At 55.1% G+C, this 98,301-nt stretch carries 93 protein-coding genes, 2 tRNA genes and 1 other RNA gene (1 of these 96 cut by a window edge); 47 read left to right on the top strand and 49 right to left on the bottom strand.

What is annotated here, in order from left to right; translation table 11 throughout:
• Positions 1-178: 178 nt before the first annotated feature.
• The 4 genes from rnpB to garL all read right to left on the bottom strand — a co-directional run bounded on the left by rnpB (position 179) and on the right by garL (position 3,478).
• Positions 179-557, bottom strand: an RNA gene (rnpB, locus tag AC2FAP_RS20975) — RNase P RNA component class A.
• Between the two features lie 32 nt (positions 558-589).
• Positions 590-1,735: a glycerate 2-kinase gene (garK, locus tag AC2FAP_RS20970; protein WP_485453018.1), complete on the bottom strand. Its 1,146-nt coding sequence runs from the start codon at positions 1,733-1,735 to the stop codon at positions 590-592.
• 60 nt (positions 1,736-1,795) lie between these two features.
• On the bottom strand, positions 1,796-2,686 hold the full coding sequence (gene garR / locus AC2FAP_RS20965; protein WP_485453017.1) for a 2-hydroxy-3-oxopropionate reductase: 891 nt from the start codon (positions 2,684-2,686) through the stop codon (positions 1,796-1,798).
• A gap of 21 nt (positions 2,687-2,707) precedes the next feature.
• Positions 2,708-3,478, bottom strand: a complete 771-nt coding sequence (gene garL / locus AC2FAP_RS20960; RefSeq protein WP_040018767.1) for a 2-dehydro-3-deoxyglucarate aldolase — start codon at positions 3,476-3,478, stop codon at positions 2,708-2,710.
• A gap of 407 nt (positions 3,479-3,885) precedes the next feature.
• Between garL and garD the strand changes: the two genes are divergently transcribed.
• Positions 3,886-5,457 carry a galactarate dehydratase gene (gene garD, locus AC2FAP_RS20955; RefSeq protein ID WP_485453016.1) on the top strand — a complete coding sequence of 524 codons (1,572 nt, stop codon included), beginning with the start codon at positions 3,886-3,888 and terminating at the stop codon, positions 5,455-5,457.
• 35 nt (positions 5,458-5,492) lie between these two features.
• Here the strand turns inward: garD and AC2FAP_RS20950 are convergent, their stop codons facing one another.
• Entirely contained in the window at positions 5,493-6,302 is an 810-nt protein-coding gene (locus AC2FAP_RS20950) for a DeoR family transcriptional regulator (protein WP_020883561.1), read from the bottom strand.
• 251 nt (positions 6,303-6,553) lie between these two features.
• On the opposite strand from AC2FAP_RS20950, the gene kbaZ reads away from it, so the two are divergent.
• The 11 genes from kbaZ to AC2FAP_RS20895 all read left to right on the top strand — a co-directional run bounded on the left by kbaZ (position 6,554) and on the right by AC2FAP_RS20895 (position 18,641).
• Complete coding sequence (gene kbaZ, locus AC2FAP_RS20945; RefSeq protein WP_485453015.1) at positions 6,554-7,849, top strand: tagatose-bisphosphate aldolase subunit KbaZ; 1,296 nt, start codon at positions 6,554-6,556, stop codon at positions 7,847-7,849.
• 19 nt (positions 7,850-7,868) lie between these two features.
• On the top strand, positions 7,869-8,342 hold the full coding sequence (agaV, locus tag AC2FAP_RS20940; RefSeq protein WP_485453014.1) for a PTS N-acetylgalactosamine transporter subunit IIB: 474 nt from the start codon (positions 7,869-7,871) through the stop codon (positions 8,340-8,342).
• A gap of 10 nt (positions 8,343-8,352) precedes the next feature.
• A complete protein-coding gene (agaW, locus tag AC2FAP_RS20935; protein WP_020883559.1) occupies positions 8,353-9,132 on the top strand; it encodes a PTS N-acetylgalactosamine transporter subunit IIC in 780 nt (259 codons plus the stop codon).
• Complete coding sequence (gene agaE / locus AC2FAP_RS20930; RefSeq protein WP_025202940.1) at positions 9,122-10,000, top strand: PTS N-acetylgalactosamine transporter subunit IID; 879 nt, start codon at positions 9,122-9,124, stop codon at positions 9,998-10,000. Before agaW ends, agaE begins: the two co-directional genes overlap by 11 nt.
• Before the next feature lie 15 nt (positions 10,001-10,015).
• The gene (gene agaF / locus AC2FAP_RS20925; RefSeq protein WP_020883557.1) at positions 10,016-10,450 is read left to right on the top strand and encodes a PTS galactosamine/N-acetylgalactosamine transporter subunit IIA; all 435 of its coding nucleotides are present in this window, start codon (positions 10,016-10,018) and stop codon (positions 10,448-10,450) included.
• A complete protein-coding gene (gene nagA, locus AC2FAP_RS20920; RefSeq protein ID WP_485453013.1) occupies positions 10,447-11,580 on the top strand; it encodes an N-acetylglucosamine-6-phosphate deacetylase in 1,134 nt (377 codons plus the stop codon). The genes agaF and nagA overlap by 4 nt, the downstream gene beginning before the upstream one ends.
• 246 nt (positions 11,581-11,826) lie before the next feature.
• Positions 11,827-12,975 (top strand): SIS domain-containing protein, encoded by a 1,149-nt coding sequence (locus AC2FAP_RS20915; protein ID WP_151887340.1) that lies wholly within the window; start codon positions 11,827-11,829, stop codon positions 12,973-12,975.
• Between the two features lie 12 nt (positions 12,976-12,987).
• Positions 12,988-13,860, top strand: coding sequence for a tagatose-bisphosphate aldolase subunit KbaY (kbaY, locus tag AC2FAP_RS20910; RefSeq protein ID WP_059306053.1), 873 nt, complete (start codon positions 12,988-12,990; stop codon positions 13,858-13,860).
• Positions 13,861-13,978: 118 nt separating this feature from the next.
• On the top strand, positions 13,979-15,550 hold the full coding sequence (gene malX, locus AC2FAP_RS20905) for a maltose/glucose-specific PTS transporter subunit IIBC (RefSeq protein ID WP_032679035.1): 1,572 nt from the start codon (positions 13,979-13,981) through the stop codon (positions 15,548-15,550).
• 12 nt (positions 15,551-15,562) lie between these two features.
• Entirely contained in the window at positions 15,563-16,735 is a 1,173-nt protein-coding gene (locus tag AC2FAP_RS20900) for a MalY/PatB family protein (protein ID WP_485453012.1), read from the top strand.
• Positions 16,736-16,751: 16 nt separating this feature from the next.
• Entirely contained in the window at positions 16,752-18,641 is a 1,890-nt protein-coding gene (locus AC2FAP_RS20895; RefSeq protein WP_063934256.1) for an alpha-galactosidase, read from the top strand.
• Between the two features lie 36 nt (positions 18,642-18,677).
• On the opposite strand, the gene rsmI is transcribed toward AC2FAP_RS20895, so the two are convergent.
• The gene (gene rsmI, locus AC2FAP_RS20890; RefSeq protein WP_014171761.1) at positions 18,678-19,538 is read right to left on the bottom strand and encodes a 16S rRNA (cytidine(1402)-2'-O)-methyltransferase; all 861 of its coding nucleotides are present in this window, start codon (positions 19,536-19,538) and stop codon (positions 18,678-18,680) included.
• A gap of 62 nt (positions 19,539-19,600) precedes the next feature.
• On the opposite strand from rsmI, the gene AC2FAP_RS20885 reads away from it, so the two are divergent.
• From AC2FAP_RS20885 to dolP, 4 genes are read left to right on the top strand one after another with little or no spacing between them, the layout of a single operon-like run.
• Complete coding sequence (locus tag AC2FAP_RS20885) at positions 19,601-21,847, top strand: penicillin-binding protein activator (protein WP_485453011.1); 2,247 nt, start codon at positions 19,601-19,603, stop codon at positions 21,845-21,847.
• Positions 21,805-22,200, top strand: a complete 396-nt coding sequence (locus AC2FAP_RS20880; RefSeq protein WP_047743762.1) for a YraN family protein — start codon at positions 21,805-21,807, stop codon at positions 22,198-22,200. Before AC2FAP_RS20885 ends, AC2FAP_RS20880 begins: the two co-directional genes overlap by 43 nt.
• Positions 22,201-22,221: 21 nt before the next feature.
• The gene (gene diaA, locus AC2FAP_RS20875) at positions 22,222-22,812 is read left to right on the top strand and encodes a DnaA initiator-associating protein DiaA (protein ID WP_003861754.1); all 591 of its coding nucleotides are present in this window, start codon (positions 22,222-22,224) and stop codon (positions 22,810-22,812) included.
• Between the two features lie 9 nt (positions 22,813-22,821).
• The gene (gene dolP, locus AC2FAP_RS20870) at positions 22,822-23,397 is read left to right on the top strand and encodes a division/outer membrane stress-associated lipid-binding lipoprotein (protein ID WP_014171764.1); all 576 of its coding nucleotides are present in this window, start codon (positions 22,822-22,824) and stop codon (positions 23,395-23,397) included.
• 51 nt (positions 23,398-23,448) lie between these two features.
• Here dolP and AC2FAP_RS20865 read toward each other — a convergent pair whose 3' ends face one another.
• Positions 23,449-24,486 carry a permease gene (locus AC2FAP_RS20865; protein ID WP_395017502.1) on the bottom strand — a complete coding sequence of 346 codons (1,038 nt, stop codon included), beginning with the start codon at positions 24,484-24,486 and terminating at the stop codon, positions 23,449-23,451.
• 40 nt (positions 24,487-24,526) lie between these two features.
• Positions 24,527-25,171, bottom strand: coding sequence for an NAD(P)H-binding protein (locus AC2FAP_RS20860; protein WP_449541789.1), 645 nt, complete (start codon positions 25,169-25,171; stop codon positions 24,527-24,529).
• A gap of 130 nt (positions 25,172-25,301) precedes the next feature.
• Here AC2FAP_RS20860 and AC2FAP_RS20855 point away from each other — a divergent pair, with 130 nt between their 5' ends.
• A complete protein-coding gene (locus AC2FAP_RS20855; RefSeq protein ID WP_014171767.1) occupies positions 25,302-25,820 on the top strand; it encodes a type 1 glutamine amidotransferase domain-containing protein in 519 nt (172 codons plus the stop codon).
• On the opposite strand, the gene AC2FAP_RS20850 is transcribed toward AC2FAP_RS20855, so the two are convergent.
• A complete protein-coding gene (locus AC2FAP_RS20850) occupies positions 25,800-26,234 on the bottom strand; it encodes a YhbP family protein (protein ID WP_044866070.1) in 435 nt (144 codons plus the stop codon). The two genes, AC2FAP_RS20855 and AC2FAP_RS20850, sit on opposite strands and share 21 nt — an antisense overlap.
• A 14-nt stretch (positions 26,235-26,248) precedes the next feature.
• On the opposite strand from AC2FAP_RS20850, the gene AC2FAP_RS20845 reads away from it, so the two are divergent.
• Positions 26,249-26,578, top strand: a complete 330-nt coding sequence (locus AC2FAP_RS20845) for a GIY-YIG nuclease family protein (RefSeq protein WP_014171769.1) — start codon at positions 26,249-26,251, stop codon at positions 26,576-26,578.
• On the opposite strand, the gene AC2FAP_RS20840 is transcribed toward AC2FAP_RS20845, so the two are convergent.
• Both AC2FAP_RS20840 and ubiT read right to left on the bottom strand, forming a co-directional pair.
• Positions 26,565-27,068 carry a GNAT family N-acetyltransferase gene (locus AC2FAP_RS20840; RefSeq protein WP_020883545.1) on the bottom strand — a complete coding sequence of 168 codons (504 nt, stop codon included), beginning with the start codon at positions 27,066-27,068 and terminating at the stop codon, positions 26,565-26,567. The genes AC2FAP_RS20845 and AC2FAP_RS20840 overlap by 14 nt on opposite strands.
• Positions 27,062-27,586 carry a ubiquinone anaerobic biosynthesis accessory factor UbiT gene (gene ubiT / locus AC2FAP_RS20835; RefSeq protein ID WP_020883544.1) on the bottom strand — a complete coding sequence of 175 codons (525 nt, stop codon included), beginning with the start codon at positions 27,584-27,586 and terminating at the stop codon, positions 27,062-27,064. The genes AC2FAP_RS20840 and ubiT overlap by 7 nt, the downstream gene beginning before the upstream one ends.
• Positions 27,587-27,797: 211 nt before the next feature.
• Between ubiT and ubiU the strand changes: the two genes are divergently transcribed.
• The 3 genes from ubiU (at position 27,798) to AC2FAP_RS20820 (ending at position 30,776) form a co-directional block, all read left to right on the top strand.
• On the top strand, positions 27,798-28,793 hold the full coding sequence (ubiU, locus tag AC2FAP_RS20830) for a ubiquinone anaerobic biosynthesis protein UbiU (protein ID WP_020883543.1): 996 nt from the start codon (positions 27,798-27,800) through the stop codon (positions 28,791-28,793).
• A 7-nt stretch (positions 28,794-28,800) separates the two neighbouring features.
• On the top strand, positions 28,801-29,679 hold the full coding sequence (locus AC2FAP_RS20825; protein WP_047743765.1) for a U32 family peptidase: 879 nt from the start codon (positions 28,801-28,803) through the stop codon (positions 29,677-29,679).
• An 89-nt stretch (positions 29,680-29,768) separates the two neighbouring features.
• Entirely contained in the window at positions 29,769-30,776 is a 1,008-nt protein-coding gene (locus AC2FAP_RS20820) for a luciferase-like monooxygenase (protein WP_032679044.1), read from the top strand.
• 45 nt (positions 30,777-30,821) lie between these two features.
• On the opposite strand, the gene mtr is transcribed toward AC2FAP_RS20820, so the two are convergent.
• The 12 genes from mtr to AC2FAP_RS20760 form a co-directional block, all read right to left on the bottom strand.
• Positions 30,822-32,066 carry a tryptophan permease gene (mtr, locus tag AC2FAP_RS20815; protein WP_047956256.1) on the bottom strand — a complete coding sequence of 415 codons (1,245 nt, stop codon included), beginning with the start codon at positions 32,064-32,066 and terminating at the stop codon, positions 30,822-30,824.
• Between the two features lie 142 nt (positions 32,067-32,208).
• On the bottom strand, positions 32,209-34,113 hold the full coding sequence (locus AC2FAP_RS20810) for a DEAD/DEAH family ATP-dependent RNA helicase (protein WP_020883539.1): 1,905 nt from the start codon (positions 34,111-34,113) through the stop codon (positions 32,209-32,211).
• On the bottom strand, positions 34,106-34,186 hold the full coding sequence (gene yrbN, locus AC2FAP_RS20805; protein ID WP_100122156.1) for a protein YrbN: 81 nt from the start codon (positions 34,184-34,186) through the stop codon (positions 34,106-34,108). The genes AC2FAP_RS20810 and yrbN overlap by 8 nt, the downstream gene beginning before the upstream one ends.
• A gap of 107 nt (positions 34,187-34,293) precedes the next feature.
• The gene (nlpI, locus tag AC2FAP_RS20800) at positions 34,294-35,178 is read right to left on the bottom strand and encodes a lipoprotein NlpI (protein WP_013098912.1); all 885 of its coding nucleotides are present in this window, start codon (positions 35,176-35,178) and stop codon (positions 34,294-34,296) included.
• 108 nt (positions 35,179-35,286) lie between these two features.
• Entirely contained in the window at positions 35,287-37,425 is a 2,139-nt protein-coding gene (gene pnp, locus AC2FAP_RS20795; RefSeq protein ID WP_449541790.1) for a polyribonucleotide nucleotidyltransferase, read from the bottom strand.
• Between the two features lie 242 nt (positions 37,426-37,667).
• The gene (rpsO, locus tag AC2FAP_RS20790) at positions 37,668-37,937 is read right to left on the bottom strand and encodes a 30S ribosomal protein S15 (protein ID WP_013098914.1); all 270 of its coding nucleotides are present in this window, start codon (positions 37,935-37,937) and stop codon (positions 37,668-37,670) included.
• Positions 37,938-38,092: 155 nt separating this feature from the next.
• Complete coding sequence (gene truB, locus AC2FAP_RS20785; RefSeq protein WP_014171782.1) at positions 38,093-39,043, bottom strand: tRNA pseudouridine(55) synthase TruB; 951 nt, start codon at positions 39,041-39,043, stop codon at positions 38,093-38,095.
• Positions 39,043-39,447: a 30S ribosome-binding factor RbfA gene (gene rbfA, locus AC2FAP_RS20780; RefSeq protein ID WP_014171783.1), complete on the bottom strand. Its 405-nt coding sequence runs from the start codon at positions 39,445-39,447 to the stop codon at positions 39,043-39,045. Before rbfA ends, truB begins: the two co-directional genes overlap by 1 nt.
• An 88-nt stretch (positions 39,448-39,535) precedes the next feature.
• On the bottom strand, positions 39,536-42,223 hold the full coding sequence (gene infB / locus AC2FAP_RS20775; protein ID WP_014171784.1) for a translation initiation factor IF-2: 2,688 nt from the start codon (positions 42,221-42,223) through the stop codon (positions 39,536-39,538).
• Positions 42,224-42,247: 24 nt separating this feature from the next.
• Positions 42,248-43,750 carry a transcription termination factor NusA gene (nusA, locus tag AC2FAP_RS20770; protein WP_014171785.1) on the bottom strand — a complete coding sequence of 501 codons (1,503 nt, stop codon included), beginning with the start codon at positions 43,748-43,750 and terminating at the stop codon, positions 42,248-42,250.
• Positions 43,751-43,778: 28 nt separating this feature from the next.
• Positions 43,779-44,231: a ribosome maturation factor RimP gene (rimP, locus tag AC2FAP_RS20765; protein WP_014833432.1), complete on the bottom strand. Its 453-nt coding sequence runs from the start codon at positions 44,229-44,231 to the stop codon at positions 43,779-43,781.
• 207 nt (positions 44,232-44,438) lie between these two features.
• Positions 44,439-44,515, bottom strand: a tRNA-Met gene (locus tag AC2FAP_RS20760).
• A 287-nt stretch (positions 44,516-44,802) separates the two neighbouring features.
• On the opposite strand from AC2FAP_RS20760, the gene argG reads away from it, so the two are divergent.
• A complete protein-coding gene (gene argG, locus AC2FAP_RS20755; protein ID WP_020883538.1) occupies positions 44,803-46,149 on the top strand; it encodes an argininosuccinate synthase in 1,347 nt (448 codons plus the stop codon).
• Positions 46,150-46,314: 165 nt separating this feature from the next.
• Here the strand turns inward: argG and AC2FAP_RS20750 are convergent.
• The 6 genes from AC2FAP_RS20750 to rlmE all read right to left on the bottom strand — a co-directional run bounded on the left by AC2FAP_RS20750 (position 46,315) and on the right by rlmE (position 51,907).
• Positions 46,315-46,401: transfer RNA gene (locus AC2FAP_RS20750), tRNA-Leu, on the bottom strand.
• A 9-nt stretch (positions 46,402-46,410) separates the two neighbouring features.
• Positions 46,411-46,743, bottom strand: a complete 333-nt coding sequence (gene secG / locus AC2FAP_RS20745) for a preprotein translocase subunit SecG (RefSeq protein ID WP_020883537.1) — start codon at positions 46,741-46,743, stop codon at positions 46,411-46,413.
• 223 nt (positions 46,744-46,966) lie between these two features.
• Positions 46,967-48,304 (bottom strand): phosphoglucosamine mutase, encoded by a 1,338-nt coding sequence (gene glmM, locus AC2FAP_RS20740; RefSeq protein ID WP_014171789.1) that lies wholly within the window; start codon positions 48,302-48,304, stop codon positions 46,967-46,969.
• On the bottom strand, positions 48,297-49,145 hold the full coding sequence (folP, locus tag AC2FAP_RS20735) for a dihydropteroate synthase (RefSeq protein ID WP_063925620.1): 849 nt from the start codon (positions 49,143-49,145) through the stop codon (positions 48,297-48,299). The genes glmM and folP overlap by 8 nt, the downstream gene beginning before the upstream one ends.
• Before the next feature lie 98 nt (positions 49,146-49,243).
• Positions 49,244-51,178, bottom strand: a complete 1,935-nt coding sequence (gene ftsH, locus AC2FAP_RS20730; RefSeq protein WP_025202925.1) for an ATP-dependent zinc metalloprotease FtsH — start codon at positions 51,176-51,178, stop codon at positions 49,244-49,246.
• A gap of 102 nt (positions 51,179-51,280) precedes the next feature.
• The gene (rlmE, locus tag AC2FAP_RS20725; RefSeq protein WP_014171792.1) at positions 51,281-51,907 is read right to left on the bottom strand and encodes a 23S rRNA (uridine(2552)-2'-O)-methyltransferase RlmE; all 627 of its coding nucleotides are present in this window, start codon (positions 51,905-51,907) and stop codon (positions 51,281-51,283) included.
• Between the two features lie 127 nt (positions 51,908-52,034).
• Between rlmE and yhbY the strand changes: the two genes are divergently transcribed.
• Positions 52,035-52,328: a ribosome assembly RNA-binding protein YhbY gene (gene yhbY / locus AC2FAP_RS20720; protein ID WP_003861814.1), complete on the top strand. Its 294-nt coding sequence runs from the start codon at positions 52,035-52,037 to the stop codon at positions 52,326-52,328.
• A 151-nt stretch (positions 52,329-52,479) separates the two neighbouring features.
• Here yhbY and greA read toward each other — a convergent pair whose 3' ends face one another.
• On the bottom strand, positions 52,480-52,956 hold the full coding sequence (gene greA, locus AC2FAP_RS20715) for a transcription elongation factor GreA (RefSeq protein WP_014171793.1): 477 nt from the start codon (positions 52,954-52,956) through the stop codon (positions 52,480-52,482).
• A gap of 227 nt (positions 52,957-53,183) precedes the next feature.
• On the opposite strand from greA, the gene dacB reads away from it, so the two are divergent.
• Genes dacB through pmrB form a run of 3 tightly spaced genes read left to right on the top strand, consistent with a single transcriptional unit; the run spans position 53,184 to position 56,322 of the window.
• Positions 53,184-54,617, top strand: a complete 1,434-nt coding sequence (gene dacB, locus AC2FAP_RS20710; protein ID WP_025202924.1) for a serine-type D-Ala-D-Ala carboxypeptidase — start codon at positions 53,184-53,186, stop codon at positions 54,615-54,617.
• A gap of 2 nt (positions 54,618-54,619) precedes the next feature.
• The gene (gene pmrA / locus AC2FAP_RS20705) at positions 54,620-55,282 is read left to right on the top strand and encodes a two-component system response regulator PmrA (protein WP_014171795.1); all 663 of its coding nucleotides are present in this window, start codon (positions 54,620-54,622) and stop codon (positions 55,280-55,282) included.
• Positions 55,279-56,322 (top strand): two-component system sensor histidine kinase PmrB, encoded by a 1,044-nt coding sequence (pmrB, locus tag AC2FAP_RS20700; protein WP_449541791.1) that lies wholly within the window; start codon positions 55,279-55,281, stop codon positions 56,320-56,322. Before pmrA ends, pmrB begins: the two co-directional genes overlap by 4 nt.
• Positions 56,323-56,354: 32 nt before the next feature.
• Here the strand turns inward: pmrB and cgtA are convergent, their stop codons facing one another.
• From cgtA to rplU, 4 genes are all read right to left on the bottom strand, one after another.
• Complete coding sequence (gene cgtA, locus AC2FAP_RS20695; RefSeq protein WP_014171797.1) at positions 56,355-57,527, bottom strand: Obg family GTPase CgtA; 1,173 nt, start codon at positions 57,525-57,527, stop codon at positions 56,355-56,357.
• Between the two features lie 15 nt (positions 57,528-57,542).
• Positions 57,543-58,508: a DMT family transporter gene (locus AC2FAP_RS20690; RefSeq protein ID WP_014171799.1), complete on the bottom strand. Its 966-nt coding sequence runs from the start codon at positions 58,506-58,508 to the stop codon at positions 57,543-57,545.
• Positions 58,509-58,604: 96 nt separating this feature from the next.
• On the bottom strand, positions 58,605-58,862 hold the full coding sequence (gene rpmA / locus AC2FAP_RS20685) for a 50S ribosomal protein L27 (protein WP_004385076.1): 258 nt from the start codon (positions 58,860-58,862) through the stop codon (positions 58,605-58,607).
• Between the two features lie 19 nt (positions 58,863-58,881).
• A complete protein-coding gene (rplU, locus tag AC2FAP_RS20680) occupies positions 58,882-59,193 on the bottom strand; it encodes a 50S ribosomal protein L21 (protein ID WP_003025032.1) in 312 nt (103 codons plus the stop codon).
• A 256-nt stretch (positions 59,194-59,449) separates the two neighbouring features.
• On the opposite strand from rplU, the gene ispB reads away from it, so the two are divergent.
• Both ispB and sfsB read left to right on the top strand, forming a co-directional pair.
• Positions 59,450-60,421 (top strand): octaprenyl diphosphate synthase, encoded by a 972-nt coding sequence (gene ispB, locus AC2FAP_RS20675; protein ID WP_020883532.1) that lies wholly within the window; start codon positions 59,450-59,452, stop codon positions 60,419-60,421.
• 231 nt (positions 60,422-60,652) lie between these two features.
• Positions 60,653-60,940 (top strand): DNA-binding transcriptional regulator SfsB, encoded by a 288-nt coding sequence (gene sfsB, locus AC2FAP_RS20670; protein ID WP_014171802.1) that lies wholly within the window; start codon positions 60,653-60,655, stop codon positions 60,938-60,940.
• Positions 60,941-61,001: 61 nt separating this feature from the next.
• Here sfsB and murA read toward each other — a convergent pair whose 3' ends face one another.
• The 7 genes from murA to mlaF all read right to left on the bottom strand — a co-directional run bounded on the left by murA (position 61,002) and on the right by mlaF (position 65,795).
• On the bottom strand, positions 61,002-62,261 hold the full coding sequence (gene murA / locus AC2FAP_RS20665; protein ID WP_020883531.1) for a UDP-N-acetylglucosamine 1-carboxyvinyltransferase: 1,260 nt from the start codon (positions 62,259-62,261) through the stop codon (positions 61,002-61,004).
• A gap of 50 nt (positions 62,262-62,311) precedes the next feature.
• On the bottom strand, positions 62,312-62,566 hold the full coding sequence (gene ibaG / locus AC2FAP_RS20660) for a BolA family iron metabolism protein IbaG (protein ID WP_008501458.1): 255 nt from the start codon (positions 62,564-62,566) through the stop codon (positions 62,312-62,314).
• A 126-nt stretch (positions 62,567-62,692) separates the two neighbouring features.
• Entirely contained in the window at positions 62,693-62,986 is a 294-nt protein-coding gene (gene mlaB, locus AC2FAP_RS20655) for a lipid asymmetry maintenance protein MlaB (protein ID WP_014171806.1), read from the bottom strand.
• Positions 62,986-63,621 (bottom strand): phospholipid-binding protein MlaC, encoded by a 636-nt coding sequence (mlaC, locus tag AC2FAP_RS20650; protein ID WP_014171807.1) that lies wholly within the window; start codon positions 63,619-63,621, stop codon positions 62,986-62,988. The genes mlaB and mlaC overlap by 1 nt, the downstream gene beginning before the upstream one ends.
• 18 nt (positions 63,622-63,639) lie before the next feature.
• Positions 63,640-64,188, bottom strand: a complete 549-nt coding sequence (gene mlaD, locus AC2FAP_RS20645) for an outer membrane lipid asymmetry maintenance protein MlaD (protein WP_025202923.1) — start codon at positions 64,186-64,188, stop codon at positions 63,640-63,642.
• Positions 64,189-64,192: 4 nt separating this feature from the next.
• Positions 64,193-64,975 (bottom strand): lipid asymmetry maintenance ABC transporter permease subunit MlaE, encoded by a 783-nt coding sequence (gene mlaE / locus AC2FAP_RS20640; protein ID WP_010436044.1) that lies wholly within the window; start codon positions 64,973-64,975, stop codon positions 64,193-64,195.
• A gap of 7 nt (positions 64,976-64,982) precedes the next feature.
• Positions 64,983-65,795 (bottom strand): phospholipid ABC transporter ATP-binding protein MlaF, encoded by an 813-nt coding sequence (mlaF, locus tag AC2FAP_RS20635; protein WP_020883529.1) that lies wholly within the window; start codon positions 65,793-65,795, stop codon positions 64,983-64,985.
• A 231-nt stretch (positions 65,796-66,026) separates the two neighbouring features.
• On the opposite strand from mlaF, the gene AC2FAP_RS20630 reads away from it, so the two are divergent.
• The 11 genes from AC2FAP_RS20630 to npr all read left to right on the top strand — a co-directional run bounded on the left by AC2FAP_RS20630 (position 66,027) and on the right by npr (position 73,946).
• Positions 66,027-67,004, top strand: a complete 978-nt coding sequence (locus AC2FAP_RS20630) for a calcium/sodium antiporter (protein WP_020883528.1) — start codon at positions 66,027-66,029, stop codon at positions 67,002-67,004.
• Positions 67,005-67,017: 13 nt separating this feature from the next.
• Complete coding sequence (kdsD, locus tag AC2FAP_RS20625; protein ID WP_020883527.1) at positions 67,018-68,004, top strand: arabinose-5-phosphate isomerase KdsD; 987 nt, start codon at positions 67,018-67,020, stop codon at positions 68,002-68,004.
• Positions 68,005-68,018: 14 nt separating this feature from the next.
• Positions 68,019-68,585, top strand: coding sequence for a 3-deoxy-manno-octulosonate-8-phosphatase KdsC (gene kdsC / locus AC2FAP_RS20620; RefSeq protein WP_014171813.1), 567 nt, complete (start codon positions 68,019-68,021; stop codon positions 68,583-68,585).
• On the top strand, positions 68,582-69,157 hold the full coding sequence (lptC, locus tag AC2FAP_RS20615) for an LPS export ABC transporter periplasmic protein LptC (RefSeq protein ID WP_014171814.1): 576 nt from the start codon (positions 68,582-68,584) through the stop codon (positions 69,155-69,157). The genes kdsC and lptC overlap by 4 nt, the downstream gene beginning before the upstream one ends.
• Complete coding sequence (lptA, locus tag AC2FAP_RS20610) at positions 69,126-69,680, top strand: lipopolysaccharide ABC transporter substrate-binding protein LptA (RefSeq protein WP_020883526.1); 555 nt, start codon at positions 69,126-69,128, stop codon at positions 69,678-69,680. The genes lptC and lptA overlap by 32 nt, the downstream gene beginning before the upstream one ends.
• Positions 69,681-69,686: 6 nt before the next feature.
• Complete coding sequence (gene lptB / locus AC2FAP_RS20605) at positions 69,687-70,412, top strand: LPS export ABC transporter ATP-binding protein (protein ID WP_014171816.1); 726 nt, start codon at positions 69,687-69,689, stop codon at positions 70,410-70,412.
• Positions 70,413-70,459: 47 nt separating this feature from the next.
• Positions 70,460-71,893: an RNA polymerase factor sigma-54 gene (gene rpoN, locus AC2FAP_RS20600; protein WP_014171817.1), complete on the top strand. Its 1,434-nt coding sequence runs from the start codon at positions 70,460-70,462 to the stop codon at positions 71,891-71,893.
• Positions 71,894-71,915: 22 nt separating this feature from the next.
• Entirely contained in the window at positions 71,916-72,203 is a 288-nt protein-coding gene (gene hpf, locus AC2FAP_RS20595; protein ID WP_014171818.1) for a ribosome hibernation promoting factor, read from the top strand.
• An 82-nt stretch (positions 72,204-72,285) separates the two neighbouring features.
• On the top strand, positions 72,286-72,777 hold the full coding sequence (gene ptsN, locus AC2FAP_RS20590; RefSeq protein ID WP_014171819.1) for a PTS IIA-like nitrogen regulatory protein PtsN: 492 nt from the start codon (positions 72,286-72,288) through the stop codon (positions 72,775-72,777).
• A gap of 45 nt (positions 72,778-72,822) precedes the next feature.
• Complete coding sequence (rapZ, locus tag AC2FAP_RS20585; protein WP_014171820.1) at positions 72,823-73,677, top strand: RNase adapter RapZ; 855 nt, start codon at positions 72,823-72,825, stop codon at positions 73,675-73,677.
• Positions 73,674-73,946 (top strand): PTS phosphocarrier protein NPr, encoded by a 273-nt coding sequence (gene npr / locus AC2FAP_RS20580; RefSeq protein ID WP_003861872.1) that lies wholly within the window; start codon positions 73,674-73,676, stop codon positions 73,944-73,946. The genes rapZ and npr overlap by 4 nt, the downstream gene beginning before the upstream one ends.
• A 38-nt stretch (positions 73,947-73,984) precedes the next feature.
• Here npr and mtgA read toward each other — a convergent pair whose 3' ends face one another.
• The 5 genes from mtgA to lptF form a co-directional block, all read right to left on the bottom strand.
• Entirely contained in the window at positions 73,985-74,710 is a 726-nt protein-coding gene (gene mtgA, locus AC2FAP_RS20575) for a monofunctional biosynthetic peptidoglycan transglycosylase (RefSeq protein ID WP_014171821.1), read from the bottom strand.
• On the bottom strand, positions 74,707-75,360 hold the full coding sequence (gene elbB, locus AC2FAP_RS20570) for an isoprenoid biosynthesis glyoxalase ElbB (protein ID WP_032670144.1): 654 nt from the start codon (positions 75,358-75,360) through the stop codon (positions 74,707-74,709). The genes mtgA and elbB overlap by 4 nt, the downstream gene beginning before the upstream one ends.
• 230 nt (positions 75,361-75,590) lie before the next feature.
• Positions 75,591-77,924: an aerobic respiration two-component sensor histidine kinase ArcB gene (gene arcB / locus AC2FAP_RS20565; protein WP_032679053.1), complete on the bottom strand. Its 2,334-nt coding sequence runs from the start codon at positions 77,922-77,924 to the stop codon at positions 75,591-75,593.
• A gap of 135 nt (positions 77,925-78,059) precedes the next feature.
• Entirely contained in the window at positions 78,060-79,142 is a 1,083-nt protein-coding gene (lptG, locus tag AC2FAP_RS20560) for an LPS export ABC transporter permease LptG (RefSeq protein ID WP_014171824.1), read from the bottom strand.
• Positions 79,142-80,242, bottom strand: a complete 1,101-nt coding sequence (gene lptF, locus AC2FAP_RS20555; protein ID WP_014171825.1) for an LPS export ABC transporter permease LptF — start codon at positions 80,240-80,242, stop codon at positions 79,142-79,144. The genes lptG and lptF overlap by 1 nt, the downstream gene beginning before the upstream one ends.
• Before the next feature lie 266 nt (positions 80,243-80,508).
• On the opposite strand from lptF, the gene pepA reads away from it, so the two are divergent.
• The 5 genes from pepA to ahr all read left to right on the top strand — a co-directional run bounded on the left by pepA (position 80,509) and on the right by ahr (position 87,160).
• Entirely contained in the window at positions 80,509-82,020 is a 1,512-nt protein-coding gene (pepA, locus tag AC2FAP_RS20550; protein ID WP_014171826.1) for a leucyl aminopeptidase, read from the top strand.
• A 111-nt stretch (positions 82,021-82,131) separates the two neighbouring features.
• Positions 82,132-82,575: a DNA polymerase III subunit chi gene (gene holC, locus AC2FAP_RS20545; protein ID WP_008502815.1), complete on the top strand. Its 444-nt coding sequence runs from the start codon at positions 82,132-82,134 to the stop codon at positions 82,573-82,575.
• Positions 82,575-85,430 (top strand): valine--tRNA ligase, encoded by a 2,856-nt coding sequence (locus AC2FAP_RS20540; RefSeq protein ID WP_020883522.1) that lies wholly within the window; start codon positions 82,575-82,577, stop codon positions 85,428-85,430. The genes holC and AC2FAP_RS20540 overlap by 1 nt, the downstream gene beginning before the upstream one ends.
• Before the next feature lie 123 nt (positions 85,431-85,553).
• Positions 85,554-86,057 (top strand): GNAT family N-acetyltransferase, encoded by a 504-nt coding sequence (locus tag AC2FAP_RS20535; RefSeq protein WP_020883521.1) that lies wholly within the window; start codon positions 85,554-85,556, stop codon positions 86,055-86,057.
• Between the two features lie 83 nt (positions 86,058-86,140).
• Positions 86,141-87,160 carry an NADPH-dependent aldehyde reductase Ahr gene (ahr, locus tag AC2FAP_RS20530; protein WP_219372462.1) on the top strand — a complete coding sequence of 340 codons (1,020 nt, stop codon included), beginning with the start codon at positions 86,141-86,143 and terminating at the stop codon, positions 87,158-87,160.
• Between the two features lie 81 nt (positions 87,161-87,241).
• On the opposite strand, the gene AC2FAP_RS20525 is transcribed toward ahr, so the two are convergent.
• Entirely contained in the window at positions 87,242-88,888 is a 1,647-nt protein-coding gene (locus tag AC2FAP_RS20525) for a glycerone kinase (RefSeq protein WP_032679056.1), read from the bottom strand.
• Between the two features lie 137 nt (positions 88,889-89,025).
• Between AC2FAP_RS20525 and AC2FAP_RS20520 the strand changes: the two genes are divergently transcribed.
• A complete protein-coding gene (locus AC2FAP_RS20520; RefSeq protein WP_108647757.1) occupies positions 89,026-90,528 on the top strand; it encodes a helicase HerA-like C-terminal domain-containing protein in 1,503 nt (500 codons plus the stop codon).
• On the opposite strand, the gene mnmL is transcribed toward AC2FAP_RS20520, so the two are convergent.
• Positions 90,508-91,449: a tRNA modification radical SAM protein MnmL/YtqA gene (gene mnmL, locus AC2FAP_RS20515; RefSeq protein ID WP_139252549.1), complete on the bottom strand. Its 942-nt coding sequence runs from the start codon at positions 91,447-91,449 to the stop codon at positions 90,508-90,510. The genes AC2FAP_RS20520 and mnmL overlap by 21 nt on opposite strands.
• A gap of 682 nt (positions 91,450-92,131) precedes the next feature.
• On the opposite strand from mnmL, the gene gltB reads away from it, so the two are divergent.
• Both gltB and AC2FAP_RS20505 read left to right on the top strand, forming a co-directional pair.
• Positions 92,132-96,592, top strand: coding sequence for a glutamate synthase large subunit (gene gltB / locus AC2FAP_RS20510; RefSeq protein WP_032679060.1), 4,461 nt, complete (start codon positions 92,132-92,134; stop codon positions 96,590-96,592).
• Between the two features lie 9 nt (positions 96,593-96,601).
• Positions 96,602-98,020: a glutamate synthase small subunit gene (locus AC2FAP_RS20505; RefSeq protein ID WP_014171835.1), complete on the top strand. Its 1,419-nt coding sequence runs from the start codon at positions 96,602-96,604 to the stop codon at positions 98,018-98,020.
• A gap of 105 nt (positions 98,021-98,125) precedes the next feature.
• On the opposite strand, the gene AC2FAP_RS20500 is transcribed toward AC2FAP_RS20505, so the two are convergent.
• Positions 98,126-98,301: the 3' end of a DUF1120 domain-containing protein gene (locus AC2FAP_RS20500; protein ID WP_032680188.1), read on the bottom strand. It continues 385 nt past the right edge of the window; the window shows 176 of its 561 coding nt (coding positions 386-561); its start codon lies off the right edge, out of view; it ends in the stop codon at positions 98,126-98,128.

Raw genomic sequence — 98,301 nt, 5'->3', positions numbered from 1 at the left:
GAGTGGACAGTCATTCATCTCATTTAGTGCAGATAGCAAAAACCCCGCCGTAGCGGGGTTTTGTAAGAAGTTGAAGCTGACCGATAAGCCGCGTTCTTTCATAGAAAGCGGAGTGGACAGTCATTCATCTCATTTAGTGCAGATAGCAAAAACCCCGCCGTAGCGGGGTTTTGTAAGAAGTTGAAGCTGACCGATAAGCCGGGTTCTGTCGTGGACAGTCATTCATCTAGGCCAGCAATCGCTCACTGGCTCAAGCAGCCTACCCGGGTTCAGTACGGGCCGTACCATGTGAACCCCTATTTGGCCTTGCTCCGGGTGGAGTTTACCGTGCCACGGACTGTTGCCAGCCGCGCGGTGCGCTCTTACCGCACCCTTTCACCCTTACCTGATCCCGCTTGCGCGGGCCATCGGCGGTTTGCTCTCTGTTGCACTGGTCGTGGGTTTCCCCCCCAGGCGTTACCTGGCACCCTGCCCTATGGAGCCCGGACTTTCCTCCCCTCCGCCCGTCTCCCCCCGAAAGGGGACGACGACGAAGCGGCGACTGTCTGGTCAGCTTCGGCGCGCAGTATAGAGGGTTTGTGCCCCGCTGTCACCCTTGGGCGTGCATCCCTATCTGCAAAGTGGCGGCGATATTGCGCGAGGCGCGGTAAATATTGTCAAACGCCCCACGGTAAGCCTCTTCCAGCGACTCGACGCGACTCAGCACGCTGAATACCGCGTCGATGCCATACTGATGCACGACCCCCACATCCCGGGTCAGACTGCCGGCAATGCCGATTACCGGCTTATGGTATTTTTTGGCGATACGGGCGATACCGACGGGCACTTTGCCCTGAATGCTCTGGCTGTCAATGCGCCCTTCGCCCGTCAGTACCAGCGTGCAGTCGTGAATATGTTCTTCGAGGTTAAGTGCCTGGGTGACAATCTCAATACCGCTCTTCAGTTCCGCGCCGAGGAAGGCCATCAGCGCCGCCCCCATGCCCCCCGCGGCACCCGCACCGGGAACCTGTTTCACGTCAATTCGCAGAGATTTTTTTATCACATCGGCATAGTGGCTGAGGTTAGCGTCGAGAGTGAGGATCATCTCCTCTGTCGCCCCTTTTTGCGGGCCAAAGATACGGGAAGCGCCTCTCTCGCCAACCAGCGGATTCGTGACGTCGCACGCGACGTGGATTGTGCAATCTTTTAGCCTGGCGTCGAGGCCGGAGAGATCGACGCTGTTGAGCGCCATCAGGCTGCCGCCGCCATAACCCATTTCAGTGCCGTTGGCGTCGCGGAGCGTGGCCCCCAGCGCCTGCATCATTCCGGCGCCGCCGTCGTTGGTGGCACTGCCGCCAATGCCGATAATGATATGTCGGGCACCTTTATCCAGCGCGCTGAGAATAAGCTCCCCGGTACCCCGGGACGTGGTGACGAGCGGGTTACGTTGGGTGGCCGGGACCAGTGACAGACCGCTGGCGGCGGCCATCTCAATAAATGCCGTGCGGCCATCGCCGGACATGCCCCAGCGGGCGTTTACCTGTTCACCCAACGGGCCCGTGACCCTGGCATGCTGTTCTGTGCCCTGGGTGGCGGCGATCAACGCGTCAACCGTACCTTCCCCGCCGTCAGCAACCGGCACCGAAACATAAAGTGCGTCGGGGAAAATTTCCCGAAATCCTTTTTCAATCGCCTGAGCAACCCCGGAGGCAGAAAGGCTTTCTTTCCAGGAATCTGGCGCGATTACGATTTTCATAGTTGTCGCCTGTTACCGCACTCGGCAAAAATAGCGGACGCGTTCCCGCGTCCGTTTTTATTAGCGAGAGACTTCCACCTTCGCCAGTTTTTCGTAGTAGCACGCAATCGCGCTGTGGTCGGCAGTGCCCAGACCATCCGCGCGCAGGGCCTGCATCATCTCCATGACGGCGGCGGTCAGCGGCAGCTGCGCGCCCACGCCGTGGGAGGTATCCAGGGCATTCGCCAGATCTTTAATGTGCAGGTCGATTCTAAAACCGGGCTTGAAGTTACGATCCATCACCATGGGCGCTTTGGCATCCAGCACGGTGCTGCCCGCCAGGCCGCCACGGATCGCCTGATACACCAGATCAGGGTCAACGCCCGCTTTGGTGGCCAGCGTCAGCGCTTCCGACATTGCAGCAATGTTCAGCGCCACAATCACCTGGTTTGCCAGCTTGGTGACGTTACCCGCCCCGATATCGCCGGTATGCACCACGGATCCCGCCATGGCTTTCATCAGGTCGTAGTATTTATCGAAAACAGCTTTGTCGCCGCCAACCATCACCGACAGGGTGCCGTCGATGGCTTTGGGCTCTCCGCCGCTGACCGGGGCATCCAGCATATCGACGCCCTTCGCGTTTAGCGCCTCACTGATTTCACGGCTTGCCAGCGGCGCGATAGAACTCATGTCAATCACCACCAGGCCGGGTTTGGCACCGTCAATGATGCCGTTCTCCCCCAGGGCCACCTCTTTCACATGCGGGGAGTTTGGCAGCATGGTGATAATGACATCGCACTGCTCAGCAATCGCTTTGGCGTTTGCTGCGTTTTCTGCGCCTGCGGCAATCACCTCGGCCACGGCTTGCGGATTATGGTCTGCAACCACCAGGGAGTAACCTGCTTTTATGAGGTTTTTACTCATGGGTTTACCCATGATCCCAAGGCCAATAAAACCCACTTTCAGCGTCATAATTCGTTTCCTCAATGATGGTTATTTTTTAAAGGCGTCCGCTAACTTCTGCGTGGCCGAGCGGAATACGCCGAGGTCGCTACCGACGGCAACGAAGGTCGCTCCCCACTCCAGATAGCGGCGGGCATCAGCCTCAACCGGCGCCAGAATGCCGCACGGTTTGCCGTGCGCGTTGGCACGGGCAAAGATGTGCTGAATAGCGCGCTGCACCTCCGGATGACCCGCATTGCCCAGATGGCCGAATGCCGCAGCAAGATCGCTTGGGCCAACGAAGATGCCATCCACACCGTCGGTGGCAGCGATAGCGTCGACGTTATCGACCCCCTGCTGGCTCTCAATCTGTACCAGGATGGTGATGTTGCTGTTGGACTGTGTGAAGTAGTCCGGGACGGTGCCAAACATGTTGGCGCGATGGGAAACGGAGACCCCGCGGATCCCTTCCGGCGGATAACGTGTTGACGCCACGGCCTGCACCGCCTGCTCTTCCGTTTCCACAAACGGGATCAGGAAGTTGTAGAACCCAATATCCAGCAGACGTTTGATGATTACCGGCTCGTTGGTCGGGACGCGAACCACCGGCGCGCTATGGCTCCCTTTGAGCGCCATTAACTGCGGAATAAAGGTGCTGATATCGTTCGGCGCATGTTCGCCGTCCAGCACCAGCCAGTCGAAACCGGCCAGGCCCAGTACTTCGGTGCTGATGGGGCTTGCCAGCGCGGACCAGCAGCCAATCTGGATCTGGTGCGCCGCGAGGGCCGCTTTAAACTTATTCGGGAAGATATCATTATTCATCACGTTTACCTTTTTAATTCCGCAGTCTTATTCAGGTTCATATTTATATTTTCAGACGCAGCGTCAGCGTTATATTTATTTCCTGACTTAATTTAGGCGTTATAAAATCGTCATTCAGTATAATCCTCACGTCATAACAGCACATTGTTTTAATGCTCAAGCATTGCGGCGTGTTTTGATAATATTTTGAGCATATGCACAACGTGATGGGCGCTGATGCACAGAATCAGGCATTGCTGGCCGGGTGGCATCTGCGCCGGGTTTAAGGAGCGATCGGGATCACATTTTGATATCTCGTCTCCTGACATTCTTTATTGACTCAAGCCGCGTCTTTATTTCTGCGATAAGAAAATAAACATCCCCTGGCTGCATTTACTATCAGACATTTTGCTGGAGAATATTGAACAATGGCCGACATTGAAATTCGACAAGCGTCGCCGACGGCGTTCTATATCAAAGTTCACGACACGGATAATGTGGCGATAATTGTTAACGACAACGGTCTAAAAGCGGGAACTCGTTTCCCGGATGGGCTGGAGCTGACTGAACATATTCCGCAGGGGCATAAAGTCGCTCTGGTGGATATCCCGGCCCACGGTGAAATCGTGCGGTATGGCGAAGTTATCGGGTATGCGGTTCGCGCTATTCCTCAGGGGAGCTGGATTGAGGAGTCGCTGGTTGAGCTACCCGAAGCGCCGCCGCTGAACACGCTCCCCCTGGCCACCCGAGTTCCTGAGCCACTGCCCCCGCTGGAAGGGTACACATTCGAAGGGTACAGGAATGCGGACGGCAGCGTAGGCACCAAGAATCTGCTCGGTATCACCACCAGCGTGCACTGCGTGGCAGGCGTGGTGGATTACGTGGTGAAAATCATTGAGCGCGACCTGCTGCCGAAATACCCGAATGTCGACGGCGTGGTAGGTCTGAACCATCTGTACGGCTGCGGTGTGGCCATCAATGCTCCGGCGGCCGTGGTACCGATTCGTACCATCCATAACATCGCGCTGAACCCGAATTTCGGTGGCGAAGTGATGGTCATTGGTCTCGGTTGCGAAAAGCTGCAGCCAGAGCGTCTGCTGCAGGGCACCGAAGATGTGAATGCCATTCCGGTCGACGAGGCCAGCATTGTTCGTTTACAGGATGCGCATCACGTCGGATTCCGTTCAATGGTTGACGATATCCTTCAGGTGGCGGAGCTCCATCTGGAAAAACTGAACCAGCGCCAGCGCGAGACCTGCCCGGCGTCAGAGCTGGTGATAGGCACTCAGTGCGGCGGCAGCGATGCGTTTTCAGGCGTCACGGCGAACCCGGCGGTGGGCCATGCCTCGGATCTGTTTGTCCGTTGTGGCGCCACGGTGATGTTCTCCGAAGTGACCGAAGTGCGTGATGCCATCCATCTGCTCACCCCACGCGCCATCAATGAAGAGGTGGGCAAACGCCTGCTTGAGGAGATGGCCTGGTACGATAACTATCTCGACATGGGACAAACCGATCGCAGCGCCAACCCCTCTCCGGGCAATAAAAAAGGCGGTCTGGCGAACGTGGTGGAAAAAGCCCTCGGCTCGATTGCCAAATCCGGCCAGAGCGCCATTGTTGAAGTGCTCTCCCCGGGCCAGCGCCCCACCAGACGCGGCCTGATTTACGCCGCGACCCCTGCCAGCGACTTCGTCTGTGGCACACAGCAGGTGGCATCCGGCATTACGGTGCAGGTCTTTACCACCGGGCGCGGCACGCCGTACGGGCTGATGGCGGTACCGGTGATTAAAATGGCCACCCGTACCGAGCTGGCAAACCGCTGGTATGACCTAATGGACATCAACGCGGGCACCATTGCCACTGGCGAAGAGAGTATTGAGGATGTCGGCTGGAAGCTGTTCCACTTCATTCTGGACGTGGCAAGCGGCCGTAAGAAGACATTCTCCGATCAATGGGGGTTACATAACCAGCTGGCGGTGTTTAACCCGGCACCGGTGACGTGATCGTTTTCCCCCTCTCCCAAAGAGAGGGGGGCAACTTATCCCTTCACCAACACCACATCTATCCCGCTCTTACGCAGCCCTTCCAGGCTCTCAGGCGGAATCCCTTCATCGACGATAATCATATCAATTCTCTGGGTATCGATGATTTTATGCAGGCTCGAACGGTTAAATTTGCTGGAGTCAGTGACCACGATAATACGCTCTGCCACCTCGCACATCCGCCGGTTCAGTCGGGCTTCATCTTCATTGTGGGTACTGACGCCGCGATCGAGGTCGATGGCATCGACCCCCAGAAAAAGCAGATCAAAGTGGTAATTCTGTAAGGACTGCTCTGCCTGGTCGCCGTAAAAGGATTGCGACTGGCGGCGCAAGTGCCCACCGGTCATCAGCAGCTCCACCCCTTCCGCTTCCAGTAATGCATTCGCCACGTTCATTCCGTTGGTCATGGCAATAACATCCGTGTGCTGACGCAGCATACGGGCGATTTCAAACGTCGTGGTTCCGGAATCCAGAATAATGCGATGACCCGGCTTCACCAGCGCGGCGGCCGCCTGCGCGATACTGCGCTTAACTGCAGTATTGAGCGAACTTTTGTCCTCCACGGAGGGTTCAGTGCCAGGCGCATTGCCTTCACAAATCAGCGCTCCGCCATAAGCACGAACGGCAATGCCCTGCTTCTCAAGAAACGCCAGGTCGTTACGGATCGTCACCGTGGAAACGCCATATAAATGAGAAAGATCGTTAACCTGCACGCTTCCCTGTGCCCGCAACCGCTGAATGATCTGCTCTCGCCTTTCACTGGTGCCGGTGACGCGCTTCTCCGCGGATGAATCGGTGCTGCTCATGCGAGCTCCTTAATAAATGGTCTTTCGTTTCATTTCGTTTTGTCTATTAACGCCTTTCTTTTATGGGAATGCAAGCCCTGCCTGCTTCCAGTCAGCGCACTCCCTCGTCGCTGAAACCTTTCATTATGTTTCTTTTGTGAAACAGATCGGAAAACTATTATCTTTCGTTTTATTTTTATACCACCATGATGCAGGATTAAATGAAACAAAACGAAAGATGAAAACCATCACCATCCGAAATGGAGAGGAAAGTGAAACATCTGACAGAAATGGTGGAACAACATAAACGGGGGAATGCGAACGGGATTTATGCCGTTTGTTCCGCACATCCACTGGTACTTGAAGCCGCAATTCGTTACGCCCAACTGCATCACACGACGCTGCTGATTGAAGCCACCTCTAATCAGGTGGATCAATTTGGCGGTTACACCGGTATGACGCCCGCCGATTTTCACGGGTTCGTCTGTAAGCTGGCGGAATCCCTTGGTTTCCCGACATCGCAACTGATCCTCGGTGGCGATCATTTAGGGCCAAACCGCTGGCAAAACCTGCCTGCCCGGCAGGCGATGGCGAATGCCGAAGATCTGATCAGAAGCTATGTCGCCGCCGGGTTTAAAAAGATCCACCTCGACTGCAGCATGTCCTGCGAAGACGATCCAGTACCGTTAACCGACGCCATCGTTGCCGAGCGCGCGGCGCGCCTGGCGAAAATTGCGGAGAAAACCAGCCTGGCGCACGCTGATGTCGCTGACCTGGTCTATGTCATCGGTACGGAAGTGCCGGTTCCGGGCGGCGCGCATGAAACGCTCACCGAGCTTGCCGTCACGACCCCAGAAGCCGCGCGTGCCACCCTTGAAGCTCACCGCCACGCGTTCGAGAAAGAAGGGTTAAGCGACATCTGGCCACGCATTATTGGCCTGGTGGTTCAGCCTGGCGTTGAGTTTGACCACGCACATGTGTGTGACTATCAACCGCAAAACGCCGTCGCCCTGAGTCATATGGTTGAAGCTTACGACACGCTGATATTTGAAGCGCACTCTACCGACTACCAGACACCGCAGGCGCTGCGCCAGCTGGTGAAAGATCACTTCGCCATCCTCAAAGTTGGCCCGGCACTGACCTTTGCCCTGCGTGAAGCGTTGTTCTCGCTGGCCGCCATTGAAGAAGAGTTGCTGCCTGCAAAAGCCTGTTCGGGCCTGCGTCATGTCCTGGAAAACGTGATGCTCGATCGCCCCGAATACTGGCAAAGCCATTATCACGGTGATGGCAATGCGCGACGCCTGGCACGCGGGTATAGCTACTCCGATCGGGTGCGCTATTACTGGCCGGACAGCCAGATCGACGAAGCCTTTGCGCGACTGGTACGCAACCTGGCAGACGAACCGATCCCGCTGCCGCTGATCAGCCAGTACCTGCCGTTGCAGTACAGCAAAGTTCGCGAGGGTGCTCTCAAGTCGACACCACGGGACCTCATCCTCGACCACATTCAGGACATACTCCAGCAGTACCATGCCGCCTGCGAAGGCGTAACGACTCAAAACGCATAATTAAAAAGAGGAAAGCGCTATGCCAAACATTGTCTTATGCCGCATCGATGAACGCCTGATCCACGGTCAGGTAGGTGTGCAATGGGTTGGGTTTGCGGGGGCCAACCTGGTGCTGGTCGCTAATGATGAAGTCGCTGAGGATCCGGTTCAACAAAACCTGATGGAGATGGTGCTCGCAGAAGGGATCGCCGTGCGTTTCTGGTCGCTGCAAAAAGTGATCGACAACATTCATCGCGCTGCCGAGCGCCAGAAAATTCTGCTGGTCTGCAAATCACCCGCGGATTTTCTGACGCTGGTCAAAGGCGGCGTGCCCATCACCCGTATCAACGTAGGAAACCTGCATTACGCCAGTGGCAAAAAACAAATTGCCAAAACGGTCTCTGTCGATGCGAACGATATCGCCGCATTTAACGGCCTGAAAGCCGCCGGAGTGGGATGCTTCGTTCAGGGTGTTCCGACTGAGACTGCTTTGGATCTCTTTAAACTGCTCTGAGGGATTCACAATGGAAATTAGTCTCTTGCAGGCATTCGCGCTGGGCATTCTCGCCTTTATCGCGGGCCTGGATATGTTTAACGGGTTAACGCACATGCACCGCCCGGTGGTGCTCGGGCCGCTGGTTGGCCTCATTCTGGGCGATCTGCACACCGGTATTTTAACGGGCGGTACGCTGGAGCTGGTCTGGATGGGGCTGGCTCCGCTGGCCGGCGCGCAACCGCCAAACGTCATTATCGGCACGATTGTCGGCACCACGTTTGCGATCAGCACCGGTGTGAAGCCGGATGTCGCCGTTGGGGTCGCCGTCCCGTTTGCGGTTGCGGTACAGATGGGGATCACTTTCCTGTTCTCCGTCATGTCCGGGGTGATGTCACGCTGTGACCGCATGGCAGCCAATGCGGACACGAACGGCATCGAAAGAGTCAACTATCTGGCACTGCTGGCGCTCGGTATCTTCTATTTTCTGTGTGCCTTCCTGCCGATCTACTTTGGCGCTGAACACGCGAAAACCGCCATTGATGTGCTGCCGGAACGTCTGATTGACGGCCTCGGCGTCGCCGGCGGCATCATGCCCGCGATTGGCTTCGCCGTATTGCTGAAAATCATGATGAAAAACGTCTATATCCCTTACTTTATCATCGGCTTTGTTGCCGCAGCCTGGTTGAAACTGCCGGTGCTGGCGATTGCCGCGGCTGCGCTGGCAATGGCGCTGATTGACCTGATGCGTAAATCGCCTGAACCGGCGACACCTGCAGCCCAGAAAGAGGAATTCGAAGATGGCATCTAATCAAACTACGCTGCCTGGCGTTTCTGACCACGAAGAGACGCTGCTCACGGGCGTGAATGAAAACGTCTATGAAGATCAACATATTGGTGCCGAGCTGACGAAAAAGGATATTAACCGTGTCGCCTGGCGTTCGATGCTGCTGCAGGCCTCGTTTAACTATGAACGTATGCAGGCTTCCGGCTGGCTGTATGGCCTCCTGCCCGCGCTGAAAAAGATCCATACCAACAAGCGGGATCTGGCCCGCGCCATGAAAGGCCATATGGGCTTCTTCAATACGCATCCATTTCTGGTGACATTTGTCATTGGCATCATCCTGGCGATGGAGCGCTCCAAGCAGGATGTCAACAGTATCCAGAGCACCAAGATCGCCGTGGGGGCACCGCTTGGCGGCATTGGCGATGCCATGTTCTGGCTTACGCTATTGCCAATTTGCGGCGGGATCGGCGCAAGCCTTGCCCTGCAAGGCTCCATACTGGGTGCGGTGGTCTTTATTGTGCTGTTTAACGTAGTGCATCTTGGCCTGCGTTTTGGCCTGGCACATTACGCCTACCGGATGGGTGTGGCAGCCATCCCGCTGATTAAAGCCAATACCAAAAAGGTCGGCCACGCGGCTTCCATCGTGGGGATGACGGTCATTGGCGCGCTGGTGGCAACCTACGTACGTCTCAACACCACGCTTGAAATCAAGGCCGGGGATGCGGTGGTCAAGCTGCAAGCCGATGTTATCGACAAACTGATGCCCGCTTTCCTGCCGCTGGTCTATACCCTGACCATGTTCTGGCTGGTTCGTCGCGGCTGGACCCCACTGCGCCTGATCGGTATCACCGTTGTGCTGGGGGTTGTCGGTAAGTTCTGTCACTTCCTGTAAAGCAAAGAGGTCGCAATGTTAGGCATTATTTTGACGGGTCACGGCGGGTTTGCCAGCGGGCTTGAACAGGCGATGAAACAAATCCTCGGCGAGCAGCCGCAGTTTATCGCCATCGATTTTCCTGAAAGCTCCACCACCGCGCGGCTGACCGCGCAGCTTGAACAGGCAGTCAGTGAACTGGACGGGCAGCACGATATTGTGTTTCTCACCGATCTGCTCGGGGGGACGCCGTTCCGGGTGGCATCAACACTCGCCATGAAAAGACCCGGCAGCGAAGTGATTACCGGTACAAACCTGCAGCTGTTGCTTGAGATGGTGCTGGAGCGCGACGGGTTAAGCAGCGAAGCCTTTCGTCTGCAGGCCCTGGAATGCGGGCATCGAGGCCTGACCAGCCTGGTGGATGAGCTGGGGCGCTGTCGTGAGGAAGCCCCCGCTGAGGAAGGGATATGAGCCAGGTACTGCGCGCGCGTCGGCTGCTGACCGAGCGGGGCTGGCTGGACGATCACCAGCTACGCATGGAGAGCGGAATTATCACCGCCATCGAGCCGATCCCAGCTGGCGTGCATGCCCGGGATGCCGACCAGCTTTGCCCGGCGTATATCGATACCCACGTTCACGGTGGCGCGGGTGTGGACGTGATGGATGATGCCCCAGAGGTGCTGGACACGCTGGCGATGCATAAAGCGCGTGAAGGCACAGGGGCTTTTTTACCGACGACCGTCACCGCACCGCTGGAGACTGTCCACCGGGCGCTCGCACGCATCGCCCGGCGCTGTATGTCCGGGGGTCCCGGCGCGCAGATACTGGGCAGCTATCTTGAAGGTCCCTACTTTACGCCACAGAACAAAGGAGCACATCCGCCAGCGCTGTTTCGTGAGCTGGATGTCAGCGAACTGGACTCGCTGATAGAAGTATCGCAACACACCCTCAGGGTTGTCGCTCTGGCACCGGAGAAACCCGGTGCGTTGCAGGCCATTCGCCACCTTAAGCAGCGTGGGATACGGGTCATGCTGGGTCACAGCGCCGCGACGTACGATCAAACGCTTGACGCTTTTGAGGCGGGCGCTGATGGGTTAGTGCACTGTTATAACGGCATGACCGGGCTCCATCATCGTGAACCCGGTATGGTCGGTGCAGGCTTGACGGACCCGCGGGCATGGCTGGAACTGATTGCCGACGGGCATCACGTTCACCCGGGTGCTTTGCGGCTGTGCGCCTGCTGTGCCAAAGAGCGGATCGTTCTGATTACCGATGCCATGCAGGCCGCAGGGATGCCCGACGGACGTTACAGGCTATGTGGCGACGAGGTCAACATGCACGGTGGGGTGGTACGCACCGCTTCCGGTGGGCTTGCAGGCAGCACGCTGTCTCTCGATGCCGCCGTGCGCAATATGGTGGCGCAGGCGGGAATAACGCCAGCGGATGCGATCCATATGGCCTCGCTGCACCCTGCCCGATTGCTGGGTATTGATCACCAGCTCGGTTCATTAAAACCGGGCAAGCGTGCCAATATGATTGCGCTGGATGAAGGCTTATACCTTCAGCAGATCTGGATCCAGGGTTTGGCTCTTCCCCTTTAGACCTTTCATTGTCCCGTTATTGGGCCTTGCGGCAAGCGATCGCAAGGTCTTTCTTTTCTTTTCCTTAATCAATGCCTTTTCTTTGCCGATCACACTTTTCGTTTTATTTCTTTTCTTTCATTGAACTTTCGATTTCTTTTCTATAGATTTTATTTAACTGCTTAAGTGAACAAGTGAAACGAAACGAAAGATAGCGACACGTTTGCCAGCGTCTGATGTGGAATTCACACGACTAAGGACTGAGTTATGTCAGAAACCAACACTACCGCCACCACCGGCACATGGACCGAAGAAGAGATCCGCCAGCAACCTGCCAGCTGGATCCGCTCACTCAACAATATCGATAACCTGCGCGCGTCGATCGATAACTTCCTGACGCCGCTGCTGCGCAAGCGCGAGCTGCGGATCGTGTTGACGGGGGCAGGCACCTCGGCCTTTATCGGCGACATCATTTCGCCCTGGCTCGCCAGCCACACCGGGAAAAACATTACCGCCGTACCGACGACCGATCTGGTCACGAATCCGATGGACTACCTGAGCGCCGCACACCCGCTGCTGCTGGTGTCGTTTGCCCGTTCCGGCAATAGTCCGGAAAGCGTAGCCGCCGTTGAACTGGCAAACCAGTGTGTGCCGGAGTGCTACCACCTGTCGATCACCTGTAATGAGGCGGGAAGCCTTTATCAGACCGCGGTAAACAGCGATAACGCGTATGCGCTGCTGATGCCTGCCGAAACACACGATCGCGGGTTCGCGATGACCAGCAGCATTACCACCATGATGGCAAGCTGCCTGGCAGTCTTCGCCCCGGAGACGATCAACAGCCATACCTTCCGCGATGTGGCCGAACGCTGCCAGACGATCCTCACGTCACTGGGCGATTTCAGCCAGAGCGTCTTTGGCAACGATCCGTGGAAAAGGATCGTCTATCTGGGAAGCGGGGGTCTGCAGGGGGCCGCTCGTGAATCGGCGCTGAAGGTGCTGGAGCTGACGGCAGGCAAGCTGGCGGCGTTCTACGATTCCCCAACCGGTTTCCGCCATGGCCCTAAATCGCTGGTGGATCGCGAAACGCTGGTGGTGGTGTTTGTCTCCAGCCATCCGTATACGCGGCTGTACGATCTGGATCTGCTTGCTGAGCTGCGCCGCGATCGTCAGGCCATGCGCGTGGTGGCCATTGCCGCCGAAACCGATCCGGTCGTTGAGGCTGGCCCGCATATCCTGCTGCCCCCTGCTCGCACGTTTATCGATATGGAGCAGGCTTTCTGCTTCCTGATGTACGCCCAGGTCTTTGCTCTGTCCCAGTCACTTCGTGTGGGCAATACCCCGGATACACCGTCCGCCAGCGGCACGGTTAACCGTGTCGTGCAGGGCGTCGTTATTCATCCGTGGCAGGCTTAAGAGGATCCGATCATGAGTATTATTTCGACAAAATATCTTCTGCTGGACGCCCAGGCGAAAGGCTATGCCGTACCGGCGTTCAACATCCATAACGCGGAGACGATCCAGGCGATCCTCGAAGTGTGTAGTGAAATGCGATCGCCGGTGATCCTCGCGGGCACGCCGGGCACCTTTAAGCACATTGCACTGGAAGAGATCTACGCCCTGTGCAGCGCGTACTCCACCACTTACGAGATGCCGCTGGCGCTGCACCTCGATCATCACGAATCGCTCGACGACATTCGTCGCAAAGTTAACGCGGGTGTGCGCAGCGCGATGATCGACGGCAGCCACTATCCGTTTGAGCAAAACGTAAAGCTGGTGAAATCAGTGGTCGACTTCTGCCACCTCAACGATTGCAGCGTTGAAGCCGAACTGGGCCGCCTGGGCGGCGTGGAAGATGACATGAGCGTGGACGCTGAAAGCGCGTTTCTGACCGACCCGCAGGAAGCGAAACGCTTCGTTGCGCTGACCGGCGTCGACAGCCTGGCCGTGGCCATCGGAACCGCCCACGGTCTTTATACCAAACGTCCGAAAATCGACTTCCGGCGGCTGGCTGAAATCCGCGACGTGGTGAGCGTACCGCTGGTGCTGCACGGGGCGAGTGATGTGCCGGATGACGATGTTCGCCGCACCATAGAGCTAGGCGTTTGCAAAGTGAACGTGGCAACCGAGCTAAAAATTGCGTTCTCTGGCGCCGTTAAGGCCTGGTTTGCTGAGAACCCGCAGGGCAACGATCCGCGTTTCTACATGCGGGTTGGCATGGATGCCATGAAAGACGTGGTCAGAAGCAAAATCACCGTGTGCGGCTCGGCGAACCGATTGCTGCTCCCGGCGGAAGCCTGATCTCATCGCATAGAACATCAATAACTCAAAAATAACTATAAGCCTCGCAAATATGAAGGCGCGTCCTTAAGCCAGACAGCGCCTTCCATTACGATAAATAATTCCGAGGAGTCCCTACATGACACAGGAAAAGTCGTTTAAATCGAAAGCGTGGGAGTTTTTTCAGAGCCTGGGAAAGACCTTTATGTTCCCGGTCTCCCTTCTGGCCTTTATGGGGTTATTGCTGGGTATCGGTAGTTCTGTTACCAGCCCCTCCACCCTCAAAAGTTTCCCCTTTCTGGGCGGCGAATTAACTCAGCTCACCTTTGGCTTTATTGCCATGGTCGGCGGCTTCGCCTTTACCTATCTTCCCCTCATGTTTGCCATGGCGATCCCAATGGGGCTGGCCAGACGCAACAAAGCAGTGGGCGCTTTTTCCGGGTTTGTTGGCTATATGCTGATGAACATGAGCATCAATTATTACCTGATTGCGACCCACCAGCTTGCCGATGCCGCCTCCATGAGACAAGTCGGGCAATCGATGGTGCTGGGCATTCAAACCCTGGAGATGGGTGTGCTGGGCGGTATCGTGGTTGGGGTCATTACCTTTTTCCTGCACGAACGTTTTCAGGACACCGTTTTACACGACGCGTTCGCCTTCTTTAGCGGCATTCGTTTTGTGCCGATTATCACCGCCCTCACCCTCTCACTGGTGGGGCTGTTTATTCCCCTGCTGTGGGAGTACGTTGCGCTGGGCATTACCGGGATTGGCCATATTATCCAGAGCACCAGCGTGTTCGGCCCGTTCCTCTACGGCGTGGGGGTACTACTGCTCAAACCCTTTGGCCTGCACCATATTTTGCTGGCGATGGTGCGCTTCACGCCCGCGGGCGGTATTGAGATGGTCAATGGTCATGAAGTCGCCGGGGCGCTGAACATTTTCTACGCCGAACTGAAAGCGGGTCTGCCGTTCAGCCCGCACGTTACCGCGTTCCTGTCGCAGGGCTTTATGCCGACCTTTATCTTCGGCTTACCGGCGGTGGCATACGCCATCTATCGCACGGCCCGCCCGGAAAACCGCCCGGTGATTAAAGGCCTGCTGCTCTCCGGCGTGCTGGTCTCCGTCGTCACTGGGATCTCCGAGCCAATTGAATTCCTGTTCCTGTTTATCGCTCCTGCCCTTTACGCCTTCCATATTGTGATGTCGGGCCTGGCCCTGATGGTCATGGCTCTGCTGGGGGTGACCATCGGCAACACCGACGGCGGCATTCTGGACCTGCTTATCTTCGGGGTCATGCAAGGGATGTCGACCAAATGGTATCTGGTATTCCCGGTAGGCATTGCCTGGTTTGCCCTCTACTTCTTCGTCTTCCGCTGGTACATCCTCAAACACGATATTAAAACGCCGGGCCGTGAAGTGGACACCCAGGGTGCACAGCAGGCCGTCGAGGCCAATACCCGGGCACGCGGAAAATCGAAATACGATCATGGGCTTATCCTGCGTGCGCTCGGCGGTAAAGAGAACATCGAGTCGCTTGATAATTGCATTACCCGGCTGCGTCTGGTGGTGAAAGACATGAGTCTGATCGACCAGCAGGCGTTAAAAGAGGCCGGTGCATTGTCCGTCGTGGTGCTGGATGCGCACAGCGTCCAGGTGATCATCGGCCCGCAGGTGCAAAGCGTAAAAACCGGCATTGAAGCCTTAATTTAACAGGGGGTTGTGGTGTTTAATTTTGACGAAATCATTGAGCGTAAAAGCGACCGGTGTCGAAAATGGGATCACGCCTTTGTCCGCTCGCGCTTTGGTGATGTGCCTGAAGGCTTTATCCCGCTGTGGATTGCCGATATGGATTTCACCTCCCCACCTGCCGTGACAGAAGGTTTCCAGCGCATCGTGGAGCATGGCACCTTCGGCTACACCTGGTGCTTTGACGAATTTTACGATGCGGTTATCGCCTTCCAGCGCGAACGTCATCAGGTTGACGTCGATAAATCGTGGATCACGCTGACGTACGGTACCGTCTCCACGCTGCATTATACGGTTCAGGCGTTTTGTAAACCTGGCGACACGGTGATGATGAACACACCGGTGTACGATCCGTTTGCCATGGCCGCCCAGCGTCAGGGGGTAGCGATACTGGCAAACCCACTGAGCGTGAGGGAAAATCGCTACCAGCTTGATTTTAATCTGGTGGAAGAACAGCTCAGAACATACCGTCCAAAACTGTGGTTCTTCTGCTCGCCGCATAACCCTTCCGGCAGGATCTGGCACGCCGATGAGATACGCCAGGTTTCAGACCTCTGTCAACGCTACGGCACCCTTCTGATGGTTGATGAGGTCCACGCCGAACATATTCTGGACGGTCATTTCGTCAGCTGTGTGGCATCCGGCTGCGCGGCGCAGGACAATCTGATCCTGCTGACCTCCCCGAATAAAGCGTTCAACCTTGGCGGGCTGAAAACCTCCTACGCCATCATTCCGGATGCCACCCTGCGCCAGCGCTTTCGCCACCAGCTTGAGAAGAACGCCATCACCTCACCCAATATATTCGGGATATGGGGAATTATTCTTGCCTACCAGCATGGTTTGCCGTGGCTCGACGCGTTGAATGGTTATCTGCGCCGTAACGCTGGCTATCTGGCAGAGGCCATCCAGACCCACTTCCCGGCCTGGAAAATGATGAACCCGGAATCATCGTATCTGGCCTGGGTTGACGTCAGCGCAGATGAACGTAGCGCCACTGAATTGACCCGACATTTCGCCCATCAGGCTGGCGTCGTCCTCGAAGATGGCAGCCACTACGTTCAAAACGGCGAACACTACCTGCGCATTAATTTCGGCACCCAGCGCTACTGGCTGGAGCAGTCCATCACCCGAATGCTGAAGCATTACTAATAAGGATCTTACCCTGATGAAAAAAGTGCTCACACTCTCGATGCTTGCCTTGTGTGTTTCTCATGGCGCGGCGGCAGCGCAATACGCGCTCGATAACGACTCCATTGCCCTCTCGTTTGATGACGCCAGTTCAACGGTGGTAGTGAAAGACAAAACGGCTAACCATCCGCTTACGCCGCAGGAGCTGTTCTTTCTGACCCTGCCGGATGAAACCAAAATTCATACTGCAGACTTTACAATTAAGCATGTAGAAAAACAGGACAACGCGATTGTCATTGATTTCACCCGTCCGGATTTTAACGTGACGGTGAAGCTGAATCTGGTGAAGGGAAAATATGCCAGTATTGATTACACCATTGCGGCCGTCGGCCAGCCGCGAGAGGTGGCGAAAATCACCTTCTTCCCGACGAAAAAGCAGTCTCAGGCGCCGTACGTTGATGGCGCCATCAACAGCTCGCCCATTATTGCTGATTCGTTCTTTATCCTGCCGGATAAGCCAATCGTGAATACGTATGCCTATGAAGCGACGACCAATCTGAACGTGGAGCTGAAAACGCCGGTTCAGCCTGACGCACCGGTTAGCTTTACCACCTACTTTGGCACGTTCCCGGAAACCAGCCAGCTGCGCCGTAGCGTAAACCAGTTTATCGACGCCGTGCGCCCACGGGCGTACAAACCCTATCTGCACTACAACAGCTGGATGGATATCGGCTTCTTTAACCCCTACACCGAACAGGATGTGCTGGGGCGGATGGATGAGTGGAATAAAGAATTTATCACCGGACGCGGCGTGGCGCTGGATGCATTCCTGCTGGACGATGGCTGGGACGATCGTACCGGACGCTGGCTGTTTGGCCCGGCCTTCAGCCACGGCTTTGGTAAGGTCAGGGAAAAAGCGGACAGTCTGCACAGCTCCGTCGGGCTGTGGCTCTCACCGTGGGGAGGTTATAATAAGCCGCGCGATATTCGCGTCTCCCACGCCAAAGAGTACGGCTTCGAAACGGTAGACGGGAAGCTGGCTCTCTCGGGCCCGCGCTACTTCAAAAACTTCAATGAGCAGATCATCAAGCTGATTAAAAACGAACATATCACCTCGTTTAAGCTCGACGGGATGGGCAACGCCAACTCGCATATTACTGGCAGCCAGTTCGCGTCCGATTTTGATGCGTCTATCGCCCTGCTGCATAACATGCGCAGCGCAAACCCCAATCTGTTTATCAACCTGACAACGGGTACCGACGCCAGCCCGTCCTGGCTGTTCTATGCCGACTCCATCTGGCGTCAGGGGGATGACATCAACCTTTACGGCCCCGGCACGCCGGTACAGCAGTGGATGACCTACCGCGATGCTGAAACATACCGCTCTATTGTGCGTAAAGGCCCACTGTTCCCGCTGAACTCGCTGATGTACCACGGGATAGTCAGCGCGGAAAATGCCTATTACGGACTGGAGAAGGTGCAAACGGACAGCGATTTTGCCGATCAGGTCTGGAGCTACTTCGCCACGGGGACGCAACTGCAGGAGTTATATATCACGCCATCAATGCTGAATAAGGCGAAATGGGACACCCTGGCGCAGGCAGCAAAATGGGCGCGAAATAACGCCAGCGTGCTAGTGGATACGCATTGGATCGGTGGCGACCCGACGGCGCTTGAGGTTTACGGCTGGGCCTCCTGGAGCAAAGACAAAGCCATTCTGGGCTTGCGAAACCCGTCAGATAAGCCGCAAAGCTATTATCTGGATTTGGCAAAAGACTTTGAAATCCCGACAGGGGGCATGACGCAGTTCAGTCTGAACGCCGTGTACGGCAGTAACACAACCGTACCAGGAGAGTATCAAAAGGCCGTGGTGATTACGCTGCAGCCGCTGGAAACGCTGGTGTACGAGGCCATTCCCGCGAAGTAAAATTAACTGGCCCGGCGTGATTGCCGGGCCGATATATTACCCCTGCTGCTCCAGCGCATACTTATACAGTGCGTTTTTCTTCACGCCGTGGATCTCTGCCGCCAGCGCAGCCGCTTTCTTGAGCGGCAGTTCAGCCTGCAGCAGCGCAAGTGTACGAAGCGCATCGGCAGGCAATGCGTCCTCCTGCGCCTTATGTCCTTCGACAATCAGCACCATCTCGCCCTTGCGGCGGTTTTCGTCTTCCTTCACCCACGCCAGCAGTTCTCCTACCGGTGCGCCGTGAATGGTTTCCCAGGTTTTGGTCAGCTCGCGTGCCAGCACCACGTAGCGGGCTTCCCCCCAGACGGTCACCATATCTTCCAGGCTTTCCAGCAGGCGATGCGTAGATTCGTAGAAAATCAGGGTGCGCGGTTCAGCTTCCAGCGCTTTTAACACGTCGCGTCGGCCTTTGGATTTGGCAGGCAGGAAACCTTCATAGCAGAAGCGGTCGGAAGGCAGACCCGCAGCGCTCAGCGCCGCGATAGCCGCACATGGGCCAGGCAGCGGCACCACGCGGATCCCGGCTTCACGGCAGGTACGCACCAGATGGTAGCCGGGGTCGTTAATCAGCGGCGTACCCGCATCGGAGACCAGGGCAATGTTCTGCCCCTCTTTCAGCTTCGCCACCAACGTTTCGGCTTTTTGTTGCTCATTGTGATCGTGTAACGCGAACAAACGCGCGCTAATGGCGAAGTGCTGGAGCAGTAAGCCAGTATGTCGGGTATCTTCAGCGGCAATTAAATCAACAGCCTGCAATACGGTAAGCGCACGTTGGGTAATATCAGATAAATTCCCGATAGGAGTAGGTACAATATAGAGCTGGCCTTGAGAATTATCTGCCGTTTCGTGTTGTTTCATTGTTTCGTCCGTATTGCCGATTTAATATTGAGCATTGCGTAAAAAAAATCACTGGATACAGTATGGTACCGTTAACGTTTCTTCGAAAAAAAGCCACGCGCAGCGTGCCGCTCCTGCTGGCAGCCCTGATCTTTGCAGGCTGTGGCACCCAGGCACCCGACCAGAGCACCGCCCATTTGCAGGGTTCTGCTCAGGCTGACTCTGGCTTTTATCTGCAACAAATGTCGCAGAGCTCAAATGATACCAAGACCAACTGGCAATTACTCGCCATTCGTGCACTGCTGAAAGAGGGTAAAACCCAGCAGGCTGCCGAATTGTTCAACCAGTTGCCAAAAGATCTGAATGATGTTCAGCGTCGTGAGCAGCGCCTGCTCTCTGCCGAGCTGAAAGTCGCGCTGAAAGATTACGATGCCGCGAAAAAGATCCTCGGGGATATCGACGTGAGCGCGCTGGACAAAAATCAGCAGGCTCGCTTCTGGCAGGCGGGCATTACCGCTGAACAGGGCCGCCCTTCCCTGACGCTGCTCCGTGCGCTGATCGCCCAGGAGCCTCTGCTCGGCGGAGCTGATAAGCAGAAAAATATCGATGCCACGTGGCAGGCGCTGGCCTCTATGACGCAGGAACAGGCGCGTGCACTGGTGATCAATGCAGATGAAAACGTCCTGCAGGGCTGGCTGGATCTGCAGCAGATGTGGTTTAACAACCGCAACGATCCGAAGATGCTGAAAGCCGGTATCACTGACTGGCAGACCCGCTACCCGCAGAATCCGGGCGCGAAAATGCTGCCGACACAGCTGGTAAACGTGCAGAACTTTAAGCCGGCCTCGACCAGCAAGATTGCACTCCTTCTGCCCTTAAACGGTCAGGCGGCGGTATTCGGTCGCACTATTCAGCAGGGTTTTGAAGCCGCGAAAAACGGCACGACGCCAGTGACGGGCAGCGCAGTGCCGACCCAGGCGGCACAGGCGGCAAACGTGAACGATGTGGTCAGCCCTTCCGCCGCTGAAACCAGTGACCTGACCACCGCGCAGACGCCAGCACAGGGAACGATGCAGAACCCGGTAACGGCCCCTACGACGCCTGCGACGACTACGCCAGCGCCAGCTGAAACTCAAGCAGCTCCGGCGACTGACGCCGCGTCTGAACAACCTCAACCGCAGAACGTTCAGCCTGCACCGCCCGCCACGCCGGCGCCGGCTGAAACTCAAGCAGCCCCGGCGACTGACACCGCGTCTGAACAACCTCAACCGCAGAACGTTCAGCCTGCACCGCCCGCAGAACAAACGGCACAACCTGCCGCGCAAACACCGCCAGTGGCCACCACCAGCGCAAACCCGGGTGCTGAGCTGAAAATCTACGACACCAGTTCGAAGCCGCTTGACCAGGTACTGGCGCAGGTTCAACAGGATGGTGCGAGCATCGTTGTCGGCCCGCTGCTGAAAAACAATGTCGAAGAGTTGATGAAGAGCAATACCACGCTGAACGTGCTGGCACTCAACCAGCCAGAGCAGGTTCAGAACCGTGCCAATATCTGCTACTTCGCGCTGTCGCCGGAAGATGAAGCCCGCGATGCGGCGCGTCATATTCACGAGCAGGGTAAACAGGCTCCGCTGTTGCTCATCCCACGCAGTACGCTGGGGGATCGCGTTGCTAATGCTTTTGCCGATGAGTGGCAGAAGTTGGGCGGCGGCATTGTGCTGCAGCAGAAATTCGGCTCCGCGTCTGAACTGCGCGCGGGCGTCAATGGCGGAGCGGGCATTGCCCTCAACGGCAGCCCGGTCAGCGCAAGCCTGCCGCAGCAGCAGAGTGTGACCATTGGCGGTCTGTCGATCCCTGCGCCACCTACCGACGCGCAGATCAGCGGTGGTGGTAAAGTGGATGCAGCGTATATCGTTGCCACCCCGCAGGAAATCGCCTTCATCAAACCGATGATTGCAATGCGTAACGGTAGCCAGAGCGGCGCAACGCTGTACGCCAGTTCACGCAGCGCGCAAGGTACCGCCGGCCCGGATTTCCGTCTGGAGATGGACGGCCTGCAGTACAGCGAAATTCCCATGCTCGCAGGCAGCAACCCGGCCCTGATGCAGCAGGCGCTGAGCACCGTCCGCAACGACTACTCTCTGGCACGTCTGTATGCCATGGGTGTCGATGCCTGGGCGCTGGCGAACCACTTTACCCAGATGCGTCAGGTGCCGGGCTTTGAGCTTAACGGCAATACCGGCGATCTGACGGCCACTCAGGATTGTGTGATTAACAGGAAGTTATCATGGCTCAAATACCAGCAGGGACAAATCGTCCCGGCCAGTTAAGCCGTAAAGAGACCGGTGACGCGTGGGAATTAAAAGCGCGTCGCTGGCTTGAAGGCAAAGGACTGCACTTTATCGCCGCTAACGTTCGCGGACGTGGCGGCGAAATCGACCTCATCATGAAAGACGGTGAGGTCATCGTGTTTGTAGAAGTTCGCTACCGACAGTCTTCCCGTTTTGGCGGCGCTGCCGCCAGCGTGACGTTCGCCAAACAACATAAATTATTACAGACTGCCCACTTGTGGCTTGCCCGCCATAATGGGAGTTTTGATACTGTGGATTGCCGGTTCGATGTGGTAGCCTTCACCGGCAATGCGATCGAATGGCTGAAAAACGCTTTTGGCGAAGACGCATAATTAAGATTTAAAAGGGATAACGTGCTCGAAAGAATTAAAGTGTGCTTCACTGAAAGCATCCAGACTCAGATTGCAGCGGCGGAAGCCCTTCCGGACGCTATCTCTCGTGCCGCCATGACGCTGGTGCAATCCCTGCTCAACGGCAACAAAATCCTCTGTTGTGGCAATGGCACTTCAGCCGCCAACGCACAGCATTTTGCTGCCAGCATGATCAATCGTTTTGAAACAGAACGACCGAGTTTACCCGCCATTGCACTTAATACCGATAATGTGGTCTTAACAGCGATTGCTAACGATCGTCTGCATGATGAGATTTACGCAAAGCAGGTGCGAGCCCTGGGTCATGCCGGAGATGTTCTGCTGGCAATCTCCACGCGCGGCAACAGCCGGGACATTGTCAAAGCCGTTGAAGCCGCCGTCACCCGCGACATGACTATCGTTGCCTTAACAGGCTATGACGGTGGTGAGCTGGCGGGTTTGCTTGGGCCGCAGGATGTGGAAATCCGCATTCCCTCTCACCGTAGCGCGCGCATTCAGGAGATGCATATGCTCACGGTGAACTGCTTATGCGATTTGATCGATAACACGCTTTTCCCTCACCAGGATGATTAAGGAGTTCTTATGAAGGCTTTATCGACCCTCGCAGTCCTTATGTCTGCATTACTGCTTCAGGGATGTATCGCTGCGGCTGTTGTGGGTACCGCCGCGGTTGGTACTAAAGCGGCAACCGACCCGCGTTCCGTAGGGACACAGGTCGATGACGGTACGCTGGAGCTGCGCGTCAACAGTGCGCTGTCGAAAGACGAACAAATCAAGAAAGAAGCACGTATCAACGTCACGGCCTATCAGGGCAAAGTGTTGCTGACGGGCCAGTCGCCGAATACCGAACTCTCCAGCCGCGCAAAACAGATCGCAATGGGCGTTGAGGGCACCACGGAAGTCTTCAATGAAATCCGTCAGGGGCAGCCAATCAGCCTGGGTACCGCGTCGTCTGATACCTGGATCACCACCAAAGTACGCTCCCAGCTGCTGGGCTCGGACCAGGTGAAATCCTCAAACGTGAAAGTGACAACGGAAAACGGCGAAGTGTTCCTGCTGGGTCTGGTCACCGACCGTGAAGGGAAAGCGGCGGCCGATATCGCCAGCCGGGTGAGCGGCGTGAAACACGTCACCACCGCCTTCACCTACATCAAGTAACCAGAACGTCTGACAGAAAGCCCGGTAAGCGGTAACGCTACCGGGCTTTTTTTATACCAGTGCAATACTTCCTACCATCACCCCGCTCAGCGCCACCAGCCCCGCGGTCAGCCACAGCGCTTTCGCCGGGAATGACTTACGCAACATGACAAGCGACGGCAGGCTGATTGCAGGCAAGGTAATCAGCAGCGCCAGTGCAGGCGCGGTGCCCATCCCGGCCAGCATCATGGTCTGAACAATGGGAATTTCAGCGGCCGTTGGGATCACGAACAGGCAACCGGCAACGGCCATTGCAACGACCCACAGCAGCGTGTTGTCGATAGCCCCGTCCGCATGCGGGAACAGCCAGACGCGCGCCGCGCCCAGCACCAGAACCGCCAGGATATAGACCGGAATGGTGCTCCAGAAAAGTTGCCACAGCGCCCTGCCCCAGCGCGCGAAGAAGCCGCCCTGCGGTTCGCTGATATCCACGTCAACTGGCGCAGGCGCTACGGTTTTGTCTTTCACCAGATATTGCACCAGGGTCGCCACGACCAGCACCGTCAGCAGCCCGGCCACCAGACGAATAAAGGCGAAATGCCAGCCCAGCACAAAGCCCATAAACACCAGCGTCGCCGGGTTTAACAACGGGTTCCCCATCCAGAAAGCAAGCGCACCGCCCATTGAGACGCGCTGACGACGCATCCCGGCGGCCACAGGCGCTGCACAGCATGAGCACATCATGCCCGGCAGGGAGAAAATCGTCCCCAGCAGCGTACCCTGAAAGCGGGGCTGACCGAGGGTTTTCACCAGCCAGTGACGCGGGATAAGCACCTGAATCAGCGAGCCCAGCAGGACGCCCAGTACCGCGGCTTTCCAGACGGCAAGGAAATAGACCATGGCGTAATCCCACGCCGCCTGAAGCGGGCTGGAATCAGCCTGAGCGAGAATAGATTTTCCGATACTGTGCGTTTCGGCGGCCGTGAAGGCTTTACCGTAGTACGGCTGCCATTTCACATACCAGAGGCCGATGATGACCACGAGAAAGAAGAGCGCGGGCTTCCACCATTGAACAGGTGAAGCCGCCTGAGATGAAGACTGACCAGTCATAGCATTCCCCGGAGAGTAGTAGGTTATTAGCCGGGGGAGTTTACGCCTCGCCCTGTGCGATTTCACGCAGTTTTGCCGACGGGATGATATTCACGCCCTCCTGCGATGGCGAGAGCCCTTCTTTTAGCATCGCACGCGCCACGTCCGCTGCCTCAATGGATTTCCAGTTACCCGGCAGGATGCGGAACAGAGGCGCGAAAAACGATTCGTTAAAACGGCGTTCATCCCGATGCCCGAGCAGCATGGAGGGGCGAACAATGGTCAGTTGCTCCCACTTCTGGGCAATCAGCGCCTCTTCCATTTTGCCCTTCACCTTGTTGTAGAAAAAAGGTGACCCGGCATTGGCACCGAGCGAACTGATCACCACAAAATGTGTGGCCCCCAGCTTTTTAGCCGTCAGCGCCGTATCGACCACCAGCGTGTAGTCCGCATGCACAAAGGCCTCTTTACTGCCCGCTTCACGCAGCGTTGTACCGAGGCAGCAAAAGGCGATATCAACAGGATCCTGTACCTGCGCCAGTGCATCGGTAAGCTGCGGGTTGTGGGGGTTAAAGACGCCGGAGATATCCGCGAGAGGCCGACGCGTCGGGGCGGCAATATAGTTAACCCGGTGCTCCTGAAGCAGCAGCCGCAGCAGATGTCCGCCCACCAGCCCGGTCGCGCCGGTAATCAGTACCTGACTCATCTCATCTCCCCTTTACAGAATTGTCCGTTTGCGAACTCAGCGTCGTCGACCACACTTAGAAGTCTGTTACAGGTAAGTATTTACCACAAGCGGAGAAAAATCTGTCTGAAGCCAAAACAACGGAGGAAGCATGGGCAAGAAAATCGCAGTCTTGATCACCGACGAGTTTGAAGATTCAGAATTCACCTCGCCAGCCGAGGCATTTCGCAAGGCAGGACATGAGGTCATCACCATTGAGAAAGAGGCGGGTAAAACGGTGAAAGGCCATAAGGGCGAAGCCAGCGTGACCATCGATGAAACCATCGATAACGTCAGCCCGTCAGATTTCGATGCCCTGCTGTTACCCGGCGGTCATTCACCGGATTCCCTGCGCGGGGATGAACGGTTCGTGACCTTCACGCGAGACTTTGTCTCGACGGGCAAACCGGTCTTTGCCATCTGCCACGGTCCGCAACTGCTCATCAGCGCAGATGTCGTGCGCGGGCGTAAACTCACGGCCGTAAAACCGATCGTTATCGATTTGAAAAATGCGGGGGCTGAGTTTTACGATCAGGAGGTTGTGAACGACAAAGACCAGCTGATCACCAGCAGGACCCCGGACGATCTGCCCGCGTTTAACCGTGAAGCGCTACGCCTGCTCGGCGCGTAGCCAGTGAAGCTTTGTGCCAAAGCCCAGGGTGTTGTCGGTAAATTTCAGCTCATCAAGGCGGATTTCCCACACCGGAGCTTTTAGCGCAATGGCAACCGGAAAGCGGCGCGTGTAGCGTTTTCGCTGCGCGTCGCTCTCTTCTCCGTCCAGGCGGCGGATCTCCCCTTTAAACTGCAGGCCACGAATCAGCGCAACCGTTTTAGGCTGGCCGTTCACCGTGCCCGCCACCTTCGCCTGCGAACCCGACATTTGCGCATGACGGGTTTTATCCTCGCTCAGGACATAAAAGGCGACGCGCTCTGGATCGTAGTAATAAAACGCGTTTGCACACCACATTTCACCTTCGTCATACACGCACCAGGTGACGACATGCTGTTTTGCCAGCCAGCGGTTAATGGTGGTCAGAGTTTCCATTTTCGCTCTCTCTCATGCTAAGGTGCGTTCACCTTAACATACTGAATCTGTTTACCGTGTGCTGGTTTCTCTATCTTGTTCGTACCGCCGATAACGCCCTGTACACCGGGATCACTACCGATGTGGCGCGGCGTTTTCTACAACATCAAACGGGGAAAGGTGCCAAAGCGCTGCGGGGGAAAGGGGAATTACAGCTCGCCTTTTCAGCGCCCGTTGGCGACAGATCGCTGGCGCTCAGAATGGAATACCGCATTAAGCAGCTGACGAAGCGTCAGAAAGAGCGCCTCGTCACCGGAGACGGCTCCTTTGAGGCGCTTCGCGAGAGCCTGATTAAAAGCGATTGAAATGGTCGTGGTACTCAACCAGACCGTTCACGCCATTAAGCGCGTCATCCGCCAGACGGTGCACCTGGAAGGCGGATTCCGTTCCCGGCCAGCGGCAGCGGAGATCGTAATGCGCTGCCGGTTCGAAGCCTAAACGGCCATAGAACGTAGCATCTCCCAGCGTCACCACGGCGGCATAGCCAAATTCGTTGAGCGAGTCCAGCCCTTCGTAAACCAGCTGGCGCGCCAGCCCCTGGCCGCGGTAGTGCTCATCAACCGCCAGCGGTGCCATTCCTACCCACTGTAGCTCTTCTCCCTGAACGGTAACCGGGCTGAAGGCAACATAGCCCACCACCTGACCTTCGTCATCGGTGGCAACCAGCCCCAGCGTAATCAGGCCGTCTTCGCGGAGATCGTGGACCAGTTGCGCTTCGTCATCCCGCGCAAAAGAGCGGCGTAACAACGCATCGATACCCGGTGCATCAATCCCAATTTCGACTCGAATCAGCATGGCTCACCTACTGAAGTGTGTTTACTTTCCGGCGGGGTTTTCAGCCCCGCCTCAACGAAATCTGCCATTTGCATCAACATCACACGCAGCGCTTTCGGCATCTGCTCCAGCTCAATGGCATCCATTAAATTCTTCACGTACAGACCAAGTTCCGTATCGCCTTCGATAACCAGTCGGCGCTGGAAGAAGAGTGTGTCCGGATCCTGCTTACGCGCGGCGATCATCAGCAGATCGCTGGCGCTGGCGCTAAAGCTCACATCCGCGTCGGCGGACTCACGGACGATCAGTTGGTCATTCTCAACAGAGGTAAACCAGCGCAGCCCGATATCGTGGACGTCAATGCTTAACCAGCGCCCTTCCAGGAACGCCAGCTCACCGTCCTGCAGTGCCTGGCGGAATTGCCAGCTCAGCACCTGCTCCAGCACCTGGCGTTTAAGCGCGAACGGGGCCAGTTTTACCGGCACGCTCAGCATTGATGGACCAAATTGTACGAGACGTGAACGCAGTTTATCCAGCACGAGCTTTACTCCCTGATAGCTATAGTCCTGCTATTTTGCCATATCCGAAGCACAACATAGCGGCGTAAATCAACAAACTGTCGTCAGGTGTACCTCATTATTGGTGCCATCAATACGCCATTAGCTGCCTTAAATCAAAAATTGTCGCGTATGGGTTAATTAAAATCCCAGCTCGTTAACAAATTTGCGATCGACTACATCAGGATAAATTATGGAGCTGCTCTGCCCAGCCGGAAATCTTCCGGCGCTTAAGGCGGCCATCGAAAATGGGGCCGATGCGGTCTATATCGGGCTGAAAGATGATACCAACGCCCGCCATTTTGCTGGCCTCAACTTTACGGAGAAAAAGCTTCAGGAAGCCGTTACCTTCGTCCACCAGCACCGCCGCAAACTGCATATCGCCATCAATACCTTCGCCCATCCTGATGGCTACGCCCGTTGGCAACGCGCGGTGGATATGGCAGCACAGCTGGGCGCCGATGCGCTGATCCTCGCCGACCTCGCTATGCTTGAGTATGCGGCAGAACGCTATCCCCATATTGAGCGTCACGTCTCCGTTCAGGCATCTGCCACTAACGAAGAGGCGGTGCGTTTTTATCATCGTCACTTTGATGTTGCCCGCGTGGTGCTGCCACGCGTGCTCTCTATTCATCAGGTTAAGCAACTCGCGCGCGTCACGCCAGTACCACTGGAAGTTTTTGCCTTTGGCAGCCTGTGTATCATGGCCGAAGGCCGTTGCTATCTCTCCTCCTATTTAACCGGCGAATCCCCCAATACCGTTGGGGCCTGCTCACCCGCCCGCTTTGTTCGCTGGCAACAGACGCCGCAGGGGCTGGAATCGCGCCTGAACGACGTGCTGATTGACCGCTATCAGGACGGCGAAAATGCCGGTTACCCGACGCTGTGCAAAGGCCGCTATCTGGTAGACGGCGAGCGTTACCACGCGCTGGAAGAGCCAACCAGCCTTAATACGCTGGAACTGCTGCCAGAACTGCTGGCCGCCAATATCGCCTCGGTGAAAATTGAGGGCCGCCAGCGCAGCCCGGCGTACGTCAGCCAGGTGGCAAAAGTCTGGCGCCAGGCTATCGATCGCTGCATGGCAGACCCGCAGAACTACGCACCGCAACCGGCGTGGATGGAGACACTCGGTGCGATGTCCGAGGGTACACAAACCACGCTTGGCGCGTATCACCGTAAATGGCAGTGAGATAATCATGAAATATTCATTAGGGCCGGTGCTCTACTACTGGCCAAAAGAGACGCTGGAAGATTTTTACCACCAGGCCGCAACCAGCAGCGCAGATGTGATTTACCTCGGTGAAGCGGTATGCAGCAAGCGCCGCGCCACCAAAGCGGGCGACTGGCTGGATATGGCGAAAAGCCTCGCCGGAAGCGGTAAACAGGTGGTGCTCTCAACGCTCGCCCTCGTCCAGGCCTCCTCCGAACTGGGTGAACTCAAACGCTACGTAGAGAACGGTGAATTCCTGCTGGAAGCCAGCGATCTGGGCGTAGTGAACATGTGCGCCGAACGCAGACTGCCGTTTGTCGCAGGCCATGCGCTGAACTGCTATAACGCCGTGACGCTGCGCCTGCTGCTTAAACAGGGGATGACGCGCTGGTGCATGCCGGTCGAACTCTCGCGCGACTGGCTGGCTAACCTGCTCAACCAGTGCGAAACGCTGGGCATTCGCAATCAGTTTGAGGTGGAAGTACTGAGCTATGGTCATCTGCCGCTGGCCTATTCTGCCCGCTGCTTCACCGCCCGCTCTGAAGACCGTCCGAAAGACGAGTGTGAAACCTGCTGCATCAAGTACCCGAACGGGCGCAGCATGCTGTCGCAGGAAAATCAGCAGGTGTTCGTCCTGAACGGTATCCAGACCATGAGCGGCTATGTGTATAACCTCGGCAATGAACTGGCGTCGATGAACGGTCTGGTCGACATGGTGCGCCTGTCACCGGTGGATACGGGCGTATTCGCCATGCTGGATGCCTTCCGCGCCAATGAAAACGGTGATGCTCCGCTGCCGTTAACCGCTAACAGCGACTGTAACGGCTACTGGAAACGCCTCCCCGGGCTGGTGTTACAGGGCTGAAGAAGAAATGTAAAAGCTCACTTTGTTAACAACGGTTATTAAATTTTAATGCACTATTAAAAGATTCACCGTCGACAAAGTGAGCTGTTATGACTGATAAAACCATTCCGTTTTCGGTGCTGGATCTGGCGCCGATCCCTCAAGGCTCCTCAGCTCGAGAAGCCTTTACCCACTCTCTCGATCTCGCTCGCCTGGCAGAAAAACGCGGTTATCACCGTTACTGGCTGGCTGAGCACCACAATATGGTTGGTATCGCCAGTGCCGCGACCTCCGTGCTGATTGGTTACCTGGCGGCGAACACCACCACGCTGCACCTTGGCTCCGGTGGCGTGATGCTGCCGAACCACGCCCCGCTGGTGATTGCCGAGCAGTTTGGCACGCTGAATACACTCTATCCTGGTCGTATCGACCTGGGTCTTGGCCGTGCACCGGGCAGCGACCAGCCGACCATGCGCGCCCTGCGTCGCCATATGAGCGGCGACATCGATAACTTCCCGCGCGATGTGGCTGAACTGGTAGACTGGTTTGACGCGCGTGACCCTAACCCGCACGTGCGCCCGGTGCCAGGCTACGGTGAGAAGATCCCGGTGTGGCTGCTGGGCTCAAGCCTGTACAGCGCGCAGCTTGCCGCGCAGCTGGGGCTGCCGTTCGCCTTTGCCTCACACTTCGCGCCTGATATGCTCCACCAGGCGCTTCACCTCTATCGCACAAACTTCAAACCTTCAGAGCGTCTGGAAAAACCGTATGCGATGGTGTGCATCAACATCGTTGCCGCCGACAGCAATCGCGATGCGGAATTCCTGTTCACCTCCATGCAACAGGCTTTTGTGAAGTTGCGTCGCGGTGAGACCGGCCAGCTGCCGCCGCCGGTGGAGAATATGCATCAGCTGTGGTCGGCATCCGAACAGTATGGCGTTCAGCAGGCGCTGAGCATGTCGCTGGTGGGGGATAAGGCAAAAGTGCGTCACGGGCTGGAGGCGGTGCTGCGTGAGACGCAGGCGGATGAAATTATGGTTAACGGCCAGATTTTCGATCATCAGGCACGCTTGCATTCGTTTGACCTGGCGATGCAGGTGAAAGAGGAAGTGTCAGGTTAGCGCGGTTTGTTCCCCTCTCCCGTCGGGAGAGGGTGACAGGTGGTGTTACTGATACACCGGCAGCAGGTTAAAACTCGACAGGACATGCACCAGCGCGTTGCCAATACCGAACACCAGAATCAGCGCAATCATCGGCTTTCCGCCCCAGACGCGGAATTTCGGGCTGCCGAAGCGTTTACGTGATTTGCGTGCCAGCAGCGCAGGCACAATCGCCGCCCAGATGGTGGCCGCCAGCCCGGCATAGCCGATGGCATAGAGGAAACCATTCGGCCACAGCAGACCGCCAACAATCGGTGGCAGGAAAGTCAGCAGCGCGGTTTTAAAGCGCCCCATAGCAGAATCATCAAAACCAAACAGATCGGCCAGGTAGTCAAACAGGCCCAGCGTCACGCCGAGGAAAGAGCTCGCGACGGCAAAGTTAGAGAACACCACCAGCAGCAGATCCAGACTGCGGCTGTTCAGTACGCCGCTCAGCGCCTGTACCAGCACATCAATGTTACCGCCCTTCTGCGCAATGCCGATAAATTCAGGACGCGGGATATTGCCCATCGTCCCCAGCAGCCAAATCACGTACAGCGCCAGTGCCAGCAGCGTGCCGTAGATCAGGCACTTCACAATCGTGCGTGGATCTTTACCGTAATACTTCATCAGGCTCGGCACGTTACCGTGGTAACCAAACGATGCCAGACAGAACGGCAGGGTCATCAGCAGGTACGGCGTGTAAGTGGTATTCGCCTCCGCCACGTTGAACAGCGTGGCCGGCGTAACGTGCCCAAGCAGGCTGCCGAAGGTCAGAAAGAAGGTGATCACCTTCGCGCCCAGCACAATCGCCGTCATGCGGCTCACCGCTTTGGTGCTCATCCAGACGATAAACGCGACGCCCAGCGCGAAGCACAAGCCCGCCACTCTTGCCGGCACGTTCAGCGACAACTCCGAGAATGTGTGATGCAGAATGGAGCCGCTCGCTGAGATGTACGCGTAAGTCAGGATGTAGAGCACAAAGGCAATGGAGAGGCCATTTACCAGGTTCCAGCCTTTGCCTAACAGGTCTTTAGTGATGGTGTCGAAGCTGGAGCCAATGCGGTAGTTCAGGTTGGCTTCGAGGATCATCAGCCCGGAATGAAGCATACAGAACCAGGTAAACACCAGTGCCGCCAGCGACCAGAAGAACCACGCACCGGACATAACCACAGGCAGGGAGAACATCCCGGCACCAATGATGGTTCCGCCGATGATCACCACGCCGCCAAGCAGCGAAGGTGACGTTTGGGTGGTGGTAAGTGTCGCCATACAGCCTTTTCTCCTGTCAATAATGCGGTTATGCATGTTAATGTGCAGCACTGTACCAGTACAAGAGTACAAAAGGAATAAAAAAAGCCCCGACAGTGTTTATCGGGGCTGTATAGATTACTTTACGTCAGAAACGAAAGACTTACGCGTCACCGAAACGACGACGAGCGGTACCTTCTTCACGACGTGGGCCACGGCTTTCGCGACGCTCGCCAGAGAAACGACGACCTTCGCCTGCACCAGCGCGGTTGCCTTCGCTACGACCGCCTTCACGACGCTCGCCACCGAAACCACGACCACCGCCACGACGTTCGCCACCACGGTCAGTACGTGGCTGGGCATCGCCCATCAGCTGCATGTTCATCGGCTTGTTCAGGATGCGGGTGCGAGTAAAGTGCTGCAGTACTTCGCCCGGCATGCCTTTTGGCAGCTCGATAGTAGAGTGAGATGCGAACAGCTTGATGTTACCGATGTAACGGCTGCTGATGTCGCCTTCGTTAGCGATCGCGCCAACGATATGACGAACTTCAACACCATCATCACGGCCCACTTCAATGCGGTACAGTTCCATTTCGCCAGCGTCACGACGCTCACGACGTGGACGCTCTTCGCCACTGCGCTCTGGACGGTCAGCACGTGGACCACGATCGTTACGGTCGCCACGGCGTTCGAAACGCTCATCACGGTCACGGAACTCACGCTTAGGACGCATCGGTGCATCTGGTGGCACGATCAGGGTACGTTCGCCCTGTGCCATTTTCAGCAGTGCTGCGGCCAGTGTTTCCATATCCAGCTCTTCGCCTTCAGCGGTAGGCTGAATCTGTGCCAGCAGCGCACGATACTGGTCCAGGTCGCTGCTTTCCAGCTGCTGCTGTACTTTCGCGGCGAATTTTTCCAGACGGCGTTTGCCCAGCAGTTCTGCATTTGGCAGTTCCGCTTCTGGAATGGTCAGCTTCATGGTGCGTTCAATGTTACGCAGCAGACGACGCTCGCGGTTCTCAACGAACAGCAGCGCACGACCTGCACGACCCGCACGACCGGTACGACCGATACGGTGAACGTAGGATTCGGAGTCCATTGGAATATCGTAGTTAACAACCAGGCTGATACGCTCAACGTCCAGACCACGTGCTGCCACGTCGGTTGCAATCAGGATATCCAGACGACCGTCTTTCAGGCGCTCCAGCGTCTGCTCACGCAGAGCCTGGTTCATGTCACCGTTCAGCGCTGCGCTGTTGTAGCCGCTACGCTCCAGCGCTTCAGCCACTTCCAGGGTCGCGTTTTTGGTACGAACGAAGATAATCGCCGCATCAAAATCTTCCGCTTCCAGGAAACGAACCAGCGCTTCGTTTTTACGCATACCGTATACAGACCAGTAGCTCTGGCTGATGTCCGGACGAGTGGTCACGCTGGACTGAATGCGCACTTCCTGCGGCTCTTTCATGAAGCGGCGGGTAATGCGACGAATCGCTTCTGGCATGGTTGCAGAGAACAGAGCGGTCTGATGACCTTCCGGGATCTGCGCCATAATCGTTTCTACGTCTTCGATGAAGCCCATACGCAGCATTTCATCTGCTTCATCCAGTACCAGACCGCTCAGTTTAGAGAGGTCAAGAGTACCGCGCTTCAGGTGATCCAGCAGACGGCCCGGCGTACCGACAACAATCTGTGGACCCTGGCGCAGGGCACGTAACTGCACGTCATAACGCTGGCCACCGTACAGGGCCACCACGTTTACGCCGCGCATATGTTTAGAGAAATCAGTCATAGCTTCTGCAACCTGAACAGCCAGTTCACGGGTTGGAGCCAGGACGAGGATCTGCGGTGCACGCAGTTCCGGATCGATGTTGTGCAGCAGCGGCAGCGAGAACGCTGCGGTTTTGCCGCTACCAGTCTGGGCCATGCCCAGCACGTCACGACCAGACAACAGATGTGGGATACATTCTGCCTGGATCGGAGATGGTTTTTCGTAACCCAGATCGGTAAGGGCTTCAAGGATAGGAGCCTTCAGGCCCAGATCTGCAAAAGTGGTTTCGAATTCAGCCATGTAGTACGAGTGCCTCAATGTCAATGGCGGCCAGTCTACTTAGCTCATCGTGAAAATGATTAGCAATTTTCATTGAAAAGTGTGAACCGGCTCAAAGTAGATGTATTGACGAACAACAACGCCCTCACCAGTTAAGGTGATGGCAATCAAAAGATTACGGGCTGATGTTTATGTCGTCAGCTATTGCTGGTCCGATTCTGCCAGGTCGTCTTGCTCCTGGCCCAAGAGCGATAATTCCAACAATGCATAACGGTGCTCAACGAAGTTGTGTACGTTGTTAGCAACCGCTAATTTGAACAGTGCCGTAGCGCTGTCCTTATCCCCCAGACTTAGGTAGTACTTACCTAAATAGAAGTTGGTTTCACTGAGATGCTCAGCGAGCGAGGTGTTATCCGTTGCGTCCGCCTTGAGGCGTTCCATCAGCGTTGCTTCGCTAATGTTGCCCAGGTAGAACTCGACAATGTTCCATCCCCACTGTTCCTTGTCCGATTTATCGAAGCGCTGTTTCAGTGCTTCTTTTGCCTGCTTCTCATCGAGCTTCTGCTCAACGATGTATAACCACAGACTGCGGAAAGGATCATTAGGATCGTCTTGATAAAACGCCAGCAGATCATCTTGCGCTAACTTATCACGACCGCCGTAATACAGGGCGATACCGCGATTCAAGTGCGCGTAGTTGTAAGTTGGATCAAGCTCAAGTACAGAATCAAACGCTTCATAGGCAGCATCAAAATTGCCTGCCTGCGTTAAATAAATGCCTAAGTAATTGAATACTTCAGGCATATCAGGTCGGATTGCCAGCGCTTGTGAGAAATCATTCCGCGCTAATGCCCTCAGACCGAGACTATCATACAACACTCCGCGCTCATATAAAAGCTGTGCGCGTTCGTCATCGGTTAAAGCCCGACTGGCAAGAATTTGTTCCATGCGTGCCAGAATCACTTCCTGCTGCAAAGTCGGTTGCAATGGCACTGCGAGGACTTCGCTCTTACGCCAGGCAGAGTTGCTGCATCCTGCCAGCGTTAAAGCTGTCGCAACGAAACACCAGCGCAAAAAAGGCTTCATTTCCCACTCCCGAAGACAACTATTGGATGAACGTCCTGTCCCCCGGCGGCTTAACAAGGCGTCCTGCCTGATAATAGGCCCTCCGCCGAAGCGGAGGGCAAATGCAACTTACTCGCCTTGCTGTTCTGCTGCCGATGCTTCTGGCGCAGCAGCCGGCTGAGACTGCTCGGTTGCTTCTTTAATGCTCAGACGGATACGGCCCTGGCGGTCAACTTCCAGAACTTTAACCGGGACTTCCTGACCCATCTGCAGGTAATCGGTCACTTTCTCAACGCGCTTGTCAGCGATTTGAGAGATGTGAACCAGACCTTCTTTACCGCCACCGATGGCAACAAACGCGCCAAAGTCAACGATACGGGTCACTTTACCATTGTAGATACGGCCCACTTCGATTTCTGCAGTAATTTCTTCGATGCGACGAATAGCGAATTTCGCTTTCTCGCCGTCGGTCGCTGCAATTTTCACCGTACCGTCATCTTCGATTTCGATAGTGGTGCCAGTCTCTTCGGTCAGAGCACGGATAACGGAACCGCCCTTACCGATAACATCTTTGATCTTGTCTGGATTGATCTTGATGGTGTGGATACGCGGAGCGAACTGAGAAATGTCGCCACGTGGCGCGTTGATCGCCTGTTCCATCACACCCAGGATGTGCAGACGAGCACCTTTAGCCTGGTTCAGCGCAACCTGCATGATCTCTTTGGTGATACCTTCAATTTTGATATCCATCTGCAGCGCAGAGATACCGTCGCGGGAACCCGCAACTTTGAAGTCCATATCGCCCAGGTGGTCTTCGTCGCCCAGAATGTCAGACAGAACAACAAAGTTCTCGCCTTCTTTCACCAGGCCCATTGCGATACCCGCAACGGCGGCTTTGATTGGCACGCCTGCATCCATCAGCGCCAGAGATGCACCACACACGGAAGCCATGGAAGAAGAACCGTTAGATTCGGTGATTTCAGAAACCACACGAACGGTGTACGGGAATTTGTCAGCATCCGGCATCACTGCCAGCACACCACGCTTCGCCAGACGACCGTGACCAATTTCACGACGCTTAGGCGAACCCACCATACCGGTTTCACCTACGGAGTATGGAGGGAAGTTGTAGTGGAACAGGAAGCTGTCAGTACGCTCGCCCATCAGTTCGTCGATGTTCTGCGCGTCACGTGCTGTCCCCAGGGTCGCGGTAACCAGCGCCTGCGTTTCGCCACGGGTGAACAGTGCAGAACCGTGAGTACGTGGCAGAACGCCAGTACGCACGTCCAGACCACGGATCATGTCTTTTTCGCGGCCATCGATACGCGGCTCACCCGCCAGGACGCGGCTACGAACCACGTTTTTCTCGATAGTGTGCAGAATTTCGCTCAGCTCGTTAGCATCCAGCGTTTCGTCTTCAGCAATCAGCGTTGCGATAGTTTCGTCTTTGATCACGTCAACCTGAGCATAACGCTCCTGTTTGTCGGTGATGCGATAAGCATCGCTCAGACGAGATTCAGCCAGCGCAGCAACGCGTGCATTCAGCGCGTCGTTGACGGCTTCAGGCTGCCAGTCCCAACGTGGTTTGCCCGCTTCTTTAACCAGATCGTTGATGTTCTGAATAACGATCTGCTGCTGATCGTGGCCAAAGACCACCGCGCCCAGCATCTGGTCTTCGCTCAGCAGTTCCGCTTCGGATTCAACCATCAGCACAGCCGCTTCAGTACCAGCAACAACCAGGTCCAGCTTACTTTCTTTCAGCTCTTCCTGCGTTGGGTTCAGCACGTACTGGTCGTTGATGTAACCAACGCGTGCAGCACCGATTGGGCCATTGAATGGAATACCAGACAGTGACAGGGCCGCGGAAGCACCGATCATCGCAACGATATCCGGGTTAACCTGTGGGTTAACGGAAACAACGGTCGCGATAACCTGCACTTCGTTCACGAAGCCTTCTGGGAACAGCGGACGAACCGGGCGGTCAATCAGACGCGCAATCAGGGTTTCGCCTTCGCTTGGACGGCCTTCACGACGGAAGAAGCCACCCGGAATTTTACCGGCAGCGTAGGTACGCTCCTGGTAGTTAACGGTCAGCGGGAAGAAGTCCTGACCTGGTTTTGCTTTTTTCTGGCCAACTACGGTTACGAATACCGCAGTGTCATCCATGCTTACCATAACGGCAGCAGTAGCCTGACGTGCCATCATGCCGGTTTCCAGCGTGACGGTGTGTTGACCATACTGGAATTTACGAACGATCGGATTCAGCAAAGTTCTGTCCTTTCTTAAATGTATGACAGCACACCACCGGTGTGCTGACGATTTAACCCGACCTTCTTCGCATCCTCGCGACTAATGACAACCAACACCCCCATGGGTGAAGCCTCTCATTAGCCGCGCGAACCTCTGCAATGAAGATCATTTATAGCAACAATACAATAGTTTCCAGTGAATTGCTGCCGTCTGGTTGAAAAAAGGGGCCATCAGGCCCCCTTTTCTGAAACTCGCAAGACTTAGCGACGCAGACCCAGACGCTCGATCAGCGCGGAGTAACGTGCAACATCTTTACGTTTCAGGTAGTCGAGCAGTTTACGACGCTGAGAAACCATACGCAGCAGACCACGACGGCTGTGGTGATCTTTTTTGTGCTCTGCAAAGTGACCCTGCAGGTGGTTAATCTGTGCAGTCAGCAGTGCAACCTGAACTTCGGTAGAACCGCTGTCGTTAGTACCACGACCAAACTCAGAAACGATTTTAGCTTTAGCTTCAACGCTTAGAGACATTTTCAAACTCCAGAATATAAAGAATGTAAGGATGCCGATCTCTAATTCAGCAATCCCAGTATACGTCCCGCAATATGTTAAACAATTTGCCGAACGTTAAGCCGCGATATTCTACTCGTCTCCCCTGCTTATCGCAAGGCGAGCCGTTATCGCTATCAGGCTTCAACCGGATACTCAACGACCAGGCGACGCGGCGCGACGCGCCCTTCGCCATCCATTTCCCCCATGCCGATAAACTTACCTTCATCCCCCTCGGTCACGCGCACCAGACCTTCAGAAGGAGCACTGGTAGTACGAACCGGGTTTCCGTTCTTAAAGTAAACGGAGGATGTTAAAGGAAGATTAACAACCGGGAAATCGGCCGCCGGGCTGTCCATTGGCATCAGCAGCGGATCGAGCAAATCGGCAGGCGCAATCTCCTGCGCTTCCGCCTGCTCAACCAACTCGCGCAGATGTTCAAGGGTGACCATTCGCTCAACCGGGTACGTGCTGACAGCCAGGCGACGCAGGTAAATCACGTGCGCACCGCAACCCAGTTTTTCACCCAGGTCGTCAATGATGGTACGAATATAGGTGCCTTTCGAACAGTGTACTTCCAGCTCCAGCTCATCGCCTTCGTGACGAATAAAGAGCAGTTCGTACACGGTAATCGGACGGGGTTCGCGAGGAACGTCAATGCCCTGGCGTGCATATTCGTACAGTTTCTTACCCTGGTACTTCAGCGCCGAATACATTGACGGTACCTGCAGCGTGTCGCCACGGAAACTTTCCAGCGCGGCATCAAGTTGCTCCGCGCTGAAGGTCACCGGACGCTCCTCTACCACCTGACCATCGGCATCGGAGGTATCCGTGCGCTGGCCTAGTCGGGCGATGACCCGATAGCGCTTATCGGAGTCCAGCAGGTACTGGGAAAACTTTGTCGCTTCCCCCAGGCAGATCGGCAGCATGCCGGTCGCCAGCGGATCGAGCGCGCCGGTATGGCCCGCACGGTTGGCGTTAAAAATACGCTTAACTTTTTGCAGCACGTCGTTGCTGGAAGCGCCCTGGGGTTTATCCAGCAGCAGCACACCATGCACGTCGCGACCGCGACGACGAGGACGACTCATTAGTCCTCCTTGCTGTCGTCCGTTGGGTTAACACGACGTTCGTCGTCATGTTTCACCACGCTGGTCACCAGGTTAGACATGCGCATACCTTCGACCAGAGAGTTGTCGTAGAAGAAAGTCAGCTCAGGCACGATACGCAGACGCATCGCTTTGCCGAGCAGAGAGCGGATGTAGCCAGAGGCTTCCTGCAGCGCTTTAATGCCGTTTTTTACCGCGGCTTCGTCCTGATCGTTCAGGAAAGTCACGAACACTTTGGCATACGCCAGGTCGCGGGACATTTCCACGCCGGACACGGTGGTCATCACACCCACGCGTGGATCTTTAATTTCACGTTGCAGGATGAGGGCGATCTCTTTCTGCATTTCTTGCGCTACGCGCTGCGGGCGACCAAATTCTTTCGCCATAATAAATTCTCCAGACAAAAAAGGGGCAAAAAGCCCCTTTTAAAATTATTACCGGGTGGCGCTTTGCTTACCCGGCCTGCATCGATGATTAAGCAATCGTACGCTGAATTTCGATGATCTCGAACACTTCGATCATGTCGCCAACGCGAACGTCGTTGTAGTTCTTCACGCCGATACCACATTCCATGCCGTTACGGACTTCGTTAACGTCATCTTTGAAGCGGCGCAGGGATTCCAGCTCGCCTTCGTAGATAACCACGTTGTCACGCAGTACGCGGATTGGGTTGTGACGTTTGATGATACCTTCGGTAACCATACAGCCCGCGATCGCACCAAATTTCGGTGATTTGAACACGTCACGCACTTCAGCCAGACCGATGATCTGCTGTTTCAGCTCTGGAGACAGCATGCCGCTCATCGCTGCTTTCACTTCGTCGATCAGGTTATAGATGACGGAGTAGTAACGCAGATCCAGGCTTTCAGCATCAATCACTTTACGTGCAGACGCGTCAGCACGTACGTTGAAGCCGACCAGGATTGCATTGGATGCAGCAGCCAGGGTGGCGTCGGTTTCGGTGATACCCCCTACGCCAGAACCGATGATCTTCACTTTAACTTCGTCAGTAGACAGTTTCAGCAAGGAGTCGGAGATCGCTTCCACAGAACCCTGAACGTCGGCTTTCAGAACGATGTTCACTTCGTGAACTTCGCCTTCGGTCATGTTCGCAAACATGTTCTCGAGTTTAGATTTCTGCTGACGAGCCAGTTTAACTTCACGGAATTTGCCCTGACGATACAGTGCAACTTCACGCGCTTTCTTCTCGTCACGTACGACGGTCACTTCATCACCCGCAGCCGGCACACCGGACAGGCCCAGGATTTCCACTGGAATGGACGGACCTGCTTCCAGAACTTCCTGACCCAGTTCGTTACGCATCGCACGAACACGACCGTATTCGAAACCACACAGGACGATATCGCCTTTATGCAGCGTACCTTCACGAACCAGAACGGTTGCAACCGGACCACGACCTTTATCCAGGAAGGATTCGATAACCGCGCCGCTCGCCATACCTTTACGAACCGCTTTCAGCTCCAGAACTTCAGCCTGCAGCAGGATAGCGTTCAGCAGGTCGTCGATACCGGTACCGGCTTTCGCAGATACTGGGATGAACTGCGCTTCACCGCCCCACTCTTCCGGCATAACACCGTACTGGGAGAGTTCGTTTTTAACGCGATCCATGTCAGCTTCTGGCTTATCGATCTTGTTCACTGCAACCACCAGAGGCACCTGCGCCGCTTTCGCGTGCTGGATAGCTTCAATGGTCTGTGGCATCACGCCGTCGTCTGCAGCAACAACCAGTACAACGATATCCGTTGCCTGAGCACCACGAGCACGCATAGAGGTAAACGCTGCGTGGCCCGGGGTATCCAGGAAGGTGATCATGCCGTTGTCGGTTTCTACGTGGTACGCACCGATGTGCTGGGTAATACCACCCGCTTCACCGGAGGCCACTTTCGTCGAACGAATGTAGTCGAGCAGAGAGGTTTTACCGTGGTCAACGTGACCCATGATGGTCACTACAGGCGCGCGCGGTTCTGCCGCTGCGCCGGTGTCACGGTCGCTCATTACTGCTTCTTCCAGCTCGTTTTCACGACGCAGGATAACTTTATGGCCCATCTCTTCGGCTACCAGTTGCGCAGTTTCCTGGTCGATAACCTGGTTGATGGTGGCCATTGCGCCCAGTTTCATCATCGCTTTGATGACCTGAGAACCTTTAACCGCCATTTTGTTGGCCAGATCGCCAACGGTGATGGTTTCACCAATCACTACGTCACGGTTAACAGCCTGAGCTGGCTTCTGGAAGCCCTGCTGCAGTGCGGAACCTTTACGCTTGCCGCCTTTACCACCGCGGATCGCTGCACGTGCTTCTTCACGGTCAGCTTTAGATTCAGCGTGCTTGTTGCCTTTTTTGGCTGGGCGAGCAGCTTTGGTGCTGCGAGTACGGCCACGACCACCTTCAACTTCACGGTCATTATCGTCTTCTGCCTGGCGCGCATGCTGAGAAGTGGTGACGTGATAATCGCTGGTGTCTTCAGACGCTTCAGCAGGGTTCACACCGTTCTTCTCGTTTTCTTCAGCCATACGGCGCGCTTCTTCAGCTACACGGCGAGCTTCTTCTTCAAGCTTGCGGCGGGCTTCTTCTTCCGCTTTACGCTTCAGCTCGGCAGCTTCATTTTCACGGCGGGCTTTTTCAGCCTGGGCGGTTTTTGTCATTTCGTCGGTCTGTTGATTGCTCACTTTGTCTTTTTCCGCAGCTTCACGCTTCACTTTATCACTTGCGTCGCGTTTCGCTTTTTCTGCGGCCTCACGTTCAGCTTTTAATTCTGCTTCACGTTTGGCAGTCGCTTCTGCCTCACGCTGAGCTTGTTCTTCCGCTTCACGCTGTGCCTGCTCTTCCGCAGCAAGGCGTTCTGCCTCTTGCGGATCACGTTTTACAAAGGTGCGTGTCTTGCGGACTTCAATTTGTACCGATTTGCTTTTACCACCGGTACCAGGGATATTCAACGTGCTACGCGTTTTGCGCTGCAGCGTCAGCTTGTCAGGCGTCGAACCGTGTTCACGGTTCAGGTGCGCTAACAAGGTTTGTTTTTCTTGCGCGTTCACCGAGTCATCAGCGGACTTCGGGATCCCTGCATCAGCAAATTGCTGTACCAGGCGGTCCACGGAGGTCTGAATCTCGGCAGCCAGCGATTTTACAGTTACATCAGTCATGCTGTTCCTTCCTGCTACAGTTTATTACGCTTCGTCGCCGAACCAGCAAATATTACGTGCGGCCATGATGAGTTCGCCGGCTTTCTCGTCGGTTAAACCTTCGATATCGGCCAGGTCATCAACGCCTTGCTCAGCGAGATCTTCCAGCGTACAAACACCACGGGCAGCCAGCTTGAACGCAATCGCACGATCAAGACCTTCCAGATTCAGCAGGTCATCAGCCGGCTTCTTATCGCCAAGGCTTTCTTCCTGAGCCAGTGCCAGGGTGGTCAGTGCGTTTTTAGCGCGTTCACGCAGGGCTTCAACGGTGGCTTCATCAAGACCGTCGATTTCCAGCAGCTCTTTCATTGGCACATAGGCCAGTTCTTCAAGGGTAGAGAAACCTTCTTCAACCAGAACAGTGGCGAAATCTTCGTCAATATCCAGGTATTTCGTGAAGGTATCGATCGCCGCATGGGCTTCAGCCTGATGCTTAGCCTGCAGGTCATCAACGGTCATTACGTTGAGTTCCCAGCCGCTCAGCTGTGACGCCAGGCGTACGTTCTGACCGTTACGGCCGATTGCCTGCGCCAGGTTGCCCGCTTCAACAGCGATATCCATGGTGTGTTTGTCTTCGTCAACAACGATAGACGCCACATCCGCCGGAGCCATTGCGTTAATCACGAATTGCGCCGGGTTGTCGTCCCACAGGACGATATCGATACGCTCGCCGCCCAGTTCGGTAGAAACCGCCTGAACACGCGCACCGCGCATACCTACGCAAGCACCGACCGGGTCGATACGCTTGTCGTTGGTTTTCACCGCGATTTTCGCGCGTGAACCCGGATCGCGGGCAGCCGCTTTAATTTCGATAACTTCTTCGCCGATTTCCGGTACTTCGATACGGAACAGTTCAATCAGCATCTCTGGCTTGGAACGGGTCACAAACAGCTGTGCACCACGCGCTTCAGGGCGTACGGCATACAGAACGCCACGAATACGGTCACCCGGGCGGAAGTTTTCACGCGGCAGCATGTCTTCACGCAGGATAACGGCTTCAGCGTTACCTGGCAGCCCTTCAGATTTGATTTCCAGAGAGATGTTGTCGCGGTTTACTTTCTTCACCACGCCGGTAATGATCTCACCTTCCTGATCGCGGAACTGATCGACAACCAGCGCGCGCTCAGCTTCACGGACTTTCTGGACGATAACCTGTTTTGCGGTTTGCGTGGTGATACGGTCGAAGGTGACAGATTCAATCTGATCTTCAACATAGTCACCCACGTTCAGGCTTTCGTCTTCAAAACGCGCCGCTTCCAGGGTGATCTCTTTCGTCGGCTGGGTCACCTCTTCAACGATTACCCAACGACGGAATGTATCGAAGTCACCGCTTTTACGATCGATTTCTACGCGAACATCGATCTCTTGTTCGTATTTTTTCTTGGTTGCTGTAGCCAGTGCACTTTCCAGCGCTTCGAAAATCTTCTCACGCGGCAGTGATTTCTCGTTGGAGACGGCTTCAACAACAGCCAAAATTTCTTTGTTCATCGCGGGCTTTTCACCTCAATCCAGACTGTTAAAAGTGGGGAACCAGGTTCGCCTTCTGGATATTACTCAGCGCGAACACTTCATCTTTGCCTTCGACTGTAACCGTGATCATTTCACCATCAACGGCTTTGATAATTCCCTGCCATTTACGGCGGTTCTGTACGGCCATACGCAGAACGAGAGCCACTTCTTCACCGGTAAAGCGCACATAGTGCTCGGCCGTGAACATCGGGCGATCGAGGCCGGGTGAGGAAACTTCCAGGTTGTACGCAACGGTAATCGGGTCTTCAACATCAAGAACCGCACTCACCTGGTGGCTAACATCAGCACAATCATCAACATTGATGCCATCTTCACTATCAATATAGATGCGCAGCGTCGATGTGCGGCCGCGAACGAATTCGATGCCGACCAGTTCGTAGCCCAGTGCTTCGACCGGTGCAGTAATCATCTCTGTTAATTTTTGCTCTAATGTGGACAAGCCCACCCCCAAGACATAAAAAAAGGGCGTAAAGCCCAGTTATTCTGTAGTCAGATAACAAAAAACCCCGATAAATCGGGGCTTTAGATAACTGAACCCTATAGCCGCAACTGCGGCCTGGAGCACTCTCCGAAAGAATTTTTTCAAATCCAGCTACGAAGGCTCTAAGTCTTCACAGTATATTTGAAAAAGAACTTTATGGGAAAGTGGTTGCGGGGGCCGGATTTGAACCGACGACCTTCGGGTTATGAGCCCGACGAGCTACCAGGCTGCTCCACCCCGCGCCTGAAACGTGGCAAATTCTACGCGTTTTGGAGAGAATTTGCAAATAATGCTGGGATTTGGTACCGAAGACGGGACGTAAAATCGGCGTTTAGTATATTGATAGTGAACCCCACCTGTCAAGCCAGTTTCCGCCAGGTCAAACAAAGGGAAAATTTTACAAAAAACGCACGAGTCTCTTCCGGTCATCGACAAAAGATGATTAAATGAATACTCACTTATTTTGCATAAACATGCATCGAGAGCGAAAGCGGTCTCTTAATCAGTCAATCAAGCAGGGTTTTATTTTATGACGACGATTCTCAAGCATCTTCCGGTAGGACAACGTATTGGCATCGCTTTTTCAGGCGGCCTGGATACCAGCGCTGCACTGCTGTGGATGCGCCAAAAGGGAGCGGTTCCGTATGCATATACTGCGAACCTGGGTCAGCCGGATGAGGACGATTATGATGCAATCCCTCGTCGCGCTAAAGAGTATGGCGCAGAGAACGCGCGCCTGATTGACTGCCGTAAGCAACTGGTCGCTGAAGGTATTGCTGCTATTCAGTGTGGTGCTTTCCATAATACTACCGGCGGCCTGACCTATTTCAATACCACCCCGCTGGGCCGTGCAGTGACCGGTACCATGCTGGTTGCCGCCATGAAAGAAGATGGCGTAAACATTTGGGGTGATGGCAGTACGTATAAAGGAAACGATATCGAACGTTTCTATCGTTATGGCCTGCTGACCAACGCCGAGCTGCAGATTTATAAACCGTGGCTCGATACCGACTTTATCGACGAGCTGGGCGGCCGTCATGAAATGTCCGAGTTTATGATCGCCTGTGGCTTTGACTATAAGATGTCCGTTGAGAAAGCCTACTCTACCGATTCCAATATGCTGGGTGCGACGCACGAAGCGAAGGACCTGGAATTCCTGAACTCCAGCGTGAAGATCGTTAACCCGATCATGGGCGTGAAGTTCTGGGACGAAAACGTCAAAATCCAGGCGGAAGAAGTTACCGTGCGTTTCGAGCGCGGCCATCCGGTTGCCCTGAACGGCAAGACCTTCTCTGACGATGTGGAACTGATGCTGGAAGCTAACCGTATCGGTGGCCGTCACGGTCTGGGCATGAGCGACCAAATTGAAAACCGTATTATTGAAGCAAAAAGCCGTGGCATCTATGAAGCCCCTGGGATGGCGCTGCTGCACATCGCTTATGAACGTCTCCTGACCGGTATTCACAACGAAGACACCATCGAGCAGTATCACTCTCATGGTCGTCAGCTCGGTAAACTGCTGTACCAGGGCCGTTGGTTCGACCCACAGGCCCTGATGCTGCGTGATGCACTGCAACGTTGGGTGGCAAGCGCGATCACCGGCGAAGTGACGCTGGAGCTGCGTCGCGGGAATGACTACTCGATTCTGAACACCGTGTCCGACAACCTGACTTATAAAGCAGAGCGTCTGACCATGGAGAAAGGTGAATCCGTGTTCTCTCCGGACGATCGTATTGGCCAGCTGACCATGCGTAACCTGGACATCACCGATACCCGTGAGAAGCTGTTCAACTACGTTGAGAATGGCCTGCTCTCCGCAAGCGCCGGTAATGGCCTGCCGCAGGTTGAAAACCTGGAGCACAGCGTTAAGAAGTAAGGCTTACGCAGAAATGCAAAAGGCGCCCAGTGGGCGCCTTTTTTACGATCGCTGCAGAACCGGTCCCGCTGGCACGAACGTACCCGCCGACGAAAACGCTCCTTCTACAGACGAAATCTACAGACGAAAAAAAAGACGTCTTTCGACGTCTTTCTTCTGGAATATTGGTACCGAGGATGGGACTCGAACCCACAAGCCCGTTAGGGCACTACCACCTCAAGGTAGCGTGTCTACCAATTCCACCACCTCGGTACTGAATACTTAGTGCGGGATATCGCTGGTCGGCTTAGCCGGTGCAGCTGGCTGAGTCTGCTCAGTTTTCGCTGGCGCGCTCAGATTTTCCCACTCGCTTCCTTTGCTGGTCTTGTTGCTGTTGATATTGCCAAGCGCCAGACTGATGATGAAGAACAGCGTAGCCAGAATCGCCGTTGTGCGGGTCATGAAGTTCGCAGAACCACTTGAACCAAACAGCGTACCGGAAGCGCCTGCTCCGAAGGAGGCTCCCATATCAGCGCCTTTACCTTGCTGCAGCATGATCAGCGCTACGAGAGCGATGGCTACAATAAGGAAAATAACTAAAAGAGCTTCGTACATAATCAACCTGTTCCTTGCGGATTTGCCGCATACCAATGCTTCGACCAATTAGCAGGATTTTTGTTTCCCACTGAAGCGGGTGTGAATACTAACCAAAGCGAATGTGCTTCGCAAGGGCAATTTTGACGCATTGTATCAACTGCGGAAAAAAACAGCAAAAAGCCATCAATTGCTCAAAACAAAGGCGGCAAGCGCCGCCTTTTTAATCACTTAACGTGAAAAACTATGCAGCTTTTACGGCATCCGCAATACGGTGTGCAAATTCATTCACCTGCGCCTCGTCTTCGCCTTCCACCATTACGCGGATCAGCGGTTCGGTTCCAGATTTACGCAGCAGAACACGCCCACGGTTGCCCAGGGCTGCTTCAACGTCAGCCATCACCGCTTTCACATTTTCATTTTCCAGCGGATCGCCTTTACCGGCGGTGAAACGCACATTCACCAGGATCTGCGGGAACATTTTCATGCCGCTGCAGAGATCGTGCAGGCTCATATGGTTGCGCGCCATGGCGGCAACAACCTGCAGCGCAGCGACGATACCGTCTCCGGTGGTGGTTTTATCCAGCAGGATCACGTGGCCTGAGTTTTCAGCCCCGATGCGCCAGCCTTTTTCCTGCAGTTTTTCCAGCACATAGCGGTCGCCCACTTTTGCACGGACAAACGGAATACCCAGCTGTTTCAGCGCCAGCTCCAGACCCATGTTGCTCATCAGCGTGCCTACTGCACCGCCGCGCAGCTGGCCCTGACGCAGACCTTCACGCGCAATGATATAGAGGATCTGGTCGCCGTCGACCTTATTACCTTCGTGATCGACCATGATCACGCGATCGCCGTCGCCATCCAGTGCGATGCCCAGATCGGCTTTTTCCGCCAGAACGCGCGCCTGCAGAGCACGAACGTCAGTCGCCCCCACCTGTTCGTTAATGTTCAGGCCATCAGGCTCACAGCCGATGGTAATCACGTTCGCACCCAGTTCGCGGAAAACATTCGGCGCAATGTGATAGGTCGCACCGTTGGCGCAGTCCACCACAATTTTAAGATGGGCCAGGCTCAGTTCGTTCGGGAAAGTACCTTTACAGAATTCGATGTAACGACCCGCGGCATCGACAATGCGGTTCGCTTTACCCAGCTCGGCGGAGTCGACACAGGTGATCTCTTTTTCCATCTCCGCTTCGATTGCCTCTTCCACTTCATCCGGCAGCTTAGTGCCGTCGATGGAGAAGAATTTAATGCCGTTGTCATAAAACGGGTTATGCGAGGCCGAAATCACAATCCCTGCTTCAGCACGGAAAGTACGCGTCAGATATGCCACAGCAGGCGTTGGCATTGGGCCAGTGAAGGAAGCGGAAAGCCCCGCGGCAGCCAGACCGGCCTCCAGCGCTGACTCCAGCATATACCCGGAGATACGGGTATCTTTACCAATGATGATTTTACGGGAGCCATGACGTGCAAGCACTTTACCCGCCGCCCAGCCCAGTTTCAGTACAAAATCAGGGGTGATTGGCGCATCACCCACGCGCCCACGAATACCATCGGTACCAAAATATTTACGATTACTCATAGCGTTTGTTTTCCTTCGCTGCCAGTGTAGCTTCCACTACACGCATGGCTTCTACTGTTTCTTTAACGTCATGGACACGAATAATGTGCGCGCCCTGCATCGCCGCAATTACAGCGCAGGCCAGGCTTCCGCTCAGACGTTCGCTCGGCCCTACATTCAGTAACTGACCAATCATCGACTTTCTCGACATACCAACCAGCAATGGCAGGTCGAAATGATGGAATTCCGATAAGCGCGCAAGCAGCTCATAATTGTGAGAGAGATTTTTACCGAAACCGAACCCCGGGTCGAGCAGCAATTTCTCTTTTGCGATACCCGCACGTTCACAACGTGCAATATGCTCAATAAAGAAGCGATTTACGTCGGCATAAACATCGTCATACTTTGGCGCTTCCTGCATGGTTTTCGGCTGTCCTTGCATGTGCATCAGGCAAACCGGTAGCCCGGTATCCGCGGCCGCCTCCAGTGCGCCAGGCTCCGTCAGCGAGCGAATATCATTGATGATGTGAGCACCCACTCTCGCGACTTCACGGATCACTTCAGGTTTAGACGTATCGACGGAGATCCACACTTCGAACCGCTGTGCGATAGCTTCAACCACAGGCACCACGCGCGCCAGTTCTTCTTCCACCGAAACGTCTGCCGCCCCAGGGCGCGTCGATTCCCCGCCTACGTCAATGATGGTGGCGCCCGCGTTAATCATCAAATTTGCGTGTTTCACAGCCTCGATAAGCGTGTTATGCGTGCCGCCGTCAGAGAAGGAGTCAGGCGTGACATTCAGGATACCCATCACATGCGGATGTGAGAGATCGAGATGCGAGTCCTGGGCGAATAGTTTCATGGTCAAATCCCTGGTATCAATATGGTTTTACAGAAAAGAAAAACCCCGGAGCAAGCTCCAGGGTTTGAGGTGCAAACATAGATTTCAACAGCAGTGACTTACTTGTCGCCCAACTGTTCTGACATGGTGTTGCCCGGGTTCGGCGTACGCGGTTCATCGACCGGACGCGGCGCACGCGGTGTGCCATTGTTGTCAGAATTGTTGGAAGCGCCTGGGTCTTCCCAACCCGCTGGCGGACGCACTTCGCGGCGAGCCATCAAGTCGTCAATCTGCGGAGCATCGATGGTCTCATATTTCATGAGCGCATCTTTCATCGAATGCAGAATGTCCAGGTTATCGTTCAGGATCTGACGGGCGCGATTGTAGTTACGCTCGATCAGCAGCTTCACTTCCTGGTCAATGATACGTGCGGTTTCATCGGACATGTGTTTCGCTTTCGCCACGGAGCGGCCCAGGAACACTTCGCCTTCTTCTTCCGCATACAGCAGGGGACCCAGCTTCTCGGAGAAGCCCCATTGGGTCACCATGTTACGCGCCAGGTTGGTCGCGACTTTAATGTCGTTGGACGCACCGGTCGAAACATGCTCCGCGCCGTAAATAATCTCTTCAGCCAGACGACCGCCGTAAAGGGTTGAAATCTGACTTTCCAGCTTCTGACGACTGGCGCTGATGGCATCGCCTTCCGGCAGGAAGAACGTCACACCCAGCGCACGACCGCGCGGAATAATCGTCACTTTATGCACCGGATCGTGTTCCGGCACCAGGCGACCGATAATCGCGTGACCAGCTTCGTGGTAAGCCGTGGACTCTTTTTGCGCTTCCGTCATCACCATGGAGCGACGTTCCGCACCCATCATGATTTTGTCTTTCGCTTTCTCGAACTCCACCATCGACACAACGCGTTTGTTACCGCGAGCAGCGAACAGTGCAGCTTCGTTGACCAGGTTTGCCAGGTCAGCACCGGAGAAGCCCGGCGTACCACGCGCGATGATTGCCGCGTCGACATCCGGTGCCAGCGGTACGCGACGCATGTGAACTTTCAGAATCTGTTCACGACCGCGTACATCCGGCAGACCAACCACAACCTGACGGTCGAAACGGCCTGGACGCAGCAGCGCAGGGTCAAGAACGTCCGGACGGTTAGTCGCCGCGATAACGATAATACCTTCGTTACCTTCGAAGCCATCCATCTCAACCAGCATCTGGTTCAGCGTCTGTTCACGTTCATCGTGACCACCGCCCAGGCCTGCGCCACGCTGGCGGCCTACGGCGTCGATTTCATCGATGAAGATAATGCACGGTGCTGCCTTTTTGGCCTGCTCGAACATGTCACGCACACGAGATGCACCAACACCCACGAACATTTCAACGAAGTCAGAACCTGAAATAGTAAAGAACGGCACCTTCGCTTCACCCGCGATGGCTTTCGCCAGCAGGGTTTTACCGGTACCCGGGGGCCCTACCATCAGAACGCCTTTCGGGATCTTACCGCCCAGTTTCTGGAAACGGCTCGGTTCGCGCAGGTATTCAACCAGTTCGCCCACTTCTTCTTTTGCTTCGTCGCAACCTGCAACGTCGGCAAACGTGGTCTTGATCTGATCTTCCGTTAGCATACGCGCCTTGCTCTTACCGAACGACATGGCACCTTTGCCACCGCCGCCCTGCATCTGGCGCATAAAGAAGATCCAGACGCCAATAAGAAGCAGCATCGGGAACCAGGAGATGAAGATAGAAGCCAGCAGGCTTGGTTCTTCTGGCGGCTCGCCTACCACCTTGACGTTTTTGGTCAGAAGGTTATCAAGCAGCTTAGGATCGTTCACCGGGATGTAAGTCGTGTAACGGTTACTATCTTTCTTGGTAACGTTGATCTCACGTCCGTTGATACGCGCTTCGCGAACCTGGTCCTGATTGACCTCCTGCAGGAAGGTAGAATAATCCACCTTGCGGCCATTCGACTCGCTGGGCCCAAAGCTCTGGAATACTGACATCAGCACAACGGCAATGACCAGCCAGAGTATTAGGTTTTTCGCCATGTCACTCAAGGGATTAACCTCATATTACAACTGTGTTAAAAACAGCGTCAGGATACTCTATATCCCGTGTCATTCAAACTTTCGTCTGAAAGACGCGGGTTATCATTTTCGCCCGGTCGCTACAATATACACTTCTCGGGAACGGGCCCGGGAAGAGTCCGGCTTACGAACTTTAACCTTCGCAAACAGGGAGCGAATTTCCTTAAGATACTCCTCGAAACCTTCGCCCTGAAACACCTTCACAACAAAACTACCACCAGGCGCTAGTACATCACGACACATTTCTAACGCTAGCTCCACCAAATACATGGCGCGGGGGATATCCACCGCCGGTGTTCCACACATATTTGGTGCCATATCTGACATGACAACCTGGACCTTACTATCACCTACACGCTCAAGTAGCGCTTTCAGCACTAATTCATCACGAAAGTCGCCCTGAAGGAAGTCGACACCGACGATGGGATCCATTGGTAAAAGGTCGCATGCGATGATTCGGCCCGTTCCGCCGATCTGCGTAACCGCATACTGGGACCATCCGCCAGGTGCTGCACCGAGATCGACAACCGTCATTCCCGGCTTAAAAAGTTTGTCACTTTGCTGTATTTCATCAAGTTTAAACCAGGCACGGGAACGCAACCCCTTTTTCTGTGCCTGTTGAACATATTTATCGCTAAAGTGTTCCTGAAGCCAGCGGCTGGAGCTGGCAGAACGCTTTTTACCTGTCATTTAACATTTCCGTCCTGGTTCATCGTTACTTGCCTGTGACGTAAATTTCTACGCAGCTATTTGGCGATATAAGGGAGATGGCGGTAGAATGAACCGTTTTCAATCCCAACGTAAGCAAAAATATACGATGAATCTGAGTACTAAACAAAAACAGCACCTTAAAGGTCTGGCACATCCGCTCAAGCCTGTAGTCATGCTTGGCAACAATGGTTTGACCGAAGGGGTGCTTGCCGAGATTGAACAAGCGCTGGAACACCACGAGCTGATCAAGGTGAAAATCGCCTCTGAAGACCGAGACACTAAAAACCTGATCGTGGAAGCCATCGTGCGTGAAACGGGTGCCTGTAATGTACAGGTCATCGGTAAAACGCTGGTGCTCTATCGCCCATCTAAAGAGCGTAAAATCTCGCTGCCACGCTAAGGATATCCTGAATCGAACACATTTTCTGTGTAAAACGAGGGATTTCTGTCAGCAGGTGAGCAAAATGCCACGCTCCTTGAGTTGATAAAAGGCCGCTATGCGGCCTTTTTCTTTTCTTTACAATGTATCAACATCTTAGTCGAGATGCGAATTACAGGTATTCAACCTTAATAATTTCGTATTCCACTTCGCCACCCGGGGTGCGGATAGTGACAACATCATCCTGCTCTTTGCCAATCAGGCCGCGAGCAATCGGGGAGTTCACCGAAATCAGATTCTGTTTAAAGTCCGCTTCATCATCACCCACGATGCGATAAGTCTGCTCTTCGTCATTGTCCAGGTTCAGCACGGTAACGGTTGAACCAAAAATGACGCGGCCATTGTTAGGCATTTTGGTGATATCGATAACCTGCGCATTGGACAGTTTTGCTTCGATATCTTTAATACGCCCTTCACAGAAGCCCTGCTGCTCACGCGCCGCGTGGTATTCAGCATTCTCTTTCAGGTCGCCATGCTCACGCGCATCCGCGATAGCGGCGATGATTTCAGGGCGACGAACGGATTTCAGAAAATCCAGCTCTTCGCGCAGTTTTTCGGCACCACGTAAGGTCATCGGAATAGCTTGCATTTGTTATACCTCTTAAACATTCCTGTTGGGAGCAGTGTTCCCTGCCCCGGCCCCCATGAGCGGGCCAGAAGCAAAAAGAAAACCGACCCGGGAGCGAAGCCCCAGGTCAGCAACAATTTTCAATTTGATACGCATTTTACCGCGAAGTTCACTATGGGTCATCGTTTACTTTGCAGTGCTATGCACCGTAGTATGACGGTTTGTTTTCGGGTTGTTAGCGCGAGATTATGCGATTTTCCAGATTTATCATCGGATTGACTACCAGTATAGCGTTCAGCGTTCAGGCCGCGAATGTTGATGAGTACATTAATCAGCTCCCCGCAGGTGCCAACCTTGCCTTGATGGTGCAGAAGGTCGGGGCGCAGTCGCCAGAGATTGACTATCACAGTCAACAGATGGCGCTGCCTGCCAGTACCCAGAAGGTGATCACCGCACTCGCCGCCCTGCTTCAGCTTGGACCTGACTTCCGTTTTACCACCACGCTCGAGACCAAAGGCAACATCGAGGGTGGCGAACTGAAAGGCGATCTTATCGCTCGTTTCGGGGGAGATCCTACGTTTAAACGCCAGGATATCCGCAACATGGTCGCGTCGCTGAAAAAATCTGGCGTGCAGAAGATTGATGGCAATGTGTTAATCGACACCTCTATTTTTGCCAGCCACGATAAAGCGCCAGGATGGCCGTGGAACGACATGACGCAGTGCTTTAGCGCTCCGCCAGCCGCCGCGATTGTGGATCGTAACTGCTTCTCCATTTCACTTTACAGCGCGCCAAAACCGGATGACTTAGCGTTTATTCGCGTGGCGTCTTACTACCCGGTGACGATGTTCAGCCAGGTTCGTACCCTCGCAAAAGGCTCCCCGGATGCGCAGTATTGCGAGCTGGACGTGGTGCCAGGCGATCTTAACCGCTTCACGCTGACCGGGTGCCTGACACAGCGCGCCGACCCATTGCCGCTGGCCTTTGCGATACAGGATGGCGCAAGCTATGCGGGTGCCATTCTCAAGGATGAACTGAAGCAGGCGGGAATAACCTATTCCGGTACCCTGCTGCGCCAGACGCAGGTTAATCAACCCGGTACGGTCATCGCCAGCAAACAATCTGCGCCGCTGCACGATTTGCTACGGATTATGCTGAAAAAGTCTGACAACATGATTGCTGACACGGTGTTCCGCATGATTGGTCACGCGCGTTTCGGCGTGCCAGGAACCTGGCGTGCGGGTTCCGACGCCGTACGTCAGATCCTGCGCCAACAGGCGGGGATCGATCTTGGCAACACCATTGCCGTCGATGGCTCCGGGTTATCGCGGCATAATTTGATCTCCCCGGCAACGATGATGCAAGTACTTCAGTACATTGCACAACATGACACTGAGCTAAACTTTATTTCGATGCTGCCACTTGCCGGGCATGACGGTTCGCTTCAGTACCGTGCCGGCCTTCATGCGGCCGGGGTGGACGGAAAAGTTTCAGCCAAGACAGGTTCACTGCAGGGGGTTTATAACCTTGCAGGCTTCATCACTACCGCCAGCGGGCAACGCATGGCATTCGTGCAGTATCTTTCCGGCTATGCCGTCGAACCGACCGACCAGCGTAATCGTCGTATTCCACTGGTTCGCTTCGAAAGCAGGCTTTATAAGGACATCTACCAGAATAACTAGCGATGAAACTACTCATAGTTGAAGACGATCTGTTATTGCAGGAAGGGCTGGCTCTGGCGCTGGCCAATGAAGGATATGCCCTCGACTGCGCCGCCACGGCGGCTGAGGCGGATGCCCTGATCCAGAGCGGCGAATACAGTCTGGTGATCCTCGATTTAGGCTTACCGGATAAAGACGGCGCTACGCAGCTAAGCCAGTGGCGCCGCCGGGGTATCGCCAATCCGGTATTGATCCTGACGGCACGGGATGCCATTGAAGATCGTATCAACGGCCTCGATTCTGGCGCTGATGATTACCTGGTGAAACCGTTTGCCCTTGCGGAGCTTCAGGCGCGGGTACGGGCGTTGATTCGTCGTTATCAGGGACACAGCGATAACTTACTGACCGACGGCGATATTACGCTGAATCTGCAAACCCAGCAGGTGCTGTGCCAGTCCCTACCGGTTGAAGTAACCCCTAAAGAGTTCGCGCTGCTGACGCGCCTGATTATGCGCAGCGGACAAACGGTACACCGCGAAACCCTGCAGCAGGATATTTACTCCTGGCAGGACGATCCGGGCTCAAATACCCTCGAAGTGCATATTCACAATCTGCGTCGCAAACTGGGTAAAGACCGGATTAAAACTGTCCGTGGCGTAGGCTATCGTCTGGAGAGCCAGAAATGAACAGCATGCGTCGGCGATTAATGGTTCTGCTGACGGTCATTCTGTTATTTTTCCAGCTGATAAGCGTGATCTGGCTCTGGCATGAAAGCCGTGAACAGATTGGTTTTCTGGTCAACGAAACGCTCTCGGCGAAATCGCGCAATAATCATGTCGAGAAAGAGATCCGTGAAGCGATTGCCTCGCTGCTGGTCCCCTCTCTGGTGATGGTCGGTTTTACGCTGTGCTTCTCATTCTGGGCGGTCACCTGGATAACCCGGCCGCTGAATCAACTGCGCGTCAGCCTGGCGAACCGCTCGGCGGATAACTTAACCCCGCTCCCTGTCTATTCCGACATGGAAGAAATTGGTGCCGTCACAACCTCGCTCAACCAGCTCCTCGCCCGTTTGGATCACACCATTCAACAGGAACGTCTCTTCACCGCGGACGCCGCTCACGAGCTGCGAACGCCGCTTGCGGGGATCAGACTGCATCTGGAACTGATGGCACAGTCTGGCTCTCCACAGGCCACGACGTTAATTACCCGTATCGATCAGCTGATGCACACGGTTGAGCAACTGCTGATGTTGTCCCGTGCCGGACAGGCGATGGCGAGCGGTCACTATGAAACCGTCAACTGGACAGACGATATCATCATGCCGCTCGGTCTTGGACATGAAGCCAAAGAGCACACGGTGATATGGCCGGACAAAAGTCCGCTCACGGTGCAGGGTGATGCGGTACTTCTGCGTTTGATGCTGCGCAATCTGCTTGAGAACGCCGGGCGCTACAGTCCGTCAGGCACAACGATTCGCGTGACTCTGGCCGACGTTGACGGGGGAACACAGGTCAGCGTTATCGATCAGGGGCCGGGGATAGATGAAGCGCACCGCCAGTTGATTACTGAACCGTTCCGTCGTCTTGACCAGCGCTACGGTGGCAGCGGCCTGGGGCTGAGCATTGTGCAACGTATCGTGCAGCTCCACCACGGCAAGCTGACGCTGGAGAATGGTGCTGAGGGCGGCTTAATCGCCAGCTGCTGGCTGCCGTCCAGCCTGCAATAAAAAAGCCCCCTTCCGGGGGCTTTAAACTGCGATTAGTGCTTGTAGATGAACTCGACACCTTCTTCGTCGTCTTCATCCCAGTCGTCGTCCCAGTCTTCTTCCTCTTCCACTTCCAGCTCTTCGAGCTGTTGGCGGTGGTAGTCATCCCACATGAATTCGACTTTTTCTGGCTGTTTCGCTTCTTCAGCCTGAACAACCGGGTTCTCGATGATAAAGGTCATCACATCCCAGCACAGATCTTTCACGCCAACCTGGCTTGCCGCGGAGATCAGGTAGTATTTATCTTCCCAGCCCATCGCTTCAGCAATGGCTTTCGCTTTCGCTTCCGCTTCGGCTTTATCCATCAGATCGATCTTGTTAAAGACCAGCCAGCGCGGCTTGTTCGCCAGTTTTTCGCTGTATTTTTCCAGCTCGCCGATAATGATGCGGGCATTTTCTACCGGATCGGAACCGTCGATTGGATCGATATCGATGAGATGCAGCAGTACGCGGCAGCGCTCAAGGTGTTTCAGGAAGCGGATACCCAGACCGGCACCTTCTGCAGCACCTTCAATCAGACCCGGGATATCAGCAACCACAAAGCTCTTCTCGTTATCCATACGGACAACGCCCAGGCTTGGTACCAGCGTGGTAAAAGGATAATCCGCCACTTTTGGCTTGGCTGCAGAGACCGCACGAATAAACGTCGATTTACCGGCGTTTGGCATACCCAGCATCCCGACATCGGCCAGAAGCATCAGCTCCAGCTGCAGATCGCGCTTGTCGCCCGGCGTACCCATCGTTTTCTGACGCGGGGTACGGTTTACGGACGATTTGAAACGGCTGTTACCCAGACCGTGCCAGCCGCCTTTCGCCACCATCAGACGCTGACCGTGTTTGGTCATATCGCCCATGGTTTCGCCCGTCCCCTGGTCAATCACACGCGTACCGACCGGAACCTTAATGGTCACGTCTTTACCGCGTTTGCCCGTACAGTCACGGCTTTGACCGTTCTGACCACGCTCAGCGCGGAAGGATTTTTCGAAACGGTAGTCGATCAGCGTGTTGAGGTTCTCATCCGCCTCCAGCCACACGTCACCGCCGTCCCCGCCGTCACCGCCGTCAGGACCGCCACGTGGAATATATTTCTCACGGCGGAAGCTCACGCAACCATTGCCGCCATCACCTGCCACGACCAGGATTGTCGCTTCATCAACAAACTTCATTTTACTCTCCGTAACTCATTCGCCTGAGCGGGGGACTACTACGACCGCTTCATTTTTGCGCCAACGCCCCCAAAGACGATGACCAATGGCGGAATACATCGCGCCCGCAACCACGACAAACGCACCGAGATAGCCCAACATGTTGAGCATCGGTCTGACGAAGACATCGGGCCAGGCCATTGATAACAAATCTGAAAATAACAGCGTAAACAGCGGGGTAAGCGTAATGAGTGCGCTCACCTGTGCTGCCTGCCAGCGCGCCATCGCTTCGGCCAGCGCGCCATAACCGACCAGCGTGTTCAGCCCACAAAAAATGAGGCACGCCAGTTGCCAGTCGCTAAGCTGGGTGATCACACCCGGTTTTGCTAACGGCAATAATGCTATTGTACACAAAGTGTACAGCAAAAAGAGGATCTGCTGTGAGGCCAAACGACGCAATAACACCTTTTGCGCGACGCCATAGCTCACCCAAACCGTTGCTGCTCCCACTCCGAAGATCACACCCCAGGTGTAATCCGTCAGTCGGGTAAAAATCTCTATCAGACTGGTGTTGAAGAACATCACCAGACCACAGAGCAACATGCTCGCCCCGATAATTTGCGTGCCACGCATCTTCTCCTTGAGGATAAAGACGCTGGCGACCATCATGCCGACCGGTGAAAGCTGACCAATCACCTGCGACGCCGTGGGGCTAAGATACTGCAGGGAAGAACTGAACAGTATGAAGTTACCGAACAGGCCACCCGTCGCGATAGCCAGCAACACCAGCCAGCGCGGTTTACGGAAGATACGCAACGGCGGAAGCTTACCTTTGATCGCGAGGATGGCCCCAAGGCCGATACTTGCCATCAGAAAGCGATAAAATACCACCGTTGGCGGCTCCATCACTTCCAGTACCTGCTTCATTGCAATTGGCAGCGCACCCCAGCACATTGCGGTCGTGAGCGCCAAAAGAATACCAATGCCGGCCTGCTGCTTCATGCCCGTTTTCCCTACAGAAAAAATTACCGGGTTTCCAATGTAAAAAGCCCCGCAACAGGTTGCGGGGCTTTAATCCGTTACCGGACCGAGAAAACCTTACTCAGCAACGATGCTGATGTATTTACGGTTGTTCGGGCCTTTAACTTCAAATTTCACTTTACCGTCTGCTTTAGCAAACAGAGTGTGGTCACGACCGCAACCTACGTTGTTGCCAGCGTGGAATTTGGTGCCACGTTGACGAACAATGATGCTACCCGCCAGAACGGATTCGCCACCGAAACGCTTAACGCCCAGGCGTTTAGCTTCTGAATCGCGACCGTTACGTGTGGAGCCGCCAGCCTTTTTATGTGCCATTTAAATCTCTCCTCAGGTCTTAGGCGCTGATGCCAGTAATTTTCACATCAGTGAACCACTGACGGTGGCCCTGCTGCTTACGGTAGTGTTTACGACGACGAAACTTAACAATTTTAACTTTCTCGCCACGACCGTGAGCAACAACTTCAGCTTTGATAACGCCGCCATCAACGAAAGGAACGCCGATTTTGACTTCTTCACCGTTTGCGATCATCAGAACTTCTGCGAACTCAACAGATTCGCCAGTTGCGATGTCCAGCTTTTCCAGGCGAACGGTCTGACCTTCGCTTACTCGGTGTTGTTTACCACCACTTTGGAAAACCGCGTACATATAAACTCCGCTTCCGCGCACATCCTCGTATGAATCAGAGTGCGCTATAAATATTCACAATAGGGCGCGAATATTACGCAAAACGCGAGCCTTTGACAAGTGCTACCATCAATACATGAAGAAAAAAAACACAACGCGTAAGGTAACGTTTATCTGAGCCGTTTTTTCAGTACAATCAGCACTACTATTGATAAACCTAACCCTTCGTTACCCCATTGAAGATGGGATAAACAGGATAAAAAGCCCGGCTTTTGCGATGAATTTAGAAAAAATCAACGAGTTAACCGCGCAAGATATGGCGGGTGTGAATGCAGCAATCCTGGAGCAACTCAATTCTGACGTTCAGCTGATCAATCAGTTGGGCTATTACATCGTCAGCGGCGGCGGTAAACGCATTCGCCCGATGATTGCCATCCTGGCTGCCCGAGCCGTCGGCTATCAGGGAAATGCTCACGTCACGATCGCGGCACTGATCGAATTTATTCACACTGCGACGCTTCTTCATGATGATGTTGTGGATGAATCAGACATGCGCCGGGGTAAAGCCACCGCCAACGCCGCCTTTGGCAATGCTGCCAGCGTCCTGGTGGGGGATTTTATCTATACCCGTGCCTTCCAGATGATGACCAGCCTGGGTTCGCTGAAAGTGCTGGAGGTCATGTCTGAAGCCGTTAACGTGATTGCTGAGGGCGAAGTGCTTCAGCTGATGAACGTCAACGACCCTGACATCACCGAAGAAAACTACATGCGCGTGATTTACAGCAAAACTGCGCGCCTGTTTGAAGCGGCTGCACAGTGTTCCGGCATTCTGGCTGGCTGTAGCGAAGCCCAGGAAAAAGGGCTGCAGGACTATGGCCGTTATCTGGGTACCGCATTCCAGCTGATTGATGATTTGCTGGATTACAGTGCAGACGGCGAAACGCTCGGCAAAAACGTGGGTGATGACCTGAACGAAGGCAAACCGACGCTGCCGCTACTCCATGCGATGCGCAACGGGTCAGCCGACCAGGCGAAAATGATCCGTGAAGCGATCGAGCAGGGAAATGGTCGTCATCTTCTGGAACCCGTGCTGGAAACAATGGCCATTTGCGGATCGCTGGACTGGACGCGTCAGCGTGCCGAAGAAGAGGCGGATAAAGCCATCGCCGCACTTCAGGTTATCCCGGACAGCCCATGGCGCGATGCGCTCATTGGTCTTGCCCATATCGCCGTTCAGCGCGACCGTTAATCCTGCTCTCCCCTCCCCGCGGCCCTCGCGGGGAGATTCCAGTACACACCTGTATATTCCTCTTTCACGTAAACGCACCGGTTTACAGACCGCATGAATAAAGCCATGCCTTATTCTGAATATCCCTACCAGTAACGCGAACTTTTTAGAACAAGAAATTGAAATGGGTATAGTAAGGCCAGTCGTTTCAGACGAAATGGCGTAAGTGAATCCGAACTTAAGGACAGCGTTATGGACACGAAATTTATCGACTGGCACACAGCAGATATCATTGCGGCACTGCGCAAAAAAGGCACATCACTGGCTGCGGAATCTCGCCGCCATGGCCTGAGTTCTTCAACCCTGGCAAATGCCCTGACGCGCCCCTGGCCGAAGGGAGAGTTGATCATTGCGACGGCGCTGGATACGCATCCGTGGGTGATCTGGCCTTCACGTTACCACGATCCCATTACCCATGAATTTATCGACAGATCGCGCATGATCCGCCAGAGGAAAGTGAAGAAAGACCCGCAGGAATAGCGGTTTTTTTGACAGGAACAGCAACCCCCCGGTCATTTCTGGCAGGGGGCTGCCGGAACGATTACTCGCCCTTCACACGCTCGATATTCGCACCCAGCGCGCGCAGTTTATCTTCGATACGTTCATAGCCACGATCGATGTGATAAATGCGATCAACGACCGTCGTCCCTTCCGCAATACAACCCGCCAGCACCAGGCTTGCAGATGCACGCAGATCGGTTGCCATCACCTGAGCACCAGACAGTTTCTCAACGCCGTGGCAAATCACGGTATTACTCTCGATCTCAGCATGTGCGCCCATACGGATCAGTTCCGGTACGTGCATAAAGCGGTTTTCAAAGATGGTCTCGGTAATGAACCCCGTCCCTTCCGCCACCAGGTTTAACAGGGTGAACTGAGCCTGCATATCGGTCGGGAAAGCAGGATGCGGAGCTGTACGCACGTTTACCGCTTTTGGACGGTTGCCGTGCATGTCCAGGCTGATCCAGTCTTCACCGATTTCGATATCAGCGCCTGCGTCACGCAGTTTCGCCAGCACCGCATCCAGGGTATCTGGCTGCGCGTTGCGGCAGGTAATTTTCCCGCCTGAAATCGCGGCAGCAACCAGGAACGTCCCGGTTTCGATACGGTCTGGCAGGACGCGGTACACACCGCCGCCCAGACGCTCAACGCCTTCGATGGTGATACGGTCGGTGCCCTGGCCAGTAATCTTCGCACCCAGCGCTACGAGGAAGTTCGCGGTATCCACAATCTCCGGTTCACGCGCGGCGTTTTCGATGATGGTAGTACCTTCTGCCAGCGTTGCCGCAGACATGATGGTGACGGTGGCACCAACGCTCACTTTGTCCATGACAATGTGCGCGCCTTTCAGACGGCCATTCACAGATGCTTTAACATAACCTTCTTCGAGTTTGATCTCGGCGCCCAGTTTCTCCAGGCCAAAGATGTGCAGGTCAACCGGACGTGCGCCGATTGCGCAGCCACCCGGCAGGGAAACCTGACCCTGACCAAAACGTGCCACCAGCGGGCCAAGCGCCCAGATGGATGCACGCATGGTTTTCACCAGATCGTAAGGTGCAGAAAAGTTGTTAACGTTGCTGGCGTCGATCCAGACGGAACCGTTACGCTCAACTTTGGTGCCCAGCTGGCTGAGTAACTTCATGGTGGTGTCGATATCTTTCAGCTTCGGTACGTTCTGAATTTCTACCGGCTCTTCCGCGAGCAGCGCAGCAAAGAGGATGGGCAGCGCGGCATTTTTTGCGCCAGAAATTGTGACTTCGCCCTGGAGACGCGTTGGCCCCTGTACACGAAATTTATCCATTGTGTGCTCTCTTATAAATTCAACCGTGCTGCGGGCGTGTCGCCCACAACTCAAAAACCGTTTAGTTTGCGATCGCGTGCCCACTCTTGAGGGGTGAACGCTTTAATCGACAGGGCGTGGATGCGGTTATCCGCAATGTATTCCATCAGCGGCGCGTATACAGCCTGCTGTTTCTTCACACGGCTCATACCGTCGAACATCTCACCCACAGCAATAACCTGGAAGTGACTGCCATCGCCAGTGACGTGGGCTTCCTGAAGGGAGAGTGCATTCATCAGCACTGTCTGGATTTCATGATTTTCCATGGGTTCTTAATCATCTGATAGTGAAAACAAGCCCAACATCTTAGAGCAAAGTGGCGTCGTCTTAAACAAGCAAAAAGCCCCGACGATGAATCTGTCAGGGCTTTCAGAAGTAACGCACTGAAAATATTAACGAGGCAGTACGTCCTGAGGGAGATTATAGAGCTGGGCCAGGGTGACCACGTTATCGCTCGCCGCGTGCAGCGTAACGCTTGTCCCCTGCTTTTTCCCCACGGCAACAAGATGGGCCAGCAGCGCGACGCCTGCCGTGTCCACCCGTGAAATGCCGCTCAGATCGATAACCGTCACGCCCTGCATCGCTTCAAAACGTTTGTCCCAGAGCGGGTTCAGCAGATCCTGGTCGAGTTCACCCGTCAGCTTCAACGTCTCACCCTCACGCGACCAGCTCAGTTGATCCGACATTACTTCTTCTCGTCCAGAGAGATTTTCTGACGCGAGATAGACTGCAGCTGTGCGGTCAGGCCATCAATGCCTTTGGTGCGCAGCAGGTCACTCCACTCGTTCTGTTTAGTGGTGATCATGCTCACCCCTTCCGCAATCATGTCATAGGCCTGCCAGTGACCGGTCTGGCTGTTTTTACGCCACTGGAAGTCCAGGCGTACTGGCGGACGGCCGTTAGGATCGATAATCGTTACGCGGATAGGAATGATAGTCGCGTCGCCCAGCGGCTGCTCTGGTGCAATCTGATAGGTCTGACCGTGATACATCGCCAGTGCCTGACCGTAAGCCTGTTTCAGGTATTCACGGAACGCGGCAAAATAGGCGTCGCGCTGCGCCGGGGTCGCGTCTTTGTAATAACGACCCAGAACCAGCGCACCCGCATATTTGATCTGCACGTACGGCAGCAGCTCTTGATCAACCACGTCGCGCAGATAATCAGGATTGGAACGAATTTTCGGCTGTTCGTTTTTAAGCCGGTCGAAGGTCTTCTTCGCAGCCTCATCCATCAGTTTGTACGGGTTACTCTGATCCGCAGCATGCGCCGCGGTGAGAGGGGCAATGACCAGCATGGCAACCATTAACAGTCGTTTAAACATGAATGACTTCTCCTGAAATTAATTCGTCGTGCCTGGTGTCGGTGCGACACTGGCAGGATCTTCGCTCTGCGCAGGGGCAGCGTCGGACTTCTTATCATCTCCTTTACTGTTATAAAGGAACTGACCAATCATATCCTCCAGTACCATCGCGGACTTCGTATCCTGGATTACGCTACCGTCTTTAAGGATAGTCGTTCCCAGCTCCGGGTCTTCAAAACCGACGTTAAGCGCCAGATATTGCTCACCCAGGAGGCCGGAAGTGCGAATAGAAAGCGAGCTGGTGTCCGGGATATGGTTGTAACGCTCTTCAATATCCATCGACACGCGCGGCAGATAGGTTTTCTCATCAAGCGTAATGTCAGAGACGCGCCCGATGACCACCCCGCCTATACGTACCGGCGAGCGCGCCTTCAGCCCGCCGATGTTATCAAAGGTCGCATAAATGCGATAAGTCGGCTCGGTGCGCACAGACGTGATATCCGCCGCTCTCAGGCAGATAAACAGCGCGGCCAGCAACGCCAGTAACAGGAACACGCCGACCCAAATTTCATTTTTTCTCGTTTGCATGAACTCAATTCCCAAACATCAGTGCGGTGAGCACAAAATCCAGACCCAGTACGGCCAGCGACGAATGTACGACAGTACGTGTAGTTGCACGGCTGATGCCCGCCGAGGTCGGGATCGCATCATAGCCATTGAACAAGGCGATCCAGGTGACCGTAATGGCAAATACCACGCTTTTAATCAGGCAGTTAACCAGATCCATTCGCAGATCGATGGCGTCCTGCATGGCCGACCAGAAGAAGCCCGCATCGATGCCCTTCCAGTGAACGCCAACCAGCGAGCCGCCCCAGATACCCACGGCGACAAAGAGGATCGTCAGGAGCGGTAAGGAAATCACCCCCGCCCAGAAGCGTGGCGAGATCACGCGACGCAGCGGGTCGACCGCCATCATCTCCATGCTGGAAAGCTGCTCGGTCGCACGCATCAGGCCAATTTCAGCGGTCAATGCCGACCCTGCACGCCCGGCGAACAACAGCGCCGCCACCACCGGCCCCAGTTCACGCAGCAGCGACAGCGCCACCAGCATGCCGAGGCTGGTTTCGGCGCTATAGGTCGTCAGAACGAGGTAGCCCTGCAGCCCCAGCACCATGCCGATAAACAGACCGGAGACAATGATGATGAGCATCGACAGCACGCCGACATTATAGAGCTGCCGCACCAGTAGCGGTGCATGCTTACGAAATTCCGGCTTGCCGACCAGCGCGTTGAACAACATCAATCCGGCGCGCCCGAACGTCCTGATGGTTTTTATGCCACGGTGTCCAAGAGCGGCCAATGCATTTAACAGCATCAGTGGCTTAACTCCCTATTCCCAGTAAATCGTCACGATAGTCGCCCGCCGGGTAGCGGAACGGCACAGGCCCATCCGCAATGCCGTCGAGGAACTGCCGTACACGCGGATCGCAGTTTTCCTGCAACGCCTGAGCGCTGCCATGCGCGACGATCCTTTTGTCTGCCACAATGTAGGCATAGTCGGCGATGCTCAACACTTCCGGTACATCGTGAGAAACCACTATGCAGGTTACGCCGAGCGCGCTGTTCAGTTCAGAGATGAGCTTCACCAGCACGCCCATCGTAATAGGGTCCTGCCCGACGAACGGTTCGTCGAACATGATTAAATCGGGTTCTAAGGCGATGGCGCGTGCCAGCGCGGCGCGGCGTGCCATACCGCCGGACAGCTCTGAGGGCATCAGTTTTGCAGCCCCTCGCAGTCCCACGGCTTCAAGCTTCATCATCACCGTACTTTTCAGCAGCTCTGGCGGCAGACTGGTGTGTTCGCGCAGCGGATAAGCCACGTTATCAAAGACGTTCATGTCAGTGAACAACGCTCCCGACTGGAAAAGCATACTCATGCGTTTACGAACAGTATACAGGCGCGATCGTGACATCTCGGGGATGTTTTCGCCGTCAAAGAGGATTTCACCGCTATCGGGTGGGATCTGGCCACCAATAAGGCGCAGCAGGGTCGTTTTACCGATCCCGGACGGCCCCATGATGGCAGTGATCTTGCCACGCGGTACGGTCAACGAAATATCATCGAATATCAATCTGTTGGCGCGAGAAAAACTCACACCCCGGACATCAACTAAATTCGCCATAGTTTGGCTCATTTATGGTTCCTTTCTTACCCTGCTCACGTTAAGCATGCAGACTGAATCAGCCCTAAACTCAGCATTTTTACAGAATATTAGCCGTTGAGGTTAGCGAAAGCTGGCATTTGTTTTACTTTTCCGGCGCATAAAGTCAAAATTAGGAATTCGTTACGCCTCAGACTGTATGCAGTCCTGCCATTCCATTCCTGCGCGATGGACCGACGAGTATACCTGAAGAAAGGACTTTTGATGCTTTTAGCAACAGCACTGTTAATAATTGGTTTACTTTTGGTGGTCTACAGTGCTGACCGTTTGGTATTTGCTGCATCTATCCTGTGCCGCCTGACTGGCGTACCGCCTGTCGTCATCGGGATGACCGTGGTCAGTGTCGGCACCTCGCTTCCTGAAATCATCGTCTCTGTCACGGCATCACTGCACGGTCAGTTAGACCTTGCCGTCGGCACCGCGATTGGTTCCAACATCGTCAATATCTTACTGATCCTTGGCCTGGCGGCCCTGCTCCATCCATTTCGCGTGCATTCTGATGTTCTGCGCCGTGAATTGCCGCTAATGTTAATCGTAAGCCTGCTGGCAGGGTGCGTATTTTATGATGGCGTACTGAGCTACGGTGACGGCATTTTCTTGCTGGCGCTGGCCGTTATCTGGCTGCTGTATAGTGTTAAAATCGCCCGTCTGGCAGAAAAACAGGGCCAGGACAGCCTGACGCGAGAGCAGGTCGCCGAGCTCCCGCGTGAAGGCACGCTGCCTGTGGCGCTGCTGTGGCTCGGCGTCGCGCTGATCATCATGCCGATGGCCACGCGCATGGTCGTCGATAACGCCACGGTGCTGGCGAACTATTTCGCCATGAGTGAGCTCACCATTGGCCTGACGGTCATTGCCATTGGCACCAGTCTGCCAGAACTGGCCACCGCTATCGCAGGGGCACGTAAAGGTGAAGATGACATTGCCATAGGCAATATTATCGGTTCAAACATTTTTAATATCGCCATCGTGATGGGCCTGCCGGCCCTGATAACGCCCGGGCCTTTTAACCCCCTGGCATTCTCACGCGATTACGGGGTGATGTTGCTGGTCAGCGTCATTTTTGCCCTGCTCTGCTGGCGGCGGCAACGACAGATCGGCAAAGGCGCAGGGGCGCTGCTGACGGGTGGATTTATCGTATGGATGGCGATGCTGTACTGGCTTTCGCCTCTTCTCTCTGGGTAAACGGAAACGCATTATGTCGCAAATAGAATTGCAGCCGGGTTTTGACTTTCAGAAAGCAGGCAAAGAGGTTCTGGAGATTGAACGTGAAGGTCTGGCGCAGTTAGATCAGTACATTAATCAGGATTTTAGTCTGGCATGTGAGAAGATGTTCTACTGTGCCGGTAAAGTCGTGGTGATGGGCATGGGCAAGTCCGGTCACATTGGGCGCAAAATGGCGGCAACGTTTGCCAGCACCGGAACCTCTTCCTTCTTTGTACACCCGGGGGAAGCCGCGCACGGCGATCTGGGCATGGTAACGCCGCAGGATATCGTCATCGCGCTGTCGAACTCCGGTGAGTCTAATGAGATTCTGGCGCTGATCCCCGTGCTGAAGCGGCTGCGGGTTCCGCTTATTTGCATGACCAGCCGCCCGGAAAGTAGCATGGCGCGCGCGGCGGATATTCACCTGTGCGTGAAAGTGCCTAAAGAAGCCTGCCCGCTGGGTCTTGCTCCAACCTCCAGCACGACCGCTGCGCTGGTCATGGGCGATGCGCTTGCCGTTGCGTTGCTGGAAGCCCGCGGTTTTACCCCGGAAGATTTCGCGCTTTCCCACCCAGGTGGCGCGCTCGGGCGTAAGCTTCTGCTTCGGGTTAACGATATTATGCACACTGGCGATGAGATCCCTCACGTCAGTAAAGAGGCCTCCCTGCGCGATGCGCTGCTGGAGATCACCCGCAAGAATCTGGGTATGACGGTTGTGTGCGACGACCTGATGAAGATCCAGGGGATCTTCACCGATGGCGACCTGCGCCGCGTGTTCGACATGGGTGTTGATGTTCGCACGCTGGGCATCGCTGATGTGATGACGTCCGGCGGTATCCGTGTTCGTCCGGGTACGCTGGCGGTGGATGTGCTGAACCTGATGCAGTCCCGTCATATCACCTCAGTGATGGTTGCCGATGGCGACCAGTTGCTGGGTGTGGTACATATGCATGATCTGCTGCGCGCAGGCGTAGTGTAATGAAGGATAAGACAATGAGTAATGCGGGTGCATCCCTTGCAACCTGTTATGGTCCGGTCAGTACCCATATGATGGCAAAGGCGGAAAACATTCGCCTGCTCATCCTGGATGTGGATGGGGTACTCTCTGATGGCCTGATTTACATGGGCAATAATGGTGAAGAGCTGAAAGCGTTTAACGTTCGCGATGGCTACGGTATTCGTTGTGCGCTCACATCAGGCATCGACGTTGCTATCATCACCGGTCGGAAAGCTAAACTGGTAGAAGACCGTTGTGAAACGTTAGGCATTACCCATCTGTATCAGGGTCAGTCCGATAAGATGGCGGCGTTCAACGATTTACTGGGTAAACTGGCTGTCGCGCCGGAAAACGTGGCCTATGTCGGGGACGATCTGATTGACTGGCCGGTGATGGCTGAAGTCGGTCTGAGTATCGCCGTGGCCGATGCGCATCCGCTGCTGATCCCGCGTGCTGACTATGTCACCCATATTAACGGTGGCCGTGGTGCCGTACGTGAAGTCTGCGATCTGCTTTTGCTGGCGCAGGGCAAGCTTGATGAGGCCAAAGGGCAATCGATATGAGTAAAACCAGACGTTGGGTTATCATTCTGCTTTCGCTTGTCGCACTGGTATTGATTGGCGTGAACCTTGCCGATCGCGACGATACGCAGACGGAAGTGGTCAATACGAGCGAGCCAACCTATAAAAGCGATCACAGTGACACCGTGGTCTACAGCCCGGAAGGTGCGCTGAACTATCGCCTGATTGCCCAGCATGTTGAATATTTTTCAGATGACGGTATTTCGTGGTTTACCCAGCCCGTCATGACCACGTTTGATAAAGACAAAGTGCCGACGTGGTCGATTAAATCTGACCGGGCAAAACTGACGAATGACCGTATGCTTTATCTGTATGGCCACGTTGAAGTCAACGCCCTGACCGCTGACTCACAACTGCGCAAAATCACGACGGATAATGCACAGATCAACCTCGTGACCCAGGACGTGACGTCGCAGGATCTGGTCACACTGTATGGCACAACATTTAATTCCAGCGGTTTAAGAATGCGCGGGAACTTACGCAGCAAAAACGCCGAGCTGATTGAAAAGGTTAGAACCTCCTATGAAATTCAAAACAAACAAACTCAGCCTTAAAGTAATTATCGCCAGTGCGATGCTGGCGACCAGTCTTCCCGCGCTTGCTGTAACGGGCGATACTGACCAGCCTATCCATATCGAGTCCGACACGCAGTCGCTTGATATGCAAGGCAATGTCGTTACCTTTACCGGTAACGTCGTCATGACCCAGGGCACCATCAAAATCAACGCCGACAAAGTGGTCGTTACCCGTCCCGGTGGCGAGCAAGGCAAAGAGATCATTGATGGCTATGGCAACCCGGCAACCTTCTACCAGATGCAGGATAACGGCAAACCCGTGAAAGGCCGCGCCACGCATATGCACTATGAGCTGGCGAAGGACCTGGTCATCCTGACCGGTAACGCTTATCTGGAACAGCTGGACAGCAACATCACCGGCGACCAGATCACCTATCTGGTGAAAGAGCAAAAAATGCAGGCCTCCAGCGAGAAAGGCAAACGCGTAACCACCGTGCTGGTTCCGTCGCAGCTGCAGGACAAAGGTAAGGGTCAGGCCCCGGCACAGAAGAAGAGTAACTAATTCGTTATGGCAACATTAACTGCAAAAAATCTCGCGAAGGCCTATAAGGGCCGCCGTGTCGTAGAAGATGTCAGTCTGACCGTCAACTCCGGCGAAATTGTAGGCCTGCTTGGCCCTAACGGTGCGGGCAAGACCACAACCTTCTACATGGTCGTTGGCATTGTGTCGCGCGATGCGGGCAACATCGTCATTGATGATGAAGATATCAGTCTTCTGCCGCTGCATGCGCGTGCGCGTCGCGGTATCGGCTATCTGCCGCAGGAAGCCTCCATTTTCCGCCGCCTGAGCGTCTTTGATAACCTGATGGCCGTCCTGCAAATTCGTGACGATCTGACCAGCGAACAGCGTCAGGACCGGGCTAACGAGCTGATGGAAGAGTTCCATATCGAACATCTGCGCGACAGCCTCGGTCAGGCGCTGTCCGGCGGTGAACGCCGTCGCGTTGAGATTGCGCGTGCGCTGGCTGCAAACCCGAAATTTATCCTTCTGGATGAACCGTTTGCAGGCGTTGACCCCATCTCCGTTATCGACATTAAACGTATCATTGAGCATCTGCGCGACAGCGGGCTTGGCGTACTGATCACTGACCATAACGTCCGTGAAACGCTGGCCGTGTGCGAACGCGCATACATCGTGAGCCAGGGCAATCTGATCGCCCACGGTACGCCGCAGCAGATCCTCGAAGATGATCATGTTAAGCGTGTCTACCTTGGGGAAGACTTCAGACTCTGATAGGGTAGAGGTAATGTAACGCCGAACCGGAGAAAAATGCTCTGAACATGAAGCAAGGTTTGCAATTACGGCTCAGCCAACAACTGGCGATGACGCCGCAGCTACAGCAGGCGATTCGCCTGTTGCAACTGTCCACCTTAGAACTCCAGCAGGAGCTCCAGCAAGCGCTGGATAGCAATCCGTTGCTGGAGCAAGCCGATCTTCATGAAGAGGTAGATACCCAGCAGTCGCAGGATACTGAAGCACTCGACACCGCCGATGCGCTCGAACAAAAAGAGATGCCGGACGAGCTTCCGCTGGATGCCAGCTGGGATGAAATCTACACCGCCGGAACCCCTTCCGGTACGCGTGCAGACTACCAGGACGATGAGCTACCGGTTTATCAGGGTGAAACTACCCAGTCACTGCAGGATTACCTGATGTGGCAGGTGGAACTTACCCCCTTCTCCGATACCGACCGCGCGATCGCGACATCCATTGTCGATGCCGTGGATGACACCGGTTATCTGACCGTCACGCTGGACGAAATTCTGGAAAGCATGGGTGACGAAGAGATTGAACTCGAGGAGATAGAAGCCGTTCTGAAGCGCATTCAGCGTTTCGATCCGGTTGGGGTGGCCGCAAAAGATCTGCGCGACTGCCTGCTTATCCAACTTTCTCAGTTCAGCAAAGAGACGCCATGGCTTGATGAAGCCCGCTTGATCATCAGCGACCATCTGGATCTTCTGGCCAACCACGATTTCCGCAGCCTGATGCGCGTCACGCGCCTGAAAGAAGAGGTGCTGAAAGAGGCGGTCAATCTGATTCAGTCCCTCGATCCGCGCCCCGGTCAGTCCATTCAGACCAGCGAACCCGAGTACGTCATCCCGGATGTGCTGGTCAGAAAACACAATGACCGCTGGGTCGTTGAACTGAACTCAGACAGCATCCCTCGCCTGCAAATCAACCAGCAGTATGCCTCCATGTGCACCAGCGTGCGTAACGACTCCGATAATCAATACATTCGTAGCAATTTGCAGGAAGCGCGATGGTTGATCAAAAGTCTGGAGAGCCGAAATGATACGCTGCTCCGCGTAAGCCGCTGTATTGTCGAACAGCAGCAGGCGTTCTTTGAGCAGGGCGAAGAGTATATGAAACCGATGGTGCTGGCGGATATCGCCCAGGCCGTCGAGATGCATGAATCAACCATTTCCCGCGTGACCACGCAGAAGTATCTGCACAGTCCACGCGGTATTTTTGAGCTTAAGTATTTCTTCTCCAGCCATGTGAATACCGAGGGCGGCGGTGAAGCGTCGTCAACGGCCATTCGCGCCCTGGTGAAGAAGTTGATCGCCGCGGAGAACCCCGCGAAGCCACTGAGCGACAGTAAGTTAACCACCATACTGTCCGACCAGGGTATTATGGTGGCACGCCGAACTGTTGCGAAGTATCGAGAGTCTTTATCCATTCCGCCGTCTAACCAGCGTAAACAGCTGGTCTGACACAACCGATAAGGAAGACACTATGCAGCTCAATATCACAGGACATAACGTCGAGATTACTGAGGCTTTACGTGATTTTGTGAATGCTAAATTCGCGAAACTCGAGCAGTATTTCGAAAGGATCAACCAGGTCTATGTTGTATTGAAAGTGGAGAAAGTGACTCATATCTCGGATGCGACCCTGCATGTCAACGGGGGTGAGCTCCATGCCAGTGCGGAAGGGCAAGACATGTACGCTGCTATCGACGGCTTGATTGATAAGCTTGCACGACAGCTCAATAAACATAAAGACAAACTGAAACAACACTAATTGTCCGGGCAGTTAACGGGTGCAGGAAGGCCTGTTGTGAAACACAACAGGCCGTTTGTACAGTTAGCGCTTAGGTGAAATTATGATGAACAACGATTCCGCTCTTCAACTGAGCAATGTCCTTAACCAGGAATGTACGCGCAGTGCTGTTCACTGCCAGAGCAAAAAACGTGCGCTGGAGATCATCAGTGAACTGGCCGCAAAACAGCTGGGCCTGCCGCCGCAGGTCGTGTTCGAGGCGATCCTGACCCGTGAAAAAATGGGCAGTACCGGCATCGGCAACGGCATCGCGATCCCGCACGGCAAACTGGAAGAGGACACCCTGCGTGCCGTCGGTGTGTTTGTGCAGCTGGAGACGCCTATCGCCTTCGATGCCATCGATAATCAGCCCGTCGATCTCCTCTTCGCGCTGCTGGTGCCTGCCGACCAGACGAAAACCCATTTGCATACGCTTTCGCTGGTCGCAAAACGCCTGGCCGATAAAACCATTTGCCGTCGACTGCGCGCAGCCCAAAGTGATGAAGAGCTATATCAAATTATCACTGAAGCAGAAGGCAATCAGGATGATGCATAACCAGGAGATGGCCTTCACATCTGTTGTCCTGAGGAGAAACGGAACATGGTGCTGATGATTGTCAGTGGCCGTTCAGGGTCCGGGAAATCCGTGGCCCTGCGCGCGCTGGAAGACATGGGGTTTTACTGCGTAGATAACCTGCCGGTCGTTCTGTTGCCCGACCTGGCACGCACGCTTGCGGAGAGGCAAATCTCTGCCGCCGTCAGTATCGACGTTCGTAACATGCCTGAATCGCCAGAAATTTTTGAACAGGCAATGAGCAACCTGCCTGATTCATTCTCGCCTCAGCTGCTGTTCCTCGATGCAGACCGCAATACTCTGATCCGTCGCTACAGCGATACCCGTCGTTTGCACCCGCTTTCCAGCAAGAACCTCTCACTGGAAAGTGCTATCGACGAAGAGAGCGATCTGCTGGAACCGCTGCGTTCCCGTGCTGACCTGATTGTCGATACGTCCGAAATGTCCGTGCATGAGCTGGCGGAAATGCTGCGTACCCGTTTACTGGGCAAACGCGAGCGTGAACTGACGATGGTGTTCGAGTCATTCGGCTTTAAGCACGGTATTCCTATCGATGCGGATTATGTTTTCGACGTGCGCTTCCTGCCGAACCCGCACTGGGATCCGAAGCTGCGTCCAATGACCGGTCTCGATAAGCCCGTCGCGGCCTTCCTCGACAGACACACAGAAGTTCACAATTTTATCTACCAGACGCGAAGCTACCTTGAGCTATGGTTACCTATGCTGGAGACAAACAATCGTAGCTACCTGACCGTGGCGATTGGCTGTACCGGTGGTAAACATCGTTCGGTCTATATCGCCGAACAGCTGGCCGACTATTTCCGCTCACGCGGGAAGAACGTTCAGTCCCGTCATCGCACGCTGGAAAAACGTAAAACATGACCGTAAAACAAACCGTTGAGATCACCAATAAGCTGGGCATGCATGCACGTCCGGCGATGAAACTGTTTGAGCTGATGCAGGGTTTCGATGCAGAAGTTCTGCTGCGTAACGATGAAGGTACCGAGGCGGAAGCGAACAGCGTGATTGCGCTGCTGATGCTGGACTCCGCCAAAGGCCGCCAGATTGAAGTAGAAGCTACCGGTCCACAGGAAGAGGAAGCGCTGGCGGCGGTGATTGCGCTGTTTAACGCCGGGTTTGACGAAGACTAACGCCTCTTTCATGGCGGGTAGCGCTACGCTTACCCGCCTTACATCAATTTATTTCTCGCCATAAACCCTTCTCCTCCCAGCTGCCGCATCTGGCGCATGATCCACGCCTGTCGGTTTCGCACATAGCCTGAGGGGGCATCAGCCTTAAAGCGAATTGGGTTAGGCAAGACCGCGGCCAACAGCGCAGCTTCAGAGAGGCTCAGCCGGCTGGCAGGTTTATTGAAATATCGCTGCGACGCGGCTTCGACACCAAACACGCCATCACCAAACTCGGCAATGTTCAGATAGACCGTCAGAATACGTTTTTTGCTCCAGACCGTTTCCATCCCCAGCGTCAATCCGGCTTCCAGCCCTTTTCGCACCCAGCTGCGGCCATCCCACAAAAACAGGTTTTTGGCCGTCTGTTGTGACAGCGTCGATGCGCCGCGCACGCGGTTTTCATGGCGTTCATTATGGGCGAGCGCTTTCTCGATTGCCGCCACGTCAAACCCCCAGTGCTCCGGGAATTTCTGATCCTCCGCCGCTATCACCGCCAGCCCCATCCACGGGGAGATTTCATCTGTGCTCACCCAGTCAGAGTGGGCAACATAGCTGAAGTCACCGGTGAACCACGCGCTCAGCTGACGCTCAACCATCACGGCAGAAAACGGAACCGGCAGAATGCTGAATAATGCCAGTCCGCCGCCCCAGAACACCGCCAGCACCAGCACGGCACGCCAAAGAATACGTTTTACCCAGGCGCCTGCGGCGAATTGACGCCTCATTCAGTCAGCACCAGCACTCTGGCCACCAGCTTTTCAATGCCTGAAGCGGCTTCCGCGATAGTCTGCGCCAGCATATACGCAGGTGTGGTGACGATTTTATTGTCTTCATCCACCACAATGTCATCCACCGGACAAGGGATGTGCTCGCCTCCCATCTCCTCGATGATTTCCGCTGTATCAATATCGGTCCCGATGGTCAGGCGCAGCGGGAAATCAAAAATTGTCGGAAGCATGGCCGGAGCGATACAGATAAAGCCCTGCGGTTTACCCGCCGCATGCATGGCCTGTGATAATGCTTTTAAATGCGGATCAACCTGACACCCGGCGCCTTGCGTGGCAAACGTGCTGAGGTTTTTAGCCGCCCCAAACCCGCCCGGCACAATTAACGCATCAAGCTCTGCCGCGTCCGCCTGAATCAGAGGATGAATTTCGCCACGCGCAATACGCGCGGCTTCAATCAGGACGTTACGGGTTTCCGCCATCGGCTCCCCGGTCAGATGATTAATGACATCAGCCTGATTTTTGTCTGGCGCGAAGCAAATGACTTCAGCCCCCTCTCTTGCCAGGGCCAGCAATGTGATGACGGCTTCGTGTATCTCAGAACCATCGTAAACGCCACATCCGCTCAGTACGACACCAATCTTTTTCATCATGACGATCCTTCTCTGCAACTCGCTGAAGCACATAATTAATTTTGATTAAAACGCTATGCTTCACACATTTCACTGATTCCTGTAACAAACCATTTAAGATTTGCTATCTTATTTGCGTGCGGCCTAAATTTTCAGGCGGCGTCCATACGAAAACAACACAAAAAACAGGCGCAGCCACAATTTCCCTGGTGTTGGCGCAGTATTCGCGCACCCCGGTTAAGCCGGGGTCATTTTTTTCTGGCGTCCACCCAGGCTTTAAGCACCGCCACATCGTTCTGCCACTCTTGTTTCATCTCTTCAACCCAATCACCTACGTTATCTTCCCAGGCAGGTAAATCAGGTGACTGAATCTGTTGTCCCAGCTGTTGCAGGTGACGTAAGCCGACCGAGCCGGCCGCACCTTTGATTTTATGCCCTTCTTCCACAATGCCTTTCTGATCCCGCGCTGTCAGATTTGACTCCAGCACGCTCAGATAGCCCGGCATCATTTTTTCAAATACCGCCAGACCGTCGGTAATCAGTTTTGGACCAACCAGATCGATGTACTGCTCCAGCATCGCGGTATCGAGTATCGTTTGGGCTTTCGCGCTATCCACAGACGTCATGGTGTTCTCCTCTTCATCATGGGTATCCCAGAACTTCTTGATCATGGCGGTCAGGGCAGGCACCGCCAGCGGCTTGCTAAGTACATCATCCATACCGGCATCGAGGTACTCTTTTTTATCTTTCAGCACGTTCGCCGTCAACGCCACCAGCGGCGGCAGTTCGTCGGCAGCGTACTGGCTCGTCAGTTCACGGGAAATATCCAGCCCGGTCATGTCCGGCAACTGAATATCCAGCAGAACGAGATCATATTCACCCGGCTTAAACATCTCCAGCGCGGCTTTACCGGTCATCGCCACATCCACACTGTTGCCCAGTTTTTCCAGGACAGAGCGTGCGACAATCACGTTAAGCTCAATATCTTCCACCAGCAGGACATGCAGCGCGGGCAGCGGCATATCGTCGTTTTCGAAGGTATCTTCCACCTCTTCCGCCACCGCCGGCGCGTGCACCGTCAGCGTGAAGGTTGAGCCTTTGCCCGGATGGCTGGCGACGGTAATATCACCGCCCATGCTCTTCGCAAGACGTTTAGACACCGCCAGACCAATTCCCGTGCCGGTAGCGGGCTTGCCGCCGTTGCTGTCCTTCACCTGATAGTACATCGCAAAGATTTTGTCCTGCTCTTCCTGCGGAATCCCAATGCCGGAGTCTTCCACCTCAAAGTGCAGCATGTCGCCCTGGTCATAGCGAATACGTACCGAGACCTGCCCTTTCTGGGTAAATTTGACCGCATTGCTGATAAGGTTCCACAGGATCTGGCGCAGACGCGTGCCGTCGGTAACCACCTTGTGCGGCAGCGGCAGCGTGGGATCCATGACAAAGCTCAGCCCCTTCTGTTGCGCCTGCAAACCCGACAGGTTTTCCAGATCGGCAAGGAAACCGGTGAAATCAACCGGCTGGTTATCAAGCTGCACTTTGCGGCGTTCCATCTTATCCATATCGATAATATCGTTGAAGATATTCCCCAGCGTGACCGCTGAGACATGGATGGTTTTAAGGTATTTTTCCTGTTCTGCGGTGAGATCGGTGTCCAGCAGAATGCGGCTCAGGCCGACAATTCCGTTAAGTGGCGTACGCAGTTCATGGCTGATGGTGGAGATGAAGGTGGTTTTATCGCGGCTGGCACGTTCAAGGGCATCCTGATAGCGCTTACGCTCGGTGATATCGCGGCCAAACCCCATCAGACCGTGGCGTTTCCCCACGCGGTCGTAGTACGGCACCTTACGGATCTCAAAGCAGGCTTTGCGCCCGTCGGGGTAATCCAGCCACTGTTCATAGGTCAGCGAAACGTTATGACGGAACACTTTTTCGTCCGTCTCCATCACTTTGGCGGCCGCCTCTTCGGAGTATACGTCCTGCGGCTTCAGGTGAATCAGCTGCTTCTCACTCTTCCCGGTCAGCAGTTCCATCGCCCGGTTACAGCCGGAAAACTCTTTATCTTCATTACGGTAGAAAACCAGATCCGGTGATGCATCAAGGAACGAGCGCAGGAAAGAGGATTGCTGCTCAAGCTGGATCTGCGTCACCTCGCGCTCTTTCATTTCGATTTTCAGCTGCTCCAGCGTCGCCTGGCGTTCAGCCTCCGCCTTCTCACGATCCGAAATCTCCTGGTTCAGTTGGGCGATATTATCCTTTAGCTGAACGTTGAGCTTCAGATCGCGATCGCGCATCTCTTCCAGTTTATCGACCAGTTTTGACAGGCGCTGACGGGACTCCTCCAGTTGTTCAACTACCACAGAGAGGAAATAGACCGCCCAGGGTGTAATCAGCAAGCCAAAGAAGATGGAGCGGATCACGTCGATACTCTCGACCTGACCGTGCAGAACCATGGTTACGGCCATCTGTACGACAATGGCCAGAACGACCAGTGCCAGTGCCAGCAGCATGGAGAAACGCACCAGCCCAAGCTTCATCATCAGATCGACGTAGTACTGGGCCAGCATTCGAATTTGCTTCATAGAGGATCCCTTCACGACTTTATCGCTCAATAATACTCAAATTCGCGACGGGGCGTTGAAGGTTGTGAGAAAAAGTGCGGGGTGAAACAGGAGATTAGCCTCGCTTCCGGTTCTCCGGAAGCGAGGAGAGGTCTGTCAGGAGCGTTTTAGCATCAGCCAGAGGCTGATCAGGAAGAAGCTGGCACTTGGCAGCAGCGCGCCGATAACAGGCGGAATGCCATAAACCAGCGTCAGCGGGCCGAAGATCTGATCGAGAACATAGAACACAAAGCCGAAGCTGATCCCGGTCACCACGCGCACGCCCATCGGCACGCTACGCAACGGGCCAAAGATAAACGACAGTGCCATCAGCATCATCACCGCCACGGACAAAGGCTGGAAGATTTTGCTCCACATGTTGAGCTGATAACGTCCGGCGTCCTGTCCGCTCGACTTCAGGTATTTCACGTAGTTGTGCAAACCACTGATGGAGAGAGCGTCAGGATCCAACGCCACCACGCCGAGTTTGTCCGGCGTGAGTTTGGTTTTCCACATGCCCGACACCGTCTGAGAGCCGGAGATCTGTTTTGGATCGGTCAGGTCTGACTCATCCACCTGCGACAACCGCCACTGCTTATGCTCGGCGTCAAACTTGGCCGAAGAGGCGTGACGCACGGAGAGCAAACGACGATCGTTATTGAAGGTGTAAATACTCACGCCCCCCAGTTCGTCATCGCCCTTCACACGTTCGATATAGACGAAGCTGTCACCATCTTTTGCCCACAACCCTTGCTGCGTTGAGAGCAGTGAGCCACCGTACATCGCCTGCGCACGATAGTTACGCGCCATCTGCTCACCCTGCGGTGCCACCCACTCGCCAATTGCCATGGTCAACAGCACCAGCGGGATCGCGGTTTTCATCACCGACAGCGCAACCTGCATACGGGTGAAGCCCGAAGCCTGCATAACAACCAATTCACTGCGCTGTGCCAGCATCCCTAAGCCCAACAGCGCACCCAGCAGGGCCGCCATCGGGAAGAAGATCTGCACATCTTTTGGCACGCTGAGCAGGGTATACATGCCCGCACCCAGCGCGTCATAGCTCCCCTGCCCGGCTTTTTTCAACTGATCGACAAATTTGATAATGCCGGAGAGCGACACCAGCATGAACAACGTCATCATGATGGTGGAAAAAATAGTTTTACCGATATAGCGGTCAAGAACGCCAAACGCCTGCATTAGAGGGCTCCTTTACGCGAGAAGCGGGCACGAATGCGGCGCACAGGCACCGTATCCCACAGGTTGAGTCCCACCGCCAGCAGCAGATACAGACCATTGACCACCCAGGTCCAGACGAACGGGTCAATTTTACCCTTACCACCATTAGACTTAATTGAGGTCTGCAACAGGAAGAACACCAGGTACAGCAGCATGGCTGGCAACATTGACAGCACGCGTCCCTGACGTGGGTTAACCACACTCAGCGGAACGACCATCAGAGCCATCATAAATACGGCGAATACTAGCGTGATACGCCAGTGCAATTCGGCACGCGCACGGTTGTTGTCCGTATTGAACAGGGTACGCATATCCATTTGCTCGGTATCACTTGGATCGAGCGCCACGGTCTGGTGACCAATAATGGCCTGGTAGTTCTGGAAATCGGTGATGCGGAAATCGCGCAGCATCGCAGTGCCTTCGAAGCGCGTGCCTTTATTCAGCGTCACTACCTGAGAGCCATCTTTACGCTGTGACAGTTGACCCGAATCGGCCACCACGACGGAAGGACGGGCATTCCCTTTGGTGCGGAGCTGCGCAAGGAACACATCGTTAAAGCGGCTACCATCCACGCTTTCGATAAAGAGAACAGAATTCCCGTCCGTCGCCTGCTGGAACTGGCCCTGCGCCAGTGCGGCCATACCCGGGTTTGCTTTGGCTTCTGCCAGCACTTCATCCTGGTGACGGGAAGACGTTGGGCCCGCCCACATCACATTCACCGCCGCAACGATACCTGTGAAAAGCGCCAGAACCATAGCGGCTTTCACCAGTACGGCTTTACTCAAGCCGCAGGCGTGCATCACGGTGATTTCACTCTCGGTATAAAGCTTGCCGAGCGTCATGAGCAGACCGAGGAAAAGACTTAGCGGCAGGATAAGCTGCGCCATTTCCGGGATCCCTAAACCAAGCAGGGAAAGCACCAGATTCGTAGGAATTTCGCCGTCAACGGCCGCACCGAGGATCCTGACCAGCTTCTGACAGAAAAAAATCAGCAGCAGGATGAAGAGGATCGCCAGCTGGCTTTTGAGCGTCTCCCGCACCAGATATCTTATGATTATCACTTTAAATACGCCCGTAAAAACCCGTCTCTTTGCTGGAAAATCGCTTGTTTCATGGCTTAAACGTCATTTATTCTCTTGAGTCGTCGAAATCATCGCTAAGATTAAAACATCCGGCGGATTCACGCTTCAGGACTTTTTCTGACGTGTCGAAACCGTAGTAACGTAAGATTAACACGAAGTCACCACAACAGCGGACATGAGTTACGAAAGGTTTCAATTCTATCTGTAGCAGCCGCTGTTGTCTTTAAGATTCAGGAGCGTAGTGCATGGAGTTCAGTGTAAAAAGCGGTAGCCCGGAGAAACAGCGGAGTGCCTGCATCGTTGTGGGCGTCTTTGAACCACGCCGACTCTCCCCGATCGCCGAGCAACTCGATAAGATCAGTGATGGCTACATCAGCGCCCTGCTGCGCCGTGGCGAACTGGAAGGCAAACCTGGGCAGACGCTGTTACTGCACCATGTTCCAAACGTACTGTCTGAACGTATTCTGCTGATTGGCTGCGGTAAAGAGCGCGAGCTGGATGAACGTCAGTATAAGCAGGTTATTCAGAAAACGATTAATACGCTGAATGATACCGGCTCAATGGAAGCCGTTTGCTTCCTGACCGAGCTGCACGTCAAAGGCCGTAACACCTACTGGAAAGTGCGTCAGGCGGTCGAAACGGCAAAAGAGAGCCTGTACAGCTTCGACCAGCTGAAAACCAACAAAAGCGAGCCACGTCGTCCGCTGCGTAAAATGGTCTTTAACGTACCGACCCGTCGCGAGCTGACCAGCGGTGAACGCGCTATCCAGCACGGTCTGGCAATTGCTGCCGGGATTAAAGCCGCAAAAGATCTGGGCAATATGCCGCCTAACATCTGTAACGCAGCCTATCTGGCCTCTCAGGCACGTCAGCTGGCTGACGCCTACAGTAAGAATGTCATCACCCGCGTCATCGGCGAACAGCAGATGAAAGAGCTGGGAATGCACTCCTATCTGGCAGTCGGCAACGGCTCCCAGAATGAGTCGCTGATGTCGGTTATCGAATACAAAGGTAACCCGTCTGAAGATGCGCGTCCGATTGTGCTGGTTGGTAAGGGTCTGACCTTCGATTCCGGCGGTATATCCATCAAGCCTGCCGAAGGCATGGACGAGATGAAGTACGACATGTGTGGTGCAGCAGCAGTGTATGGCGTGATGCGTATGGTGGCGGAACTTCAGCTGCCGATAAACGTCATTGGCGTGCTGGCGGGCTGTGAAAACATGCCTGGCGGTCGTGCGTACCGTCCGGGTGACGTTCTGACGACCATGTCCGGCCAGACCGTTGAAGTGCTGAACACCGACGCCGAGGGCCGTCTGGTGCTGTGCGACGTGCTGACCTACGTTGAGCGCTTCGAGCCTGAAGCGGTCATTGACGTGGCCACGCTGACCGGTGCCTGTGTGATTGCGCTGGGCCATCACATTACCGGGCTGATGTCGAACCACAATCCTCTGGCGCACGAGCTGATTGGCGCGTCCGAACAGGCCGGTGACCGCGCATGGCGTCTGCCGCTGGGTGACGAGTACCAGGAACAGCTGGAGTCTAATTTCGCCGATATGGCGAACATCGGCGGTCGTCCTGGCGGGGCAATTACTGCGGGCTGCTTCCTGGCGCGCTTTACCCGTAAGTACAACTGGGCGCATCTGGATATCGCAGGTACCGCCTGGCGTTCCGGTAAGGCCAAAGGCGCAACCGGTCGTCCGGTCGCGTTACTGTCGCAGTTCCTGCTCAATCGTGCGGGTTTTAACGGCGAAGAGTAATTGCCGTCAGATGCCCGGTAGCGCTACGCTTACCGGGCCTACGGAAAGATGCCGTTTGTAGGCCGGGTCAGCCCGGCCTTGCATTTAAATCCATAACAAGAAGCCCCATATATGAAGAATGCAACGTTCTACCTTCTGGACAACGACACCCATCAGGACGGCCTCAGCGCAGTTGAACAGCTGGTGTGTGAAATTGCCGCAGAACGTTGGCGCGCAGGTAAACGCGTTCTGATTGCCTGCGAAGATGAGCAGCAGGCCATCCGCCTTGACGAAGCACTCTGGGCACGCCCGCCGGAGAGTTTTGTTCCGCATAATCTGTCTGGCGAAGGCCCTCGTGGCGGCGCACCGGTAGAGATTGCCTGGCCGCAAAAGCGCAACAGCAGCGCGCGCGATATTCTGATTAGCCTGCGGATAGATTTTGCAGATTTTGCCACCGCTTTCACAGAAGTGGTAGACTTTGTCCCTTACGAAGAATCTTTGAAACAACTGGCGCGCGAACGCTATAAAGCGTACCGCCTGGCTGGTTTTAACCTGAATACGGCAACCTGGAAATAATGGAAAAGACATATAACCCACGCGATATCGAACAGCCGCTTTACGAGCACTGGGAACAGCAGGGCTATTTCAAGCCTAACGGCGATGAAAGCAAAGAGTCCTTCTGCATCATGATCCCACCGCCGAACGTCACCGGCAGTTTGCATATGGGTCATGCCTTCCAGCAGACCATCATGGATACCATGATCCGCTACCAGCGCATGCAGGGCAAAAACACCCTGTGGCAGGCGGGGACTGACCACGCGGGTATCGCGACCCAGATGGTGGTTGAGCGTAAAATTGCCGCTGAAGAAGGTAAAACCCGCCACGACTACGGTCGCGACGCGTTCATCGATAAAATCTGGCAGTGGAAAGCAGAATCCGGCGGTACCATCACCCGTCAGATGCGCCGTCTTGGCAACTCCGTGGACTGGGAGCGCGAGCGCTTCACCATGGACGAAGGCCTTTCTAACGCCGTTAAAGAAGTGTTTGTCCGTCTGTACAAAGAAGACCTGATTTACCGTGGCAAGCGCCTGGTAAACTGGGACCCTAAACTGCGCACCGCTATCTCCGACCTGGAAGTGGAAAACCGTGAGTCTAAAGGTTCCATGTGGCATATCCGCTATCCGCTGGCCGACGGCGCTAAAACGGCAGACGGTAAAGATTACCTGGTGGTAGCGACCACCCGTCCGGAAACCCTGCTGGGCGATACCGGCGTGGCCGTTAACCCGGAAGATCCGCGTTATAAAGATCTGATTGGCAAATTCGTGGTGCTGCCGCTGGTTAACCGTCGCATTCCCGTTGTGGGCGATGAACACGCCGACATGGAAAAAGGCACCGGCTGTGTGAAAATCACCCCGGCACACGACTTCAACGACTACGAAGTGGGCCGTCGTCACGCCCTGCCAATGATCAACATTCTGACGTTCGACGGTGATATCCGTGAAAGCGCGGAAGTGTATGACACCAAAGGTAACGAATCCGATGTTTACTCCAGCGACATTCCGGCTGAATTCCAGAAAATGGAACGTTTTGCCGCGCGTAAAGCGATTGTCGCTGCAGTAGATGCACTCGGCCTGCTGGAAGAGATCAAACCTCACGATCTGACCGTGCCGTACGGTGACCGTGGAGGTGTTGTTATCGAGCCAATGCTGACCGACCAGTGGTACGTGCGCGCCGACGTGCTGGCGAAACCGGCTGTTGAAGCGGTCGAGAACGGCGACATCCAGTTCGTGCCGAAGCAGTATGAAAACATGTACTTCTCCTGGATGCGTGATATTCAGGACTGGTGTATCTCCCGTCAGCTGTGGTGGGGCCACCGTATCCCGGCCTGGTACGACAGCGAAGGCAACGTCTATGTTGGCCGCAGCGAAGATGAAGTTCGTCAGGAAAACAACCTGAGTGCCGATGTCGCCCTGCGTCAGGACGAAGACGTACTGGACACCTGGTTCTCCTCCGCACTGTGGACCTTCTCCACGCTGGGCTGGCCGGAGAACACCGACGCGCTGCGTCAGTTCCACCCAACCAGCGTGATGGTGTCCGGCTTCGACATCATCTTCTTCTGGATCGCCCGCATGATCATGATGACCATGCACTTCATCAAAGATGAAAACGGCAAGCCACAGGTTCCGTTCCATACCGTCTACATGACCGGTCTGATTCGTGACGACGAAGGCCAGAAGATGTCCAAGTCCAAGGGTAACGTTATCGACCCGCTGGACATGGTTGACGGTATCTCCCTCGAAGAGCTGCTGGAAAAACGTACCGGCAACATGATGCAACCGCAGCTGGCAGAGAAGATCCGCAAGCGTACTGAGAAACAGTTCCCGAATGGGATCGAACCTCACGGTACTGACGCCCTGCGTTTTACTTTGGCGGCACTGGCTTCAACCGGTCGTGACATCAACTGGGACATGAAGCGTCTGGAAGGTTACCGTAACTTCTGTAACAAGCTGTGGAACGCCAGCCGCTTCGTGCTGATGAACACCGAAGATCAGGATTGCGGCTTCAACGGCGGCGAGATGACCCTGTCTCTGGCCGATCGCTGGATCCTGGCAGAGTTCAACCAGACGGTAAAAGCCTTCCGCGAAGCGCTGGACAGCTACCGCTTCGATATCGCGGCGGGCATTCTGTATGAATTCACCTGGAACCAGTTCTGTGACTGGTACCTGGAGCTGGCAAAACCGGTAATGAACGGCGGTTCTGAAGCGGAACTGCGCGGTACGCGCAACACGCTGATTACCGTTCTGGAAGGTCTGCTGCGTCTGGCGCACCCGATTATTCCATTCATCACCGAAACCATCTGGCAGCGTGTGAAAGTGATTGCCGGCATCAACGCCGACACCATCATGCTGCAGCCGTTCCCGGAATTCGATGCAGCGAAGGTCGATGAAGCGGCGTCAGCCGATACCGAATGGCTGAAACAGGCGATCGTGGCGGTACGTAATATCCGTGCCGAAATGAACATCGCCCCGGGTAAACCTCTGGAGCTGCTGCTGCGCGGTTGCAGTGAGGCTGCTGTTCGCCGTGTCACCGAGAACAACACCTTCCTGAAAACCATGGCGCGTCTGGAAAGCATCACCGTGCTGCCTGCGGATGACAAAGGTCCGGTATCCGTGACCAAAATCATCGACGGCGCCGAGCTGCTGATCCCGATGGCAGGTCTTATCGACAAAGACGCTGAGCTGGCTCGTCTGGCAAAAGAAGTGGCTAAGGTCGATGTGGAAATTGGCAAAATCGAAAGCAAACTGGCGAACGAAGGCTTTGTTGCCCGTGCGCCGGAAGCGGTTATCGCGAAAGAGCGTGAGCGTCTGGTTGCCTTCGCCGATGCTAAGACCAAACTGATCGAGCAGCAGGCGGTTATTGCAGCCCTGTAATGCTTTTACCCCTTACGCTTCAGGGCGTAAGGGGTATCCTTCCTGAAAACTCCTCGCTTGCGCTCCCTTTACTGCGGTGCTATTAACAGCAGTTGTGTGTCAATTTTTGTAATGAGTAAGACTATGAGCGTGATTACCCCCGTCGCGACGACGATGCGTCGGATCACTGAGCAGGACAACCCGGCTATTGCCGCCGTTATCCGAACGGTTTCCGCAGAGTATGGCCTGACCGCCGACAAAGGCTATACCGTTGCCGACCCGAATCTGGATGAGCTGTTTCAGTTGTACAGCCAGCCGGGCTACGCCTATTGGGTTATTGAGCAGAACGGCCAGGTGGTGGGCGGCGGTGGCGTGGCGCCTTTAAGCTGCAGCGAGCCGGATATCTGCGAACTGCAAAAAATGTATTTTCTGCCGTCGGTACGCGGGCAAGGGCTGGCGAAAAAGCTGGCGCTTATCGCCCTTGAACATGCGCGTACTCAGGGTTTTAAACGCTGTTACCTGGAAACAACCGCCTTCCTCAAAGAGGCCATTGGCCTGTATGAACATCTGGGCTTTACGCATATTGATGCGCCGCTGGGCTGTACCGGCCACGTCGATTGCGAAGTCAGGATGCTGAAAACTCTGTAAAGGGCATTCCTGCCCTCTTCTGTTAAGCGACTGTAAACTGAATGCTCTACACTCTCAGTTCACACCATAACGGGGGAAACACGATGTCGAAGATAAAAAGCTACGCCGCACCGCAGGCGGGTGCAGAACTTGAGCTGTACGAATACGATGCGGGCGACCTAAAAGCAGAAGACGTCGAAGTGCAGGTTGATTACTGCGGGATCTGCCACTCCGATCTCTCCATGATCGACAATGAATGGGGCTTCTCACAGTATCCACTGATTGCCGGCCACGAAGTCATTGGCCGCGTTGTGGCGCTCGGTAGCGCCGCACAGGACAAAGGGCTGAAGGTCGGCCAGCGCGTAGGTATTGGCTGGACGGCGCGCAGCTGTGGTCACTGCGATGCCTGTATCAGCGGTAACCAAATTAACTGCCTCGAAGGCGCAGTCCCTACCATTCTGAACAAAGGCGGTTTCGCCGATAAACTGCGTGCCGACTGGCAATGGGTTATTCCCCTGCCGGACAGCATTGATATCGAATCTGCCGGTCCGCTGCTGTGCGGCGGTATCACCGTATTCAAACCGCTGCTGATGCATCATGTCACCGCCACCAGCCGTGTGGGTGTCATCGGGATTGGTGGTCTGGGCCATATCGCAATTAAACTGCTGCACGCGATGGGCTGTGAAGTCACGGCGTTTAGCTCGAACGCGGCCAAAGAGAAAGAAGTGCTGGCGATGGGGGCGGATAAGGTAGTCAACAGCCGCGATCCGCAAGCGCTTAAATCGCTGGCAGGTCAGTTTGATCTGATCATCAATACCGTTAACGTCGATCTCGACTGGCAACCGTACTTTGAAGCGCTGGCCCACGGCGGTAACTTCCACACCGTCGGTGCAGTGATGAAACCGCTGCCGGTGCCTGCGTTTACGCTGATCGGGGGGGATCGCAGCGTCTCCGGTTCAGCAACCGGTACGCCGTTCGAATTGCGCAAACTGATGAAGTTTGCCGGGCGCACTAAAGTGGCGCCCACCACCGAACTGTATCCGATGTCTAAGATCAACGAAGCTATCCAGCATGTGCGTGACGGTAAAGCTCGTTATCGCGTGGTGTTGAAAGCGGATTTTTGATGTGAACGCGCGGGATGCGTGCGGCCTGATTGCACGCATCGCCACCCTCTCCCGTCGGGAGAGGGTGGAATACTCAAAACGCTACCGTTTTGCTGCGGTCATTGCCTTGAACACCTCTGCCACCGCCACGGCCCCCGGGTCGGTCACCCCCTCCAGGTTCTCTTTGTTGACATACGACGAACGTCCGGCACCCGCTTTCACCATATTCGCTGTCGCCTCAGCGCCCGCGTTCGCAGCCTGCGCAGCAGCCTGAAGGTCGCCTTTCTGCAATGCCTCCAGCGCCGGTTGCAGGGCATCGATCAAGGTGCGATCGCCAAGATCTGCCCCACCATACTGCTTCATCTGCGCCAGCCCGCTTAAGAGCGCTTCCGGCAACGGCTGACCGTCGTGCAACGTCTGCCCGGCAGCGGTAAAGAAGATCGACATCAGCACACCGCTTGAGCCCCCCATAACCGTTGCCAGTCGCTCGCCAACCAGCAGCAACAGCGTCGACACATCATTTAGCGGAAGCTGTTTCTTCTCCAGACGCTGCGCAATATCCCGCGCCCCTTGCGCAAAGGTAGAGCCCGTATCGCCATCACCCACTTTGGCATCCAGCGCATTGAGGCGGTTTTCCAGCTGGATCAGCGTCTGCGTGACCGTGGAGACGATCTCTGCGACCCGTGGATTGTCCGAGGCGGTATATTCCACGCGGTCATGGATCGCGCTATGTTCCTGCACGCGCAGCGGCGCAAACGCCACCGGCTTCTGCCAGCCCAACGTCTCCACCTCTTCATGGAGAGCTTTTTCGAACAGATCGTTAAGCTTCAGCAACGTCAGCGAAAAGCCTTTCATATCCAGGGCACTCACCAGCGGTGCCGGACCAATCAGATAAGCGATATTCTCTTTCAGCGCCGAGTGGGCCAGCTCTTTGGTGAGCAACGCCATCTCCAGCGCCGACACGCCGCCGAGGTTATTGATAAGCACCGCAAAACGCCCGTTACCGGCCTGCGCTTTGAGCGGCTCGACCAGCGTGTCGATGATGGCTTTGCTGTTTTGCGTATCGACAACCGAGGCACCAGGCTCCCCGTGGATCCCAAGCCCCAGCTCCACGTGCCCCTGCTTGATCCGCCCCTCTTCTTCATCACTGCCCGGCAGGTTACAGGTTTGCATTGCCACGCCCAGGCTCCAGAGATTATCGCAAGCCTGCTGCGCGATATCGCGCACCTCGGTCAGTGATTTGCCGTGCTCTGCCGCATAGCCCGCGATTTTATGAACCAGTGCCGTACCGGCGATACCGCGCGGCTGCTTGTTATCCGGCAGGGCAATATCATCGGCGACAATGACCATCTCGACCTTCAGGCCATAGCGCTTGGCTTTTTCTGCCGCCAGGCCGAAATTAAGCCGGTCGCCGGTGTAATTTTTCACGATCAGCAGACAACCCCGATCGCCCGTTACCGCCACAATGGCGTTCAGCACCGCATCAACGCTCGGCGAAGCAAAAAGATCCCCGCACACCGCTGCTGTGAGCATCCCTTTGCCGACAAACCCGGCGTGTGCAGGTTCATGACCAGAGCCACCGCCTGAAATAACCGCCACCCGGCTTTTATCCCAGTCGCTGCGCGCCACCACCCGAATGGCCGGATCGATATCAAGTTTGACGAGATTAGCGTGTGGTGCCGAAATCAGTATGCCTTCGATGGCGTCGTTGACCAGCTGTTTGCGATCGTTAAAGAAGAATCTGGACATAGTTTTCCAAAATTTTGTGAACCGTATGCAAAAGCATAGTCCGCGCTGGATAATGCGCCGCAAAGTCAGCAATTTACTCAGCCATTTTGCCGTCAGGTTGCCTATACTCGACCGAGGACTAAGAGAGGAAGCGCATTATGAGTACACCATTGTTAATTGCCCGCACGCTGGACAAAGAGCTGTTTTTACTGTCCGCGATGGCCAACCGCCACGGTCTCATCACCGGGGCCACCGGGACGGGGAAAACCGTGACCCTGCAGAAGCTGGCAGAGTCGCTTTCAGAGATCGGCGTACCGGTCTTTATGGCCGATGTAAAAGGCGATTTAACCGGTGTGGCTCAGGAAGGCACTCCGTCCGAAAAACTGCTCGACCGACTCAAAAATATCGGCATCACGGACTGGACACCGCACAACAATCCGGTCGTGTTATGGGATATTTTTGGTGAGAAAGGTCACCCTGTACGTGCAACCGTCTCCGATCTCGGTCCGCTGCTGCTGGCTCGTCTGCTCAACCTCAACGATGTGCAGTCCGGTGTGCTGAACATCATCTTCCGTATTGCCGACGACCAGGGTCTGCTGCTGCTTGATTTCAAAGATCTGCGGGCCATTACCCAGTACATCGGTGATAACGCCAAATCGTTCCAGAACCAGTACGGTAATATCAGCAGCGCCTCAGTCGGGGCCATCCAGCGCGGGTTACTGACCCTGGAGCAACAGGGTGCCGAACATTTCTTTGGCGAGCCGATGCTGGATATCAAGGACTGGATGCGCACCGACAGCAACGGGAAAGGCATCATCAATATTCTGAGCTCAGAGAAGCTCTACCAGATGCCGAAGCTCTACGCCGCCAGCCTGCTGTGGATGCTCTCTGAACTGTACGAGCAGTTACCTGAAGCCGGCGATCTCGACAAACCCAAGCTGGTCTTCTTCTTCGACGAAGCGCACCTGCTGTTTAACGATGCGCCACAGGTTCTGCTGGATAAGATTGAACAGGTGATCCGCCTGATCCGCTCTAAAGGCGTCGGCGTCTGGTTTGTTTCGCAAAACCCGTCCGATATTCCTGACAACGTGCTGGGACAGCTTGGCAACCGCGTACAGCATGCCCTTCGCGCCTTTACGCCGAAAGATCAGAAGGCCGTCAAAGCCGCCGCACAAACCATGCGAGCGAACCCGGCATTTGATACCGAAGCGGCCATCCAGGCGTTGGGCACCGGTGAAGCGCTTATCTCTTTCCTGGATGCAAAAGGCAGCCCGTCCGTTGTGGAGCGCGCAATGGTGATTGCCCCTTGCTCCCGTATGGGGCCCGTGACGGACGATGAACGCAACGGCCTGATTAACCGCTCCCCGCTGTATGGTAAGTATGAGGACGACGTGGATCGCGAGTCGGCATTCGAGATGCTGCAAAAAGGGGTACAGGCCACCACCGAATCCCAGGACGCGCCTGCCGCCAAAGGCCAGTCTGTTGCCGTGGACGACGGCATCCTGGGCGGGCTTAAGGATATCCTGTTTGGTACAACCGGACCACGCGGCGGCAAACGCGATGGCGTCGTGCAGACCATGGCGAAAAGTGCTGCGCGTCAGGTCACGAATCAGATTGTACGCGGCATGCTGGGGAGCCTGTTAGGCGGTCGTCGCCGGTAAGCGGGGAACCCAGGGGCGACCAAGCGCCGATCCCTGTACGCCGTGCTCTTGCAGATAACGGTCGATTTCCACCATCCCCGTCCAGCGGTTCTCACACCAGAGCGGTGCAAGAAGCGTTGGACGGCGGGCGCTGGCGGAGATGCGGTGGTAGACAATCTCCGGCGGGGTGTGCCGAATCATCTCCCCCGCCGTCATCGTATACGCGTCAAGCTCAATACCGGTTAAGCGCCCGGCTTCCCAGGCTTTGGCCATGATACTGCCCTTTACGATGTGCAGTGGATGCAGCTTAATTCCGTCTACACCGGTCTCGACCACCTTTTCCAGCGTCTCAAGACCGTGCTGCTGCCCTTCGCCTGGCAGGCCGACAATCAGGTGCGAGCACACCTTTAGCCCACGCTCACGCGCGAGACGTGTGGTGCGCTGGTAACAGGCGAAATCATGTCCACGGTTGATGCGGTGCAGAGTTTTGTCGTGCGCACTTTGCAGGCCCAGCTCCAGCCAGATCTCATACCCCTGCTCCTTGTACTCGCTGAGCAGGTCCAGTACCGCTTCCGGCACGCAGTCCGGGCGGGTGCCCACACACAGCCCTACGATACTGGCCTGACTTACCGCCTGCTGATACATGGAGCGCAAGACCTGTACTTCCGCCCATGTGCTGGTGTAGGCCTGGAAATAGGCCAGATACTGTTTCGCACGGTTGACCAGACTCGCCTGATGGGACAGCTGTTCGACGATGGAACGATGCTGCTGCGCTTCGTCAGCAAAAGACGCCACATTACAGAAAGTACAGCCCCCGCGCCCGATCGTCCCGTCACGGTTCGGGCAGCTAAAACCGCCATGCAGCGTCAGCTTGTGAACCTTTTGCCCATAACGCTGCAAAAGATCCCCACCAAACATGTTGACTAATTTCTGTAACTGCATAATCTGATAGACCGTCCCAAAGAAAGGGGACAAGCCTGCCATTTTTAGCCTCTGTCGGCGATGACCTGGATCAATCGCCCTGGACGGCCTTTATCTCTATGAATAAATACTCAGGATTACTGCAATTTCATTCATGCCGATTATGATTACTTTTCCTTATGTTCTGATTGTTTTTTTCACTTATAGCGCCAGCACTGAAAAACAGTGACTTTATGCGGGTTTGCATTTCATCATAGAGAATTATTCTGCTAAAAAACGGCTATTCAGCACGCTACATCGATAATACCGCTTTCATATAGTGAGTCAGATCACACTCCGCTGCGTCTCACCACAGCTTACAAACGTTGTAAATAGAGTTGAATTTCTTTTATATACAAATAGTTAATAGATCTTTAGCACATTTTTGTATAAATAAGATTGCCATTTGACCTGTGTACCAATTCCCGATAAGTTGGAAATCCGCTGGAAGCTTTCTGGATGAGCAGCCTGCTCATCATATTTATGCAGTAATTGAGATTCCCTCTGAAGCAAGTCCTCAAACTTGTTTACCTGCGCGAAAGGATGAAAAAGAGGGCGAATGCGAGGTACGCGTATGAAACGCAAACCCCGTCGCCATGCTCTTTCTGTGCCTGTGCGCCACGGTTCAGTGGGAAGCCCGACGAGCCTGGGGAGGTTCACTGATATGTTGTACGATAAATCCCTTGAGAAGGATAACTGTGGTTTCGGCCTGATCGCCCACATAGAAGGCGAACCTAGCCACAAGGTAGTGCGTACTGCTATTCACGCACTGGCCCGCATGCAGCACCGTGGTGCCATCCTTGCTGATGGTAAAACCGGCGACGGTTGCGGTCTGCTGCTGCAAAAACCGGATCGTTTCTTCCGTATCGTTGCGGAAGAGCGCGGCTGGCGTTTAGCCAAAAACTACGCTGTCGGTATGCTGTTCCTGAATCAGGATCCTGAAAAAGCTGCCGCCTCACGCCGCATCGTCGAAGAAGAACTTCAACGTGAAACCCTGTCTATTGTTGGCTGGCGCGATGTGCCAACCAACGAAGGGGTACTCGGTGAAATCGCCCTCTCCTCGCTGCCTCGAATTGAACAGATTTTTGTTAATGCCCCTGCGGGCTGGCGTCCGCGTGATATGGAACGCCGTCTGTTTATCGCCCGTCGTCGCATTGAAAAACGTCTCCAGGACGACAAAGAGTTCTACGTCTGTAGCCTCTCTAACCTGGTGAACATCTATAAAGGTCTGTGTATGCCGGCTGACCTGCCGCGCTTCTACCTGGACCTGGCGGACCTGCGTCTGGAATCGGCCATCTGCCTCTTCCACCAGCGCTTCTCCACCAACACCGTCCCTCGCTGGCCGCTGGCACAGCCGTTCCGCTACCTGGCGCACAACGGCGAGATCAATACCATTACCGGTAACCGCCAGTGGGCGCGTGCTCGTACCTATAAGTTCCAGACGCCACTGATCCCTGACCTGCACGATGCCGCGCCGTTCGTTAACGAAACCGGCTCTGACTCCAGCTCCATGGATAACATGCTGGAGCTGCTGCTGGCAGGCGGTATGGATATCGTGCGCGCCATGCGTCTGCTCGTGCCACCGGCATGGCAGAACAACCCTGATATGGATCCAGAGCTGCGCGCGTTCTTCGACTTTAACTCCATGCACATGGAGCCGTGGGATGGCCCGGCGGGCATCGTTATGTCCGACGGTCGCTTTGCTGCCTGTAACCTGGACCGTAACGGTCTGCGTCCGGCACGCTACGTCATCACCAAAGATAAGCTCATCACCTGCGCCTCTGAAGTCGGTATCTGGGATTACCAGCCTGACGAAGTGGTTGAGAAAGGCCGCGTTGGCCCGGGCGAGCTGATGGTTATCGACACCCGCGGTGGGCGCATTCTGCACTCTGCTGAAACCGATAACGATCTGAAGAGCCGCCATCCGTACAAAGAGTGGATGGAGAAAAACGTTCGTCGCCTGGTGCCATTCGAAGATCTGCCGGATGAAGAAGTGGGCAGTCGTGAGCTGGACGACGATACGCTCGCCAGCTTCCAGAAACAGTTTAACTACAGCGCCGAAGAGCTGGATTCCGTGATCCGCGTACTCGGTGAAAATGGCCAGGAAGCGGTCGGCTCCATGGGTGACGATACCCCGTTTGCCGTGCTCTCCAGCCAGCCACGCATCATTTATGATTACTTCCGTCAGCAGTTTGCGCAGGTGACCAACCCGCCAATCGATCCGCTGCGTGAAGCACACGTGATGTCACTGGCCACCAGCATCGGTCGCGAGATGAACGTCTTCTGCGAAGCTGAAGGCCAGGCGCACCGCCTGACCTTTAAATCGCCGATCCTGCTGTACTCTGATTTCAAACAGCTCACCACCCTGAAAGAGGATCACTACCGCGCCGACACGCTCGATATCACTTTCGACGTGACCGAAGCGACCCTCGAAGAGACGGTGAATGCGCTGTGTGACAAAGCGGAACAGATGGTGCGTAACGGTACCGTTCTGCTGGTGCTCTCTGACCGCAATATTGCGAAAAACCGTCTGCCGGTACCGGCCCCAATGGCGGTAGGTGCTATCCAGACGCGTCTGGTCGATAAGAGCCTGCGCTGCGACGCCAACATCATTGTTGAAACCGCCAGCGCCCGCGATCCGCACCACTTTGCCGTGCTGTTAGGCTTTGGTGCGACGGCTATTTACCCGTACCTGGCCTACGAAACGCTGGCGCGTCTCGTGGATACCCGTGCTATCGACAAAGATTACCGCACGGTGATGCTGAACTACCGTAACGGCATCAACAAAGGCCTGTACAAAATCATGTCCAAAATGGGCATCTCGACCATCGCCTCCTACCGCTGCTCGAAGCTGTTTGAAGCGGTCGGTCTGCATGACGACGTGGCGACACTTTGCTTCCAGGGTGTTATCAGCCGTATCGGCGGTGCCGGATTCGCTGACTTCCAGCAGGATCTGATGAACCTGTCGAAACGCGCCTGGCTGGCACGTAAGCCGCTGGATCAAGGTGGTCTGCTGAAGTATGTCCACGGCGGTGAATATCACGCTTATAACCCGGACGTGGTGCGTACGCTGCAACAGGCCGTTCAGAGCGGCGAGTACAGCGATTACCAGCAGTATGCTGAACTGGTGAACAGCCGTCCGGCGGCGACGCTGCGCGACCTGCTGGCGCTGAACCCGGGTGATGAAGCCGTCAGCATTGACGACGTTGAGCCTGCCACTGAACTGTTTAAACGCTTTGACACCGCGGCAATGTCCATCGGTGCGCTCAGCCCGGAAGCTCACGAAGCGCTGGCTGAAGCGATGAACAGCATCGGCGGCAATTCAAACTCCGGTGAAGGTGGTGAAGACCCTGCCCGTTATGGCACCAACAAAGTCTCACGTATCAAGCAGGTTGCATCCGGTCGCTTTGGCGTCACGCCAGCGTATCTGGTTAACGCCGACGTGATTCAGATTAAAGTCGCTCAGGGTGCAAAACCGGGCGAAGGCGGCCAGTTACCGGGTGATAAAGTCACGCCGTATATCGCCAAATTACGCTACTCCGTACCGGGTGTGACGCTGATTTCTCCGCCACCGCATCACGATATTTATTCTATCGAGGATCTGGCGCAGCTGATTTTCGACCTGAAACAGGTCAACCCGAAAGCGATGATCTCCGTGAAGCTGGTTTCCGAACCGGGCGTTGGCACCATCGCGACCGGTGTGGCAAAAGCCTATGCGGACCTGATCACCATCGCCGGTTATGACGGTGGTACCGGGGCAAGCCCACTCTCCTCCGTGAAATACGCGGGTTGTCCGTGGGAGCTTGGCCTGGTGGAAACCCAGCAGGCGCTGGTGGCTAACGGTCTGCGTCATAAGATCCGTCTGCAGGTGGATGGCGGCCTGAAAACCGGCCTCGACATCATCAAGGCGGCGATTCTGGGTGCGGAAAGCTTTGGTTTCGGCACGGGCCCTATGGTCGCGCTCGGCTGTAAATACCTGCGTATTTGCCACCTGAACAACTGTGCAACCGGTGTTGCAACCCAGGACGAGAAGCTGCGTAAGAACCATTACCACGGCCTGCCGTTCAAAGTGACGAACTACTTTGATTTCATCGCCCGCGAAACCCGTGAGCTGATGGCACAGCTGGGCGTGAAACGCCTGGTGGATCTGATTGGCCGTACCGACCTGCTCAAAGAGCTGGAAGGCTTCACAGCCAAACAGCAGAAGCTTGAGCTGTCTAAGTTGCTGGAAACTGCCGAGCCACATCCTGGCAAAGCGGTCTACTGCACCGAGAATAACCCGCCGTTCGACAATGGCGTGCTGAACGCGCAGCTGCTGCAGCAAGCGAAGCCGTACGTGGATGACAAGCAGAGCAAAACGTTCTGGTTTGATATTCGCAACACTGACCGTTCTGTCGGTGCATCGCTTTCCGGTTACATCGCGCAAACGCACGGTGACCAGGGCCTGGCGGCCGACCCGATTACCGCGCACTTCAGCGGTACCGCGGGTCAGAGCTTCGGCGTGTGGAACGCCGGCGGCGTTGAACTGTATCTGACCGGTGATGCCAACGACTATGTCGGTAAAGGCATGGCGGGTGGTCTGCTGGCGGTGCGTCCGCCGGTCGGTTCAGCCTTCCGTAGCTGCGATGCCAGCATCATCGGTAACACCTGTCTGTACGGCGCGACCGGCGGTCGTCTGTTTGCAGCGGGTCGTGCAGGTGAACGTTTTGCCGTACGTAACTCCGGTGCCATCACCGTAGTTGAAGGTATCGGTGATAACGGTTGTGAATACATGACGGGCGGGATTGTGTGCGTCCTGGGTAAAACCGGCGTGAACTTTGGCGCAGGCATGACGGGCGGTTTTGCTTACGTCCTGGATGAAGACGGTGAGTTCCGCAAACGCGTGAACCCTGAACTGGTGGAAGTGCTGGACGTTGAAACGCTGGCTATCCACGAAGAACACCTGCGCGGTTTGATTACCGAACACGTGCAGCATACCGGTTCTTCGCGCGGCGAAGAGATCCTGGCCAACTGGCCGGCGTTCTCTGCGAAATTCGCGCTGGTTAAACCGAAGTCCAGCGATGTTAAAGCCCTGTTGGGTCACCGTAGTCGTAGCGCAGCAGAGCTGCGTGTGCAGGCGCAGTAAGGAATTCAGATGAGCCAGAACGTATACCAGTTTATCGACCTGCAGCGTGTTGATCCGCCAAAGAAACCGCTGAAGATCCGTAAAATTGAATTTGTAGAAATCTATGAGCCGTTTTCAGAAGGCCAGGCCAAAGCACAGGCAGACCGCTGCCTGTCCTGCGGTAACCCTTACTGCGAATGGAAATGTCCGGTCCATAACTACATCCCGAACTGGCTGAAACTGGCCAACGAAGGACGTATTTTTGAAGCTGCCGAGCTGTCTCACCAGACAAACACCCTGCCGGAAGTATGCGGCCGCGTGTGTCCTCAGGACCGTCTGTGTGAAGGTTCCTGTACGCTGAACGACGAATTTGGCGCGGTGACCATCGGTAATATCGAACGCTATATCAACGATAAAGCCTTCGAAATGGGCTGGCGTCCGGATATGACCGGCGTGAAGCAAACCGACAAGCGTGTGGCGATCATCGGTGCGGGCCCGGCGGGCCTGGCCTGTGCGGACGTTCTGACCCGTAACGGCGTGAAGGCGGTGGTCTTTGACCGCCATCCGGAAATCGGCGGTCTGCTGACCTTCGGTATTCCGGCCTTCAAGCTGGAAAAAGAGGTCATGACCCGCCGCCGTGAAATCTTCACCGGTATGGGTATTGAGTTCAAACTGAACGTGGAAGTCGGTCGCGACGTGCAGCTCGACGACCTGCTGAAGGATTACGACGCCGTCTTCCTGGGCGTGGGAACCTATCAGTCCATGCGCGGTGGTCTGGAAAACGAAGATGCGCCGGGCGTATTCGACGCACTGCCGTTCCTGATTGCCAATACCAAACAGATCATGGGCTATGGCGAAACCGCCGATGAGCCGTATGTCAGCATGGAAGGCAAACGCGTGGTGGTGCTGGGCGGGGGTGATACCGCGATGGACTGCGTGCGTACCTCCATTCGCCAGAATGCGGCACACGTGATCTGCGCCTATCGTCGTGACGAAGAGAACATGCCGGGCTCTAAACGCGAAGTGAAAAACGCGCGTGAAGAGGGTGTGGAATTCCAGTTCAACATCCAGCCTCTGGGTATTGAAGTGAATGCCAACGGCAAAGTGAGCGGCGTGAAAATGGCGCGCACTGAGATGGGTGCGCCGGATGCGAAAGGTCGTCGTCGCGCAGAGATCGTGGCAGGCTCCGAGCATGTGATCCCGGCCGATGCCGTAGTAATGGCGTTCGGTTTCCGTCCTCACAGCATGGAGTGGCTGGCGAAGCACAGCGTAGAGCTGGACTCTCAGGGTCGTGTTATTGCGCCGGAAGGCAACGAAAACGCGTTCCAGACCAGCAACCCGAAAATCTTTGCTGGCGGTGATATCGTTCGCGGTTCCGACCTGGTCGTTACCGCGATTGCCGAAGGCCGTAAAGCCGCTGACGGTATTCTGAATTACCTGGAAGTGTAAAAAATAAGCCGGATGGCAAATACCATCCGGCTTTTTTTATGCGGCTAACCGCCGTTGATTCTCCCCCTGCAGCTCCGCTTTTCTGTGGTGCCGCAAAAAGAAGGGTTACTTCGTCAATAAGCTCCAGGTCAAATCACTTTCCAGCGTAGTTTGATCTGTCAGATGGCTGAACGCGCTTTCGTTGAGAACCGGTGAGAGCGTTACGTTGAAACTCATCTGCTGGCCGGAAGGAACCTGGTTATTCTCAAGCGCAATCACCGCCTCGTTATTACGCAGATAGA

Source organism: Enterobacter cloacae complex sp. 394I7 (assembly GCF_057320345.1).
This window is presented reverse-complemented; position numbering and strand designations above follow the sequence as displayed.

What these genes read in the sequence shown, in the direction of transcription:
- garK (WP_485453018.1), bottom strand. Translation starts at nt 1,735, where the DNA reads ATGAAAATCGTAATCGCGCCAGATTCCTGGAAAGAAAGCCTTTCTGCC.
- garR (WP_485453017.1), bottom strand. Translation starts at nt 2,686, where the DNA reads ATGACGCTGAAAGTGGGTTTTATTGGCCTTGGGATCATGGGTAAACCC.
- garL (WP_040018767.1), bottom strand. Translation starts at nt 3,478, where the DNA reads ATGAATAATGATATCTTCCCGAATAAGTTTAAAGCGGCCCTCGCGGCG.
- garD (WP_485453016.1), top strand. Translation starts at nt 3,886, where the DNA reads ATGGCCGACATTGAAATTCGACAAGCGTCGCCGACGGCGTTCTATATC.
- AC2FAP_RS20950 (WP_020883561.1), bottom strand. Translation starts at nt 6,302, where the DNA reads ATGAGCAGCACCGATTCATCCGCGGAGAAGCGCGTCACCGGCACCAGT.
- agaV (WP_485453014.1), top strand. Translation starts at nt 7,869, where the DNA reads ATGCCAAACATTGTCTTATGCCGCATCGATGAACGCCTGATCCACGGT.
- agaW (WP_020883559.1), top strand. Translation starts at nt 8,353, where the DNA reads ATGGAAATTAGTCTCTTGCAGGCATTCGCGCTGGGCATTCTCGCCTTT.
- agaE (WP_025202940.1), top strand. Translation starts at nt 9,122, where the DNA reads ATGGCATCTAATCAAACTACGCTGCCTGGCGTTTCTGACCACGAAGAG.
- agaF (WP_020883557.1), top strand. Translation starts at nt 10,016, where the DNA reads ATGTTAGGCATTATTTTGACGGGTCACGGCGGGTTTGCCAGCGGGCTT.
- nagA (WP_485453013.1), top strand. Translation starts at nt 10,447, where the DNA reads ATGAGCCAGGTACTGCGCGCGCGTCGGCTGCTGACCGAGCGGGGCTGG.
- AC2FAP_RS20915 (WP_151887340.1), top strand. Translation starts at nt 11,827, where the DNA reads ATGTCAGAAACCAACACTACCGCCACCACCGGCACATGGACCGAAGAA.
- kbaY (WP_059306053.1), top strand. Translation starts at nt 12,988, where the DNA reads ATGAGTATTATTTCGACAAAATATCTTCTGCTGGACGCCCAGGCGAAA.
- malX (WP_032679035.1), top strand. Translation starts at nt 13,979, where the DNA reads ATGACACAGGAAAAGTCGTTTAAATCGAAAGCGTGGGAGTTTTTTCAG.
- AC2FAP_RS20895 (WP_063934256.1), top strand. Translation starts at nt 16,752, where the DNA reads ATGAAAAAAGTGCTCACACTCTCGATGCTTGCCTTGTGTGTTTCTCAT.
- rsmI (WP_014171761.1), bottom strand. Translation starts at nt 19,538, where the DNA reads ATGAAACAACACGAAACGGCAGATAATTCTCAAGGCCAGCTCTATATT.
- AC2FAP_RS20885 (WP_485453011.1), top strand. Translation starts at nt 19,601, where the DNA reads ATGGTACCGTTAACGTTTCTTCGAAAAAAAGCCACGCGCAGCGTGCCG.
- AC2FAP_RS20880 (WP_047743762.1), top strand. Translation starts at nt 21,805, where the DNA reads ATGGCTCAAATACCAGCAGGGACAAATCGTCCCGGCCAGTTAAGCCGT.
- dolP (WP_014171764.1), top strand. Translation starts at nt 22,822, where the DNA reads ATGAAGGCTTTATCGACCCTCGCAGTCCTTATGTCTGCATTACTGCTT.
- AC2FAP_RS20865 (WP_395017502.1), bottom strand. Translation starts at nt 24,486, where the DNA reads ATGACTGGTCAGTCTTCATCTCAGGCGGCTTCACCTGTTCAATGGTGG.
- AC2FAP_RS20860 (WP_449541789.1), bottom strand. Translation starts at nt 25,171, where the DNA reads ATGAGTCAGGTACTGATTACCGGCGCGACCGGGCTGGTGGGCGGACAT.
- AC2FAP_RS20855 (WP_014171767.1), top strand. Translation starts at nt 25,302, where the DNA reads ATGGGCAAGAAAATCGCAGTCTTGATCACCGACGAGTTTGAAGATTCA.
- AC2FAP_RS20850 (WP_044866070.1), bottom strand. Translation starts at nt 26,234, where the DNA reads ATGGAAACTCTGACCACCATTAACCGCTGGCTGGCAAAACAGCATGTC.
- AC2FAP_RS20845 (WP_014171769.1), top strand. Translation starts at nt 26,249, where the DNA reads ATGCTAAGGTGCGTTCACCTTAACATACTGAATCTGTTTACCGTGTGC.
- AC2FAP_RS20840 (WP_020883545.1), bottom strand. Translation starts at nt 27,068, where the DNA reads ATGCTGATTCGAGTCGAAATTGGGATTGATGCACCGGGTATCGATGCG.
- ubiU (WP_020883543.1), top strand. Translation starts at nt 27,798, where the DNA reads ATGGAGCTGCTCTGCCCAGCCGGAAATCTTCCGGCGCTTAAGGCGGCC.
- AC2FAP_RS20825 (WP_047743765.1), top strand. Translation starts at nt 28,801, where the DNA reads ATGAAATATTCATTAGGGCCGGTGCTCTACTACTGGCCAAAAGAGACG.
- AC2FAP_RS20820 (WP_032679044.1), top strand. Translation starts at nt 29,769, where the DNA reads ATGACTGATAAAACCATTCCGTTTTCGGTGCTGGATCTGGCGCCGATC.
- mtr (WP_047956256.1), bottom strand. Translation starts at nt 32,066, where the DNA reads ATGGCGACACTTACCACCACCCAAACGTCACCTTCGCTGCTTGGCGGC.
- AC2FAP_RS20810 (WP_020883539.1), bottom strand. Translation starts at nt 34,113, where the DNA reads ATGGCTGAATTCGAAACCACTTTTGCAGATCTGGGCCTGAAGGCTCCT.
- yrbN (WP_100122156.1), bottom strand. Translation starts at nt 34,186, where the DNA reads ATGAAAATTGCTAATCATTTTCACGATGAGCTAAGTAGACTGGCCGCC.
- nlpI (WP_013098912.1), bottom strand. Translation starts at nt 35,178, where the DNA reads ATGAAGCCTTTTTTGCGCTGGTGTTTCGTTGCGACAGCTTTAACGCTG.
- rpsO (WP_013098914.1), bottom strand. Translation starts at nt 37,937, where the DNA reads ATGTCTCTAAGCGTTGAAGCTAAAGCTAAAATCGTTTCTGAGTTTGGT.
- truB (WP_014171782.1), bottom strand. Translation starts at nt 39,043, where the DNA reads ATGAGTCGTCCTCGTCGTCGCGGTCGCGACGTGCATGGTGTGCTGCTG.
- rbfA (WP_014171783.1), bottom strand. Translation starts at nt 39,447, where the DNA reads ATGGCGAAAGAATTTGGTCGCCCGCAGCGCGTAGCGCAAGAAATGCAG.
- infB (WP_014171784.1), bottom strand. Translation starts at nt 42,223, where the DNA reads ATGACTGATGTAACTGTAAAATCGCTGGCTGCCGAGATTCAGACCTCC.
- nusA (WP_014171785.1), bottom strand. Translation starts at nt 43,750, where the DNA reads ATGAACAAAGAAATTTTGGCTGTTGTTGAAGCCGTCTCCAACGAGAAA.
- argG (WP_020883538.1), top strand. Translation starts at nt 44,803, where the DNA reads ATGACGACGATTCTCAAGCATCTTCCGGTAGGACAACGTATTGGCATC.
- secG (WP_020883537.1), bottom strand. Translation starts at nt 46,743, where the DNA reads ATGTACGAAGCTCTTTTAGTTATTTTCCTTATTGTAGCCATCGCTCTC.
- glmM (WP_014171789.1), bottom strand. Translation starts at nt 48,304, where the DNA reads ATGAGTAATCGTAAATATTTTGGTACCGATGGTATTCGTGGGCGCGTG.
- folP (WP_063925620.1), bottom strand. Translation starts at nt 49,145, where the DNA reads ATGAAACTATTCGCCCAGGACTCGCATCTCGATCTCTCACATCCGCAT.
- ftsH (WP_025202925.1), bottom strand. Translation starts at nt 51,178, where the DNA reads ATGGCGAAAAACCTAATACTCTGGCTGGTCATTGCCGTTGTGCTGATG.
- rlmE (WP_014171792.1), bottom strand. Translation starts at nt 51,907, where the DNA reads ATGACAGGTAAAAAGCGTTCTGCCAGCTCCAGCCGCTGGCTTCAGGAA.
- yhbY (WP_003861814.1), top strand. Translation starts at nt 52,035, where the DNA reads ATGAATCTGAGTACTAAACAAAAACAGCACCTTAAAGGTCTGGCACAT.
- greA (WP_014171793.1), bottom strand. Translation starts at nt 52,956, where the DNA reads ATGCAAGCTATTCCGATGACCTTACGTGGTGCCGAAAAACTGCGCGAA.
- dacB (WP_025202924.1), top strand. Translation starts at nt 53,184, where the DNA reads ATGCGATTTTCCAGATTTATCATCGGATTGACTACCAGTATAGCGTTC.
- pmrA (WP_014171795.1), top strand. Translation starts at nt 54,620, where the DNA reads ATGAAACTACTCATAGTTGAAGACGATCTGTTATTGCAGGAAGGGCTG.
- pmrB (WP_449541791.1), top strand. Translation starts at nt 55,279, where the DNA reads ATGAACAGCATGCGTCGGCGATTAATGGTTCTGCTGACGGTCATTCTG.
- cgtA (WP_014171797.1), bottom strand. Translation starts at nt 57,527, where the DNA reads ATGAAGTTTGTTGATGAAGCGACAATCCTGGTCGTGGCAGGTGATGGC.
- AC2FAP_RS20690 (WP_014171799.1), bottom strand. Translation starts at nt 58,508, where the DNA reads ATGAAGCAGCAGGCCGGCATTGGTATTCTTTTGGCGCTCACGACCGCA.
- rpmA (WP_004385076.1), bottom strand. Translation starts at nt 58,862, where the DNA reads ATGGCACATAAAAAGGCTGGCGGCTCCACACGTAACGGTCGCGATTCA.
- rplU (WP_003025032.1), bottom strand. Translation starts at nt 59,193, where the DNA reads ATGTACGCGGTTTTCCAAAGTGGTGGTAAACAACACCGAGTAAGCGAA.
- ispB (WP_020883532.1), top strand. Translation starts at nt 59,450, where the DNA reads ATGAATTTAGAAAAAATCAACGAGTTAACCGCGCAAGATATGGCGGGT.
- sfsB (WP_014171802.1), top strand. Translation starts at nt 60,653, where the DNA reads ATGGACACGAAATTTATCGACTGGCACACAGCAGATATCATTGCGGCA.
- murA (WP_020883531.1), bottom strand. Translation starts at nt 62,261, where the DNA reads ATGGATAAATTTCGTGTACAGGGGCCAACGCGTCTCCAGGGCGAAGTC.
- ibaG (WP_008501458.1), bottom strand. Translation starts at nt 62,566, where the DNA reads ATGGAAAATCATGAAATCCAGACAGTGCTGATGAATGCACTCTCCCTT.
- mlaB (WP_014171806.1), bottom strand. Translation starts at nt 62,986, where the DNA reads ATGTCGGATCAACTGAGCTGGTCGCGTGAGGGTGAGACGTTGAAGCTG.
- mlaC (WP_014171807.1), bottom strand. Translation starts at nt 63,621, where the DNA reads ATGTTTAAACGACTGTTAATGGTTGCCATGCTGGTCATTGCCCCTCTC.
- mlaD (WP_025202923.1), bottom strand. Translation starts at nt 64,188, where the DNA reads ATGCAAACGAGAAAAAATGAAATTTGGGTCGGCGTGTTCCTGTTACTG.
- mlaE (WP_010436044.1), bottom strand. Translation starts at nt 64,975, where the DNA reads ATGCTGTTAAATGCATTGGCCGCTCTTGGACACCGTGGCATAAAAACC.
- mlaF (WP_020883529.1), bottom strand. Translation starts at nt 65,795, where the DNA reads ATGAGCCAAACTATGGCGAATTTAGTTGATGTCCGGGGTGTGAGTTTT.
- AC2FAP_RS20630 (WP_020883528.1), top strand. Translation starts at nt 66,027, where the DNA reads ATGCTTTTAGCAACAGCACTGTTAATAATTGGTTTACTTTTGGTGGTC.
- kdsD (WP_020883527.1), top strand. Translation starts at nt 67,018, where the DNA reads ATGTCGCAAATAGAATTGCAGCCGGGTTTTGACTTTCAGAAAGCAGGC.
- kdsC (WP_014171813.1), top strand. Translation starts at nt 68,019, where the DNA reads ATGAGTAATGCGGGTGCATCCCTTGCAACCTGTTATGGTCCGGTCAGT.
- lptC (WP_014171814.1), top strand. Translation starts at nt 68,582, where the DNA reads ATGAGTAAAACCAGACGTTGGGTTATCATTCTGCTTTCGCTTGTCGCA.
- lptA (WP_020883526.1), top strand. Translation starts at nt 69,126, where the DNA reads ATGAAATTCAAAACAAACAAACTCAGCCTTAAAGTAATTATCGCCAGT.
- lptB (WP_014171816.1), top strand. Translation starts at nt 69,687, where the DNA reads ATGGCAACATTAACTGCAAAAAATCTCGCGAAGGCCTATAAGGGCCGC.
- rpoN (WP_014171817.1), top strand. Translation starts at nt 70,460, where the DNA reads ATGAAGCAAGGTTTGCAATTACGGCTCAGCCAACAACTGGCGATGACG.
- hpf (WP_014171818.1), top strand. Translation starts at nt 71,916, where the DNA reads ATGCAGCTCAATATCACAGGACATAACGTCGAGATTACTGAGGCTTTA.
- ptsN (WP_014171819.1), top strand. Translation starts at nt 72,286, where the DNA reads ATGATGAACAACGATTCCGCTCTTCAACTGAGCAATGTCCTTAACCAG.
- rapZ (WP_014171820.1), top strand. Translation starts at nt 72,823, where the DNA reads ATGGTGCTGATGATTGTCAGTGGCCGTTCAGGGTCCGGGAAATCCGTG.
- npr (WP_003861872.1), top strand. Translation starts at nt 73,674, where the DNA reads ATGACCGTAAAACAAACCGTTGAGATCACCAATAAGCTGGGCATGCAT.
- mtgA (WP_014171821.1), bottom strand. Translation starts at nt 74,710, where the DNA reads ATGAGGCGTCAATTCGCCGCAGGCGCCTGGGTAAAACGTATTCTTTGG.
- elbB (WP_032670144.1), bottom strand. Translation starts at nt 75,360, where the DNA reads ATGAAAAAGATTGGTGTCGTACTGAGCGGATGTGGCGTTTACGATGGT.
- arcB (WP_032679053.1), bottom strand. Translation starts at nt 77,924, where the DNA reads ATGAAGCAAATTCGAATGCTGGCCCAGTACTACGTCGATCTGATGATG.
- lptG (WP_014171824.1), bottom strand. Translation starts at nt 79,142, where the DNA reads ATGCAGGCGTTTGGCGTTCTTGACCGCTATATCGGTAAAACTATTTTT.
- pepA (WP_014171826.1), top strand. Translation starts at nt 80,509, where the DNA reads ATGGAGTTCAGTGTAAAAAGCGGTAGCCCGGAGAAACAGCGGAGTGCC.
- holC (WP_008502815.1), top strand. Translation starts at nt 82,132, where the DNA reads ATGAAGAATGCAACGTTCTACCTTCTGGACAACGACACCCATCAGGAC.
- AC2FAP_RS20540 (WP_020883522.1), top strand. Translation starts at nt 82,575, where the DNA reads ATGGAAAAGACATATAACCCACGCGATATCGAACAGCCGCTTTACGAG.
- AC2FAP_RS20535 (WP_020883521.1), top strand. Translation starts at nt 85,554, where the DNA reads ATGAGCGTGATTACCCCCGTCGCGACGACGATGCGTCGGATCACTGAG.
- ahr (WP_219372462.1), top strand. Translation starts at nt 86,141, where the DNA reads ATGTCGAAGATAAAAAGCTACGCCGCACCGCAGGCGGGTGCAGAACTT.
- AC2FAP_RS20525 (WP_032679056.1), bottom strand. Translation starts at nt 88,888, where the DNA reads ATGTCCAGATTCTTCTTTAACGATCGCAAACAGCTGGTCAACGACGCC.
- AC2FAP_RS20520 (WP_108647757.1), top strand. Translation starts at nt 89,026, where the DNA reads ATGAGTACACCATTGTTAATTGCCCGCACGCTGGACAAAGAGCTGTTT.
- mnmL (WP_139252549.1), bottom strand. Translation starts at nt 91,449, where the DNA reads ATGCAGTTACAGAAATTAGTCAACATGTTTGGTGGGGATCTTTTGCAG.
- gltB (WP_032679060.1), top strand. Translation starts at nt 92,132, where the DNA reads ATGTTGTACGATAAATCCCTTGAGAAGGATAACTGTGGTTTCGGCCTG.
- AC2FAP_RS20505 (WP_014171835.1), top strand. Translation starts at nt 96,602, where the DNA reads ATGAGCCAGAACGTATACCAGTTTATCGACCTGCAGCGTGTTGATCCG.